71 protein-coding genes, 1 tRNA gene and 1 pseudogene are annotated in these 96069 nt (G+C 67.6%); 39 read left to right on the top strand and 34 right to left on the bottom strand.

The features are described 5' to 3' along the window. Positions 1-259: 259 nt before the first annotated feature. The 3 genes from RCH07_RS07485 to RCH07_RS07495 are packed head-to-tail and all read right to left on the bottom strand — an operon-like array spanning position 260 to position 5470. The gene (locus RCH07_RS07485; protein ID WP_326966837.1) at positions 260-2857 is read right to left on the bottom strand and encodes a transglutaminase TgpA family protein; all 2598 of its coding nucleotides are present in this window, start codon (positions 2855-2857) and stop codon (positions 260-262) included. After that, the gene (locus tag RCH07_RS07490; RefSeq protein ID WP_326966838.1) at positions 2854-4311 is read right to left on the bottom strand and encodes a DUF58 domain-containing protein; all 1458 of its coding nucleotides are present in this window, start codon (positions 4309-4311) and stop codon (positions 2854-2856) included. Before RCH07_RS07490 ends, RCH07_RS07485 begins: the two co-directional genes overlap by 4 nt. A 13-nt stretch (positions 4312-4324) precedes the next feature. Beyond that, positions 4325-5470: an AAA family ATPase gene (locus RCH07_RS07495; protein ID WP_326966839.1), complete on the bottom strand. Its 1146-nt coding sequence runs from the start codon at positions 5468-5470 to the stop codon at positions 4325-4327. Positions 5471-5712: 242 nt separating this feature from the next. Between RCH07_RS07495 and RCH07_RS07500 the strand changes: the two genes are divergently transcribed. From RCH07_RS07500 to RCH07_RS07520, 5 genes are all read left to right on the top strand, one after another. After that, positions 5713-6651, top strand: a complete 939-nt coding sequence (locus RCH07_RS07500; RefSeq protein WP_326966840.1) for a TatD family hydrolase — start codon at positions 5713-5715, stop codon at positions 6649-6651. Positions 6652-6933: 282 nt separating this feature from the next. Next, positions 6934-8148 (top strand): transglycosylase family protein, encoded by a 1215-nt coding sequence (locus RCH07_RS07505; RefSeq protein ID WP_326966841.1) that lies wholly within the window; start codon positions 6934-6936, stop codon positions 8146-8148. A 221-nt stretch (positions 8149-8369) separates the two neighbouring features. Next, positions 8370-9209: a 16S rRNA (adenine(1518)-N(6)/adenine(1519)-N(6))-dimethyltransferase RsmA gene (rsmA, locus tag RCH07_RS07510; protein WP_326966906.1), complete on the top strand. Its 840-nt coding sequence runs from the start codon at positions 8370-8372 to the stop codon at positions 9207-9209. Between the two features lie 77 nt (positions 9210-9286). Next, a complete protein-coding gene (locus RCH07_RS07515) occupies positions 9287-10249 on the top strand; it encodes a 4-(cytidine 5'-diphospho)-2-C-methyl-D-erythritol kinase (protein ID WP_326966842.1) in 963 nt (320 codons plus the stop codon). Between the two features lie 37 nt (positions 10250-10286). Further along, complete coding sequence (locus RCH07_RS07520; protein ID WP_326966843.1) at positions 10287-12116, top strand: ABC-F family ATP-binding cassette domain-containing protein; 1830 nt, start codon at positions 10287-10289, stop codon at positions 12114-12116. Between the two features lie 605 nt (positions 12117-12721). Here the strand turns inward: RCH07_RS07520 and RCH07_RS07525 are convergent. Beyond that, complete coding sequence (locus tag RCH07_RS07525; protein WP_326966844.1) at positions 12722-13336, bottom strand: TetR/AcrR family transcriptional regulator; 615 nt, start codon at positions 13334-13336, stop codon at positions 12722-12724. A gap of 191 nt (positions 13337-13527) precedes the next feature. Here RCH07_RS07525 and RCH07_RS07530 point away from each other — a divergent pair. The 17 genes from RCH07_RS07530 to RCH07_RS07610 all read left to right on the top strand — a co-directional run bounded on the left by RCH07_RS07530 (position 13528) and on the right by RCH07_RS07610 (position 40645). Next, positions 13528-13599: transfer RNA gene (locus RCH07_RS07530), tRNA-Gln, on the top strand. Between the two features lie 211 nt (positions 13600-13810). Continuing rightward, positions 13811-15310, top strand: coding sequence for a bifunctional UDP-N-acetylglucosamine diphosphorylase/glucosamine-1-phosphate N-acetyltransferase GlmU (glmU, locus tag RCH07_RS07535; protein WP_326966845.1), 1500 nt, complete (start codon positions 13811-13813; stop codon positions 15308-15310). Further along, entirely contained in the window at positions 15307-16287 is a 981-nt protein-coding gene (locus RCH07_RS07540; protein ID WP_326966846.1) for a ribose-phosphate diphosphokinase, read from the top strand. The genes glmU and RCH07_RS07540 overlap by 4 nt, the downstream gene beginning before the upstream one ends. 257 nt (positions 16288-16544) lie before the next feature. Continuing rightward, on the top strand, positions 16545-17138 hold the full coding sequence (locus tag RCH07_RS07545) for a 50S ribosomal protein L25/general stress protein Ctc (RefSeq protein ID WP_326966847.1): 594 nt from the start codon (positions 16545-16547) through the stop codon (positions 17136-17138). A gap of 123 nt (positions 17139-17261) precedes the next feature. Continuing rightward, the gene (gene pth, locus RCH07_RS07550; protein ID WP_326966848.1) at positions 17262-17849 is read left to right on the top strand and encodes an aminoacyl-tRNA hydrolase; all 588 of its coding nucleotides are present in this window, start codon (positions 17262-17264) and stop codon (positions 17847-17849) included. Between the two features lie 228 nt (positions 17850-18077). Beyond that, a complete protein-coding gene (locus RCH07_RS07555; RefSeq protein WP_326966849.1) occupies positions 18078-20822 on the top strand; it encodes a helix-turn-helix transcriptional regulator in 2745 nt (914 codons plus the stop codon). Continuing rightward, a complete protein-coding gene (locus RCH07_RS07560; protein ID WP_326966850.1) occupies positions 20800-23523 on the top strand; it encodes a helix-turn-helix transcriptional regulator in 2724 nt (907 codons plus the stop codon). The genes RCH07_RS07555 and RCH07_RS07560 overlap by 23 nt, the downstream gene beginning before the upstream one ends. Positions 23524-23775: 252 nt before the next feature. Beyond that, complete coding sequence (locus tag RCH07_RS07565) at positions 23776-26508, top strand: helix-turn-helix transcriptional regulator (protein ID WP_326966851.1); 2733 nt, start codon at positions 23776-23778, stop codon at positions 26506-26508. A gap of 56 nt (positions 26509-26564) precedes the next feature. Next, positions 26565-29306: a LuxR C-terminal-related transcriptional regulator gene (locus RCH07_RS07570; protein ID WP_326966852.1), complete on the top strand. Its 2742-nt coding sequence runs from the start codon at positions 26565-26567 to the stop codon at positions 29304-29306. Positions 29307-29811: 505 nt separating this feature from the next. Then, on the top strand, positions 29812-31401 hold the full coding sequence (locus RCH07_RS07575; RefSeq protein WP_326966853.1) for a sugar transferase: 1590 nt from the start codon (positions 29812-29814) through the stop codon (positions 31399-31401). A gap of 42 nt (positions 31402-31443) precedes the next feature. Then, entirely contained in the window at positions 31444-31905 is a 462-nt protein-coding gene (locus tag RCH07_RS07580) for an adenylyltransferase/cytidyltransferase family protein (RefSeq protein ID WP_326966854.1), read from the top strand. After that, positions 31902-33080 (top strand): DUF1972 domain-containing protein, encoded by a 1179-nt coding sequence (locus RCH07_RS07585; protein WP_326966855.1) that lies wholly within the window; start codon positions 31902-31904, stop codon positions 33078-33080. Before RCH07_RS07580 ends, RCH07_RS07585 begins: the two co-directional genes overlap by 4 nt. Beyond that, on the top strand, positions 33077-33940 hold the full coding sequence (locus tag RCH07_RS07590; RefSeq protein WP_326966856.1) for a CDP-alcohol phosphatidyltransferase family protein: 864 nt from the start codon (positions 33077-33079) through the stop codon (positions 33938-33940). The genes RCH07_RS07585 and RCH07_RS07590 overlap by 4 nt, the downstream gene beginning before the upstream one ends. Further along, positions 33937-34719: a hypothetical protein gene (locus RCH07_RS07595; RefSeq protein ID WP_326966857.1), complete on the top strand. Its 783-nt coding sequence runs from the start codon at positions 33937-33939 to the stop codon at positions 34717-34719. The genes RCH07_RS07590 and RCH07_RS07595 overlap by 4 nt, the downstream gene beginning before the upstream one ends. A gap of 109 nt (positions 34720-34828) precedes the next feature. Beyond that, a complete protein-coding gene (locus tag RCH07_RS07600; protein WP_326966858.1) occupies positions 34829-35743 on the top strand; it encodes a hypothetical protein in 915 nt (304 codons plus the stop codon). 155 nt (positions 35744-35898) lie between these two features. After that, positions 35899-38670 (top strand): PKD domain-containing protein, encoded by a 2772-nt coding sequence (locus RCH07_RS07605; RefSeq protein ID WP_326966859.1) that lies wholly within the window; start codon positions 35899-35901, stop codon positions 38668-38670. A gap of 232 nt (positions 38671-38902) precedes the next feature. Then, positions 38903-40645, top strand: coding sequence for a hypothetical protein (locus tag RCH07_RS07610; protein WP_326966860.1), 1743 nt, complete (start codon positions 38903-38905; stop codon positions 40643-40645). Positions 40646-40797: 152 nt separating this feature from the next. Here the strand turns inward: RCH07_RS07610 and RCH07_RS07615 are convergent, their stop codons facing one another. The 3 genes from RCH07_RS07615 to RCH07_RS07625 form a co-directional block, all read right to left on the bottom strand. Beyond that, a complete protein-coding gene (locus RCH07_RS07615) occupies positions 40798-42066 on the bottom strand; it encodes a hypothetical protein (RefSeq protein WP_326966861.1) in 1269 nt (422 codons plus the stop codon). Between the two features lie 396 nt (positions 42067-42462). Beyond that, a complete protein-coding gene (locus RCH07_RS07620; protein ID WP_326966862.1) occupies positions 42463-43503 on the bottom strand; it encodes a glycosyltransferase family 2 protein in 1041 nt (346 codons plus the stop codon). Continuing rightward, positions 43496-45169 (bottom strand): lipopolysaccharide biosynthesis protein, encoded by a 1674-nt coding sequence (locus RCH07_RS07625; RefSeq protein WP_326966863.1) that lies wholly within the window; start codon positions 45167-45169, stop codon positions 43496-43498. Before RCH07_RS07625 ends, RCH07_RS07620 begins: the two co-directional genes overlap by 8 nt. A 374-nt stretch (positions 45170-45543) precedes the next feature. On the opposite strand from RCH07_RS07625, the gene RCH07_RS07630 reads away from it, so the two are divergent. The 4 genes from RCH07_RS07630 to sufU all read left to right on the top strand — a co-directional run bounded on the left by RCH07_RS07630 (position 45544) and on the right by sufU (position 50357). Continuing rightward, entirely contained in the window at positions 45544-46971 is a 1428-nt protein-coding gene (locus RCH07_RS07630) for a polysaccharide biosynthesis tyrosine autokinase (RefSeq protein WP_326966864.1), read from the top strand. A 60-nt stretch (positions 46972-47031) separates the two neighbouring features. Continuing rightward, positions 47032-48366 carry a hypothetical protein gene (locus RCH07_RS07635; RefSeq protein WP_326966865.1) on the top strand — a complete coding sequence of 445 codons (1335 nt, stop codon included), beginning with the start codon at positions 47032-47034 and terminating at the stop codon, positions 48364-48366. 215 nt (positions 48367-48581) lie between these two features. Beyond that, entirely contained in the window at positions 48582-49889 is a 1308-nt protein-coding gene (locus tag RCH07_RS07640) for a SufS family cysteine desulfurase (protein WP_326966866.1), read from the top strand. 12 nt (positions 49890-49901) lie between these two features. Then, positions 49902-50357, top strand: a complete 456-nt coding sequence (sufU, locus tag RCH07_RS07645) for a Fe-S cluster assembly sulfur transfer protein SufU (RefSeq protein ID WP_326966867.1) — start codon at positions 49902-49904, stop codon at positions 50355-50357. Positions 50358-51269: 912 nt separating this feature from the next. On the opposite strand, the gene RCH07_RS07650 is transcribed toward sufU, so the two are convergent. The 6 genes from RCH07_RS07650 to RCH07_RS07675 all read right to left on the bottom strand — a co-directional run bounded on the left by RCH07_RS07650 (position 51270) and on the right by RCH07_RS07675 (position 56622). After that, positions 51270-52583, bottom strand: coding sequence for a UDP-glucose dehydrogenase family protein (locus tag RCH07_RS07650; RefSeq protein ID WP_326966907.1), 1314 nt, complete (start codon positions 52581-52583; stop codon positions 51270-51272). Between the two features lie 48 nt (positions 52584-52631). Next, positions 52632-53087, bottom strand: a complete 456-nt coding sequence (locus tag RCH07_RS07655; protein ID WP_326966868.1) for a VanZ family protein — start codon at positions 53085-53087, stop codon at positions 52632-52634. A 60-nt stretch (positions 53088-53147) separates the two neighbouring features. Further along, positions 53148-54161, bottom strand: a complete 1014-nt coding sequence (locus RCH07_RS07660) for an acyltransferase family protein (RefSeq protein ID WP_326966869.1) — start codon at positions 54159-54161, stop codon at positions 53148-53150. Between the two features lie 179 nt (positions 54162-54340). Next, positions 54341-54562 (bottom strand): SCO4848 family membrane protein, encoded by a 222-nt coding sequence (locus tag RCH07_RS07665; RefSeq protein WP_326966870.1) that lies wholly within the window; start codon positions 54560-54562, stop codon positions 54341-54343. A 3-nt stretch (positions 54563-54565) separates the two neighbouring features. Then, the gene (locus RCH07_RS07670; protein ID WP_326966871.1) at positions 54566-55063 is read right to left on the bottom strand and encodes a DUF2505 domain-containing protein; all 498 of its coding nucleotides are present in this window, start codon (positions 55061-55063) and stop codon (positions 54566-54568) included. Positions 55064-55110: 47 nt separating this feature from the next. Continuing rightward, entirely contained in the window at positions 55111-56622 is a 1512-nt protein-coding gene (locus RCH07_RS07675) for an SDR family oxidoreductase (protein WP_326966872.1), read from the bottom strand. A gap of 209 nt (positions 56623-56831) precedes the next feature. Between RCH07_RS07675 and mfd the strand changes: the two genes are divergently transcribed. Both mfd and RCH07_RS07685 read left to right on the top strand, forming a co-directional pair. Further along, positions 56832-60494 carry a transcription-repair coupling factor gene (gene mfd / locus RCH07_RS07680; RefSeq protein ID WP_326966873.1) on the top strand — a complete coding sequence of 1221 codons (3663 nt, stop codon included), beginning with the start codon at positions 56832-56834 and terminating at the stop codon, positions 60492-60494. 2 nt (positions 60495-60496) lie between these two features. Then, a complete protein-coding gene (locus tag RCH07_RS07685) occupies positions 60497-61330 on the top strand; it encodes a metal-dependent hydrolase (RefSeq protein ID WP_442784789.1) in 834 nt (277 codons plus the stop codon). A gap of 72 nt (positions 61331-61402) precedes the next feature. Here RCH07_RS07685 and RCH07_RS07690 read toward each other — a convergent pair whose 3' ends face one another. The 5 genes from RCH07_RS07690 to nirB form a co-directional block, all read right to left on the bottom strand. Beyond that, on the bottom strand, positions 61403-61636 hold the full coding sequence (locus RCH07_RS07690) for a hypothetical protein (protein WP_326966875.1): 234 nt from the start codon (positions 61634-61636) through the stop codon (positions 61403-61405). Positions 61637-61689: 53 nt separating this feature from the next. After that, positions 61690-62427: a deoxyribose-phosphate aldolase gene (deoC, locus tag RCH07_RS07695; RefSeq protein WP_326966876.1), complete on the bottom strand. Its 738-nt coding sequence runs from the start codon at positions 62425-62427 to the stop codon at positions 61690-61692. A 238-nt stretch (positions 62428-62665) separates the two neighbouring features. Continuing rightward, entirely contained in the window at positions 62666-63883 is a 1218-nt protein-coding gene (locus RCH07_RS07700; protein WP_326966877.1) for a uroporphyrinogen-III synthase, read from the bottom strand. Between the two features lie 5 nt (positions 63884-63888). Continuing rightward, a complete protein-coding gene (gene cobA / locus RCH07_RS07705) occupies positions 63889-64923 on the bottom strand; it encodes a uroporphyrinogen-III C-methyltransferase (RefSeq protein ID WP_326966878.1) in 1035 nt (344 codons plus the stop codon). A 2-nt stretch (positions 64924-64925) separates the two neighbouring features. Then, positions 64926-67733 carry a nitrite reductase large subunit NirB gene (gene nirB / locus RCH07_RS07710; protein ID WP_326966879.1) on the bottom strand — a complete coding sequence of 936 codons (2808 nt, stop codon included), beginning with the start codon at positions 67731-67733 and terminating at the stop codon, positions 64926-64928. A gap of 269 nt (positions 67734-68002) precedes the next feature. Here nirB and nirD point away from each other — a divergent pair, with 269 nt between their 5' ends. Continuing rightward, positions 68003-68383 carry a nitrite reductase small subunit NirD gene (gene nirD / locus RCH07_RS07715; protein WP_326966880.1) on the top strand — a complete coding sequence of 127 codons (381 nt, stop codon included), beginning with the start codon at positions 68003-68005 and terminating at the stop codon, positions 68381-68383. A gap of 18 nt (positions 68384-68401) precedes the next feature. Here the strand turns inward: nirD and RCH07_RS07720 are convergent, their stop codons facing one another. Next, a complete protein-coding gene (locus RCH07_RS07720) occupies positions 68402-70141 on the bottom strand; it encodes a phospho-sugar mutase (protein ID WP_326966881.1) in 1740 nt (579 codons plus the stop codon). A gap of 119 nt (positions 70142-70260) precedes the next feature. Between RCH07_RS07720 and RCH07_RS07725 the strand changes: the two genes are divergently transcribed. Then, positions 70261-70743: an RrF2 family transcriptional regulator gene (locus RCH07_RS07725; protein WP_326966882.1), complete on the top strand. Its 483-nt coding sequence runs from the start codon at positions 70261-70263 to the stop codon at positions 70741-70743. 32 nt (positions 70744-70775) lie between these two features. Here RCH07_RS07725 and RCH07_RS07730 read toward each other — a convergent pair whose 3' ends face one another. Next, the gene (locus RCH07_RS07730) at positions 70776-71594 is read right to left on the bottom strand and encodes a purine-nucleoside phosphorylase (protein ID WP_326966883.1); all 819 of its coding nucleotides are present in this window, start codon (positions 71592-71594) and stop codon (positions 70776-70778) included. A 106-nt stretch (positions 71595-71700) separates the two neighbouring features. Here RCH07_RS07730 and RCH07_RS07735 point away from each other — a divergent pair, with 106 nt between their 5' ends. Further along, a complete protein-coding gene (locus tag RCH07_RS07735; protein WP_326966884.1) occupies positions 71701-73116 on the top strand; it encodes an NAD(P)H-quinone dehydrogenase in 1416 nt (471 codons plus the stop codon). 76 nt (positions 73117-73192) lie between these two features. Continuing rightward, complete coding sequence (locus RCH07_RS07740; protein WP_326966885.1) at positions 73193-73456, top strand: hypothetical protein; 264 nt, start codon at positions 73193-73195, stop codon at positions 73454-73456. A gap of 151 nt (positions 73457-73607) precedes the next feature. On the opposite strand, the gene RCH07_RS07745 is transcribed toward RCH07_RS07740, so the two are convergent. The 5 genes from RCH07_RS07745 to RCH07_RS07765 form a co-directional block, all read right to left on the bottom strand. Further along, positions 73608-74759: a GDSL-type esterase/lipase family protein gene (locus RCH07_RS07745; RefSeq protein ID WP_326966886.1), complete on the bottom strand. Its 1152-nt coding sequence runs from the start codon at positions 74757-74759 to the stop codon at positions 73608-73610. A gap of 11 nt (positions 74760-74770) precedes the next feature. Beyond that, complete coding sequence (locus RCH07_RS07750) at positions 74771-75361, bottom strand: TetR-like C-terminal domain-containing protein (RefSeq protein ID WP_326966887.1); 591 nt, start codon at positions 75359-75361, stop codon at positions 74771-74773. A gap of 121 nt (positions 75362-75482) precedes the next feature. Further along, positions 75483-76016 (bottom strand): small multidrug efflux protein, encoded by a 534-nt coding sequence (locus tag RCH07_RS07755; RefSeq protein ID WP_326966888.1) that lies wholly within the window; start codon positions 76014-76016, stop codon positions 75483-75485. 487 nt (positions 76017-76503) lie between these two features. Next, entirely contained in the window at positions 76504-77076 is a 573-nt protein-coding gene (locus RCH07_RS07760) for a GNAT family N-acetyltransferase (RefSeq protein WP_326966889.1), read from the bottom strand. Positions 77077-78111: 1035 nt separating this feature from the next. Then, positions 78112-79158 carry a LacI family DNA-binding transcriptional regulator gene (locus tag RCH07_RS07765; protein WP_326966890.1) on the bottom strand — a complete coding sequence of 349 codons (1047 nt, stop codon included), beginning with the start codon at positions 79156-79158 and terminating at the stop codon, positions 78112-78114. 31 nt (positions 79159-79189) lie between these two features. Here RCH07_RS07765 and RCH07_RS07770 point away from each other — a divergent pair, with 31 nt between their 5' ends. Next, on the top strand, positions 79190-80470 hold the full coding sequence (locus RCH07_RS07770; RefSeq protein ID WP_326966891.1) for an MFS transporter: 1281 nt from the start codon (positions 79190-79192) through the stop codon (positions 80468-80470). A gap of 4 nt (positions 80471-80474) precedes the next feature. Next, a pseudogene (locus RCH07_RS19285) lies at positions 80475-81045 on the top strand (DUF1349 domain-containing protein). 418 nt (positions 81046-81463) lie between these two features. On the opposite strand, the gene RCH07_RS07780 reads toward RCH07_RS19285, so the two are convergent. From RCH07_RS07780 to RCH07_RS07790, 3 genes are read right to left on the bottom strand one after another with little or no spacing between them, the layout of a single operon-like run. Then, positions 81464-83020 carry an FAD-dependent oxidoreductase gene (locus RCH07_RS07780; RefSeq protein WP_326966894.1) on the bottom strand — a complete coding sequence of 519 codons (1557 nt, stop codon included), beginning with the start codon at positions 83018-83020 and terminating at the stop codon, positions 81464-81466. Further along, positions 83017-85323 carry a molybdopterin oxidoreductase family protein gene (locus tag RCH07_RS07785; protein WP_326966895.1) on the bottom strand — a complete coding sequence of 769 codons (2307 nt, stop codon included), beginning with the start codon at positions 85321-85323 and terminating at the stop codon, positions 83017-83019. The genes RCH07_RS07780 and RCH07_RS07785 overlap by 4 nt, the downstream gene beginning before the upstream one ends. Before the next feature lies 1 nt (position 85324). Continuing rightward, the gene (locus RCH07_RS07790; RefSeq protein WP_326966896.1) at positions 85325-86776 is read right to left on the bottom strand and encodes an MFS transporter; all 1452 of its coding nucleotides are present in this window, start codon (positions 86774-86776) and stop codon (positions 85325-85327) included. Positions 86777-87066: 290 nt separating this feature from the next. Between RCH07_RS07790 and RCH07_RS07795 the strand changes: the two genes are divergently transcribed. Continuing rightward, positions 87067-88479: an MFS transporter gene (locus RCH07_RS07795; RefSeq protein ID WP_326966897.1), complete on the top strand. Its 1413-nt coding sequence runs from the start codon at positions 87067-87069 to the stop codon at positions 88477-88479. Positions 88480-88714: 235 nt separating this feature from the next. Here RCH07_RS07795 and RCH07_RS07800 read toward each other — a convergent pair whose 3' ends face one another. From RCH07_RS07800 to RCH07_RS07825, 6 genes are all read right to left on the bottom strand, one after another. Then, a complete protein-coding gene (locus RCH07_RS07800) occupies positions 88715-89446 on the bottom strand; it encodes a glutamine amidotransferase (protein ID WP_326966898.1) in 732 nt (243 codons plus the stop codon). A gap of 34 nt (positions 89447-89480) precedes the next feature. Beyond that, complete coding sequence (locus tag RCH07_RS07805) at positions 89481-91343, bottom strand: acetyl/propionyl/methylcrotonyl-CoA carboxylase subunit alpha (protein WP_442784790.1); 1863 nt, start codon at positions 91341-91343, stop codon at positions 89481-89483. A gap of 124 nt (positions 91344-91467) precedes the next feature. Next, entirely contained in the window at positions 91468-92148 is a 681-nt protein-coding gene (locus tag RCH07_RS07810; RefSeq protein WP_326966899.1) for a Maf family protein, read from the bottom strand. Between the two features lie 137 nt (positions 92149-92285). After that, the gene (locus RCH07_RS07815) at positions 92286-92849 is read right to left on the bottom strand and encodes a hypothetical protein (protein ID WP_326966900.1); all 564 of its coding nucleotides are present in this window, start codon (positions 92847-92849) and stop codon (positions 92286-92288) included. A gap of 205 nt (positions 92850-93054) precedes the next feature. Beyond that, the gene (locus RCH07_RS07820; RefSeq protein WP_326966901.1) at positions 93055-93348 is read right to left on the bottom strand and encodes a DUF1905 domain-containing protein; all 294 of its coding nucleotides are present in this window, start codon (positions 93346-93348) and stop codon (positions 93055-93057) included. A gap of 60 nt (positions 93349-93408) precedes the next feature. Next, positions 93409-94053 (bottom strand): maleylpyruvate isomerase family mycothiol-dependent enzyme, encoded by a 645-nt coding sequence (locus RCH07_RS07825; RefSeq protein ID WP_326966902.1) that lies wholly within the window; start codon positions 94051-94053, stop codon positions 93409-93411. Positions 94054-94212: 159 nt separating this feature from the next. Here RCH07_RS07825 and RCH07_RS07830 point away from each other — a divergent pair, with 159 nt between their 5' ends. From RCH07_RS07830 to RCH07_RS07845, 4 genes are all read left to right on the top strand, one after another. Continuing rightward, positions 94213-94392, top strand: a complete 180-nt coding sequence (locus RCH07_RS07830; RefSeq protein WP_326966903.1) for a hypothetical protein — start codon at positions 94213-94215, stop codon at positions 94390-94392. Then, positions 94325-94723 (top strand): hypothetical protein, encoded by a 399-nt coding sequence (locus RCH07_RS07835; RefSeq protein ID WP_326966909.1) that lies wholly within the window; start codon positions 94325-94327, stop codon positions 94721-94723. The genes RCH07_RS07830 and RCH07_RS07835 overlap by 68 nt, the downstream gene beginning before the upstream one ends. A gap of 123 nt (positions 94724-94846) precedes the next feature. Beyond that, on the top strand, positions 94847-95092 hold the full coding sequence (locus RCH07_RS07840; protein ID WP_326966904.1) for a ribbon-helix-helix domain-containing protein: 246 nt from the start codon (positions 94847-94849) through the stop codon (positions 95090-95092). After that, positions 95089-95433: a type II toxin-antitoxin system PemK/MazF family toxin gene (locus RCH07_RS07845; protein WP_326966905.1), complete on the top strand. Its 345-nt coding sequence runs from the start codon at positions 95089-95091 to the stop codon at positions 95431-95433. Before RCH07_RS07840 ends, RCH07_RS07845 begins: the two co-directional genes overlap by 4 nt. The last annotated feature ends 636 nt before the right edge of the window (positions 95434-96069 follow it).

Consider the following 96069-nt stretch of genomic DNA (forward strand, 5'->3'; position numbering starts at 1 on the left):
GATTGTCCAGCCCAGGGACATGCCCATTCTTCGCACCCAAGACTGGGCATAATGACACTATGTCCATCCGCTGGGCCCGGCGCGGGGCATGTCCCCTTGGGCGGGTGTCCAGTCCGATTGTCCAGCCCAGGGACATGCCCATTCTTCGCACCCAAGACTGGGCATAATGACACTATGTCCATCCGCTGGGCCCGGCGCGGGGCATGTCCCTGAGCGCGGCCACCGCCCCCGGACCCCGACAAACCAACGGAAATGCCCGTTAGCTGCGACGCACCCGGTGGAGTCCTTCGCGGATCCTCGACCAGGATCGCGCGGCGCCCCGCCGGGTGAGCTGTGCTGTGCGGGCCAGGGCACGGAACGGTGCGGTGACGGCGCGGCGCGACCGCGACATGGTTGACGGTGGCAGCCAGACTGCACGCGCGCGCACGAGGGGCCTCGCGTTGGCCCGCAGGGAAGTCCGCACGGCGGCGATCCTGACGGCGGCCGTGCTGGCTTCCTTGCCGCCGCCCGCGCCGTCCCGCCCATCCCCGTGGTCCCGTTTGTCCCGCCCGTCCGAGCCGTCCCGCCCGTCCCCGCCCTCCGCCGGGGCGGGGCGTCCGTACTGCCGGCGCTCGAAGTCTGCGGTCAGGGCGCCCACGGCCTGGTGCCCGGCGGCGTCGGGGCCGTCCGGTTCGCCCAGTGCCGCGGACGTGCGCAGCCGGCCGGAGAACTGCCGCGGGGTCTCGCTGGTGTGCGGCACCACGCCGTAGTCTGTGGCGAGGTCGCGCAGTTCGGCCCAGGCCGGCAGGGCTGTTCCGATGCCGCCGGACGCCCCGGAACCGTTCAGCCGCCGGCGCCGGAGACCGGCGCGGGCCAGCTGGGGCGAAGCCAGGAGCAGGGCCAGGAACGCGAGCGCGCCGGCACCGAACAGCACGGGCAGAAGGCTGCCGCCGTCGTCCGCCGGGCCGGCGCCGCCCGGAAGGGGCAGCGGGGCGGCGCCCGGCAGCGGTGTGGAGGTGGGGCCGGCATTCGGAATCAGCCCGTCGTTGCTTTCATTGGTGCTGGCTCCGCTGGGGGCGGCGCCCTCGGTGGCGTACGACGGGACGACGCCGCGGGACGGGGTCGGTTCGAAGGGGACCCAGCCCACGCCCTGAAAATACAATTCCGGCCAGGAGTGGGCATCCCGGGCATCCACCTCGAACTCGGGCAGTGCCCCGTGGCCTGCGATCGAGACGGTGGCGCCCGTGGGCCGGCCTGGGGCGTAGCCGACGGCTATCCGGCTGGGGATGCCCTCCAGCCGGGCCATCACGGCCATTGCCGCGGCGAAGTGGATGCAGTAGCCGCTCTTCTGGGTGAGGAAGTCGGCCAGTACCGAGAGCCCGTTGCCGTCGTAGCCGCCCTGCACGGGGGATTGCAGGGAGTAGCTGAAGTTCGGTGAGCGCAGGTACCGCTGGATGGCCATGGCCCGGGCGTAGGGGGTGGTGCTTCCCGCCGTGACCGAGGCGGCTGTCTTCCGGACGATGTCCGGAACGTTGTCCGGCGGACGGATGAACTGCTCCGGGATTCCCTGCACCGGCCCGGAGGCCTGCTCGAGCACCTCCGGTGTGAGCTGCGGGGCAACGGACAGGACCAGGTACTGCTGGTCGCGGGAATTGGTGTCGACTCCCTTGACGCTGAGGGTGGCCGGGTCCCAGCTCCAGCGGCCCGTCAGCCCGTTGACGGCCTCCGGGGCGTAGGGCGCCGGAAGGTACGGGCTCGTGAACTGGCCGGTGTTGATGGCTGTGACCACCCGAAGCTCCGTCGCGGTGGATTCGAGCCCGGTACCCATCCGCCCGGTGCCCAGACGCCGGCTGTCCTCGCGGTCGTCCGGTGCCCAGGAATCGCCGCTGAAGCTGTCCACCGTCACGGACCGCAGGTACGGGGTGGTCGGCGCGTTCGTGGCAAAGGTGATCCGGCCGTCGCCGGAGGGGCTGCGCAGGCTGTTGCCCAGGCTGATCATCGGGTTGAGCCCGGTGGCGCTGCCAAACGGGTTCAGCCTCGAGCCCTGAGGGAAGGCGCCCTGGTCGAAGCCCGGGACAACCAGCTGGAGCAGCACCGTGACGGTCAGCGCCAGCGCGCCCGTCAGGCCGGCGCGCCGGAACTGGCCGGGGTTGCGGGCGGTGTCGGCCCCGGTGCGGGGATCGGGGGCAAACCAGTGGCTGCAGCCGAGGATCATAAGATAGCCGACGGCGGCGCCGGCGAACCCGAGCACACCGACGCTCTGCGGCTTGACCATGGCCGGAACGATGAGGATAGCCAGGATTCCGAGGCCGCTCGTTGCCGGCAGGGCCAGCGGGAAGGCGAGTGCATCCACGAGGATCACCAGCAGCCCCAGCACGGCGCAGATGAGCAGAACGATCCCGGCGTTGGGGGCCACGGGGGCGCTCTCGGCGAGGACCGTCTCGCTGGCCCGGCGCAGATACCGGCCCAGCTGCGTCATAGTGGCCCCCGAGGGGATAAAGCCGATGATGCTGTGCGGACGGAAGAAGGTGAACGTCAGGATCATCACCAGCGACGCCAGGCCGCCGAGCTCAACAAAGACGGTGCGCCAGCGCAGGGCCCGCAGCCCGGCCATGGTGAAAGTGACGGTGAAGACAATCGAAAGGATCGGGGAGTACCACGCCCAGCCCCTCAGTACGCCGTTGAGGCCAAGCGCGGCACCGGCGACGGCGGTTGCCACGGCGAGCGCCATCAGCCATGGCCGGGCGCCCACCCCGGCCCGCGGGGGGCCGGAAACCGGTACGGGGACCGCGGCGCTGCCGGTACGGGAACCGGCGGCGCCACTCTGAGCGCCAGTATCCGAGCCGGTGCCGGTGCTGCGCTGCGGGGTCAGAGTCATCGCCGGCCTCCGACGCCGCGCCGCGCCTCGGCGGTGGCCGGCAGCGGCGCCTGGCCCTGGTCGAACGAGCTCCAGGCCGCCGGGAGGGACGTGCTGGCGGAGACGGCGACGGCCCGCCAGCCGCCCCGGCGGAGGGTCTCCAATACCTCGCCGCTGCCCTGGGCCTGAGCCGTGATGACGATGGCGAAGGCATTCGCTCCGAATCCGGCAGCCGGGGACAGGGCCCGGGCCTCACCCGGGGAGAGGTAGCCCAGGATGGCCAGGACGGGACCCCGCAAGCGGTGGGCGGCGAGCTTGTCCATGAGCCGGTCATCGAAGGGCAGCACCCCCGGCTCCGTGCCGGCGGGCGTTCCGCGGCGGGAAGAGTCCTTGGCTTCTTCGTCGCTGCGCCGGTGGCGGCGGGCGGAGTGCGCTCCGGAGAGTTGGATGGCGGCCAGGCTCTCTGCGACGGACTGCAGCCCGGAGGTCCCGATGTACTCCTCGGCCTCCGGCTCCGGGGCGGACCGCGAATGGCGGAAGGCGGGCTCACCTGCGGCATCGAGGAAGCGCAGGGCATAGTTGCGCTCCGAGAGGTGGGCGCCGATGGACATCGCCGCCGTCACGGCCCACTCGAAGGCGTCGTTCGTGACCAGCTCGTGGCCGCCGGCCGCGGACGCCAGGCCGTGAGAGCCCGCTCCGTGGGAAAAACTGCCGTTGGGAAAGGCCGCCAGACGCTGGTCCAGGATGATAGTCGCTTCGGGAGTGGTGACGGACTCCTCCTGGCGGACCATCAGCTCCCCGTGACGTGCTGTCGCCGCCCAGTGCACGCGGCGCATCGGATCCCCGTGGCGGTATTCACGGGTCATCACGTCGTCGTCGCTCGGGTTGGCGCGGATCCGGCTGGCGGTGACGCCGTCGTGCCCGCGGGCGCCGGCCAGCCCCGTCACGGGAAGTTCGACGGCGGCCGGCGTGACGGTGAGGGTGTCGCCGTCGTCGATGGCATGGCGGTGCAGCGAGAGGCCGAAGGGATCGCTGAACTCGGCCGTCACCGGACCGATCAGGAACTGGCCGCGCTTCCCGGAACGGAGATGATATTCATAGCGGCTGGGCCCGCCCGCCGCCGACCGTGCCGGGAACCGGAACACAGGGGACTCGCCGAACCGGGCCGGCAACTGCTCTTCCATGACCGCGTGCCCGGCCCCGGTTCCGGTCCGGGCGACGGCCAGCCGGACGGTCGTAGTCGCGGCGGTTTCCACGGCGGACGGGTTGAACTCCCGGTACACCTGGAAATTCGGCTTGAGCAAGCGGGTGCCGGCCAGGGAGAGCAACGGCAGGACCAGCAGCAGGATCGCCAGCGCCAGCAGGTCGCGGCGTCCCATCACCTGGGCGGCCAGCAGGAAGACGGAGCCCGCGGCAAGCAGGCCCCAGCCGCGCGTCGTGAAGATATGTTTGGGGAACCGATCCATCAACGCCACGGCGGTGCCATCCCTAGCGGTGGTTCGGGAGCCTGGGCGGCGGAGCCGCTGCGGTCTTCTCACGGGCGGCACGGGCCGTGCCGGCGGAGGCCGCCGCCACATCGGGGCTGACCTGGATTCTGGCCAGGACGGACCGGATAACGCCCTGCGGTGTTTCGCCCGTGCTGGCGGCTTTACGGTCCAGGATGATCCGGTGCGCCAGGACGGATTCGGCCACGCTGGCGATGTCGTCCGGCAACACAAAGTCCCGGCCTTCCAAAGCGGCCGTGGCCTTCGCCGCGCGCAGCAGCTGGAGCATGGACCGGGGGCTGGCGCCGAGCCGCAGCAGGCTGCTCTCCCTCGTGGCGCGTCCCAGGGACACGGTGTACTCCTTGATCGATTCGGAGACGTAGACCTGCTGCACCGCGGCGATCATGGCGGCGACTTCGCCGGCGGTGACGACGGCGGTCACCCGGGTCAGCGGGGACGTCGCCTGGTGGGTCTCCAGCATTTGCATCTCTGACTCCTTGTCCGGATAGCCCATGGAAATCCGAGCCATAAAACGGTCCCGCTGCGCCTCCGGGAGCGGGTAGGTCCCCTCCATCTCGATGGGATTCTGCGTGGCCACGACCATAAAGGGCTCATCCAGCCGGTAGGACTTCCCGTCGACGGTGACCTGGTGCTCCTCCATGCACTCCAGCAGGGCCGACTGGGTCTTGGCGGAGGCACGGTTGATTTCGTCGCCGATGACGATGTTGGCAAACACCGCCCCGGGGCGGAACTCAAAGGACCGCGATGCCTGGTTGTAGATGGATACGCCGGTCACGTCGGAGGGCAACAGATCAGGGGTGAACTGGATCCGGCTCACCGAGCAGTCGATGGTGCGGGCCAGCGTCTTGGCCAGCAGCGTCTTGCCAACACCGGGAACGTCCTCAAGCAGCAGGTGGCCCTGCGCCAGGAGGACGGTCAGTGCCAGTTTCGCGGCCTCGGCCTTGCCATCGATCACGGTGTTGATGGCCGTCAGGATGCGCTCGCTGGCGGCATGGAACGCCTCGGCACCCATGGCCGCGGGCTTCTGCGCCAGCCGCCTCGCCGCTGCGTTTCCCCCCACGGCGGAGCCATCCTGGAAACCCTGGCCTTCGGGGCGGACTTCGTCTACGGAGGTGCGGTGGTAGTCCATCGGCAGCCTTTCAGCCCTGGTGGGTCCCCGGGACGGATCGGCATGAAATGCCGGGCCCTCATCGGGTATGCGTCTGTCTCCTATCAGAGTACTAACACAACCGCCGGACCTGACAGAGAGTTGCGGGGAAATCTCCGCAGGTCCGCTGGAGGCCACGTAGCGCGGTGCGGTTAACTCGCGGTATTGCTCCCGGCTTGGCTCGCCGGTGCCCGCATGGCGGAGACCCCGGTTAAGGTGGAAGGATGTGCAATCCCCTCACTCCCGTCCCGTTCCGTGCAAGCGGCAGCGGTCGTCCCGGCTACCCGCCGGCGCCGGAGCCTCTTCCCGTTCCGGTCATGGACAACCACACGCATCTTGACTTTCCCAACGGCGACTTTCCCAACGGCGACTTTCCCAACGGCGACTTTCCCAACGGCGACTTTCCCAACAAGGGGTTGGCGGTCAGCGTCGCGGATGCCCTCGACGCCGCCGCGGCCGTGGGGGTCCAGGGCGCCGTGCAGGTAGGGTGCGACCTCGAATCCTCCCGGTTCACGGTCCGGGCCGTAGAGCTGGACTCCCGGCTCCTGGGCGCCGTCGCGCTCCATCCCAACGACGCTCCCCGCTACGCCGCCAGGGGCGAACTGGAGGCCGCCCTGGCCGAGATCGAAGCCCTGGCCGCCCACCCGCGAATCCGGGCGATCGGCGAGACGGGCCTGGACTTCTTCCGGACCGAGGCGGAGGGACTGGCCCCGCAGCGGTACTCCTTCCGCCGCCATATCGACATCGCCAAGCGTCTCGGCCTGACGCTGCAGATCCACGACCGGGACGCCCACGACGACGTCGTCCAGGTCCTGCGCGAGGAGGGCGCCCCGGACCGGGTGGTGTTCCACTGTTTTTCCGGCGGGGAGGAGCTGGCCCGGGTATGCAACAGCGAAGGCTGGTATATGTCCTTCGCCGGCACGCTGACCTTCAAGAATGCGTCGGATCTGCGCGCCGCACTGGCCGTCGCGGAGCCGGAGCAGATCCTCGTTGAAACCGATGCCCCGTTCCTTACGCCGCACCCGCACCGCGGGCGCCCGAACGCCAGCTACATGGTCCCCTACACCGTCCGGGCCATGGCGGATGTGACCGGGATGGAGCTTTCCGCGCTGTGTGCCAGGATCGCCGGAAATACACTGCAGGCTTACGGATCCTGGGACTGAAAGCGGCCCTCTAAGTCCTTCACGGGGAATACCGGGTATGCACAAATTCTTGGTTGCTTTATAACGCTCCGGTTACAGTGGACAACTATTAGCCGGGGTCGGGGAAGGCCTTCGGAAAATTTCACTCCAGCGGGGCGCGCATTGTGGCCAGAGAACCATATGCGCGCTCTCGTTTGTGAGTGTGGCAGTGCACGCATCTGCCGCAGACAACCCGGACCCGTTCCGGCGCTGCCCCGGGGGCGTTTGCGGAGGATGGTCCCGTGCGCTTTTCCCCGTGCCCGGATGGTCCAAGAGATACGGGCAATCGTGGTCAAGTTCTTTACATCGGACGGCAAGTTCAGCTTCGTCAAGGTCGGTACGCAGCTGGTGGTGCTCGTCGCCCTCGTGCTGGGCCTCGTGGCCTTCGTCGGCAACAACAAGACAGTCACCCTCAATGTCGACGGGAAAGTGAGTTCCGTCCAGACCTTCGGCGGCACCGTCGGCCAGGTAGTCAAGGGCGCCAAGGTTGAACTCCAGCCATCTGACAGGGTGTCGCCCGCTGCGGAGTCCCATGTACAGGACGGATCCGTCATTAACGTCAACCTGGCCAAGGCCGTCAAGGTCAGCCTGGATGGCGCCGAGCGGACCGTCAGCACCACCTCGCCCACCGTTGACGCCCTGGTGAGCGAACTCGGCGTGGCAAGCTCCTCGGAAGTATCCGTCCCGAAGGATGCCCAGCTCTCCGTCTCCGGTTCCTTCGTGTCGATCTCGACGCCGAAAACCGTGAGCATCGTCGCGGACGGCAAGGCGGCCACGACCAGCACGACGTCGGCCACCGTCGGCCAGCTGCTCACCGACGCCGGCATTACGCTGGGCGCCAGCGACCGCAGCTCGCAGCCCGGCAATGCCCCGGTCGTGAATGACATGGTCATCAAGGTCTCCCGCGTGGACGTCAGCAAGACGGCGGAATCCACCGAAGCCGTCGCGTTCGAAACCCTCACCACCGAGAATGCCGGAATGCTCAAGGGCGAGAAGACCGTGACGCAGGCCGGCGTGGCCGGAACCATGGGCAAGAGCTTCAAGCTGGTCCTCGTTGACGGCCGCGAAGCATCCCGCACCCTCGTGTCACAGTCCGTCACCGCCCCGCCGGTCACCGAAAAGGTCACTGTCGGGACCAAGGAAAAGCCGAAACCTGCGGCCGCCCCGGCAGCACCGGCCGCCGCAGCAGCACCGGCCGCCGGTGCCAACACCGGCGCCGGAGCACCGGCCATGATGAACGAAGCCATGTGGGACAAGATCGCCCAGTGCGAATCCACCGGCAACTGGTCCATCAATAACGGCAACGGCTACTACGGCGGACTGCAGTTCGATATCCGGACCTGGCTCGGATCCGGCGGCGGCGCCTACGCCCCGAACGCCAGCCTTGCCTCCAAAGCCCAGCAGATCGACATCGCCAACCGTGTCTACGCCCAGCGCGGCCTCCAGCCCTGGGGCTGCGGCTGGGCCGCCTCCCGCTAGGGAGCGGCACCGACTGAGCGTCACCGACTGAGCGTCACCGACTGACCGGCGGCGTACCGCAGCGGCTGACCACGGCTGCGGCGGCCGGCAGAGGCCGGGCCCGGTTCTCCCGGGCCCGGCCTCTGCCATGTCCGGGATAGGATACCTAGGTGATTGAACCGACCCCCTCCGCGCCCGGCACCACGTCCGGAAAAGCGTCCGGCAGTGCGCCCGCGCCACTGATGGGCGCCTCCGACATCCGCAGGCTGGCCGAGGAAATCGGGGTTCGTCCCACCAAGACGCTGGGCCAGAACTTCGTCATCGACGGCAACACCATCCGGCGGATCGTTTCCGCCGCTGACATCCACCCCGGGGAGACGGTCCTGGAGGTCGGGCCGGGGCTCGGCTCACTCACCCTGGGCCTGCTGGACGCCGCCCGGACCGTCGTCGCCGTCGAGATCGATCCGGTGCTCGCGGACAAGCTTCCGGCCACGGTCGCAGCGTGGCGCCCCGACGCGGTGCAGAACTTCCACCTCGTCCGTGCCGACGCCATGCGGGTCACGGAGCTCCCGGTGGAGCCGACCGCGCTCGTCGCCAATCTTCCCTACAACGTGGCGGTCCCGGTGGTCCTGCACCTGCTGCAGCACTTCCCGAGCCTCCGCCACGGCCTGGTCATGGTCCAGGACGAGGTAGCGGACCGGCTGGCCGCCGGCCCCGGATCCAAAACCTACGGTGTCCCCTCGGTCAAGGGGGCCTGGTACAGCAGCATGCGCAAAGCCGGCGTGATCGGCATGAACGTCTTCTGGCCCGCCCCCAAGATCCACTCCGGCCTCGTCGCCTTCACCCGCCGGGAACCGCCGGTCACCACCGCCAGCCGGGAACAGGTTTTCGCCGTGATCGACGCGGCCTTCGCGCAGCGGCGCAAGACCCTGCGCGCCGCGCTGGCAGGCTGGGCCGGAAGCGCGGCGGAGGCCGAACGCTGCCTGCGGGCCGCCGGCGTCGACCCCTCCGCCCGCGGTGAAGTGATCGATATCGCGGCGTTTTCCCGGATTGCCGAAGCACGCGGGCTGCCGGACGCATGAGCCCTGCCGGCGTCCCGGATCGGTGGCGCCTGGCGGGAGTGCTTGGAGCCTGCCCTGCCATGCCATAGCGTGGAGCCATGAACGCAGTGAGAGGGCGCTTTGCCGCGAGGACCGTCCGGGTCAAGGCTCCCGGCAAGGTGAACGTCTCACTCGACGTCGGATCCCGGCGCGCTGACGGCTACCACTCCGTGGCCAGCGTCTACCTCGCGGTCTCCCTCTATGAGGAAGTCGCCGCCACCAGCACGGACACCGGCGGCATCACGGTCAGCATCAGCCCGGCGAGCACCCTCGACCTCGACGGCGTCGACATTCCGCTCGATGAACGCAACCTGGCCTACAAGGCCGCCGCCATTATGGCGGATGTCTCGGAGCACTCCACGGGCGTCCACCTCGAAATCACCAAGCGCGTGCCGGTTGCCGGCGGCATGGGCGGCGGCTCGGCGGACGCCGCCGCCACCCTCCTCGCGTGCGATGCGCTGTGGAACAGCGGCCTGTCCCGCGACGAACTGGCACACCTGGCCGCGGAACTCGGGGCCGACGTGCCGTTCTCCCTGCTCGGCGGCACCGCCGTGGGGCTGGGTGTGGGCGACGATCTCTCCCCGGCCCTCGTCAAAGCCCAGACTGACTGGGTCCTCGTCACCGCGGACTTCGGCCTGTCCACGCCCGAGGTGTTCAGGACCCTGGACCGGCTGCGCGCAGCCGAAGGCGCCGAGATCGAGGAACCCGCCGCCGTCGATCCCAGGATCCTCAAGGCCCTGCGCAGCGGGGATGCCGATGCCCTCAGCCGGGTCCTGGTCAACGATCTCCAGCGTGCCTCGATCGAACTGGCGCCCGGGCTCCGGGACACCCTGGGGCTCGGCGAATCCTGCGGCGCGATCGCCGGCCTGATCTCCGGCTCCGGCCCCACCGTCGCACTGCTGGCCCACAGCCCGGCCGCCGCCGAAGGCCTGGCCGCGGACCTCCGGCACCACGGACTCGAGGCCATGGCCGTCCACGGCCCGGTTCACGGGGCGCGCATCATCTCCGATACGCTCCTTTAGTAGCTTTGACCAGACATACCTAGGAAAGCAGCTCCCAGTGGCACACCTGCTCGGCGGCGAGAACCTCACGGTCTCGTATGCAACCCGCACCGTTCTCGACGGCGTTACCCTCGGACTCGAAGAGGGTGACCGGATCGGCATGGTGGGCCGCAACGGCGACGGTAAATCGACGCTGATGCGCCTGCTGGCGATGCGCGCCACCCCGGACACGGGCCGCGTGACCAAACGCAGCGAAGTCAACACCGGCTACCTTGACCAGAGCGATGTGCTCGACGGCGACCTCACGGTCGGAGCGGCCATCGTCGGCGACCAGGCCGACTACGAATGGGCCCGCAACCCGCAGATCCGCGAGGTGATGGGCGGACTCGTATCCGACGTCGACTGGCACGCCAATGTGCACGCCCTTTCCGGCGGGCAGAAGCGCCGTGTGGCGCTGGCCAAGCTGCTGATCGAGGACCACGACGTCATCATGCTCGACGAGCCGACCAACCACCTCGACGTCGAAGGCGTCGCCTGGCTGTCCCGGCACCTGAAGACCCGCTGGCGTGCCAACCAGGGCGCCTTCCTCGTGGTCACCCACGACCGCTGGTTCCTCGACGAAGTGTGTACCAAGACCTGGGAAGTCCACGACGGGATTGTGGACCCGTTCGACGGCGGCTACGCGGCCTACGTGCTGGCCCGCGCCGAACGCGACCGCTCCGCGTCCGTGGTGGAAAGCAAACGCCAGCAGCTCGTGAAAAAAGAACTCGCCTGGCTGCGCCGCGGCGCCCCGGCCCGCACGGCCAAGCCGAAGTTCCGCATCGAGGCGGCCAACGAACTCATCGCGGACGTCCCCGAGCCGCGCGACTCGATGGCGCTGAGCAAGATGGCCACCGCCCGGCTCGGCAAGGACGTGCTGGACCTGGAAAACGTCTCCCTTGACTTCCTTGGCGGTGAGCCCGGCCAGAAGCTCTTTGACAACATCACCCTGCGGCTTGCCCCGGGTGAGCGGCTGGGACTCGTGGGCGTCAACGGCGCCGGCAAGACCACCCTGCTGAAGCTCCTCAACGGCGAAATCCAGCCGACGTCCGGGAAAGTGAAGCGGGGCAAGACAGTCGTCACCGCCGTCCTCACCCAGGAGGTCAAGGAACTCGACGACGTCTCGGACCTGCGCGTCATCGAAGTGATCGAGCGTGAAAAGCGGTCCTTCAACGTTGGCGGCAAGGAATTCAGTGCCGGCCAGTTGGTGGAACAGCTCGGCTTCACCAACGAGAAGCAGTGGACTCCGGTCAAGGACCTCTCCGGTGGCGAACGTCGGCGCCTCCAGCTTCTGCGCCTGCTCGTGGGCGAGCCGAACGTGCTGATGCTTGACGAGCCGACCAACGACCTCGACACCGACACCCTCGCCGCCGTCGAGGATGTGCTCGACGGCTGGCCCGGCACACTCGTCGTCGTCAGCCACGACCGCTACCTGCTTGAGCGCGTCACGGACCACCAGATGGCACTCCTCGGCGACGGCAAAATCCGCGCCCTGCCGCGCGGCGTGGACCAGTACCTCGAACTGCGCGAAGCCGCCCTGGCCGGCTCCACTATCACCGGCGGCGGCAACCCCGTCATCTCCTCAAACTCAGGCTCCGCCCCTGCCGCAAGCGGCCCCTCGGAAGCCGAGAAGCGCGAGGCCCGCAAGGCCAAGAACCGGATTGACCGCCAACTGGGCAAGCTCAAGCAGCAGGAAGACAAGCTGCACGCCCAGATGACCGCCGCCGCAGCCGACGCCTCGGCCGTGGGCCAGCTGGCCGGACTCAACAAGAAGCTCAAGGACCTCGCCGGAGAACGCGAAGGCCTCGAGCTCGAATGGCTCGCAGCCCTCGAGGTGCTGGGGGAGTAGCTGCCGGGGCAGACGGGCCGGCAACCCCGATTCCTGCTCTTCCGGGGGCTGCAGGAAAGGTACCGGGGGACATGCCCAGTGTGTTGCGGCATGGCTGGACATGTCCCTTGGACCACTTTATTCCCGCGGGACATGTCCCGTGCTGCCGCCCGGGAATGGACATGCCCCTTGTGCCACTGAAATCCCCCGGGACATGTCCCTTGCTGCCGCCCAGGAGTGGACATATGGGTGGTATGTCCATTCTTTGCGGCCCCGGTGGGGCACGTCCCGCGGGGCCTCAGTGACTTCGTCGCCGGCCGTGATCCGTAAGGTCCCCCAGTGCCGCCCACGAGTTGACGAGGCCAGTGTGCCGCCGCCCGGGAATGGACATGTCCCTTGTGCCACTGAAATCCCCCGGGACATGTCCCTTGGTGCAGCCCGGGGATGGACATATGGGTCATATGTCCATTCTTTAAGGCCAGGGGAGGACATGTCCCGCGGGGCGCTCAGTGCCCTCAGTGTCTGGCCCACGGGCGCAAACGATCCCCGGATCAGCCCCCCGGCTGGCGGCCCAGCGCCACTGTCGCGCCGTGGTGGGAGAAAGTCGCCATACGTTCGTGTTCGTATCAGTCCTCGTTGCGGAGCTCGGGGTCTTTTTGCAGGCCGGTCAGGCCGTTCCAGGCGAGGTTGACCAGGTGCGCGGCGACTTCGCGCTTGTCCGGGGTTCGGGACTCCTGCCACCACTGGCCGGTCATTGCGACCATCCCGACGAGCATCTGCGCGTACATGGCGCCGTCAGCCGGGGTGAAGCCGCGGCGGGCGAATTCGTCGGCCAGGATGTGTTCCACCCGCGCCGTGACGTGGGAGAGCAGGGTGGCGAAGGCCCCTTCTGGCTGTGTCGGTGGAGCATCGCGCATGAGGATACGGAAGCCGTCCGTGCGGTCCTCGATATAGCTCAGGAGGGCCAGGGCCGCCCGCTCCACCAGCACCCGCGGCCTGGCGTCGTCGGGCAGGGCGTCGTCGGACAAGGCGTCGTTGATGGCGGTGAGCAGGATCCGGAACTCGCATTCGACCACCCGGGTATACAGGCCTTCCTTGGAACCGAAGTGCTCATAGATCACCGGCTTGGAGACGCCGGCGGCCGCGGCAATCTCCTCGATGGTGGTGCCGTCCAGGCCCCGGAGGGCAAACAGCCCGCGGCCGACGCCGATCAACTGGCTGCGGCGCTGGGGGCCCGTCATCCGGGGCCGGGGGACATAGCCGGGGGCCCTTACCGGCCGTCCGCTCCGGCGGTCCGCCCCACCGGAAACCCCTGCACTGTTGCCCACAGCTCCATCATGCACCAGATAGGGGGCACTCGCTCTTCGCACTTCACTGCGGCACAGTATGGCAGAATTGACTCTCGTGCCACCGGCTCGCCGCCGGGGCACGGTCCGCCCTGGTGTAATGGCAGCACCCCGGCCTTTGGAGCCGTGGAGTATAGGTTCGAGTCCTATGGGCGGAACTGTCGCGGGTGGTCGGGGGCCGGAACAGTCCCGGCGGACACGGTCCGGCGTGAATCCAGTAGGATGAATCTGGCGTCGTGACCGGAATCTGGTCCGGCCAGGCCGCGCGGATCCGGCAACCGGGGCGCAGCACCCGGCCCCCAGCCGCGGGGCATCCAGATCCACCGAGCAGGGGCATGAGCTACGCCACTGAGCAAGGAGAGCCCGTACGTGAGCCCCGAGACTACCGGCCCAGCCGCCGTAATCGTCCTAGCTGCAGGTGCCGGTACCCGGATGAAATCCCGTACCCCCAAAATCCTCCATGAGATCGGCGGCCGCTCCCTCGTGGGACATGCGCTTCATGCCGCCCGGACCATCAGGCCGCAGGAGCTGGCGCTGGTCGTCCGGCATGAGCGTGACGTTGTTGCCGCCCATATCGCCGCGCTGGACCCGGGCGCCCTGATCGTAGACCAGGATGAGGTGCCCGGAACAGGCCGCGCCGTCGAAGCCGCCCTCCAAGCGCTTGACTCGCTCAACCCCCAGGGCCCGCTCGGCGGAACCGTCGTGGTCACCTACGGGGACGTCCCGCTGCTCACCGGAGAGCTGCTGGCCGAACTGGTCGCCACCCACGAGGCCGACCGCAACGCCGTCACCGTCCTCACCGCCGTCCTGGCTGACGCCACCGGTTACGGCCGCATTCTCCGGGCCGCGGACGGAACGGTCACGGGAATCCGCGAACACAAGGACGCCTCGGACCGCGAACGTGAGATCCGGGAGATCAACTCCGGCATCTACGCCTTCGACGCCGCCGTACTGCGCGACTCGCTGGCCCGCGTCACCACCGAGAACGCCCAGGGCGAGATGTACCTCACCGATGTGCTCGGACTGGCCCGTGCGGCAGGCGGCCGCGTCGCCGCGGTTGTCACGGAGGACCGCTGGCAGGTCGAAGGCGCGAATGACCGGGTGCAGCTCTCGGCGCTCGGCGCAGAACACAACCGCCGCACAGTTGAGGCCTGGATGCGCGCCGGGGTGACGGTCGTGGATCCGGCCAGCACCTGGATCGACGCTACGGTGACCCTCGAAGAGGACGTCCGGCTGCTGCCCAACATCCAGCTCCACGGCGCCACCACGGTGGCGCGGGACGCCGTCGTCGGCCCCGACACGACCCTGACCGACGTCCACGTCGGCGCGGGCGCCACTGTGACCCGCACGCACGGTTCCGGTTCCACGATCGGCGCGAATGCCAGCGTGGGCCCGTTCACTTACCTGCGCCCCGGCACCGTTTTGGGGGATACCGGCAAGATCGGCGCCTTTTACGAAACCAAGAACGTCACCATCGGCCGCGGCTCCAAGCTCTCCCACCTCGGCTACGCCGGCGACGCGGAGATCGGTGAGGACACCAACATAGGCTGCGGCAACATCACGGCCAACTACGACGGCGAGAAGAAGCACCGGACCATCATCGGCTCCGGCGTGCGCACGGGTTCCAACACCGTTTTCGTCGCCCCCGTTCAGGTAGGCGACGGCGCCTACAGCGGCGCAGGCGCCATCATCCGCCGCGACGTCCCGGCCGGCGCCCTGGTCCTGTCCCTGGCCACGCAGCGCAACGATGCGGGCTGGGTCCTCAAAAACCGCCCGGGCACAATCTCCGCCGCGCTGGCCAAGGCCGCCGGCGGCACCGAAACTTCCTCCGGTACCCCGGCATCTACAGAAGAGGGCTTGCAATCATGAGCGAAATTACGGCACGCGGCGAGAAGAAGCTGGTTCTTGCCGCCGGGCGCGCGCATCCCGAGCTGGCGAAGGAGATCGCCAAGGAGCTGGGAACCGAGCTGCTGCCCCTGGATGCCTACGACTTCGCCAACGGCGAGATCTACGTCCGCGCCGGCGAGAGCGTCCGCGGCACCGATGCCTTCGTCATCCAGGCGCACCCGGCACCGCTGAACAACTGGCTGATGGAACAGCTGATCATGATCGATTCGCTCAAACGGGCCTCCGCCAAGCGCATCACCGTCGTGTCACCGTTCTACCCCTACGCACGCCAGGACAAGAAGGGCCGCGGCCGGGAGCCTATCTCCGCGCGCCTGATCGCCGATCTCTACAAGACCGCCGGCGCCGACCGCATCATGAGCGTTGACCTGCACACGTCACAGATCCAAGGCTTCTTCGACGGCCCCGTGGACCACCTGATGGCCATCCCGCTGCTGGCGGACTACATCCGCACCAAGGTCGGTCCGGACAACGTCACGGTGGTCTCCCCGGACACCGGCCGCGTCCGTGTTGCCGAGCAGTGGGCCGAGCGTCTTGGCGGGGCACCGCTCGCCTTCGTGCACAAGAGCCGCGACCTCACCGTCCCCAACCAGGCCGTCTCCAAGACGGTCGTGGGCCAGGTCGAAGGCCGCACCTGCGTCCTGATCGACGACATGATCGACACCGGCGGAACCATCTCCGGCGCAGTCCAGGTGCTCAAGAACGCCGGCGCCAAGGACGTCATCATCGCGGCGACCCATGCGGTCTTCTCCGATCCTGCCGCCCGGCGGCTCTCCGAATCCGGTGCCCGTGAGGTTGTTGTCACCAACACCCTGCCGATCACCGCGGACAAGCACTTCCCGCAGCTCACTGTGCTGTCCATCGCACCGCTGATCGCCCGCGCCATCCGTGAAGTGTTCGACGACGGATCCGTCACCAGCCTGTTCGACGGCAACGCCTAGCACCACCCGCGCGGGTGCGTTTTTATGAATCCGTACCCGCGCTGGTAGCCTTGAGACGAAACCTTGGCGAGGGAGAGCGCCGGTACTCCGTATTATCCGTACTAAAGCGGAAATTAATCCGGAACCGGACTGCTGGTCTCCGTTATCGACTGGGTCTGAATCTCCCTTCGGAAGGGCGGCCATCGTGCCACCCGGCGTTGAAGGTCGCAAACAGACCTCCGCCCTTGCCGAACACCGCTAGTCCACTAGGAGATTCCATGTCTGAGCAGAAGCTCGCAGCAGAAGTACGCACCGAATTCGGTAAGGGCTTCGCCCGCCGCGCCCGCATGGAGGGCCTGATCCCGGCCGTCATCTACGGCCACGGCGCCGAGCCCATTCACATCACCCTGCCGGCCAAATCCACCACCCTGGCCGTCCGCCGTGCCAACGCCCTCCTGACCCTGGACATCCAGGGCGAAGAGCACCTCGCACTCGTCAAGGACATCCAGCGCGACCCGATCAAACAGATCATCGAGCACCTGGACCTGCTGACCGTCCGCACCGGCGAGAAGGTCACCGTGGACGTTCCCGTGCACCTGACCGGCGAGCTTGCTCCGGGCAGCGTGTACAACCAGGAAATGACCACCGTATCCCTCGAGGCCGAGGCTACCCACCTGCCGACCGCCATCGAGGTCAGCATCGAGGGCCGCACCGCCGGCGAGCACATCCACGCCTCTGACCTGGTTCTGCCGAAGGGCGCTGTCCTGCTGGCCGACGCCGAGGCCCTCGTCGTCCACATCTCCGAGGCCACCGAGGTCTCCGAGGAAGAAGCTTCCGCCGACACCACCGCGGGCTCCTCGACCGCCGAGTAGTTTAGGGTATTTCCGACGGCGGCCGGGTCCCTCTGGGGCCCGGCCGCCGTCGTCTGCGCTGCCGGTCGGCGCTGCCCGTCTTAACCGCCGCCCGCGCCGCGCCGCCCACGAAAGGACTGACCCATGACTGACAACTGGCTGATCGTAGGCCTTGGCAACCCCGGAGCCGAGTACGCCCACAACCGGCACAACGTCGGCCAGATGGTCCTTGACGAACTCGCGTCGCGGGTCGGCGGCGGCTTTAAATCGCACAGGTCCCGGGCGCAGGTCCTTGAGGGACGGATGGGCGTTGGAGGCCCGCGGATGGTGCTGGCCAAACCGCTGTCCTATATGAATGTTTCCGGCGGCCAGGTCTCGGCCCTGGCGAAGTTCTACGACATCGATCCCGGCCACGTCATCGCCGTTCATGACGAGATCGACATTCCCTTTAACACGGTGAAGCTGAAGATCGGCGGAGGCGAAGGCGGGCACAACGGATTGCGGGATATCTCCAGGGCCTTGGCCACCAAGGACTACCTCCGCGTCAGGGTCGGTGTGGGACGGCCACCGGGCCGAATGGATACCGCGGACTACGTGCTGAGGAATTTTTCCGCCCCGGAGAAAAAAGACCTGCCGTTCCTGATCGACTCGGCGGCGGACGCGGTGGAAGCCCTGGTCCGCGAAGGCCTTCTCGCCGCCCAAACGACGTTCCATCCCGTCAAGGCACCGTAGCCCCGGGTCGCCGGCATTGGCGGCCCGCCGCCGGTGCAGCACCGGCCGGTGGCCGGAGCCGTAGTGTCGTACTCCCCGTAATGAGCCGGCGTTCAGGCCCGGATTCCTGTTCAAGCATCCTGAATTCCCGTTATGATCTGTCTACTCTCATGTCGGGGGATAGGGATACGCTACTTCTAGCGGACGGTCTCGGTTTTGCTGTCCGCAAAGCGGTACGAAGGAAACAAGATGTCGAGGGATTCGCTGGGCTGGGGGAATGTTTCCACTACATTGGCACCCGCCGAAGAAGAACACGCTACCGGCCGCATAGACGGGCACAGGTGGTCCGGTCTGGCGCGCAATGCCGACGCCGACCGCGTCTGCAGCGCCCTGCTTGCGCCCGGCCGGATGGGCGTCGTCATCACCGGTGACCGCGGCGTCGGCAAATCCCTTGTCGGCCGCACAGCCCTCGCCGGCTTCGGGCCGGACGTCTACACCCTCCAGCTCCGCACCTCGGGGCCGGGCGCAGCAACACCCTACGGTTGCCTGGCGTTTACCCTCGCCCGCCTTCCGCAGAGCTCGCTCGGATCACCGACAGCCATCCTGCAGGGAATCACATCACTGATCCGCGAGGACGCCGCCGGACGCCAGTGCGTCATTCTGTTGGACAACGCCGGTGCCCTGGACGAACTGAGTACCGGTGTCCTGCTCAATCTGCTCCAAACCCGGACCGCCAGGCTCGTCGCGACGGTCCAGCGCACCACCGATCTGCCCCCCGACTTCTACTGGCTCATCACCTCCGGGCAGCTGGCCGAGGTCCGGCTCGCCAACCTGACGGAAGTCGAGACCCTGGGGGTGCTGCAGGCGGCGCTCGGACACCGGGTGTCCAGTGCGCTCGCCAGCCAGCTGCACCAGCTCGTCGGCGGCAGCCCCACCCTGCTGCAAGCCGTCGTTTCGGAGCAGATCGAACGCGGAAACCTGGTGCTCTCGGGATCGGTGTGGACCCTCGTCGACGAAGTGGTCCTGGACGGACGCACTGCACTGGAAGACATTGTCAGGGCCCGCTACTCCCGCGAAACGCCTGTGGCGCGGGAGGTCATCGAAGTCCTTTCCTGCGCCAGGACGCTTCCCTTGTCCCGGCTCGCCCGGATGTATAGCCCCGGCATCATCGCGGACATGGAGGACGCCGGCCAGATCGTCGTCGACCGGACCGACCGGCACCTTGTCTCGCTTGGCGACCGCTACCTGGGCGATATCGTCCGCAACTGGCTGAGCGTCGAGCGCCGGCTGGAGCTGCGGGATAAAGTGCCGGGGCACCAGGAATCCGAGCTGGGTGAGCTGACCGTCGAGGATCTGCTGGCTTATGCGGCGTGGACACACGATTGTCACGCACCGCTCGCACCGGCCCACGCGCTGGCGGCAGCCGGCGCCGCCGTCAGGCTCTTTGATCCCAAGTTTGCGCTCAAGTGCGCCAGCAGCCTGAACCCGGGGGATTCCGAGTGGGCCGAGGGCCAGCTGGAGAAGTCCGCCGCCTACCTGCAGCTGGGGTTGCCGCCGCAGGCGATGGCTGCCCTCGACGACGTCACGGAGCGTCAGCTGGGAGCCCTCCCCGCGGAGGTGTTCGCAGACCTCATTGCGGCGAAGGTGGACTCCATGGCATGGCTGGAGGACCGGACCGGCAAGGTGCCGGAACTGATCCGGCAGGCCCGGAAGCGACTCCACGAACTCAGCGTGAACGAGCATCCCGCGACCGCGGAGGAGCTGTCTCGGGCAGGGCTGTGCCTGGACCTCTGCGAATTCAACTACCTGTCTTTCATCGGTGACTACGAGCCCATGATGGAGCGGCTCAGTGCGGCGGCTTCGGCGGATGGGGGAAGCGCCTGTCCCGTGCACCGGCTCAGATCGTCCATCATCCTGATGGAAGCCCTGTGCATGACCGGCAAGGAGCTTGAGGCCCGCAAGCTGCTGCGCGTCATCGCCGGACAGCTGAGCGAGTGGTCCACCATTCCCCGAATCCAGGAGAACTTTGCGTGGAGGTCGTTCAACGTGCTGTTGTTCTCCGGGCAATGGCGCCAGAGCATTGACATGCTCAAGGGCGCCAGCGGCCGCGCCGGCCACGGGCTGCATTCCGGCAGCGCGGCGACGGACCTGGCCGTGGGCGTCGCTTACGTCTATGCGGGCCGCGGCTACCTGGCGCTGGCCCCGCTCCTCGCGGCCATTGCCCAGCTCGAAGTTCGGTCGAGTCTGCACTCGCTGCAGCAGGCCTACGCGGCCGCAGCGTTTGCGTATGCCCAGACGGGCAATTCCGTGCAGGCGGCGGTCTACCTGAACCGGGCGCGGTCCGCTGACGGCCCGGCCCGTTTCGCGGTCAGGACCTCGGCCGATTTCTGCATGGATATGGCCTCACGCTGGCTCGGTGACCCGGAGGCAAAGGACCGGCTGGTGCGCTCGGCCGAAAGGCATTTCCGGGCGGACCGCTATACCCTGGCCGGCATCTTTATGCTCGGCGCGACCGTCAACGGCACGGCCAAGGATTTCATTTTCCTGGCGGACATCGCGGCTCTGCGGCAAGGGCCCCTCGCAGAACTTTCCGGAGTTATTGCCGCGGGCAGCCGGGCGAAGGATGCTCCGCTCATGCTTCAGGCCGCCGAACTGGCAGCTGCCCTGGAACTGGACGCGGTTCAGGCGAGATGCGCTGCCCTGGCCTTCGATTTCGCCAAATCGGCGGGTTTGAGTGCCAGCGCCAGCGCCGCGCACACCATGCTAGAGGGCCTCGCAGAGTCTGTTCCGGCCCTGCCCGTCATGCCACGGAACAGTGGCCCGGTGCTGACGGAAAGGGAGCGGCAGATCGCGACTCTGGCCGGCAACGGGGTCTCCAACAGGGACATTGCCCTGGAAGTTGGTATCTCCGTCAGAACAGTGGAGGGGCACTTGTACCAGGTGTTCACCAAGCTCGGAGTTTCCTCGCGAAGTGATCTTCTTGGACTCATCTAGGTCGCGCGCAGCAGACCCCCCGATTGAGGCATCCGGCGCCCTGACCGGGCGGACGGATGACCTGAGGGCGGCGGTGGCAGCCATCCAGGGGGGCACGCACGTCGCTGTCATGCTTCTCGGTGACAGCGGCATCGGAAAATCCACCCTGCTGGAAGCTGTTGTGGCTGAGCTCCACTCCGAGGTGACGCCGGTCCGCATCCACGGCAGCCCCGCCTTGACAAACGTGCCGTACGGCGTTCTGGGGCCTTTTATTGTCGGCCTTCCGGTCAAGGAGGCCACGTCACAGCTGGCGGTGTTGAGGACGTTCTGGTCCCGCCTGGAGGATGAGCGGAACACCTCAGGGAAGCCCCTGCTGCTGATTGTCGACGACGCCCATGAACTCGACGAAGCGACCGCCGGGATCCTCGTGGAACTCGCCGCTGCCGGCTGGGCGAAGCTGCTCGTAGCGGCCGCTGCGCGGCCAGGACTGCCTGAGCCGCTGCTGCAGCTGTGGTTTGAGGGCATCGCCGTGCGTCTCGACCTGCGCCCGCTGACCCAACAGCAGACCGACGAAATGCTTAATCACCGGCTGGGCCGCCAGGTCCTTCCGAACGTCGCCGAGATTCTCTGGGAAGCTTCGGCCGGCAACCCTTTGCTGCTCAACGGGCTGATCGACGATGCCAAGAGCGACGGGACGCTGCTCCAGCGCAACGGAGTATGGCTGTTCACGCGGCCGCTGAACAGCCACGGGGACCAGCTGACCGACGTCGTGCGCCGGCAGCTGCTCCGGCGGTCGCCGGCAGAGCGGGAGGCGCTTAACCTCGTTGCCCTGGCAGAGCCGGTGTCCCGGGAACTGATCGAGTCCCTGGCGGGAGAGGCGGCAGTCGCGGCCCTGGTCGAACGCGAGCTGGTCAAGGTGACGCCTTCGCCGCACTCCGAACTGCGGCTGTGGCACGCGGTGTACGGTGATACGCTGCGAAACCTCATTTCCCCCGCGCGAAGCCTCCAGCTGAGGCAAAGCCTGCTGCAGCTCATGGACACGGAACCGACCTCGGCCGAAGGCCTCCTGCGCCAGGTGAGCTGGGCCCTGGAATGCGGCACGGACGTTGACGACCGGCAACTACTCAGGGCAGCGGTCCTCGCCAGCCGGCTCTACCAGGACGAATTGGCCCGCAGGATCGCCGCCCAGGTCCAAGACCCCGAGCTGCAGATGGCAGCACGGTCCGTGATAGCACGAACCTACTTCAACACCGCGGACTATTCGGCCGCGCGCGACATCCTGGAGGCCGACTTCGGTAAGGGCCAGAGCGTCGCCGTTCTCCTCACCGGAACCCTGATGTGGGCAGCCGTACTGTCATCCCTGGGCCATAGGCCGGCGGACATCATGAATCGCGCACGGGAGCTGCTGCGCGCCGGCGAGCGGCTGGCCGCGGCCAACCCGGAGGACGCGGACAGCATCCTTGCAGCAACCCGGGAGCGCTACGCGACCATGGACAGCATGGTGCTCGCCCTGGCCGGAGACTTTGAGGGAGCCCCCACCACGGCGCTCCCGCGCGCGAAGGGTGATCCGCTGCCGCCGGTTAACCACTTCGATGCCGCGTTCCGGCTAGCCCTGAAGGCGGAACGGCTCCTCGTTCTGGGTAAGGCGCGCCAGGCATTCGCGGTCGCGTCCGAGGCGATGAGCACGGCCGGTTCCGGGCGCGACGAACTCTATTTCCTTGCGGAATTCCTCGTGGTCCGCGCCGCCGCGGCCGTCATCCATAGCGGCGACTGGGAGGCTGCCGAAACGCTCCTGGCAGGAGTAGCCGCCAGCACGGGGCCCAGTCGCATCACCTTCGGTGGAGGGGGCCACGCAGCGCACGGCATCATCCAGCTGTACCAAGGGAAGACCGCCCAGTCATTGCACACCCTCGGCGCCGCGCTCGAATCCCTCCGGCTCGCGGATCCCCAGCAGCTCTTTGCCTTGACAGCCTCCATGGCCTTCGCCGCCGCCGCCGAAGCGGGCGACAAGGACAAAGCCGCAGCGTTCCTGGCCGACTGCGAAGCTGCTGCGCCAGCCGTTTCACGCTACCTGCGCACCCTGTCCGAGATGGCAGTGGTCTACGGTAAAGCCCGCCTCGGCAACCACCCCGGGGCGATAGCGGAGCTTCGGGTGCTCGGCCGTCCGCACGGCGGCGGGGACGCACCCGGACTTGAATTCGACTCGCTGGCGTTCTGCCTCGCCCTGGGCGACCCGGACGCCGCATCCCGGCTGCTCGAGCTGAAACCCGGGCTGGAGGGCCGGAGGGCCGCGGCGATCTGCGGCTACGCCGGCGCGATCGCCACGGACCTTGCCCCGGACTATCTGGAGGCGGCCAAGAGCTGTGAGGACGCTGAACTCTGGAGTTTCGCGGCGCTTGCCTACGATGCCGCGGCGACTGCCTACCGGTCCGCCGGTGACACCCTGCGCGAGCGCATGGCAATGTCCCTACGGAAGCGGTGCTTTGGCCAGGCCGACAGCATCCCCGGCACAGACCCGGAAGCGGAGACCGACTCGCTGGGACTTCTGACCCGCAGGGAGCGGGACATTGTGGCGCTCGCCGTCCGTGGCCTCAGCGACCGGCAGATAGCCGGCGAGCTCCACGTGTCCATCCGGACCGTCGAAGGCCACCTGTACCGGAGCTATGCAAAGCTCAACGTCAAGGGCCGGGACCAGCTCGCCGGCCTGGCGGAAAGCCAGTAGCAGCCACCCAGGCAGGCCTCCATCCGAGTATCCGGCATCTCACGGCTGACCGCGCAACGCCAAGGGACACCCGGAATGCCTCACCGACTACTTGGTTCCGCAGCATGGGCGGTCCGGGCCACCTGAGTACACCCACGTAGACCACAGCCAACTACCCGCTGAGTATTCGAGTACTACTTACGCATCCCGAAATGGGGCCCAGTCCATAGGTTGGATTTATCACTGGTCAACCATTGATTGCGAAGGTCTCTCATGTTTCAGCACGACGTCGGCCTGCCTGCGGGCAGCGGAAAAACAGAAGCGATTTTGCCAGCACAGCGTTTCACCCAGGGGCGCTATGACAAACCATTTACCCGGAACCAGATTGTTGCCGACGTCGTCGAGACGCTGACAGCCGGCTCCGGCTGCGGCGTAGTGCTTGTCGGGGAGCACGGGGCCGGAAAATCCTTTGTCGCCCAGCGCGCCCTTGAACAGCTCGGCGAGAACTACGTGGTGGTCCAGATCCGGGGCAGCTCCATTTCCTCGAAACTTCCCTACGGTGCCCTGAGCGTTCTACTCAACGACCTCGACGCTTCCCACCTCGAACACCCACTGATGGTGCTGCGGGGACTCACCCAGTTGCTCCACGCCAAAGCCCAGGGCCGAAAGATCGTGCTCTTCGTGGACAACGCCCATGATCTGGATGAACTGTCCAGCATGATGGTGGCCCAGCTCAGCGCGGGGGCGCACGTGACCCTGCTCGCCGCCTGCGTGGACCTGCCCCATGTGGGCGGGGACATTATGGGCCTCTGGAAAGATGACCTGCTGCGGCGGGTCGATCTCGGGCCCTTCGATTTCACGGATACTTCGGCAACCCTCAGCAACGAGTACGGCGGACGCTTCTCCCTCACCGCCGCGCGCGTCCTGTGGAGCGCCAGCGGCGGAAACGCACTCTTCCTCCACTCTCTGGCCCGGGAACAAATCAAGCTCGGCACAGTGGTCCGCCAGGAGAGTACCTGGGTTCTTGGCACTAGCCCGATTGCGTTGACCGGCGAAATCAGGGACGTCGTGAAAGCCCGCCTGAACCGGCTCAGCTCAGGCCAGCGCGACGTCTTTGAACTGTTGGCACTGGCCGGTGCCGTGCCGCTCCAGACACTGATGAGCATCGCCAATCCGCAGGACATGGACGCCCTGCAGGAGCGCGCAATGATCCATGTCAGCCATGACCATCCGCCGATGGTCAGCGTCGCCAATCCGGTGACCGCGGGTATTGTCGCCAGTGTCGTACCCCCGGGCCGCAGCGCGGAACTCCGGCGTCGGCTCATGGCGGTGCTCCAGGACTCGGACCACACGGACTTCGGCGGTTCCAACGGCGTCGCCTGGGCTCTCGACTGCGGCGAGCAGATCAGCCCGGACGTGGCGTTGGCCGCAGCGCACACGGCGAACGATGCCTCCGACCCGGTCGCGGCGCTACGCTTCCTCCACGAGATCCAGGGCCGGGAAGCGATCGCCGGGGCGGCCGTCGAATCGGTCCACGCCCATATTTCGGTCAACAACGATGAGTCTGCACGGCGGGTGCTTGCCGCGCTGGATCAAGCGGCCGGGAGCGAACTTTCACTCGCCGAATGGACCTCCCTGCAGCTTCTCCGGACCGAACTGGACAAGCGCAGCGCCACGACGGCGGCGAACGCCGGGGCCCGGCTGCGGGAGATCGCACGCAGGCTCTCCGAGGAGCCCGATGGGAATTCGTCCGCCGCCGCCAGAGAGCGCCTCCGCCTTGCCGAAACCGACCTTGCCGTTTTCGAAGGGAGGTACGGGGACGTCCTGGCAATGACCGAAGACACGGACCCGGGCGAACTGGGCTCCGAATCACGGATACTTTCCGCCAGCCTGCGCTGCGAGGCAATGGCGGTCACCGGCAACGTCCTGGGAGCCCTGGCGCTCGGCAGGCAGGTCATGGCCGCTGCCGCTGTCGTCCGGCTCACAGACCGGGGAATGCGTGAAATCAGGGGGCGGTTCTTGCTCCAGATGTTGCTCTCCGCGAAGTTCAAAGAGGCATCCATCTTCCTCGCGGGGTCCTACGAAACGGCCGACCCGCAGGCGCGCCTTGGCGGGATGTTCGAGATCGGGCAGGGAGTCATCGATCTCCATGCGGGCCGCCTCGACGATGCCCTGCCCCGCCTCCAGGCCGGCACGGGGCAGCTGCGTGCGCAGGATCCCGACGCGGTGGCAGGGCTGGCCGTTGCGGCTTCCGCCTGCGCCGCAGCCCTGCATGGTGACGAGGAGACTGCCAGTCTGCTGCTCACGGAGCTGACGCAGCAGCGGACCAGGTCCGGCTGGCTTGTTGGCCGCATGACGCGCTACTTCGAACTGGCCGCCCTGGCCGAACTGGGCCAGCGGGCAGCGGCGATCCGGTCGCTGGTCGCGGAAGCCGAAGACGATGCCGCAGCTTCGGCGCTGGCTCCGGCGCTGCTGTTCCTGTCCGCGGCGGCTCGGCTCGGTGACCGTCCGCTGGGCCTGAAACTTGGCACCCTGTCCGCGCGGGTCACCGGGCATTTCGCCGGCCTTTGCTCACGGCTGGCCGAGGGTGTGAAGGAAACCGACAGCGACCGGCTGCTGGCTGCGTCCAAGGACTCCGACGCCGCAGGCAACGCCGTCTTCGCGAGGGACGCCGCCCGAAAAGCCGTCAGTTGCGCCAACGACGCCGGAAACCGCATCGCACTGAGGATCGCGCAGCGGGCACAGCAGTCCCTCGACGACCGATTCGGCAGCCCCAATAACGGTCTGCACTCCCTCACAACTTCGACCCTGACGGCCAGGGAGTGCGAAGTCGCCGTCCGGGCCGCCGTCGGCACTTCAAACCGCAAGATCGCGGAACAGATGCATGTTTCGGTCCGCACGGTTGAGGGCCACCTTTACCAGGTGTACTCGAAGCTGCATGTGGCCAGCAGATCGGAACTCAAGGATGTCATCTCCACACCTACGCAAACTGCGCGCCTGGGCTGACGCCAGGCACTTCCCGGCGACTCCCCGGCGGCCGCGCGCCGGGGGAGGAACCGGAGATGGAAAGCCGTGCTGAGACCGCCCCGTTGGTAGGGCGGTCCGGCATGGTCAGGGATATCGTGCGGTGTCTGCGCGACGACGCGTGGTCCGGTGCGCTGATCGTCGGAAGTGCGGGGGCAGGCAAGACCGCAGTGTCGAAGGCTGTCATCCGCGAACTGCGGCCCCGGGGAAGGGTGATCCGGCTGACGGCCACGCGAGCTCTCGCCGCGGTACCGTTTGGCGCTTTGGCACCCTATCTGGCCGGACTCCCGGACCATGAACTGGACTCCTACGCCGCCGTGCTGGCGGCTATGACGGGCAGTCTCCGATCGGAAGCCGGCCGGCCCCTTTTTGTCATCGACGACGCCCAGAGCCTTGACCGCGGGACGGTCCAGCTGCTTGCCCGGGCTGTTGCCACCGGGGCGGCGAGCATCCTCGCCGCCACAAGGCCGGGTCCGATGATCCCGGAGGAATTCCTGGCTCTTTGGGACGACGGGATCATCTCAAAGTTCGATTTGTCCCCGCTGAACCGCGCGGACGTTCATCAGCTCTGCGAACTGCTCCTGCGGGCAGACGTCTCTCCTTGGGCCAGCGCCGTGTTCTATTCGGTCACCGACGGCAACCCGCTGATGCTCATGTCCCTGATCGAGCATGCCCGCGCCCGCGGCGCCCTGGGGCTGCGGGACGGCGTGTGGTACCTGCTGTCCAGGCCGGAACTGGCCGGGGTGCCCGCTGCCGACGTCGTTGACCAGCAATTGCGGTCGATGACGCCGGAGGAACGGACGGTGGCCACCATCGTTGCACTGGCCGGGCCCCTGCCACTGGGCCAGCTGCTGAATTTCAGCAGCCCCAAGGCCGTGGACGCCCTCGAAACGGCCGGGCTCATCGGCGTCTCGCCGGGGCATGACCGGGTGCTCCGGCCCGCGAGCGCCGTGTTGGGCGAGATCATCCGGCGCCGCGTACCGGCCGGGCAGAGTGCGGCCCTGCGTGCGAGTCTGCTGGCGCTTCCCTCGTCCGCCGCGGCCCTCCCGGACGCGTTCCTGAACCAGCTCCTCTGGTCCATGGACTGCGGGGCGGAGGTTCCACCGGGGCAGCTGGTCCAGGCCGCCGCGGTGGCCAACACAGACCTGGACCCGGCGACGGCCATCAAGGTTGCCGGCGCGGTCGCGGCCGGGCCGTACCTCCCGGACGCGAGGGTCCAGTTGGCCTATTCCTCCTATATTCTTGGCCGGCCGGAGGAGGCCGCCGGCCGGCTCCTGGCGGCGCGGCCCCTCCGCTACGGGCGGCTGTCCTACCTCGCCGCGCTCCTCGCCGCCCGGCTGCCCGCCCCGACGACGTCTGCCCCGACGACGTCAGCCCCGACGACGCCTGCCCCAACGACGGCCCAGACGCCGCTGCTTCCCACGCCGGAAAACGGGGCAACCGTGGACCCCGGTGACAGGCCGTCGGCAGGCCTGGACGAGCCGCTGTGGACGCAGTCGCCCGCCGCGGCCATGGCGGCGGACATCATGAACGGCCGCCGCGGCTGCCGCTTCCCGGACCTCGAGTCCGGCTTGCAGGAACTCGTCAGGGCGGCCGGGAACAACCCGGAAATCTTTTTCCCTGCCGCGTCGCTGCTTGCCGAACTATGGACCGCCCAGGGAAAGCTCCTGGCCGGCCTGCAGCTGGACCGCGAAGCCTGGCACGGGATGGCAGGTCCCTGCCTCACCATCCCGTTGGTCCATGAAGACGTGCTCCTGCGCCACTGCCTGATCCTCATCCGCGCCGGTAAGTGGGAGGAGCTCGCAGAGTCCGTGGACCACTACGCCGCCGAGCACCCAGGCCGCCTCCTGTACAGCGGCGGCACACTCCACGCCCTGCAGGGTTTCTCCCGGCTGCGTCAGGGCCGGATCCCCGATTGCCTGGCGGAACTGAAGCTTGGCGTGGAGGAACTCAAAATCTTCGATCTTTCGGGCCTGCTGCCCTTCGCACACTCCGTCGCCGCCTACGCCGCCGCGTTGCTCGGACGCCGGGATGAGGCCCGTGCGCACGCACAGGCGTACCGCACGTCCGAATACGGTGAACCGCTGACCTTCCGGCTGCTTGCCGAGGCGTACTGCCGGACGGTTGAGCTACTCACGGGCGACGGCGGAAGCGTCCAGGGTGACACGGACGGAGAGCCCGGGGCCGGTCAGCGGAGCCTGCAGATGCTGGCGGAGGAGGCACGCGACCAGGGGCTGCGGAGCGTGGAAACGGATATTCGGAGGCTCCTACTTCGCAGCGGCGATACGGAGGGTGCACAGGCGCTGGCCTTGAGCAGCAGCGCAGTCGAAGGGCCCGAGGCCAGGCTGCTTGAGGCACTCTCCCTTGCGGTGTCCGCGGCAGACGCAGCAGGACTCATCGGCATCAGCGACGAAGCGTTGGCAGCCGGACAGGTGCTCCTGGCCCTGGAAGCTGCGCAGCAGGCGGAGTCCTGCCTCGTCCGCCACCCGGACCGCTGGAAGCTGTCCGCGGTCCAGCGCAGGGTGCACCAGCGAATGGTAGAGGCGGGCATGACGGCGAACATGGACGTCGTCCGCAGCGGATACGGTATGGAGCTGACGGCCAGGGAAGCCGAGATCCTGGAGCTCGTCGCCGGCGGGGCCGCGAATGCTGACATTGCCACCGCCCTCTGCGTTTCGCAGCGGACAGTGGAGGGACACCTGTACCGCATCTTTGCCAAGCTCGGGGTCAGCCACCGTGCGGAGCTCCTCGACGACGAACGGGACACGCCCGGCTCCTGACCGGCGCCGCCGCAACTTTTCCCGGCCGGCCCCGAGTTCCCGCGCCCCGCGGCCAGTGTGTCTGCGTAGTACGCGGGTGGTCCGCCGGCCGTCCGGGAGTACCCCCAAGTAGTCCTACCCAAGAGGCCGCAAAGGAAGTCGGGTAAACGCTACTCGTGCACTGATCCGGCCCCGGATATTCACTTAAGTCAGTCCCAAGAACAACTCACAAAGGTCTCAAAATGAGTAACTTCAGGGCGGTGATCGGCCGCGGGCAACACCAGCGCAGGAGCAGGTTCGCAAACCTACTCGTCACTGCTGAGGAAGCCAGCTCCACCTGCGAAGGTGGTCGCGCCGGGACCTCCCTACTCCGAACTCCTTCATTGGATCCGCACGGTGCCTTCGCCGGCAGCCGGGCGCCAAGGTCGGAGCCGGCGGCGTTAGAGCCTTCTGAGACCGAGGCTCTCCCCCCAGCCGCCGCCGGCTCCCTAAATCGGTCTGCACCACTGAAAGATGTGGAACAGGTATGAGCGCGGTCGACGAGTACCGCGCCGGGTACCGCCCAAAAGTCAGCCGCTGGCTCCGCCGCTCCGCCCCCGTCCTGGCTGCCCCCGCCCTGGCCGCCAGTGCCGGGCCGCTGGACAGGCCGTGGAGCATCGAGGAGGACGTCGCGGCAGCCCGGGTGGATTCCGGAACTTCGTGGGCCAGGCGCTACCGGCGCTGGCTCCGGCTCACGGATATCGCGATCATGGTCCTCGCCGTGACGGCCGCCTACACCGTGCGGTTCGAGGCCGGTGAAGCGCTTTTCTCCAAGCCCGTGTCCGGCAGCCCGTACTTGGCGGTCAGCGTGGTCATCTTGCTGGCCTGGATCATTGCGCTCGAAGTTCACCGCACCCGCGATGAGACCGTGCTCGGGATCGGTTCACAGGAGTACAAGCGGGTGGTTGACGCAACGCTGGGCGCCTTCGGAGCGATAGCAATTCTCTTCCTGGTCCTGGATATCAACGTCGTCCGGGGCTACTTCGCGCTGGCGCTGCCGGCCGGGGCCCTGCTGCTGCTGGTGAACCGGTGGCAATGGCGGGCCTGGTTGAACCGCCAGCGGCACTTCGGGCACTACCTTTCCAAAGTGATCGTCGTCGGCGAGCCCGGCGACGTGGAGTATGTGGTCCGGCAGTTCGGCAAGGTGTCCGGAGCTGCCTACGAAGTGGTGGGGGCCGCCCTTCCCGCCGGCTACACGCAAACCCACCTGCAGATTTCAGCGACCCGGGTTCCCGTGCTGTGCGACGTCGATTCGGTGGCCGGGAAAGTGGCCGAAACCGGAGCGAACGCCGTGGTGGTGGCAGGACGTCTGGACGGCGGGACACGATCCATCCGTCAGCTCGGGTGGGCGCTTGAGGGCACCCGCACCAGCCTCGTCCTGGCGTCAAGCCTGACCGACGTCGCCGGTCCCCGGATCCATTGGCGGCCGGTGGAAGGCCTGCCACTGATGCACGTGGAGCTGCCCCAGTTCAGCGGGGCCAAGCACACGCTCAAGCGGCTCGTCGACATTGTGGCCGCCGGCACAGCACTCCTGCTCCTGTCACCGCTGCTGTGTGTCCTGGCGTGGGTGATCATCCGGGACAGCAAGGGCCCGGTGTTCTTCCGCCAGGAGCGGGTCGGCCGGAACGGCGAGCGGTTCCAGATTATGAAGCTCCGCTCCATGGTGACCACCGCTGAGGCGGATCTGGCGGATCTGGCGGAACTGAACGAAGGCGCGGGCCTGCTCTTCAAGATGAAGAACGATCCCCGGGTCACCAGAAGCGGCCGTTGGCTCCGGAAGTACTCGCTGGACGAACTGCCACAGCTCTGGAACGTCCTGCGGGGCGACATGAGCCTGGTGGGTCCGAGGCCCCAACTTCCCGGCGAAGTGGAGGGGTATGCCGGCGACGTCAGCCGCCGGCTGCTGACCAAGCCGGGCATCACCGGGCTGTGGCAGATCAACGGACGATCAAATCTTGGCTGGGAAGAAAGCGTCCGCTGGGACCTCTATTACGTGGAGAACTGGTCCTTGACCGGAGACATCATGATTCTGTGGCGAACCCTCAGAGTCATCCTGCATCCGGTAGGGGCCTACTAAACGCCGGTCTGGGCCGGCGTCAAAAAGGGAAGGTGGCAGGACATGGGTCTCAAAATTGGATATGCACCCGGGGCGTTCGATCTTTTTCACATCGGACACCTCAATATCCTCAAGCACGCCAGAAGCCAATGCGACTACCTGATTGCAGGGGTCGTTTCTGACGAAATGCTGGAGCGGGTCAAGGGCAGATTGCCCCTGGTCCCGCTGGCCGAGCGGATGGAAATTGTCGGCAGCATCGGTTACGTGGATGAGGTGTTCGCGGAAGTGGTTCCGGACAAACTGCAGGTCTGGGAGGAACTGCGGTTCAACGCGTTCTTCAAGGGCGACGACTGGAAAGGAACACCGCAGGGTGACCGCCTTGAGGCCGCCTTCAACGCGGTGGGCGTGGAGGTCATCTTCTTCCCCTACACGGTCCACACCTCCAGCACCGCCCTGCGCACCGCCCTGGAACTGATCAACCAGTCCCCGGAGCCGGCACGCCGCCGCCAGGGGGCACGGCGATGAGCGGGCTGCACATCGCCATGGTGGGGACGCGGGGCGTCCCGGCCCGCTACGGGGGATTCGAAACTGCCATCGAGGAAATCGGGCAGCGGCTGGTCAAGCGCGGCAACCGTGTGACCGTGTACTGCCGGAACGCGGACGGGGGAGCCCCGGACAAACCGGCCCAACACCTCGGGATGGACCTCGTCCACCTGGGGGCGATGCACAAACGTTCGCTGGAAACACTGAGCCATACCGGCCTTTCCGTGGCCCACATGCTGCGGCACCGGCCGGATGCGGCGATCGTCTTCAACGCAGCGAACGCGCCCTACCTGCCCGTGATCCGCGCAGCCGGCATCCCGGTGGCCACCCATGTTGACGGGCTTGAATGGAAGCGCGCCAAATGGGGCACGGCCGGCCGGAACTACTACCAGCTCGTGGAGCGGCTGGCGGTCAGGTGGTCCGACTCCCTGATCGCCGACGCCGTCGGAATCCAGGACTACTACCGGCAGAAGTTCGACGCCGACACGGTCTACCTCGCCTACGGGGCGCCGATGCTGGCCAAGGGAAAAACTGACAAACTCGCACAGCTCGGCCTGGAGGCGCAGGGCTACCACCTCGTGGTGGCCCGCTTCGAGCCCGAAAACCACGTCCACCTCATCGTCGAGGGATACGCCCAAAGCACCGCCCGGCTTCCGCTTGTCGTCGTCGGATCGGCCCCATACTCGGACCGTTACACCCGCCTCGTCCACGACCTCGGTGATGACCGGGTGCACTTTATCGGCGGCGTCTGGGACCAGGAGCTGCTGGACCAGCTGTACTCGAACGCCAAAGTGTACTGGCACGGTCACTCGGTCGGAGGAACCAATCCCTCCCTCCTGAGGGCCATCGGCGCCGGCACCGCCACCAACGCCTACGACGTCGACTTCAACCGGGAAGTGCTGGAAGGATCCGGGCGCTATTTCAGCGGTCCCCAGGATGTGGCGCGGCTCGCCGCGGAAGCGGAAGACCCCGAATCGGATGTTGAGCTCAGGGGCCGGCAGGCCCAACAAATCGCGGCCCGCTTCAACTGGGATCTCGTCGCGGACGGTTACGAGCAGCTCTGCGACGACCTTGCCGGTGCGCGGGTCCGTGCCCCCCGCGAGGCCTCGCGGCGCTTCTCCGGAGCTCCGCGGCAGAGTCTGGGGGCCGGACAATGACCGCCATCGACCGAGGGACCGGCGCTGCCGCCGGGACCGCCTCCACGGGCTACTGGAGCACCGTCCGGGAACTGGCTGCGGGGCAGAAGACGGCCGCCCGGGGCGCCCCGGCGTACTCCCGCTACATCAACCGCCGGCTGGGCCGGCTCCTGGCAGCCGCCGCCTTGAGGGCAGGACTAGGTCCCAACGCCGTCACCGCGATCAGCGCACTGTTCACCTTCACCGGGATTGCCTTACTCGTGCTCTACCCGCCCTCGGCTGCCCTGGGCCTCGGCGTGGCCCTGTGCCTGGTTGTGGGTTACGCACTGGACTCCGCGGACGGCCAGGTCGCCCGGATGCAAGGCAACGGATCGCCCGCCGGAGAATGGCTGGACCACATGGTCGACGCCGTCAAGACCTCGCTGATGCCGCTTGCGCTCGCCGTCGGGCTCTACCGTTTTGGATCAGTCGACACCTGGTGGCTGCTCGTTCCCCTCGGCGCCGCCGTCGTGTCGGCGGTGCTGTTCTTCAGCATGATCCTTACTGAACAGCTGAGGCGCCAGGCCGGCCGCGAATCCGTGGCGAACACCGCCCGGAGGTCCTGGATCCGCTCCGTGCTGGTGGTCCCGATGGACTACGGGATCCTCTGCCTCTCTTTCGTGTTCTACGGCGCGCTGCCGCTGTTCCTGACCGTGTACACCCTGATCTTCACGGCCACGGCAGCATTCCTGCTGCTGGCTTCCGTCAAATGGTTCCGTGAACTTTCCACCGTCCAGCCGGCACCGCACCCGGCGGGCAAGCACCGTCTGCAGTTACTGGCCGGCGCACCGAACAGCACCGCGGTTGCCAGCAGCACGGCCGGATATGGAGTCCAGCAATGAAAAAGCCCAGCACTACCGAAACAGAAAAAACCGCGACGGCGGGGCGCCGGCGGCGATTCATCGCCACCTCCATCGGAGTATCGGCCCTCGTCGCGCTCGGCGGCGTCGCCTGGGCGTCCGGCCAGGGCGGGGCTGCCCGGGCCTCCGACACGCAGGGCGCTACCGGCAAAGCCACGAGTACACCGTCCGACCCGGCGGTCAGGGACGCTGTGGCGTCCGCGCCCCTGAGCCCGGCGGCGGCGGCCGCCGAAGCCGCTCCCGGGGCGGCCGTCCCGGCAGCACCGCCGGCCGCGGCGGAGAAACCCGCCGAGGGCGGAACCGATCCCGGTCCCGTGGACCGCAGGGGAAAGTCCGATCAGGAACTCGCCGAAATTCCGCAGCCCACCGCGGCGCCGGTCGAGATCAAGGCCAAAAAGGCCGTGAAGGGCGGGGTCTCCGCCACCATCACGGACATGACGGCGGTGCAGGGTGTGGCCACAGGAATCGGCGAGGTGGCCGGGCCTGCCGTCCGGTTCAAGGTGACGATCGTCAACGACACCGCAAAGGCGATCTCGCTCGACGCTGCCGTGGTCGACGTCAGCTTCGGAAAGGACCAGGAGCCGGCGGGCCAGCTCAGCGGTCCGGACGCGGTGACGTTCCCGGCCTCGGTCGCGCCGGGAACCAGCGGTGTCGGCATCTTCGTTTTTTCAGTACCCGCGGAGGCCCGGGACAAAGTGAAGATCTATTTCAACCTGGAGGCTGAAACGCCGATTGCCACGTTCGAAGGCAAGCTGCCTTAGCTGCCCTCGCCGCAGGGTTGTCCGGAGAAAGACCCTTGTCCGGAGAAAGAGCACAGGAAGAAGTCCGCCAGCAAGCAGTCCGCAGGAAACGAAGGGAAGGAGACAGGCCATGACAACGACACCGGGCAGCCTGCCGTCCCTCTTGCTGCTCCGGACGACGGCACGCCGGGGCAAGAAGGTGGCAAAGCGGCTCCGCGCCGTCGTCGCCACCGCGTACCTTCGGCTCAGAAACGCGGTGTCCCGAGGAACCGCCACGGGCTCCGCCCCCGTCGTCGTCTCCCTGACGAGCTATGGCGACCGGATCCACACTGTTTCAGTCGCCATCGAGTCCATTGCCCGCGGGAAGAGCCGACCCCAGCGACTGGTGCTGTGGCTGGACTCTCCGGAGCAGTTTGCGGCGCGTCCGGCGTCGCTTCGCCGGCTGGAGCACCGCGGCCTGGAAGTGCTGCTCAGCCCCAACTACGGCCCGCACACCAAGTACTACCCCTATGTGAAGTCGGTGCAGCACCACACCGTGCCCCTTGTCACGGCCGACGACGACATCATCTACCCGACGAACTGGCTCGCCCTCCTCGTGGCCGCGAACCGGCGGCACCCCGAAGCCATCGGCGGCCACTGGGTCAGCATCATGGAAGTCTCGGGGGAGCGGGTTGCGGCCTACGGGACGTGGGCCCGGGCACACGACACGGCTGCGCGGCCCAACAATTTCTCCCCCGGTGTTTCCGGGGTGATCTACCCGCCGGCGATGCTCCACGAGCTCAGGCTGCGCGGGGAGCGTTTCCTGTCCGTATGCCCGAGTGCCGACGATATCTGGCTGCACTGGGTGGCCCTCCGTGCAGGCATACCGGTCCGGCAGGTAGGACCGGTGCCGCGGCACTTCCCGATTATTCCGGGAACCCAGAGCCGGACGCTGATGAGTACGAATGTAGGAGAAAACCGCAATGACCACTGCATCCAGGGCCTTTATTCGGCCGACGATGTGGCGGCGCTCAGCCTGAGTGCCGCCAGACACAGATTGAACTAGAAGGGAAAACAATGTTCCGGAACGCCACGCTGGGGAGCGCTCAGACGGGAAACGCAGCCTCCACTGCCTATCCCCACACCCTAGACGCCAGACAGAATGCCCTGAACGACTTCTCCGTGAAGACCCCGTAGGCCCAAGGACCAGGGGGAGCAGCCATGAACATCGCAAAGTCGCCGCAGGCGCAGCCACCGCAGAACCAGCGACCGCAGAAACAGCCACCGCAGGGAACGGCAGCACACCTGCTTCCGGCCACGCGGTCCGCGGAGAGCGGGCTGCGCTTAATGGTGGAAATCACGACGTACCAGCGAAGGGACAATGCCATGGCCTGGCTCCCAAGTGCCGCCCACCAGGCGCCAACACCCACCGGCCCAGGCCGGCGGCGCCCCCGCCTGTTGAGGCTGGCGCACCGCGCCGCCGCCATGGTCCTGGCGCTTGTGCTCCTCGCGGCCTTCGCCGTCGCGTGGGCCCCCGGCAGCGCCGCCGATTCGGCCCCCGTTGACCCCAACGATCCGAAGACACCGGTCACGGTCACGGCCGACAGCCTCCCCACGGCGCAGCACGACGGCGTCGCCTGGCAGACGGCCATCATCGGCAACACCGTGTACGTGGTCGGCAAGTTCAACAATGCCCGGCCCTACAACGCCGCTCCCGGGACGCAACAGGTGCCCCGGAGTAATATTCTTGCTTTCAACCTGGCCACCGGGCAGCTCATTCCGGGCTTCGCGCCCGTACTTAACGCCCAGGCGCTCGCCGTCGCCGCCGCGCCGGACGGTTCCCGGCTCTACATCGGCGGGGATTTCACCACCGTCAACGGAGTCCAGCGCTTGAGGGTTGCCGCCCTGGATCCCGTGACGGGAAGCCTGATCAGCACTTTTGCGCCGCAGATGAGTGCCACTGTCCGGGCCATTGCCGCCAAAGGCACTACGGTCTGGTTGGGTGGCACGTTCACCGCCGTTGGGTCCGCCGCCCGATCGCGGCTCGCGGCAGTGAACGCTGCCGACGGGTCGCTGCTGCCCTGGGCGCCGAATGCCGCCGGAGGTCAGGTCAACGCTCTCACCGTCTCTCCTGACGGGGCCAAAATCGTGGTGGGCGGTTCGTTCTCGACGCTGAACGGCTCCAACCGGCCCGGCTTCGGGCTCGGGATGGTCAACGCCACCAGCGGGGCCAATATCGCTACCCAAGCCAACGACGTGGTGCGCAACTCCGGCTCCACATCGGCTATCCTCTCGCTGCATTCCGACGGCACCAGCTTCTACGGCACAGGATTCATCAAGAATACCGGAGGAAATCTGGAAGGGGCGTTCTCCGCCAACTGGTCCGATGCCCGGATCAAGTGGGTGGAGGACTGCCATGGCGACTCCTATGGTGTATTCGCCTCCAACACTGCCGTCTACGTCGCCAGCCACGCCCACTACTGCCTGAACCTCGGCGGTTTTCCGGAGACTACGCCCAAGTCCTGGCACCGGGCGACCGCCTTCAGCAAGGCGGCCACTGGAACGCTCACCAAAGACACGCAGGGCTATCCGTCCTTCACCGGCCAGCCCGCCCCTACCCTGCTGAACTGGTTCCCGGATATGGACACCGGGACTGCCACCGGCCAGGCCCAGGGTCCGTGGGCGGTTACTGGCAACAGCAACTATGTTGTGATGGTCGGTGAGTTCCTCAACGTCAACCTGCGGCCGCAGCAGGGACTGTCGCGGTTCGCGGTTAAGGAAATCGCCCCGAACCGGCAGCAGCCCCGCGTCAACCCGACGAACTTCGTGCCGACTCTGACGAGCCCGGCCGCCGGTGAGGTCAAGGTGGACTGGCAGTCCAACTGGGACCGGGATAACTCCAACCTGACGTACACCGTGCTGCGGGACGGCAATGCCACCCCGGTCTATTCAGTGTCCGGGCTCTCCACCTTCTGGCAGCGGCCCACCCTGACGTTTACCGATTCCGGACTGGCCGCCGGCTCGCACAGCTACCGGATCGTGGTGAAGGATCCATTCGGCAACACCGTCACCGGGGACAGCCGGAGTATCACCGTCGCCGTCGCCGGCAACCAGGCACCGGCGGCGTCGTTCACGGCCACCGTCAACCAACTGGCGGTCGCCGTGGACGGCGCGGCCTCGGCGGATCCGGACGGCACCATCAGCGGCTACGCGTGGAACTTCGGCGACGGCGGCACCGCCACCGGGGCGACTGCATCGCACAGCTACGCGGCAGCCGGAACCTACACGGTCACCCTGACCGTGACGGACAACGGCGGGGCCACCGGCACCACCACCCGCAGCGTCACGGTCGCCCCGGCCGGGGGAGCTCTGGCACGGGACGCCTTTGCCCGCACCCTTGCATCCGGTTGGGGCACGGCGGACACCGGCGGGGCTTGGTCCGTGAACGGCTCAGCCAGCTCGTACTCAGCCGGCGGCGGACTGGGCCTGATGAGCCTGATCGCCGGCAGGGGACCGTCCACGTTCCTGCCGGGGGTGTCGACGACCGCCAGCAACTCGCTCGTGACGGTCTCGTTCGACAAGATCGGAAACGGCGGCGGCTCGAATCTGGGCGTCATTGGGCGCCGCGTGGGAACGGAGGAGTACCGCGGCAAGGTGAAGGTGTCGTCCACCGGCGTCACCACGCTGCAGCTGACGAGGCTCGCCGGCGGCGCCGAAACGACGCTGGCCCAGGTCCCCGCCGGGATTACTCTCACCGCCGGGCAACAACTGCAGCTGCGGGTGGAGGTCACGGGAACGGGGCCCAGCACGCTGCGGGCCAGGACCTGGCGGACGGGAACGGCGGAGCCGGGGGCCTGGGGCGTGACCATCACGGATTCCACCGCCAGCCTGCAGGCTGCCGGGTCCACCGGGCTGATGTCCTACCTCTCGGGCTCGGCCACGAACGCGCCCGTGCTGGCACGATTCGACGATCTTGTGGTCGGACCGGCCTAGCGGGCGGCACGACGCAGGTCCGGCGGCTGCGGGGGCGGCCGCCGGGCCCGGCCCAGAACGACCAGTTCCACAGGAGAGGCGTTGCTCAGGGCGCCCGGTCCATGCCGAAACCCGGCAAGGCCGCGGACCCCAGGGCCCGTGCCGCCAGTGCTATTCCACGAACACTCCCTGTTTAAGCCGTTCGAATCGAGCTGCTCAAACAGGACGGTTCAAACTGAGCAAGGGGAATGCAATGAAATCTCCACAGAGGAATTGGGGCTTGCTGCGGCTTGGCCCCCAGGGAGTACCGCTGCGGATTGGCCATCCGCCGCGCCGGGCGCCGTCGGGCTTGGGTACAGCTGCCAGGATCTCGGCCGCGGGAGCCAGCGCTGCGCTCGTCGCAGCCGTGCTCCTGACAATTGCCCCGGGGGCCGGCGCGGATTCCGCGCCCGCCGATCCGGGAAATCCGGCCACTCCCGTGACCGTGACGGCAGATGCCCTGCCGACGGTGCAGATCGACGGTGTGGTCTGGCAGCAGGCGATCATCGGGGACACGGTGTACGCGGTGGGCAAGTTCAACACCGCCCGCCCGGCCGGTGCCGCGGCCGGGTCGCAGACGACATCGCGAAAGAACATCCTGGCGTTCAGCCTCAGCACGGGCAAGCTGATCACCACGTTCAACGCCTCCCTCAACGCCCAGGGGCTGGCCGTCGCGGCATCCCCCGACGGCAGCCGGCTCTACGTCGGCGGTGACTTCACCTCGGTGAACGGGACGGCCGCCAGCCGGGTCGTCGCGCTTAACCCGCAGACCGGCGCCGTCGTCCCCGGCTGGGCCCCGAAGCTCTCGGCCACCGTCAGGGCGATCGTGGCCACATCCGACACGGTTTACCTTGGCGGCATGTTCGGCGCCGTGGGATCCACCTCCCGCTCGAAGCTGGCGGCGGTGCGTGCTTCCAACGGCGGATTGCTGGCGTGGAGGCCCAACGCCGCAGGCGGGCGCGTGAATGCGCTTGTCATGGCGCCGGACCGCAGCAAGCTCGTGGCCGGGGGCGCCTTCACCACCCTGAACGGAAAGAACAGGCCGGGCTTCGGTCTGGGCGCGGTGGACGCCGTCAACGGGACGAGCCTGGCAACGCCGGTCAACGACGTGGTCCGGAATGCCGGCAGCAACGCCGCCATCACCTCGCTGTCCAGCGATGGAGTCAACTGGTACGGCACGGCCTACATTTTCGGTAGCAGGGGCGGAACGGGAAACCTCGAGGGATCATTCTCGGCGAACTGGTCAAGCCTGGGCATCAAATGGATCGAAGACTGCCATGGAGACTCGTACAGCGTTTTCGCTAACAACACGGCGGTGTACAAGGCCAGCCACGCGCACTATTGCCTGAACCTGAAAGGCTTCCCCGAGACGAAGCCCAAGTCCTGGCACCGGGCACTGGCCTACAGCAAGGCGGCGACCGGGACCCTGACCAGGGACACGCAGGGGTTCCCGAGCTTCACCGGCAGGCCGGCGCCGTCGTTGCTGACCTGGTTCCCGGAGATGGACACGGGTACGGCCACGGGACAGAGCCAGGGCCCGTGGACGGTGACCGGCACCGACAGTTACGTGGTGATGGGCGGCGAGTTCAAGAAGGTCAACCTCAAGGGCCAGCAGGGACTGGTCCGCTTCGCGGTCCGCTCCATCGCGCCGAACAAGGAAGGTCCGGTGTCGTCGTCGTCCCCGATCAATCCGGCGCTCACCTCGCCGTCGGCGGGCAAGATCCGGGTCCGCTGGCAGTCGAACTGGGACCGGGACAACACCAACCTGACGTACAAGGTGTACCGCGACGGCGTGGCGGTCAACACCCAGTCCAAGTCCACAACGTTCTGGAACAGGCCCACCATGGAGTTCACCGACACGGTCAAACCCGGAAGCACGCACCGGTACCGCATCGTGAGCAGCGATTCGTTTGGCAACACCCGGGCTTCCGCAACCCTGGGCCTGACGGCGAAGTAGGCATGGAAACTGAGGGCTGCTGCCTCGGTTGAGGAGATAGCAGCTCACGCGCACGGGAATATGCGCCCGGAAAAGGGGCGCACCGAAAAGGGCCGGATCCGTTCAAGGATCCGGCCCTTTTCCCGTCTGCGCGCTACAGCCAGGCGGAGCCGTCAGCCGTTGTAGCGGATACCGCCGGACCTGCCCTCGACGAGGAGTGCAAGGTTGTCGGCCCAGCGGTTGGTTTCCAGGCCGGGAGTTGTGCTGGCGGCTCGGCTGATGATCCGGACGGGGTACTTCGAGCCGTTGCCGAAGTCGAACTGGTTGCGGCCGAGGCTGTTACCGGCAACAGTTACCGTGATGTTCGCGTACTTTCCGTTGTCGATATTGATGGACGTCTGGCCGTCATCCACCCAGTTCTTCTCCACCACGACGTTCGCGAGCTTGGCGACATTCTGCTGGAGCATGATGCCGATGCCCGCGTGGTTGCCGCGCGGGTTCGGCCCGCTGCCGGGACCCGGGTTGGAGTTGGCGACCACCGTGTTGCCGGCGATGCGGATATTCTCGCCGCCCTGCACCTGGATTCCGTCGTTGTGGGTGCCGTTGCTGTGCGCCGGGTCGTTGGACCAGTACGTCAGCGAGTGGATGTAGTTTCCCTCGGCCGTCACGTTGGCCGTGGCCGGTCCGCCGGGCCGGTTGAAGATGCCGAGACCGTCGTTGGTGCCCTGGATGTGGTTCCGTTTGGCGGTGTAATCGTGGCCCACGATGCCGTCGCGGTAGTAGGACGGGCTGTCCGGGATGATCGTGGTGTCCTGGACGACCAGGTTGGCGACCGCGGCGCTGTTGGCGTCCACGACGCCGGTGTTGGAACCCGGGATTCCCTTGCCACCGTGCAGCCTGCTGTTCTTGATGGTCACGTTTTTGGCGCGGACCTTGATATCGCCGTAGATCTCCAGTCCGTCCAGGACGGTGCCGTCCTGGCTGATGACCAGGTCCGCACCGGAGGTGTTGTGCGGCGTCAGTGCGGTGCCGGCCGTAACGCCGCTGGTAGCGGCGGAGGGCTGATAGGTGCCCACAGCCAGGGCTGCGCGGGCGGCGGGAGCAACGGACGCCGTCGTTGCGGCGACGTTGCCCTGCGGCTGGATGGCCGTAACGCGCTGGGCAGCCACCGGGGCGGCAGCCGGGGCAGCAGCTGCGGGAGCCTGCGGTGCAGCCGCTACGGACGTGTCAATGGCTGCTGCCTTGGAGTCGGCAGCGGGGGTAATCGTCGTCGCTTCGCCCTGGGTGCTGGTGCTGGGCTGGGTGCCGGTGCCGGACGTCGCGCCGGGCACGTCCTGGGCCGCAGGCTGTCCGCAGCCGGTCAGCGTGAGGGCCGCGACGGTGAGGACCGCGGCGCTCAGGTAGCCTGCATGGATGTTCTTGTTCTGGGGGCCAATGGCCATGGTGTGTCAACCTCTTACATCTCGTCTTCCGGGCACGGGGAATTGCACAGAGACATAACGGAGTGGCGTGCGGCCTGGGGCCTGGTCTGCCAGCGGCACTGAAGCCGAGTCGGTATGTTGCATTGTGCGGTGTCAGCGCAGTACCTGTGCCTGAGACCTAGGCATGGGCGAACCCGTGGCATCTGCCAAGCTGACGATTCCGTGGGTATCCCCGACCCCGGCTAATGAGCCCCCACGCTAGCCGAGGCCCTCAGAGGTTGCAAATTGATAACGGCAGCATATGGCGCATCGCAACTTCACAACAGCCGGGCGTGTCTCTCGCGACACGCCCAAAAATTCCGCGGCATGGCGGGGATTCTAGCTCCCGGCGAAAAGCGGACTTAACTGCTCGTAAACTTATTTCCGGCGGTACTCGCTGTACACGTAGCCGACCGCACCCGACGCCATGCCGAGGCCCCGGGCTGCCGTCCTCAGGCCCATTGCTTTCTGGGCCTTCGAGCCGGTCGCCAGACCTGCCGCCAGCCGGGCGGACCCTCCCAGCAGACGGAGCGACCCGGACGCCAGCGATGCGGCCCGGGCCGTCATGCGGGCTGCGAAGCCTGTGCTGAGCTCGATGCTGACCCGGGTGGCTGTGTTGCCGCTCCGCAGGGCGCGCCGCAGGACCCAGCTGCGGGTGAGCCGGCACGCCGGAACCCGGTCCACCACCACGGCCTCGTCGCACCAGAGCATGGTCCCCCCGCGCTGCACGAGCTGGCGGGTAAAGAGCGTGTCCGAGCCGCCGCTGAGGCCGAACCGCTCATCGAAGCACAGCTGCAGCTCCCTGATCTGGCGGAGATCCAGGAGCAGATTGTTTGTGGCGGCCACATCCAGCGTTGAGCCGGTGGGCAGCCTGCGGCGCCGGAAGAACCGGCCCGCTTGAATCCACGGTTCCGGCTCGTGTTCGTACTCACTGATGACGGGGCCAACGACGGCGGCGGCGCCGCTGGTACGCTGCAGGTCCAGCAGCTGGGCGAGCCAGCGCTCGGAGGGTACTTCGTCGTCGTCAATGAAGACCAGCAACTCGCTGGGGCCGGCCTCGGCCAGGGCGCGGTTCCGTGCGGCGGCAATGCCGGGCTTCGGCTCGTGGACGTAGCGGACCAATCCGGCCGGAAGTGTGCGTGCGAACTGCTCCACGGCGGCCCTGGCGCCGGCCTCCGGCTCATTGTCGATGACCAGGACGGTGACGGTACGCGGCTGAGGCGACGGGCCGCCCGGGGAGTCGGTGCCGTCGGCTTCGCCGCCCGGCGCACGGCCGGCAGCCAGGGCCTGGTCCGCCAGCCGGGGCAGCGCCAGGGCGATGTCGTCCGGACGCCGGTAAGTCAGAACCGCGATGACGGTGCCGCCGGACGGGAGCGCGAGTCCCTGCAGGTGCCCACCGGAGAAATCGTAGTCAGTCATTGTCATTCCCTCTGCCTTTCTCACCCCGATTTACCGCTTGCGAACCCGGGCGCTGGTCCCGTTGCCGGCTGCTGGTCCGGCCGAAAAGTGCCAGGGCCTGTTCCACGTAGCCGGACAGCATCCGGCGGTGGAAGAGCCACAGCGCAGCCAGGGCCAGGATGATGAAAATCGCCAGCCCGCCGAACAAGTGCCATAGGCTGTGCACGTCCGCGAGGGACCACAGCCCGTAGCCGGCAGCGCCCCACAGGGCCGAGTGTACGGCGGGCAGGATGGAGAAAAGCTGGGACTTTACCGTCACACCGGTCAGCCGGGTCTGGATTCTGAGCAGCACGGGGGTGAGGACGAAGCCGGCCACAGCGTAGCCCGCGGCGACTCCGAACACGCCGAACTGCAGCCCGATGACAATACCGCTCACCTGCACCACTGCGGCGAGGATTTCATACCGGATGATGAGCGAACTCTGGCCCAGGCCCTTCATCAGCGCCGGCGTCACGTAAAAGACCGTCTCGCGGGCACCGCCGATGGCCAGGACGCTGACCAGCGCCGCGGCGGGCATCCATTCGGGACCCAGGACCAGGTTCACGAGCTCAGGCGCTGCGCAGGCCACAAAGGTCATCAGCGGGATGGAAGCTACCGCCAGGATCCGGGTGGCGGCCACCAGATTTGCGGCTACGAGATCGCGGCGGTCCGCGGACCGGGCAAAGGCCGGAAACATGACCCGGTTAACGGTCTGGCCAATCAGCTGCACCGGCACCACCAGAATCCGGTACGCCATGCCATAGAGGGACAGGGCGGAGACGCCGAGGACACGGCCCACCAGGATGTTGTCCAGGTTGCGGGAGAAGTAGGCCAGGCAGTCTGTGGCGAACACGCTAAGGCTGAACTTGAACAGCGGCACCACCGCGCGGAAGCCGAAGTTCGGCAGCGGTCCCCGGCTCGCCGCCAGCAGCATGGCGCTGCAGACGAGATCGGTGGCAACCACCTGGTACACCATGGACCAGGGTCCGGCGCCGGCCAGGGCCGCGCCGATGCCGGCGGCACTGCCCGCGGCGGCTGCCGCAATATCCGCGGCTCCCACCTTGTGCAGCAGCATCTCGCGGGACAACATTGACCGCGGCGTGATCGCGAGGGCCTTGAGCGGGATGGCGAACGCCAGCACCTGGAGGATCGGTTCGAGTTCCTCAACCCGGAAAAAATCGGACACCCACGGTGCGGCAAACCAGGTGGCTGCCGCGAGCAGGCCTGCCACAAGGAGGTTAAGCGTGGCGGTGGCGCCGGCCATCCGGCGGGTAACGTCCGCGCGCTGGATCAGCGCAGCGGACATGCCCTGGTCCAGCAGCAGCGCCGCCAGGCTGATATAGACGGTGGCAGCGGCGATGACGCCGTAGCTCTGCGGTCCCAGAATCCGGGCGAGCACCACCGCGCAAACGATCTGGAATCCCTGCCGTGCCAGGACCGCACCAAAGCTCCACCGGACGCCGCGGGCCGTCCCTCCGGCCGTCCCTCCGGCCGTCCCTCCGGCCGTCCCTCCGGGGGGCTGGCCGGCCGTCCCTCCGGCCGTCCCTCCGGGGGGCTGGCCGTCGTGGCCGGAACCATTCTGGCCAGCCATGTTGCCGGCGGCTCCCGACGTGGCTTCGCCGGCGCGGCCGGCGGTGTTGCCTGTCACCGCCGCCTGCCAGTGGCGGGATGGGCTACGAGGACCGGCAGGTGCTGCCCAGCAGTGTTCATCATGCCCCTATGGATCCGTGACCGCGGCGGAAAGTCACCCTGCGGCGGGGGCCCGGGGACTGCTGCTCGCAGAGTCTCCGATCCAGCCACTGAAACGAGTCGCTGGGACCTCCGGATCCGCTCTGGCTTAGGGCAAGACTACGGCCGGTATCCCGGTTTGGCTAGGATTCGCAGGGCCCTCCCCGGCTGCGGGCAAACACGTGTCGCGAAAAAGCTTCCTTAGGGAAGTTTTGCGGTAAATAATGGGCCTTCAGGAGACCATGAAGTACCGTGCCGGTGCAGGCATGGCGTGGAAGCCGCATGGGGGTTCCTTTGGAGCTAGCAGAATACGGACGCGCGATGGTGCGCGGCTGGTGGATCGTGCTTTTGTGCATGGTGGTCGGCTTCGCCGCCGCGGCGTTTTTCACCGCCCGGACACCGCCGGTCTATCAGAGCAGCGTCAGGTTCTATGTGGTTTCAGCGCAGGGCCCGGGCCAGTCGGCGCTCCAGGCCCTCGAACTCTCCCGCGGCCGCATCGCCGGGTTCGCCGGCCTCGCGAAGAGCGATAAGTTCGCGGATGTCCTCGGCCGGAACAGCAACACCGGCCTGTCGGCCAGGGAAATATCCGAGAGCATCAGCGCCACCGGCGACCAGGCGACGCTTATGCTCTCCGTCGTGGTCAGCCTGCCGGATCAGGCCAGGGCCCTGGCGGTCGCCCGGACCATCGTCGACAACCTGGGAACCGCGGTCAGCGAAGTGGAGGCCGCCCGAACGGCGTCGGGCAGCGGACAGACGGTCCTGAACCTGGTGGGCGGGCCCACCGTGGAAACTGTGCCGGTGTCACCCCACGTCGGTTTGAACCTGGCCCTCGGGACACTTCTTGGCTTCGGCGCTGGCGTGGTGATTGCCGTCTCGCGCCGGCTGATGGACAAGACGCTCGGGACTGCCGAGCAAGTGGAGGAGGCCTCCGGACGTCCCCTGCTCGCACGGATCCCGCTCAGTGCCGACGCCCGAAAAGCAAGCCGGATTCTTGAACAGCGCCAGGTCTCCCTCCTGGACGAGGCCGGGCGCCGGCTCCGGACGAACATCGATCACCTTCCCGGTATGTCGGCTTCCGGCGTTGTCGCCATTACCTCGGCTCGGGTAGGGGACGGCAAATCCAGTGTGGCGCTTTTGCTGGCCCAAGCCTGGGCGGAGGCCGGTGAACGAGTCCTGCTGGTGGAAGGCGACCTCCGCACCCCACGGCTCGCGGCCGAGCTGGCGCTCGCCAACGGGCTCGGCCTCGCGGATCTCCTGGCCGGCCGTACCTCGCTGGCCGACGTCATACAGCCGACGGTGATGGAGAGCCTTCAGGTTGTCGCCGCCGGCGCGGTTCCGGCCAACCCCACGGAGCTGCTGCGCGGCCCGGCGGCGGGCTCGGTGCTGGCGGAGATGCGGACGAAGTACAGCCGGGTGATCGTCGATGCACCGGCCATGCAGCCTTACAGCGATGCGGCGCTGCTGGCGGCCAAGGCGGACTGCACCGTCGTCGTCGTCATGCACCGGCGGGTGACCCCGGAATTGCTGAAAGCGGCGTTCCGGAACCTTGAGCTGGTCAATAGCAAGATCGCCGGGGTAGTGCTCAATGCTCTTCCCGCGCGGCTCTCGGAAGCCTACAAACAGCCATCCGAAGGGTTCCGGACCCAGGAGCAAACGACAGACTGGGCGCCGCTTGAGATGCCGGCGGAACCTCCGGTCCCACACGCCGCGCCCCGGCGGTGACCGGTGGGCCGCCACGACCGCGCAGCTGATCGAAGCCCTGCTCCGGGCCGGGTGGTCTGAATGCAGCTCGCTCTCTGGATCGGACTATGTCTGACGGCCGCCTTCCTGCTCCGGACGCGGGCCAGGGTGCCGATCGGGGCTGTCCTGTGCCTGTGGATGCTGGTGCCCGCCGTGGGGTCATCGCTCATCACCGGAGTGGGCTTCGGGCCGTTGTCGTTCCACGCCGCAACGTGGCTGGTGCTGTCGATCTTCCTGATCCGGATGCTCCACGACCCATGGAGCGTCCAGGCCGCGCTCGCCCGGCACTTCTTCCTGTTCCTTACCCTTGGGGTGGTGACGACCGCTGCCTTCCTGGCCTCGGTCACCTCGAGCGCCGGCGGGGGGATCGTTTTGCTGGTGGACCAGATCGTGGTTCCGGTTCTGTTCTGCCTGCTCCTGCTGGCGGAAGCCGAAAGGGCCGGGGGACTGGTGACAGTCCTCCGCACGCTGGTGCTGAGCCTCGTGGCGATCGTCTGTGTCATCGCAGTCGCCCAGTGGCTGACGAACAGCTTCCTGTTCTACGAGTTTGGCTACAGCAACGTGTACTGGTTCGGCCGGGGCTCCGGCCGATGGATGGCCACCCTGGATCAGCCGCTGGCTTTGTCGCTCGCCATTTCGCTCGCAGCACCCCTCGTGGCCGGGCTGAAGCAGGCCTGGCTCCAGGCCTTGATGCTGGCACTGATGGTGGTCGGCGTCCTCATCACGCAGTCCCGCGTGGGGCTCGCCGCGCTTGCCTTGACCGTGGCGGCGACGTTGCTGCTGGCCAGGATGCGCGCCTGGATCAAGGCGGTGATGGTGGTGGGGGCCGCCGCGGCCGCCGCCGTGATCATGGTCTCTCCCCTCATTGCAGGGGTGGCGGCCAGGGTTGTCGACGACTCCGGTTCCACGCAAGCCCGGAGCCTGGCTCTCGACTATTTCCTCAGCCGCTGGAATGTTTACGCACTGACCGGTGACGGCATCGGCTCCAGCTACCGGCTGGCCACCCAGGTGGGGCTGGAGACCAGCTTCGAGAACCCCATCCTGATGTACAGCGTCGACTTCGGCATCGTCTTCGCCCTGCTCTATTTCGGTTCAATGGCTGTGATCGTGATCCGCAAGGGTCCCAGGAACGGCTACAAGGGCCTGGTGCTGGCCGGAATCATGGCCGTCGTCATCCCGCAGACCTACAGTTCCCTCGCCACCCGCTCCGCAGCCGGCATCCTCGTCTGGACGCTTCTGGCCATGGTCATCATCGCCGGGGATGAGGCGCAGGATCGCGCCCGCGAGCAACGTGCCCGGCAGGCGCACGACGAGGCAGCCGCAGCGGACACCGCCCGGCCACCCGGCGCCCTGACGCCGGCCGGACCCGCAGGCTGACGATGATCCTCCGCCGGCAGTTGGTGGGGCCATCCCCCCCGCTGAAGAATTACGACGCCGGCCCCGGTCGAGTTCCGCGGCGTACGGCTCGGCTATGGCCGCTCAGGACGGCTGCGAGAACGTGGGATAATTAGGGTTAATCTGTGTGACGTATTAGCCCGTGCCCTGCCGGCGGACCGGGTGCGTCGCAGCGAAGCCGATCCAGGAGTCCCGCTATGGTTGCCACCCCCGCCCATCTCCTCCGCTCAGCCCGGGCGCTGGGCAACGAGGAGGTCTTGCGGATCCGCAACGACTTCCCCATCCTGAACCAGACCGTCAACGGCAGGCCGCTGGTCTACCTGGATTCCGGGGCCACCTCGCAGAACCCCCTCAGCGTGCTGGAAGCAGAGCAGGAATTCTACGAACAGCGGAACTCGGCCGTGCATCGCGGCGCGCACCACCTCGCGGTGGAGGCCACCGAAGCCTTCGAGGACGCCCGGGAAACGGTGGCGGCCTTCATCGGGGCCGCACCGGATGAACTCATCTGGACCTCCAACGCCACCGAGGGGCTGAATCTGCTCAGCTACTCGTTCCTCAACGCCTCCCTCCCCGGCGCAGCCCCCGAAGCCGCCCGCTTTGCCCTCTCAGCCGGTGACGACCTCGTAGTCACCGAGATGGAGCACCACGCCAACCTGATTCCCTGGCAGCAACTGGCCGAGCGGACCGGGGCCAGCCTGAAGTTCATCCCGGTCGATGCCAATGGGGCCCTGGATCTGGACGCCGCTGCCCGGATCATCACCGGCCGGACCCGCGTCCTCGCTTTCACCCACGCCTCCAACGTCCTGGGCACCATAAACCCGGTGGATACCCTGGTGGGGCTGGCCCGTGCCGCCGGGGCCCTCGTGGTGCTCGACGCCTGCCAGTCCGCACCGCACCTGCCGCTGGACGTCAAGGCACTGGGCGTGGACTTCGCTGTCTTCTCCGGCCACAAGATGCTGGCGCCGACGGGAATCGGCGGACTGTACGGCCGCTCCGAACTGCTCAACGCCATGCCGCCCTTCCTGACCGGCGGCTCGATGATCACCACCGTGACGATGGAGCGTGCCGGGTTCCTGCCCAGCCCGCAGCGCTTCGAGGCCGGAACCCAGCGGATCTCGCAGGCGGTGGCCCTCGCCGCCGCCGCCAACTATCTGAGCGAAACCGGGCTCTCCCGCATCCACGCCTGGGAATCGGAGCTGGGGCAGCGGCTTGTGGAAGGGCTCGAAGCGATCCCGGGGATCCGGGTGCTCGGTCCGGCGGCGGGGCGGGAACGGATCGGCCTGGCAGCCTTCGACGTCGAGGGTGTCCACGCGCACGACGTCGGGCAGTTCCTGGACAGCCGCGGGATCGCGGTCCGGGTGGGCCACCACTGTGCCCAGCCCCTGCACCGCCGGCTCGGCCTGACGGCGAGCACCCGTGCCAGCACCTACCTGTACAACACCACCGACGACGTGGACGCGTTTCTCGACGCCGTCGCCGGTGTCCGCGGATATTTCCAAGCCTGAGGACGGCAGTACATGAGTCTCGACCAGCTTTACCAGCAGATCATTCTGGAGCACTCCAAGTCGCGACACGGCAGCGGACTGGCCGGAACGGCCGTTCCCGGCGGTGCGAGCAGCGGCCAGTCACACCAGCTCAATCCGGTCTGCGGGGATGAGATCACCGTCCGCGTCTCCGTGGCCGACGGAAGGGTCAGCGAACTCCGCTGGGACGGCGACGGCTGTTCGATCTCGATGGCGTCGGCCTCCGTCCTGACCGACCTGGCGGAAGGCCTGACGGCGGCGGAGCTGCAGACTGTGATCGGCAGCTTCCGTGAAGTGCTGCGCTCCCGCGGCAAGGTGGCCGCCGATCCTGAGGTGCTGGGGGATGCCGCCGCGTTCGAGGGCGTGGCCCGCTACGCCGCCCGGGTCAAGTGCGCCATGCTCTCCTGGGTTGCCGCCGAGGACGCGCTCGGGCAGGCGCTGTCGAACTAAGGCGCTGTCGAACTAAGGCGCTGTCGAACTAAGGCGCTGTCGAACTAAGGCGCTGTCGAACTGAGGCGCTGTCGAATCAGTGGGCATTTTCGTTAGTTCGTCGGGGCTTCAGGCAGCGCCAGGACGTTTTCGCGCCGGCGGGACATGCCCGTTTTTCGCACCGGGGACTGGGCACAATGACATTATGCCCACCTGCCGGCCCCGGCGCGGGGCATGTCCGTTCGGGCGGTGTCCAGTCCGGCGGGACATGCCCATTTTTCGCACCGGGGACTGGGCACAATGACATTATGCCCACCTGCCGGCCCCGGCGCGGGGCATGTCCCTTTGGGTCGGTGTCCAGTCCGGGGGACATGCCCATTCTTCGTACCCGGGACTGGGCATAATGACACTATGTCCACCTGCCGGCCCCGGCGCGGGGCATGTCCCGTCCGGCGGGCACGTCCCGACCGGCGGGCAGATCCCGTCCAGCGGGTATTTTCGTTGATCTGGCCGGACGCAGGTAGCCGTTGGCGGCGCTCCTTCCCGGTTACCTGCCGCCACAGCTCCTATCGGCCCGGGGAAGGCCCGGGTTTCCGTGGGCTTGAGGCGCCGGGCGCCGAAGTAACTGGGCAGGAGTGTCGCGGCCCGTCGCATTGGGCTGGTCCGGTCAGGCGTTGGATTGGTCCGGCGGCGTGGAATCTGGCGTCGGCGCGGGGGACATGTCCATTCTTCGCGCCCGGGACAGGGCACAACGGAACCATGTCCACCCGCGCACCCCGGCGCGCGGCATGTCCCTGAGCTGTGCCCTCCCAGCACCCTGGCCAAGACCCCCGACGAACTAACGAAAATGTCCACTGGGTCGCCGTCGAACCGGGGCACCTGTTGCGAACCGGGGCATCTGTTTCGAACTGACCGCCCGTCGGGGACGCCGGGTCAGGGCCGGCCGAGGCCCCGGTAGGTCCAGCCTGCGGCCCGCCACTTGGCCGGGTCCAGGACATTGCGGCCGTCGAGTATCCGCGGTGCCGTCACGAGGGCCTTGGTGTTATGCGGATCGAGATCCCGGTACGCCTTCCACTCGGTTAGCAGCAACACGGCGTCGGCCTTGTGCAGGGCGGCCTCGAGGTCCGGTTCCATCTGAAGCTCCGGGAAGCGTTTGGCTGCGTTGGTCAGCGCCTGCGGGTCCGTGACAGTCACGACGGCGCCCTGGAGCTGAAGCTGCGCGGCCGCACTCAGGGCCGGCGAATCGCGGACGTCGTCGCTTTCCGGCTTGAAAGCCGCACCCAGCACGGCAATCCGCTGGCCCATCAGGGAGCCGCCGCAGAGCTCGCGGGTCAGTTCCACCACCCGGGTCCGGCGGCGCATGTTGATCGCGTCAACCTCGCGCAGGAAGGTCAGTGCCTGGTCCGCCCCGAGCTCGCCGGCGCGAGCCATGAACGCCCGGATGTCTTTGGGCAGGCAGCCGCCGCCGAAGCCGATCCCGGCGTTGAGGAACTTCCTGCCGATCCGGTCATCGAGCCCGATCGCGTCCGCCAGACGCGTGACATCAGCCCCGGTGGCCTCGCAGACCTCGGCCATGGCGTTAATGAAGGAGATCTTGGTGGCGAGGAAGGAGTTGGCCGCGGTCTTGACCAGCTCCGCCGTCGCATAGTCCGTCACGAGCCGCGGCGTGCCGGCGGCGAGGGGAATCTCGTAAAGCCGGTCCAGTACGGCGACGGCGGGATTGTCTTCGCTGCCGTCCGGCACTCCGTAGACGAACCGGTCCGGGTTCAGGGTGTCCGTGACCGCATGGCCTTCGCGGAGGAACTCGGGGTTCCAGACCAGGGTGGCGCCGGGCTCCGTTTCCGCGATGACCTCGGCGAGCCGCGCGGCGGTGCCGACCGGCACCGTGGACTTTCCCGCGATCACATCGCCGGGCGAGACATGGGCAGCCAGTGATTCCACGGCCGCGTCGACGAAGCGCAGGTCGGCACCGTTTTCGCCACGCTTCTGCGGGGTCCCCACGCAGATGAAATGGATTTCCGAGCCCCGGGCGGCCGACATATCGGTGGTGAACCTCAGCCGTCCCGATTCTTCGAGTTCGGTCAGGAGATCGTCCAGCACCGGCTCGTAAAAGGGTGCATGGCCGCCGGAGAGTTGGGCCACCTTGTTTTCGTCAACATCGATGCCCACCACATCGTGCCCTAGCTTTGCCATGCACGCCGCATGGACCGCGCCGAGATACCCACAACCAATAACCGAGATCCGCATAATTCCGATGTCCTCCCCGCTGGGTGTGTTCACAAGAGCAAGATCTGATCACAGCGTACGTGCCGGGGCCGGGTTTCGCACAGCTGCCCGGCGCGTCAGGACATACAAGATCAGCAGGATCAACAGGGCGCCGAGCGTGGCGCCGGCGGTGTTGGCCAGGACATCCGCCAGCGACGGGTAGCGGGCGGGCAGGAAGGCGAACTGTGCCAGTTCAATGAGGCAGGACAACAGCAGCCCTGTGGCGGCTCCGACCCACCAGTAGACCGGACCCATGATCCAGACCACCAGTGCCCCCAGTGGCATAAACAGCAGGACGTTGGAGGCGGCCTCCACCAAACCATAGTCAACCCAGTGCGGGACACCCCAGCCGTGCAGCCTGCGCAGCACCTTCATCACCAGTTCGCCTCCGGCGCCACGGTCCACCGGGGTGGGCCAGAGGGTGATGAAGCCCAGGATCACGACGTAGGCGCCGAGTTCCCACGCGGCGACGCGATGGGGTTTCACGGCCGCCCCTTTCCCAAGGCACTTTAGAAGGCACTGACGTTTCTGATTCTAGCGCCGGGCTCACAGCAAATGATGGCCCTTGTCCGGCATGAGGGTCCGCCGGGCCAGGGAATCGGGGAACCGCAGCAGCGCGAGTGCGACAAGGACAGGGAAAATGCAGGCCGCAACAAACTCAGCGATCTGGGGAACACTGTCCGGCAACAGCCAGAGCGGCACCGCGTGGAGCAGGATGATGGGGGTCCCCATCTGGACGATCCGTGAAATGGCGCGTCCCGCCTTCTCCGGCAGGGCATTGGCCAGCGGCCGGGCCAGCGACATCGCGGCGAGGGCGATCAGGACGGCGACCGCGATGCTGAGCACCGGGGTGCCGAAGTCGCCAGATTTCAGCGTCATCCGGGCACTGGTTCCGGTTGCGACCAGGACGCCGCAGACCACCACGACGGCTGCGGCACCGGCGTAAAAGCGGCCCACTTTGGGCTCGATCTTCCGGTACGCGTGCCCGGCCGCCAGAAACAGGATGGCGACCGCGCCGACATCCACGGCAAAGGGCAGGCCGACGAGGAGTTGCTCGTCGAAAATGCTGGCCGCAAGGGCCAGGGCAAGGCAGCTGTAGTAGACCCAGCGTGGCGCGAGCATAAGGACCCGGAAGAGGATGGCGGCGACGAAGATCGCAGTCATGAACCAGAACGCCGTGAAAGGACTGGTGGCGCGTTCCCCGCCCCACAACAGGTCAAGGGCCCGTGAGCCCAGGCTGACTTCGTCCCGGGTCCCGGTCAGGGCACGGGCGAAGTACGGCACCGCGAGGATGGCCAGCCAGGCAAAGTAGGGGATGAGGAGCTTCCACGACTGATAGCGGAGATCCTCGAGGACGGACCGTTTGGCGGACCACAGGTAGCCCGAAAGGACGAAGAAAATCGCCACGTACCCGCCGATGGGGTACTGCACCCAGACGTGCCCGGCGACGACCACCAGCAGGCCGATCAGCCGCACGATGTCGATCCTGACGGACCGGTTCTGCAGCGCCGCAGCCGCAGCGGACGCCGTCGGTTGATCTGTGATCGGACGTTCTGTCATCGGAGCCCCGCAGTCCGGAGGTGTCGGGCACCAGATGGCCTCTCCGGCCGGCACCTTGGATCGGATACTAGCAGTCGTTCCGGGCCGTCACCAGAGAAGTCCCTACGTGTTTTTGCCCGGCGGCAGAGCCCGGTCAGCGGGCCTGACCGCCGGCGGGCTAGCCTGACCGTAGCGACAGGTCAGCCGAGCAGGCCGGCGATCCCGATCGCCGCCGTCGCCGCCCCGAGCAGCATCGAGATGCCCACCAGTACGATATGGACGGTGAGGAAGCGGGTGGCCTTACCGCCGCTGTCGCGGGACCTCGGATCCTTCATCACCCGGCGCAGGAACTGCGGCCAGACGGCCAGGGACCAGGCGCCGGCCACGATCAGGACGATGGCCAGGACCGCCGGCAGCACCATCCGCTAGTGGCTTTCCAGCCAGGCCTGGGCCTGGGTCGACTGGATGTTCAGGGCCTTGCCCACCATCGGCTCGGCCGCTTCGGCGATCTTGCCGCCCAGGAACGGCACCGAGGACGTGACGGTACCCTCAAGCTCGATCCGGGTGCTCCCGCCGTCGGCGACCAGGCGCTGGACGGCGTTCACGTCCAGGGGTGCGCCGGACACCTTCAGGGTGATGTTGCTCTGCCGGGACCCGTCCGGGGCCGGGGCATCCCAGGCCTCGAGCTGGGTCACTTTCAGGCTTTCGCCGACGAACTTCCGGGCCATCTCCGGCATCCGGGTGGTGGGGATGGTCCGCACCGTGGTGGTGCTGAAGGCGCCGGCAGGATCGCCGTCGACGGCGAAGGACTCAAGGGTGCCGCCGACGAGTTCACTCGTGTGGCGCAGGAAATCCTCGTTCACAAACACTGCGGTGACGCGGTCAACGCTGTGCGGAAGGGTGGTGGATGCACTCAATGCCATGGGGGTCCTCCGTGGGGTGGAACTGGTCGTTTCGGGCTCCGAACATCCTACGCGGTGTGCCCGGCCGGTTCCGATCCCTCGTCCTGGAGGGCCTTCGCCGCGGCCGTGATGTTCCGCGACATGGCAGGGAAGATCAGGCTGTGGAACGGCAGCACCGCGAGCCAGTACAGGCGCCCGCTGAGACCTTTCGGGAAGAAGATCGCCCGCTGCCGGTAACGGCTGCCGGTTCCCTCCGGCTCCACCGACAGCTCCAGCCAGGCCCGGCCCGGTGCCCGCATTTCGGCGCGCAGCCGGAGCAGGCGGCCGCGGTCGATCCGCTCGGCGCGCCACCAGTCCACCACTTCGCCTTCGGCCAGCAGATGCGGGTGCCGCCGTCCGCGCAGCAGACCGGCTCCGCCGGTGAGCTTGTCCAGCCAGCCGCGGACGCGCCAGGCCAGAGGCATGGAATACCAGCCGTTCTGCCCGCCGATCCCTTCGATGATGGTCCAGACGTGCTTTGGGGCCACGTCGCTGGAGAAGCTGCGCTCGTCGAGGTAGACGCGGTGGCCGGCCCAGTCCGGGTCGCTGGGGAGCGGATCGGCGTCGGCCCCCGCGCTGGCCCAGGTGGTTGCCACCTGGCCGTCGCGCTCCTTGCCCAAAGCCAGCGCCACCGCTCGCCGGTACGTGGTAAGGCCGCCTTCCGGCACAGGAAGGTAGGAATCGATGTCGTGTTCGCGGGAGACGGCGTCGTGCTGGAGGGACTCCACGAGCGGCAGGGACATGGACAGAGGAATCGGTGTGGTCAACGCGACCCACATGCCTGCCAGTTTGGGCGCCGGAATGGGGAGCGCCAGCACCACTCGGTACGGGAGGCCGGCCTCCGCGGCGTATTCCTGCATCATGCCTGCGTAGCTGAGGACCTGACGGCAGCCGATGTCGAAGGTGCGGTTGATCGGGCCGTCAAGCTCCGCGGCGCCGACGAGGTAGTGCAGCACGTCCCGAACCGCGATCGCCTCGATCTTGTTGCGCACCCAGCTGGGTGCGGGCATGAGGGGCAGCGTCTCGGACAGGTGCCGGATCATCTCGAACGACGCCGAACCGGAGCCGATCACAACGCCTGCCTGATAGACGACGGCGTCCACCGGGCTGTCCAGGAAGACCTTCCCCACCGCCTCGCGGGAGCGCATGTGGGTGGACAGCTCGGCATTGGCCGGGTGCAGGCCGCCCAGGTAAACGATCCGATCCACGCCGGCGTGCCCTGCCGCCTTCGCGGCCGTCTCGGCCATCGCCTTTTCCTTCGACTCGAAGCCCGAGCCGGCCGCCATGGAATGGACCAGATAGTAGAGGACATCGACGCCGTCCAGGGCCGCTCGCAGAGCAGCACCGTCGTCGAGGCTGCTCTGGATCACCTCCACGTCCTCCAGCCACGGCACCCCGGCGATCTTGGCCGGTGTCCGCACCAGGACCTTCACTGTGTGCCCGGCCTCCAGCAGCCGGGGGACCAGCCGCCCGCCGATGTAGCCGGTGGCGCCTGTGACGAGAACCGTCTTCCGGGTCGCCGCTGTGGGGGTGCCGTTCATGGTTGGCTCCTCGTGATTGCCGAAAATGCGTCATTGCCCATAATGGGCATTCGTAGCCCCGGCCGCCGCGGACGGGTCCCTGCTGCCAGCTTATCCCCGCAGGCCTGACCGTCCGCGGCCCCGCGGTAGGCTTGAATGACCCGGGATTCTCACGAATTCCGGCTATTCGTGTTGCCTGCACCCCAGTGATCCCATCAGGAGCTTTCGCCATGAGCCTTAACGGCCCCTCTCTCACCGGTTTGCGCCGCGTCCTCGCCGACGACCGGAATTACGCCCGGGTCAAGGCCGAGGCCGCCCGCGGTTTCGCTGTCCGCAGCGAGGACTACCAGATCAGCGCCCCGGCGGGAATGCGGTCCGCCCTGCTCGCCGAAATGGTTGACGGCCTCACCGCCTCAGCCGTTGGGGACACCGGCCCGGCCCCCGTCGTCCTCGCCGTCACCGCCACCGGACGTGAAGCCGAAGACCTGGCCGCGGCACTGCGCGCCTTCCTGCCGGCAGAGATGATCGCAGAGTTTCCCAGCTGGGAAACCCTGCCGCATGAGCGGCTCTCGCCGCGCTCGGACACCGTGGGACGGCGGCTGTCCGTTCTCCGCCGGCTCGCCCACCCGGAATCCCCGGCCGGCGCGCTCCGCGTCGTGGTGGCCCCGGTTCGCGCCGTCGTCCAGCCGATCGTCGCGGGTCTTGGCGACCTGGTGCCTGTCACTCTCACGGTGGGCCAGGAGGTGCCTTTCAGCAGCGTCGTGCGGAGTCTCGCCGACGCCGCCTACGCCCGCGTGGACATGGTCACCCGCCGCGGCGAGTTCGCGGTCCGCGGCGGGATGCTGGACGTCTTCCCGCCCACCGAGGACCACCCCGTCAGGGTGGAGTTCTTCGGCGATGAAGTGGAGCAGATGCGCTGGTTCGCCGTGGCCGACCAGCGCTCGCTGACGGCTCCCGGGGTGCAGCACCCCACCGAACTCCATGCCCCGCCGTGCCGGGAGATCCTGATTACCCCCTCGGTGATGTCCCGCGCCGCGACGCTGAAGTCCCAGCTCCCGGCCGCCGCGGACATGCTGGAGAAGATCGCCGGCGGGATCGCCGTCGAAGGCATGGAATCGCTGGCCCCCGTGCTGGTGGACGCCATGGTCCCGTTCCTGGACCAGCTCCCGGCCGGTTCCATCTCGGTGGTGATCGAACCCGAAAAGGTCCGGACCCGCGCCCACGACCTCGCCGCCACCAACGAGGAGTTCCTCGAGGCGGCCTGGTCCACGGCGTCCGACGGCGGCACGGCACCTTTGGTGCTGGACACGGGGTTGAGCTCCGCCGCCTCCGTTGCCCTGCACTCCGCCAGCTTCCGGTCGTTGACTGAGACCCGCTCCGCGGCACTCGCGCACGGCGTCTCCTGGTGGTCCATCACCTCGCTCGCCACCGACGAGGAGTTATTGCCCGACGTGGACGTCCTCAACCTGCACGCCCGGGAACCCCGCGGCTACCAGGGCGACGTGGCCGAAATGATGGACTTCATCGGCTCCCGCGTCCGGGACCAGTGGCGGATCGTCGTCGTCACCGCAGGCCCCGGCCCGGCGCAGAGGCTCGCCGAGCTCTTCCACGACGCCGACATTCCGTGCGCGCGGGTGGAATCGCTCGACGACGATCCCCAGGCCGGGCTGATCGAGGTGACCACGGCCGCCGTCGGACGCGGTTTTGTCCTGGATTCACTCAAGCTCGCGCTGCTGACCGAGGCCGATCTGCTGGGGCGCACCTCGGCCGGGTCCACGAAGGACATGCGCCGGATGCCGTCGAAGCGGCGGAACGCCGTCGATCCGCTGCAACTGCAGGCCGGCGACTCCGTGGTGCACGAACAGCACGGCATCGGCCGGTTTGTGGAGCTGATCCAGCGGAAGGTGGCTGGTGGGGGCGACGGCGTGCGCGAATACCTCGTCCTGGAGTACGCGCCGTCCAAGCGCGGCGCGCCGGGCGACCGGCTCTTTGTGCCCACCGACCAGCTGGACCAGGTCACGCGGTACGTCGGCGGGGACACCCCGGCGTTGAGCAAGATGGGCGGCGCGGACTGGGCCAGCACCAAGTCCAGGGCGCGGAAGGCGGTCAAGGAAATCGCCGGCGAGCTGATCCGGCTGTACTCGGCCCGGATGGCCTCCCGTGGCTACGCCTTCGGCCCGGACACCCCGTGGCAGCGCGAACTCGAGGAAGCCTTCCCCTATGTGGAGACCCCGGACCAGCTGACCACCATCAACGAGGTCAAAGCGGACATGGAGCGCGAAATCCCGATGGACCGGCTGATCTCCGGCGACGTCGGCTACGGCAAGACCGAGATCGCGGTCCGGGCGGCCTTCAAGGCGGTCCAGGACGGCAAACAGGTCGCCATCCTGGTGCCCACCACGCTGCTCGCCCAGCAACATTACGAGACCTTCACCGAGCGGTTCTCCGGGTTCCCGCTGGTGGTTAAGCCGCTGTCCCGTTTCCAGGGCAGCAAGGAGACCAAGGAGACGGTAGAAGGGGTCAGGAACGGCTCGGTCGACGTCGTGATCGGCACCCACCGGCTGCTGTCGAAGGACTTCACGTTCAAGGACCTGGGACTGGTGGTGGTGGATGAGGAGCAGCGCTTCGGCGTCGAGCACAAAGAAGCGCTGAAGAAGATGCGCACCAACGTGGACGTCCTGGCCATGAGCGCCACCCCGATTCCCCGGACCCTGGAAATGTCGCTCACCGGCATCCGCGAAACCTCCACGCTGGCCACCCCGCCGGAAGAACGCCACCCGGTGCTGACCTATGTGGGCCCGTACACGGACAAGCAGACATCCGCCGCGATCCGTCGCGAGCTGATGCGCGAAGGCCAGGTGTTTTTTGTCCACAACCGGGTCTCCACGATCGACCGCACCGCCGCGAAGATCCGCGAGCTCGTCCCGGAGGCGCGGGTGGAGGTGGCGCACGGGCAGATGTCCGAGAGCCGGCTGGAACAGATCATCGTGGATTTCTGGGAGAAGCGCTTCGATGTGCTGGTCTGCACCACCATCATCGAGACCGGCCTGGACATCTCCAACGCCAACACCCTGATCGTGGACGGCGCGGACAAGTACGGCCTCTCCCAGCTGCACCAGCTGCGCGGACGCGTGGGCCGCGGCCGCGAACGCGCCTACGCCTACTTCCTGTACCCCGCAGAGAAGCCTCTGGGCGAGGTGGCGCTGGAACGGCTGAAGGCCGTCGCCACGCACAACGAACTCGGCGCCGGCATGCAGCTGGCCATGAAGGACCTCGAAATCCGCGGCGCCGGCAACCTGCTCGGCGGCGAGCAGTCCGGCCACATCCAGGGCGTCGGCTTTGACCTTTACATCCGGCTGGTCGGCGAAGCCGTGGCGGACTATCGGGGCGAGGCCGAGGAGAAGGCCGCCGACATGAAAATCGAGCTGCCGGTCAACGCACACCTGCCGCACGACTATGTGCCGGGCGAACGGCTGCGGCTCGAGGCGTACCGCAAACTCGCCGGGGCCATCACCTACGAGGCGATTGGCGAGGTCCTCGCCGAGCTCGTGGACCGCTACGGCGAGCTGCCGCTGCCGGCGACGAACCTGATCGACGTCGCCCGCTTCCGGGTGGGCGCCCGCGAAGCCGGGCTCAGCGACGTGGCACTGCAGGGCAACTTCATCAAGTTCTCCCCGGCGCAGCTGCCGGAGTCCAAGCTGATGCGGCTCACCCGGATGTACCCGGGCTCGCAGGCCAAGCCGGCCCTGGACGCGGTGCTCATCCCGAAGCCCAAGACGGCACGGATCGGTGGCCGGGACCTGCAGGACGCCGAGATCCTCGACTGGGCCAACGGCGTCATCCGCAACATCTTCGCCGACGCTGCCGTCCCGGTGTCACCGGCGGTGAGCTGACCGTGATGGGAGGACACCACGCCGCGTCGGGAGCCGCGGCGTGGGTGGCCGTTGCCTCGACCGGGCCGTACACGCTGGGCTGGTACCCGCTGGACGCCACCGGGATCGTGATCGGCGGGATGGCGACGGCGGGGACGGCCCTGGTCTGCGATTGGGACCACCGTTCCAGCACTGTGGCGCACTCGCTGCCGCCGTTGTCGAACCTGATCGCCGTCGGCATCGAAAACGCCTCCGGCGGGCACCGGCAGGGCACCCACTCGGTGCTGGGCGCCGGGCTCTTCGTCCTGCTGGCCGCGATGGCGGCGCAGCTGCAGCTGCAGACCGACTGGGGGCTGCTGTCCGTCGGCGCGGGTCTGTTGTGCATGTTCCTGATCAACATCGCCGCCAAGGCGCTGAAACTATTCCCCAAGTCCGGCTGGCTCAGCAATTGGGTCTTCGCCCTGGCCATGGCCGGGCTGGTGACCTGGTTTGCGCCGCATCAGTGGACCTGGCTGCCCGTTTCCATGCTCACCGGGGTGCTGGTACACATCGTGGGGGACATGATCACCACCGGGGGAGTGCCGCTGCTGTGGCCGCTCGTGATCAAGCCGCCGAAGTTCCTGCGCAGGCTGCCGCTGATCAAGAATGTCTGGAAGGCCAACGGGGCGTTCTCCATTCCGCTGCTGGGCCGCGCCGGCTCGCGGCGGGAATGGTTTGTGCTGATCCCGGTCAGCGCCTACGCCATGATCGGCATGTTCGGCGCGGCGCTGGCCCTGGCCGAGGCGCATGTCCCGGCCGCCGTGGCAATGGGCACGGCGCTGGTGCAGAGCCTGTTCGGGCTGGCAGCCGGCGCATAGCAGCGGTTGTTAAATGACTGAAGCTCCGGCGAACCGGAGCTTCAGGCGTTCTAAGGATGTTGCTGCCGGCGTTTAAATCTCGCCGGCGGAATCCGAGCGGCCCAGAATCGTCTGCGGGATCCAGAACGCCGCAGCGAAGAGTCCCAGGCAGGCGACCATCGGCCACGGGTTGCCCAGCGTCAGGAAGGACAGCGAGTAGAGCGAACCGAGGAACAGGGCCATCATCAGGACGAAGAGGATGATGGTGGATCCGAGGGGGTTCTCGGTCTGCGGCGTCTGCTGGGTCTTGGCGGTGTTGCTGGACATTCGTTCCTCCTCGGCCCCTGGGGGCTCAAAACTGTGGCGGCTGCTGGTGCGGATCAGTACGCGGATGAACCCTGTTCACGTTTGACGATCGCGATGCCGGAGCTGGCGCCAATGCGTGTTGCACCTGCAGCAATCATAGCCTGTGCGTCCGCGAGCGAACGCACACCGCCGGAGGCCTTGACACCGACGTCCGGGCCGACCGTGCGGCGCATCAGGGCGACGTCGCCGGCGGTGGCCCCGCCGCCGTTGAACCCGGTGGACGTCTTGACGAAATCCGCTCCGGCCTCGACTGCCGCCCGGCAGGCCAGGACTTTCTGGGCATCGTCCAGCAGCGCGGTTTCGATGATGACCTTCAGGATGGCGCCGCCGTCGTGGACTGCATCGGCGACGGCCGCGATGTCATCGACCAGGGCGCCCGTGTCGTTCGCCCGGGCCGCGGCGATGTTGATGACCATGTCCACCTCTTCGGCCCCATCCAGAACAGCGCCGCGGGCCTCGAATGCCTTGACGTCGCTCGGTGTGGCGCCCAGCGGGAACCCGACCACGGAACACGTCAGCACGCCGGTGCCCTTGAGGGCCTTCTTGACCGTCTTGACCCAGATCGGGTTCACGCAGACCGACTTGAAGCGGTACTCGGCGGCCTCGGCGCAGACCTTGAGGACCTCGGCCTCGCTTGCCTCCGGCTTGAGCAGGGTGTGGTCAATGTAGGAGGCAATATTGCCCTGGGTATCGGACCCTACGGGGGCAGCGGGGGTGGCGCTTCCGGCAGCTGTGGGGGCTTCGTTGCTCATGGTGTTCCCTTTCCTGGCGGGCCGTGGACTGGTAGTCCCTTGGGGCAGTCCTTCGGGGCGGCTTTGTGGGCCTGCGGACACCGCGGTATTCGTGGCTTCTCTGTTGCCCATCCTGCCACAACAGGCCTCCCGGCGGCGGGCCGGGGGCTGCCTCGGCGCGGGCCCCGAAAAGCAACGCGGCGTCACTTAGCGCCCATAAAATGCCTCGGGATGGGCGCTAAGTGACCCCGCGTTGCTCTTAGACGCGGATCCGGTAGCCGCGCTTGACTACGGTTTCCACGAGGTTCCCGTCCGGGAGGGCGGAACGCAGCCGGCTGACGGTCATATCCAGGGCATGGACGGATCCGCGCAGTTCCAGCAGCTCGGAGAGGGATTCCCGGGACAGCACGGCTCCGCCCGCGCCCAGCAGGGCCCGGAGCAGCAGCAGCGGCGCGGGGGCCAGGTCCACGGCCGCGCCGTCGATCCGCAGCAAGCGGCCGCGCAGCTCCACGCTCCCGGAGAGAGTGTCCAGCCGGCGGACGTGGTTCAGGGCCAGGTGTTCGACGACGAGCCGGATCAGGGCGCCCATCCGGAACCGTTCCGGGACCAGCGGCTGCAGACCGGCGTGGATCAGCGGCTGTGCGGTGATGGGACCGACGACGGCGGTGGCGACCGTGGTTTTCAGGCTCTCGACGAGCTGTTTGTACAGGCCCATCTCGTGCGCCGTGCTCCACATCGCGTCCACTGCCGGGGCGCTGGTGAAGGTCAGCACGTCCAGGTTTCCGCTGCAGGCGGCCTCGATCAGCCGCGGCAGCCGGTCAGCGCCGTCGGGCTTGACCCAGCGGTACGGCGTGACCGTCAGGACGGTGGCGCCGGACATCCGCAGCAGTTCGAGCTGGCGCACGTCGGTGTAGCCGTGCAGTTGCACCGCGACGGTCTTGCCCCGCACCCCCTCGGTAAGGAGCATGTCCACCAGGGTGGCCGTGGTTTCGTCGCTGCTGATCCCGACGTCGGCCAGTCCGGCCGCGCGGACGGCCCCGCGGGCCTTCGGGCCGCGGACGAACATCCGGGCGGCCGAGAGGGTTTCCAGCAGCTCTTCGCCGATCCCGAAGCTGTCCGCGGCCTCGCACCAGCGGCGCATGCCGTAGGCGGTGGTGGCGATGCACAGCTCGGGCCGGGCGTCGATGATGGCGCGGGTGTCCTCGATCAGGCGCATGTCCTCCTGCACCGGGGCGATCTTCAGCGCCGGCGCGTGCAGGACCTCGGCGCCGCGCCGCTCCAGGGCCTCGATCAGGTCCTGGGACCGCCGGTGCGAGGTCACGCCGATCCGGAAGCCCTCAAGGGGCTGCCCGGATTTCTCCGCGGATGATTCGCCGGATGCTTCGGCAACCGATTCACGGGCCACTTCACTCGGCGGCGGTTCGGTGGACGGTCCAGTTGACGGCCGGGCCGGCGCGATGGTGTTGAGCGCACTCATGGCTCTCACGCCCCCATCAGGGACGCGGCCAGGCGGCTGAGCTCGGCTTCAGCCTCCGCGCAGCCGCGGTTGGCCTCGGCCACCCGGACGACGTCGCCGATCACCAGCACGGCCGGGTTACTGCACCCGGCGGCCGCCGTGGTGATGGTCCCCAGCTCGGCGATGGTGGTGCGCTGGCCGGGGCGGTAACCGCGCTCGACGACGGCCATCGGCATGTCCGCGCGCATCCCCGCCCGGCGCAGCCCCGCGGCGAGCTGGTGCAGCGTGCCGATACCCATCAGCACCACGATGGTCCCGCCGAGGCCGGCGAGGTGCAGGAGTTCCTTCTCCGTCAGCGGGGCGTGGCCCGAGACCACGGTGAACAGGTGGCTGACCTCGCGGTGCGTCACCGGGATCCCGGCCGCGGCCGGGACGGCGATGGCGCTGGTGACGCCGGAGATGACCCGGACGGGCACGCCGGCCTTCACACAGGCGGCCACTTCCTCGCCGCCGCGGCCAAAAACGTACGGGTCCCCGCCCTTGAGCCGGACCACGTTCCTGCCGGCCATTGCAGCCTTCACCATCAGCTCCTCGATGCCGGACTGGCTCACCCGGTGGTGGCCGGGCCGCTTGCCCACATCCACCAGTTCGGCCGTGCTCAGGGCGGGCAGCTCCTGGTAAGGGGCGAGGCGGTCGTAGAAGATGACGTCGGCGTCCCGCAGCGCCTTAATGGCTGCCATGGTCAGCAGTTCGGTGCTTCCCGGCCCGCCGCCGACCAGGGTGACGTGCCCGGCGGGCCCGGCGGCGGGTTCCGCCGCGACCGGGACCCCGGTGTCACGGCACCGGTCCAGGAGGGCTGCCCAGCCGGGCTGGCCGTCGTCGACCGCGGCGACCAGGAAGGGCCGTTCGGGCAGGGGACCGTCGTGCCGGGCGCCGCCCGGGGTGCTGAGCCGCGAGACGACGGCGCCGGCGGCCCGGTACCGGCTCACGGCCTGGCGGGCGGCGGTGTCCGAGCCGGTGACGAGGACTTCGCGGCCGCTGAGATCGATGCTGAGCTGCATGGTTAGACCTTGCTTTCGGTGGCGGGGGCACTCTCACTGGCGGTGGCGGTGGCGGTGGCGGCGGATGGGACACCGGCGTCGGACGGCCGGACAGGGATGGCAGCGGCGATCAGCACTGGTTGCTGACCGGCCAGCGACTTCTCCTCCGCTGTCGCGGGGCGCATCTGACCGCGCTCGTCGGGGACGAAGGAGATCGAGTCGTCTTTCTGGTCCGGGGCGTTGACGAAGGAGCGGAACCGGCGCAACCGCTCCGGGTCCTTCAGGGTCTCGGCCCATTCGTCCTGGTAGGTGTCCACATGCTTTGCCATGGCTGCCTCAAGGTCGCCTGCGATGCCGAGCGAATCGTGCACCACCACGTCCTCGACGTGCAACAGGCCGCCGTCGAGCTCCTCCTGCCAGCGCGCGGTGCGTTGCAGCCGGTCCGCGGTGCGGATGTAATACATGAGGTACCGGTCGATGTACTGGAGCAGGGTGGCGTCGTCGAGGTCCTGCGCGAGCAGCCGGGCGTGGGCCGGCTGGAAGCCGCCGTTGCCGCCGACGTAGAGGTTCCAGCCCTTATCCGTGGCAATCACGCCGACGTCCTTGCCGCGGGCTTCGGCGCATTCGCGGGCGCAGCCGGAGACGCCCATCTTAATCTTGTGCGGGCTGCGCAGGCCGCGGTAGCGCAGCTCGAGGTTGATGGCCATGGCGACGGCGTCCTGGACACCGAAGCGGCACCACGTGGAGCCGACACAGGACTTCACCGTGCGCAGGGACTTGCCGTAGGCCTGGCCGGATTCGAAGCCCGCGTCCACCAGTTCCTTCCAGATCTCCGGCAGCTGCTCCAGCCGGGCGCCGAACATGTCGATCCGCTGGCCCCCGGTGATCTTGGTGTACAGGCCGTACTTCTCGGCGACGGCGGCGATCACGCCCAGCTTCTTCGGGGTGATCTCGCCGCCCGCGATCCGGGGGACCACCGAGTACGTGCCGTCCTTCTGCATATTGGCCAGGGCGCGGTCGTTGGTGTCCTGGAGGGTGCCGCGGCCGGCATCGAGGACGTAGGCGCTGTTCTGGCTGGCCAGGATGTTGGCGATGGTCGGCTTGCAGATGTCGCAGCCGGCGCCGGTGCCGTATTTGGCCATAATCTCCTCGAAGGAGGTGAGCTCCAGGACCCGGATGGCGTCGAAGAGTTCCTGCCGGGAGAGCCCGATGTGCTCGCAGAGTGCCTTGGAGACGGCGACGCCGGACTTGGTCAGCTCGCTTTCCAGCAGCTTTTTGAGCATCGGGACGCAGGAGCCGCACTGGGTGCCGGCGCGGGTGCAGGCCTTGAGTTCGCCGAGTTCCTGGACCGGGGCGTTGCCCTCGCAGGCGCCGCAGCCGTTAATGGCGTCGCGGATGCCGCCGGCGGCCACGTTGTTGCAGGAACACAGGATGGCGTCGTCCGGGAGTTCCGTCTCCGGGGCGCCGCCGCCGGCTGCGGTGAGGTAGGCGCCGGGTTCGGCGGCCAGTTCACGGCCCAGCATGGGCCGCAGGGAAGTGTACGGGGTCGCATCGCCGACGAAGATGCCGCCGAGGAGGGTCTTGGCATCGTCGGTGGTGACGATCTTCTGGTAGACGCCGCGGGCCGGGTCGGCGTAGACGATTTCGAGCGCGTGCTCGGTTTTGGCGAAGGCGTCACCGAAGCTGGCGACGTCGACGCCGGAGAGTTTGAGCTTGGTGGCGGTGTCGAAGCCCGGGAAAGTCGCTTGGCCGCCGTGCAGCCGGTCCGCGACGATCTCCGCCATGGTGTTGGCCGGGGCCACCAGGCCCAGGCACATGCCGCCGAAGTTGGCCACCTCGCCGATCGCCCAGATGCCGGGGACCTGGGTTGCGCAACCGTCGGAGATGACCACGCCGCCGCGCGGGCCGAGCTGGAACTGCGGCGCGGCACCCCCTGTCGCCGCCGGGCCCGCTGTCGCCGGGCCGGCCGCCTCCGGGCCCGCTGGCGCGGCAACCCCCGCCGTCGGCGGGCCGTTGGCGGCGCGGAACAGCTCGTCACGCGGCTTGACGCCGATCGCGACGATCACAAGGTCGGCGTCGATGGTGCGGCCGTCCGCCATGAGCACGCCGGTGACCTGGCCGTCGTCGTCGGAGCGGACCGCGGCGGGGAACACGCCGCCGTGGACGGTGAAGCCCTTGGCCTCGATCAGGCGGCCGAGGGCCTGCCCGGCGCCTTCGTCCAGCTGGGTGTTCATGAGCCAGGGGGAGCCGTTGATGACGATCGGGGTGGCGCCGAGCTGTTCGGTGCCGGCCGCGGATTCCAGGCCAAGGAGCCCGCCGCCGATGGTGACGGCGTTGACCTTGCGGCCCAGTTTCTGCCTAAGTTCCGCGATCGTCGTGCTGATGGCCCGGACGTCCTCGAGGGTGCGGTAGACGTGGGTGAGTTCGGCGCCGGGGATGGGCAGGCGGGCGGCGTCGGAGCCGGTGGCGACGACCAGCTCGTCGTAGGGGTAGACGGTGCCGGCCGCGGTGCTGACGGTTTTTCCGGCGGTGTCGATGCCGGTGACGCGCTCGCCGGTCTTCAGGCTGAGCGCCTCGTGCTCCCACATTGCGGCGCTTCCGAGGGTGAGGTCAACGCCGTCATCGGTGAGGGCCTTGCTCAGCGCGACGCGGTCGTAGGGGAGGTGGGCTTCCTCGGTGAGAACCGTCACATGCCAGCCGTCCAGGCCCCGGGCGTGCATGGCATCGGCGAAGCGGTGGGCGGCAGGACCGCCGCCGGCAACCACGATGCGGCGCGGTGGTGAGTTGCGCTCTGCGCCCCGGTCCTGCGGGCTTGAGGTCTGTCCGGTCACTGTGGGCCTTCCGCCTGGGCCGCAGTCGGTGCTCCGCGGCCTTCTGAATCGAAGTGTCCCTCCAGACTAGGGACGCGCAGTTTCGCTTTAGTTTCCCTTGTGTTTCGTGATCTTAACTTCTGCATCACGGACGCATTTCTGCGCCCGTGAGGTCTCTTTTACGCGCCGGACACATTTACTGCACGCCGGCGAAACACCGCGGACCTAGCGTGGGTAGGTGGCCGCAGGAGCGGCTGAGCCCGTGACAGATGTATCAGAGAGGGGCCGAAATGACCGCCGTAGTGGAGAGCGCAGTGCGCCGCCTTGTTGAACAGACCACGGGCCATGGAACCGGCTGGCACCGGGTGTGCGCCCTGGCGGACCTCGAGCCCGCGTGGGGCGAGGCTGCCCTGATCGCAGGGTGCCAGGTGGCGTTGTTCCGCACGGTGTCCGGCGAAGTTTTCGCCGTCGGCCAGGAGGATCCGGCCACCGGGGCGCATGTGATGGCCCGCGGCATCACCGGTTCCCGCGGAGCACGCCAGACACTCGCCTCGCCGTTGCACAAGGAGGTCTATGACCTCGGAACAGGGGAGTGCCTGGGCACACCGGAACTCCGGCTCCCCACCTTCGGTACCCGGATTGTGGGCGGGTACATTGAGGTGGAGATCTAAGGTCTTAACCCCCGGTGGTTACAGTCCCAGCGCCTCGCGGACGTCCGCGAGGACACCGTCCAGTGCGGCGCGGGCCTCGTGCCGCGCCGCGGGCAGCTCGGCGGCCGAGCCGACGCTGCGGATGACCTCCAGGTAGCACTTGAGCTTCGGTTCCGTGCCGCTGGGGCGGATGATGATGCGGCTGAGGTCCCGCGTCAGGTACAGCAGGCCGTCGGTCGGCGGCAGCTGGTCGCTGCCCTCGGCGAGGTCCGTGACGGTTTCGACGGCGGAGCCACCGAAGGATTCCGGCGGGCTCACGCGCAGCCGGTTCATCATGGCGTCCAGCAGGCCCAGGTCCGCCACCCGGATGCTGAGCTGGTCGCTCGCGTGCAGCCCGTGCACCAGGTACAGCTCGTCGAGGGTGTCGAAGATCGTCTTGCCCCCGGCCTTCGCCGCGGCGGCGAATTCTGCGATCAGCACCGCCGCGGAGATCCCGTCCTTGTCCCGGACCAGGGAAGGCGCCACGCAGTAGCCCAGCGCCTCCTCGTAGCCGTAAAGCAGGCCGGGCACGCGTGCGATCCACTTGAAACCGGTGAGGGTTTCCTCGTGGGCGTAGCCTGCGGCGGCCGCGATGCGGGCCAGCAGCCGCGAGGACACAATCGAGTTCGCGAAGACACCTGTTTCTCCGCTGCCGCCGGCCGCCAGCCGGGCCACGATGTGAGCGCCCAGCAGGACACCCACCTCGTCGCCGCGCAGCATCCGCCAGGCGCTGGTGTCCGGATCCTTCGCCGCCACCGCGGCGCGGTCGGCGTCGGGGTCGTTGGCAATCACGATGTCGGCATCCACCCGGGCCGCGGTCTCGAGGGCCAGGTCCAGGGCGCCGGGCTCCTCGGGATTCGGGAAGTTCACAGTGGGGAAGTCCGGGTCCGGCTCAGCCTGCTCCGTCACCAGCGTGACGTCGGCGAAGCCGGCGGCGTGCAGCACGGCCACGGCGGTTTCGCCGCCCACGCCGTGCATGGGGGTCAGTACGATCTTCAGTTCGCGGGCCGGGAAATGCGCGGGAACGGCCAGGGCCGCGACGGCGGTCTGGTAGCCGGTGGCGATGGAGCCGCCCAGCAGGGTCCAGCCCCCGGCGGCCAGCGCAATGTCAGCCAGTTCCCCGACGGCGTCGATCTTCGCCGCGATTTTGGCGTCGTAGGGCGCCACGATCTGGGCCCCTCGTCCGCTGTCCTCGACGGCGTGCCGGCCCAGGTAGACCTTGTAGCCGTTGTCCTGCGGCGGGTTGTGGCTGGCCGTGACCATCACGCCGCCGTCGCAGTCCAGCGCCCGCACCGCGTACGCGAGCAGCGGGGTGGGCAGGGCGGAGGGCATCAGGAACGTCTCGACGCCGGCCGCGGTGAGGATCGCCGCGGTTTCCTCGGCGAAGACAGCGGAGTTGTAGCGCGCGTCGTAGCCGACGACGGCGCGCGGCCGGGTGCCGGGGGAGGCCTCGGCGACGGCGTCGGTCAGGAACGCGGTGAATCCCGCGGCGGCGCGGCGCACCACGACGCGGTTCATCCGGTTCGGGCCCGGGCCGAGGGCCGCCCGCAGGCCCGCCGTGCCGAACTGCAGGGTGCCGCTGAAGCTGTCCGCAAGTTCCTGGCGGGCGGCGGGATCGCCGTCGTGCGTGAGCCGGATCAGCTCGGTCAGGGTGGCGGCGGTGGCGGGATCCGGGTCCTGCGCGGCCCAGTTGCGGGCCTCGCTCAGGAGGCGGGTCAGTTCGGCATCAGAAGACGTCATACCCACCAAACTAGTGCCATTTACTGCGGATTCCTTCCCCGACAAGCGAGAGGCGCATTGCAGGTCCGTCACGCTTCAGCCCTTGACACCCAATTTTCCGGACACGTAATGTCTGGAATATGAAGATGGGCCGTGGGGTGGAATGGGCCGTGCACAGTTGCGTCAACATGGCCTGGACGCCGGCCGGGGAAGCGGTGAATTCTGCCCGGCTGGCGGAGTACTACAAGCTCCCGGCCGCCTACCTGAACAAACAGTTGCAGGCGCTGGTCCGCGCCGGGGTCCTGGAATCGGTCTCCGGGCCGCGCGGCGGGTTCCACCTGGCGCGCCGGCCGGAGCACATCACGGTCCTGGATATTGTCCTGGCACTTGAGGGCCCCGAGCCGGCGTTCCGTTGTGAAGGGATCCTGGGTAACGTCCCGGAGGCGGACCCGGAGGTCAACTACGTCCGGACCTGCCTCATCTCGCAGACCATGCGCCAGGCAGAACTAGCCTGGCGCCAGGCGCTGGCACGGCAGACCGTCGCCGGGATCGCCGACTCGATGGAGCGGCGGTTCCCGCAGGACAGGCTGAAGGCCGTGCGCTACCTCGCCGCCGGGGCGTAACCCGCGGGGACGCGGCAACGATATCCATCGGCTCAGAGCTTGGCGATGATATCCGCGAGCAGCCTGGAGATGCGCGGGCCCGCGGTCTGTCCGGCTTCGAGGACTTCGCCGTGGCTCAGCGGCACCGGGCTGATGCCGGCGGCAAGGTTGGTCACCAGCGATATGCCGAAGACCTCCATGCCGGCGTGCCGGCCGGCGATGGCCTCGAGCGCGGTGGACATGCCCACCAGATCGGCGCCGATCCGCTTGGCGTACTGCACCTCGGCGGGGGTCTCGTAGTGCGGGCCGGTGAACTGGGCATAAATGCCCTCGTCCAGCGAGGGGTCCACTTCGCGGGCCAGGCCGCGGATCCGGGCGGAGTACAGGTCGGTGAGGTCCACGAAGGTGGCACCCTCAAGCGGAGACGTCGCGGTGAGGTTGATATGGTCGCTGATCAGCACCGGCGTGCCGGGGGTCCAGTCCTCGTTGAGTCCGCCGCAGCCGTTGGTCAGCACCAGGGTCTTGCAGCCGGCGGCCGCGGCGGTGCGCACGCCGTGGACCACGGCGCGGACTCCCTTGCCCTCGTAGTAGTGGGTGCGTGCGCCCAGGATGAGGGCCCGCTTGCCTTCCCTGGTCAGCACCGAGCGGATGGTGCCCACGTGGCCCACCACTGCGGGGGAGGAGAAGCCGGGGACCTCGTCCGCGGAGAGGGTGGCGGTGGTCTCGCCGATCAGTTCGGCGGCGTCACCCCAGCCCGATCCGAGCACCAGGGCGACGTCGTGGGTGTCCACGCCTGTCTCGTCCGCGATGTAGTCGGCGGCGGCGCGGGCGGCGTCGAAAGGGTCACTGTTCAGGAATTCTGTTGTACTCACCGGTACAAGTTATCCTGCCGGCGGCGTGCTGCCCAGCACCGGGGGCAGTACAGTGCTGGTCCGCTTTCTTGGTGGCGCCGGTCCGGATGGTGGACAATGGCTGATTGTGACTACGCATCCCGATTTCAGCTCACCCCGCATCGCAATCCTGGGCGGAGGGCCCGGCGGTTATGAAGCCGCCATGGTCGCCGCCTCGCTGGGGGCGGACGTCACCATTGTTGAACGCGCGGGGCTCGGCGGCTCCGCGGTGCTGACCGACGTCGTCCCCTCCAAAACGCTGATCGCTACGGCGGACCTGATGACCCGCGTGGGCGAGGCCGGCGAGCTGGGCGTCAAGTTCGACGTCGACGGCGGCGACTGTACGCCGACGATGCGCGCGGACCTCAAACACATCAACGACCGCCTGCTCGGCCTGGCCCGGCAGCAGTCCACCGACATCCAGAAGGGCCTGGAGAACCAGGGCGTCCGGATCATCATCGGCTCCGGCAGGATGCTGGACAACCACACCATCGAGGTCCTCACCATCGACGGCACCGAGACCATCGAAGCGGATGCCATCCTGCTGGCCGTCGGCGCCCACCCGCGCGAGCTGCCCACCGCCCGGCCGGACGGCATCCGGATCCTGAACTGGGCGCAGATCTACAACCTGGACGAGCTCCCCGAGGATCTGATCGTGGTCGGTTCGGGCGTCACCGGCGCCGAATTCGCTTCCGCGTACAACGGCCTGGGCGCCAGGGTGACGCTGATTTCGAGCCGCGACCGGGTGCTTCCCGGCTCGGACACGGATGCCGCCGAGGTCCTGGAAGGCGTCTTCGAACGCCGCGGACTCAAGGTCCTGTCCCGCTCGCGCGCCGAGTCCGTGGAACGCACCGACGACGGCGTCGTCGTCACCCTCGGCGACGGCTCCACCGTGACCGGCAGCCACTGCCTCGTCTGCGTCGGCTCCATCCCGAACACCGACGGGATCGGCCTCTCGGAGGCCGGCGTCGCGCTCACCGAAGACGGCCACATCAAGGTCGACGGCGTCTCCCGTACCACCGCCCCGAACATCTACGCCGCGGGCGACTGCACCGGTGTGCTGGCCCTGGCCTCCGTGGCGGCGATGCAGGGGCGGATCGCGATCGCGCACTTCCTGGGCGACAGCGTGATGCCGCTCAAGCTGCACCAGGTCGCGTCCAACATCTTCACCTCGCCCGAGATCGCCAATGTGGGGGTCTCCGAGGCCGAGATTGAGTCCGGCAAGTACCAGGCCGACGTCATCAAGCTCTCGCTGAAGAGCAACGCCCGCGCCAAGATGCGCAACCACAAGGACGGGTTCGTCAAGATCTTCGCCCGCAAGGGTTCCGGCACCGTGATCGGCGGCGTCGTCGTGGGACCGAACGCCTCGGAACTGATCTTCCCGATCGCCCTCGCGGTGACACAGAAACTGCACGTCGACGACGTCGCCAGCACCTTTACGGTGTACCCGTCACTGAGCGGTTCCATCTCCGAAGCGGCCCGCCGCCTGCACGTGCACATGTAGCCTTCCCGGGTTCCCCCGGGTTCCCCCGGGTACTCCCGGGTACTCCCGGCGGGCCCGTTCCGGCGTCGGGACCGCCGTGGAGTCATCGTGTGGGCAGATCAGGGCGTATGACCGTGGTGTATTCGCCCTGATCTGCCTCCGCGGCGCGTCTGCCCGCCGGCCCCGGGTGTTCAACGGCAGTCCCGGCGATGTTAGATCCTACTTCGCGTTTGTGGACTTCACGCACTGGCCCTGGTTGCTGAATGCGGGGCTGAATGTCTTCGAGCCGCCGTCCTTGCAGTCGCTGGCCGTCGTAGGCGCCACCACCTTGTCGCCGCTCCGCTGGTCCCAGCCGGATTGACGAACACTACTGACGGTGAGCCATACCCCGGCGAATACGCATCCGACCATCTGACGCGTCGGAGTGCCCGCGCACTGTGCCCGGAGAGAGAAAACGACCAATAAATATCGTGCTGCTTATCGTCACGGACGTGATAAAGCCCGGCGACAGCTCAGCGGGCGGCGAACGGCCCGGTTTCCGTAAAGGCGTATTCGGCGAACCGCTCACCGATGAGCCGGTGGGTGGCCGTGTCGGGGTGCAATGCATCCGGTAGCGGATGGACGACGGCATCCGCCGCGCCGTAGAGGCGCGTGCCGTCCAGGTAGTGCAGATTCGAGTCGTCGGTGCGACGCGCGGCGAGCGACGCCAGGGCATCCCGGATCACCCGCAGGGTGAGGCGACCGTACTTCTGATCCTCGCTCCGCCCGGTCGCGACGAACCGCACAGTGCCGGTGTCAAGTGTCGCCGGATCCACCGCACCCGGCCCAGGGGTGTCCTCGTGGATGCCGCAGAAGATCGGTGAGATGAGGACCAGCGGGGTGTTCGGGTGTCCGTCCCGGATCGTGTCAAGGAACCCGTGGACCGCGGGAACGAAGGCACGGAGTCGCATGGAGTCGAGGTTGACGACGTTGATGCCAAGCTTGACGCTGATGAGATCGGCGGGGGCGTCGCGGATCACTCGCGCCAGGAACGGATCGACCAGCGCACTGCCGCCGAAGCCGAGATTCTGCAGATCGACCCCGCCGCGGCGCGCGGCGATCGCAGGCCAGATCCCGATTGGAGTGCTCGCGTTCGAGCCGTGGCTGATGGAGCTGCCATGATGGACCCACACCCGGCCGGCAGATGCCACCGGGCCCACAGGGGCGTCGGACCGGATCTCTGTCAGCTCGACCGACTCGTTGTGCGGCAGCCAGAGCTCGATCTGCTTCTCGCCTTCCCGCAGCCCGCTGAACCTTGCGGTGTGCGGATCGCCTGCGTGAAAGTCGGTGAACCCGGTCTGAAGATCGGTCTCGAAGAAGTCACCGCCGGTGAGTGTGTCGCTGGCGATCATCTCGCCATCGACAACAAGGTCGATGCGGCCACGTGGGCGGTCCGCGCCGCGGTAGGCGACGCGGGTCGGGTGGATGACAAGCTCGACGGCGCGCGCATCCGTGGAGAACACCACGCGTACTCCCGACGGCTGGGTCTCCATCATCATCAGCTGGGGGTCGGGGAACCGGGACCGTACCCACTCCGGCAAACGGTGGGGGCGCAGGCCGCGTGGTGTGGCCTCCGTTTGCCGCACGCCGCGGAGGAAATCGGGGGTGAGTGGAGTGATGATCATGCCGTTGTCCCTTACTGTGGTGGTTCGTCGTGGGAGGTGCGTGGCCACGAGGCGAGCAGGGTGTCCAGCGCATCGAGTGCTACTGTCCACGATGCCCCGGGGGCGGGTGTGCTGTGGTCAAAGCTGCCAACCCGTTCGAGGGTGAGGAAGCCGTTAATGGTGCTCCCGATCAGCCGCGTGGCGTGCACGCGGTCGACGGCCGAGAGTCCGTATCCGAGTAACACCGCATCCGTCAGCGTGACGAGACGACGGGCAGCACCCGACTCGACGGCGGTTGGGCCGGCCCGCCGCTGAAGCGACTGCCACCGTCCCGGGGACCGTGTTGAGTAGGTACGGTGCGCGTCGGCGAGTCCGCGTAATGCGAGTTTGCCGGACCGGCCGGCGATTGCCACCGCGACCACATCGGATAGTTCGCCGAGCGCGAGCGCAGTGATCCCGTCCCGCAGGGCGGCGAGATCGCGGATGTGCGAGTACAGGCTCGGGGTCCGCACCCCAAGCCGTCGCGCTACAGCCGACAGGGTGACCGCGTCGAATCCGGACGCGTCGGCCAGATCTGCCGCGTCGGCGATCACGGCTTCAGCAGACAGGTGTGGGCTCGTCATCAAGTCAGCCTATACCCTATAGGTAATTACCTATACATCGTATTACGTCGATAGCGCGACGCCGGCATTTGCTCACGACGGTCCCTGGCCGGTCTGGATCGAACCCACGGCGTGGAAACTCTCAGGTCGCGATCGCGATGGCGCCGGTGATGGATGCGGTGGCCAGGGCCGTCCAGAGTACGATCGCGATCGCCTGCCAGAGGATGATCCGCCCCGTCGGCACACCGGAGGCCACGAGGGTCGCCGCGGTGAACTGGGTGGGAATCGCGAGCGGACCGAGCAGGCTCGCCCCGGGAACGCCGAACCGCACGAACCAGCGCTGGAATCGTTCACGGCCCTTGGATCGCGGCTTCTCCGTATTGCTTGCGCCGACTCGACCCGCGATCGCGCTGCGGGCGTGGGCGCCAAGGAGTACCACCAGGATCACGCACAGGAAGTTTCCTGTAGCGGCCGCCAGTCCGGCTGCGAGCGGGTGGAGGCCACCGACGACGCCGATGACCGCTGCGACTTCTCCTTCGACAAAGGGGACGGCGCCTGCGGCCACGATGATGAGCGGCTGGACGAATTCTGGCACCTGAGCGACGAGGTCCTGGGCGCCCGCGGTGAGGACGGCGATGGGGTTGTCGGTGGATATAGCGGCGGGCTTCTCATTCATTGAACTTTTCCTCTACATAAGGTGGTGATGTGGGCGGTAGTCGTCTCAATTTCCGGGAAGACTCCTTATCTGTGGGCGCCCTGTAGCAAGAATCGCCGTGAGCTCGCCCCTGAACAGCTGCAGCAGTGTTAGACGGTTTTCATGGCTGTGCCCGCGAGTTCGGCGAGCTTGCGGGTGCTCCAGGTCACCATTTGCCACCTTCCCCGACATCCCCTGGTTGGGCTGCCGTCTGAAACCAGTACAGACCATGCCCTCGGGGCATGGTCAAGGCGACTTCGGCGAGGCATGGAAGATGGTCACAGTGCGTCCGAGCTGACTTTCACCGCTTTCGACCCGCGTCCGCTTCGGCTCCGGGAGTACGACTTCGACGTGGCGGCGAGGTCTTACCGAGGCCGGCCGCCGATCTGAAGATCGACGGCGTGATGCAGGACGAGCCCAGTAACGCCCTAGCGGGCTCAAGCCGAAACTTCTCCACATGGCGCTGACGTCAGTGCAGTTCGAGACGCATGAGGATGCGGGGGAACCCATTCAGCACCGAGTCGGTGTCAGCCGCTTTCGTGAAGCCCGCCCGTTCGAAGAGCTTGCGGGTGCCGACATATGCCATGGTGAGGTCGACCTTCTTGCCCTTGTTGTCGACCGGGTATCCCTCGATCGCGGGAGCGCCATGCTCGCGCGCGAATTCGACGGCGCCTGCAAGCAGACGATGCGAGATGCCCTTGCCGCGATGCCCGGGCCGCACTCGGAGGCACCAGACCGACCACACCTCGATGTCGTCCACGTGCGGAATCTTTCGGTTGCGCGCGAAGCCCGTGTCGCCTCGCGGGTGCACGGCAGCCCAGCCGACCACCTCGTCGCCTTCATAGGCGAGCACCCCGGGCGGCGGTTCCTGCCGGCACAAGCGCTGCACGAGTTCCCCGCGATCTTGCCCTCGCAGCGCGATGTTCTCTTTCGATGGAATGCGATAGCTGAGGCACCAACACACGTTCGCATCCGGGCGCTTGGGCCCCACCATCGTCTTCACGTCGTTGAACACCGTTGCTGCACGCACCTCGATCGCCATGCACTCACGCTGCCACGAGAATCCGACACTGACAATGCCGTCGGCCAGCGGGACAACCGTGGCTCTCCCGCTCAGGATGCACGAAACCGAGGCGTCCGATGGTGCGGCGGGAGGGCTTGGACCCGGCGCTTGACACGCTCAGGGACCGAGTGCACCTTATTGAACCGGCTTCGTCGCTACCCGTCCAGCGGCAGCATGTCGCGGGCGTCACTGTGGGTGCGGTTGCTGTTCACCGTGCTTCCTGCTGATCCGCTGAGCGTTCCCCTTACGGACAAATAATGGCCGTGCAGACGACTTTGGACACTTCATGCAGACGACCTCGGAGAAAACGACAGCTGATGTGTGTCATAACCAAAGTGCCTTAAATCCCATGGGTTGAGAGACTGGGGGGTATTTCCGGACGCTCGAGGTACCCGAGACGGAGCACTTCATCTTCCCCGCACGCGCGGGTGTATTTTCGATGGCCACAAGCAGACCAACCGCCGACTGTCATCTTCCCTGTATTTCGTAAACCTTAAGTCGGCCAATTCAGCGCTAAGAATTAGGCCACGGGGGCTCTATTTCCTGCCATTACGGCGCTCAGCCTCTATCGTTAGGGCATTTTGACCCTGTAGGACTCCCCGCGGCACTGCTTGAGCCGGTCGGGATGCAAAGTACCCCCGCCACGCAGCCGACAGACGAAGCATCACGCGATTCGGTGGGAGCGTGGCGGAGACGCAGCGGGTCTTCCCGGGCTCGCTCCACGGACACCCCATTCAGTGGGCCCGCGGCCCTGGGGCAACTCGAGCAACAACTCTCGCCGCCGATATCAGCCCGCCTCACCGGCCTCGCCCCGGCGACGACTGGTTGCTGGAATACCGCTGACTTGGGAATCAGCACATGGAAATTGAAGACTATGGATGAATCAAAGTTGGTAGATAGAAGGGCATGAGATTCGGTGGCGCTCCAAGGGACGGGCAGGCCCGAGTCTGGTGATTGAGGGTCTCCGGGGCGGGGTGGCCGTTCCACTTCGCATGCACTCACTTCACGGCCCGGTTAACGGGTAGTGTGCCCGTTAATCAGCCGCCAGGGTTGCGGTTGGACGGCGGGGTTGCCGGCGATGACGGCTTCGGCGCAGGCGGCTCCCTGCCCGCGGAGGTCCTGCTCTATGGTGGTGAGTCGGCAGCCCGGCGCGGTGTCGGAGCCGTCCCATCCGGTCACGGCAAGGCCGGATGGAATCGGAATGCCGGCTTGCGCTGCAGCGTCGATGACTCCCCGGGCCTGTTCATCACTCATCGTCAGGATCACATCCGGTCGGTCCCCGCGGTTTAGCAGCCTTTCGGCGGCCCGTGCCGATTCGGCGGCACTGTTGGTCGAACATGCCGCCACGGGGATCTGGTTCCAGTTGAAGCCTGCGGCGGTGATGGCGTCCTGGAATCCCAGCAGCCGGTTCCGGGTGACGGGGAAGGTGGCTGCTGCGGGGTCCGGCCCATGAGTGAGCGTTTCGGCCCGTGCCTTGGAAAAAGGAAAGCTCACGATCGCCGGGCTCCTGCTCTGACGCAGCCCGGCCTCCGCGACTGCCCGTGCCGCCGCCCGGTCCTCGATGCCCACCAGGCCGAACGGGCTTCTCTGCGGGCCGCCGTGGATGGTGACCGGCCGTCCCGCCACCGCCAGGGCGTCAAGGACCGGATCATCCTCCGTAGTCGTCCACACCACGAAGCCGTCTACGGCTGCGGCTCGGATGCGCTGTGCGTCCTCAGCCGAACCGTTGGTGGGAAGAATGGTCATGGCCATCCCGTGCCCGGCGCACACATCCGCTATCCCGGCGAGGAACCGCGTCGCCTGGGGATCATCGAAGGCGTAGGGCAGGCTCTCTCCCAGAACCACTCCGAGCGCACTACTGGTTCCCCGGCGCAGAGACCGGGCGCTGGGATCTGGTCCGGGATACCCCAGCACCTCCGCGGCGGTCAGAACTTTTTCCCGGGACGCAGCGGACACGCGCGAGGGAGTGCTGTAGGTGTAGGAGGCGGTCATTACGGAAACCCCAGCCGCGCGTGCCACCTCGCTGAGCGTGACCCGGGACCCCGAAGCGGAAGATGACATAAACCCAGCATACTTGTGTATCGTTACACAGATGATCCACTCACGAGTGTTTCCCGCCCTCAGTCCATCCCTGGCGTCGTACGCATCGTACGCATCGTTCGCGGCGTTCGGGATTTTTTGGGGCACCTGGGGCGCGTCGGTTCCAGGCTTCAGATCCCAGGCAGGTATCTCCGATGGCCAGCTGGGGACGGCACTGTTGTTCATTGGTGCCGGGGCGCTGCCGGCTATGCTGCTGACCGGCCGGGTAATTGACTGGCTCGGGGTCCGCATCACGGCGGCGGTGGCCCTTACGCTGCAGGGAGTCTCGGGGCTGATCATCGCATGGGGCGCGACGGACTTCACCAGCCTGTGTGGTGGCCTGCTGTTTGTGGGTGCGGCCAGCGGAGCGGCCGACGTCGCAATCAACGCGGCGGCGGGGGCCGCAGAGCAGACAACGGCCAGGCCGGTCATCACCCGCTCCCACGGTGTGTTTTCCGCCTTCGTGGTCATCTCCAGCCTTGGCACCGGCCTGTCAGCGTCACTTGGCGCCACCATCGTGTTCTCCTTCGTTGTGGTCGTAGCCGCATCGGTCATTGTCGGTCTGTTTCTCCTGCGCGCACTTCCCGTGCTGACTCCATCCGGTGCCCCGCCCGGGATGAGGGAAGAGGAATCTGAAGCGCGGGACCGCCGCGGCAGCGCCGGAGCGGAGATGCCGGTGCTGGCGGTCCTTCTCCTTGGAACTCTTGGGGCCCTGGCCTTCGCGGGCGAAAACGCGCACCAGAGCTGGTCCGCCGTGTTCTTTGCAGACGAGCTGGGCGCCGGTCCCGGGTTGAGTTCCACGGCCCCTGCGGTGTTCGCGGCCGTGGTCGCCATCACCCGTTTCAGCGCCGGAGCCCTGAAACCATCCCAGGCCAGGGGCGCACTGATCCTCGGGGCGGCCGCTGCCAGCCTTGGCGCGGCGATTCTTGCCGCTGCGCCAACGACCATCGTCGCCTGGATCGGGCTGGCGGTCGCCGCCACTGGCACCGCGGTCCTGTATCCGACCCTGTTGGGAATGCTTTCCCGCTCCACCCGTGAGGAGGCCCGCGGCAGGGCCACTTCCCTCCTTGCGACTGTGTCCTACGCCGGTTTTCTCCTCGGCCCCGTCTACGTCGGCCTGTGGTCCGAAGCGGCGGGCCTGCGCGGGTCAATGCTGGCCGTGGCCGGACTTTGCGCGGCCCTGCTCGTCCTGACCCCGGTCCTCCTGCGAAGCTGCCAGCGCCTTATCGGCTCCTCTCCCACGGGAGAAGACCCGCAGTCCACTCGAAACCCACAGGAGGACCGCCATGTTTGATGGAATGACCTGGCTAAACGAACCAGTCCGCTGGACGGCCGGCAGTGAGTCCCTAAGCGTCACCTCAGCTCCAGAAACGGACTTCTGGCGGGAAACCCACTACGGCTTCATCCACGACAACGGACACTTCCTGCACCGTGACGTCACCGGCGACTTCACAGCCACAGTGACCCTCTCGGGTGAATTCCACACCCTCTACGACCAGGCTGGGCTCATGATCCGAGATAGCGAACAAATCTGGGTCAAGACCGGCGTGGAGTACACCGATGGCGCCCTTCACCAGCACAGTCCTCACCAACGGCCGCTCGGATTGGTCCGTCGCACCGTTACCGCAAACGCCTGGCGAAGTCACAATCCAAGTGACCCGCCAGGGCAGTACAGTGCGCACCCAATATCTCCAGCCCGCCGGCATGGTCGGGCAGTGGCAGTTGCTGCGCCTGGGACACCTGCCACTGAAGGACACCTGCCAGATCGGCATAATGACATGTTCGCCGAAGCGCGGCGGACTGCGCACCCACTTCCGAGGACTCTCCATCATCACCTCACGTGCTATCGACTTACACCCGCATGAATAGCCAACAGTGATATCGGGCTCTGGCTCGCCTGATCCTCGGGGTCGTGATGGTGATCGTAGGACTCTAGCCGTGACAGGTATCAGTACTCGGAGCTGCACCCGCCCGCCTCATGGGCGGTCCTCTGATAGGCCCTTGGCTGGCGGCATAGGGCACCCTCCGGAGTCGCTGGAAGGGTTTCAGATGTCGCAGCCGGAACGCCGGTAAGAACTCGTTTCAGCAGGGACGCAGTCCGAACTCGGTGAAATGCTACTTGGAGGTCCGCCAATACGAACTTGCGCGCAATCCAAGGGAAGGGCCTCAGTTTCCGTGGCGCTCCTGACGCCGAGCAGGGTCTACCCGGTGATCAGATGTCGTTCGTGCGGATTGGCCGTGTCATGGCACTGCAATCTTCCGCGCACGCGCGGGGGTATTTCCAACTTCAGGCCACCGCCCCCTGGAAGTGCTTCTCGATGATCCCCATGATCTCCTCATGGCAGCCACCACATCCAGTACCGGCGCGGGTGGCGCCGGCAACCTCGGCCACCGTCCCGCACCCGGACGCAATAGCGGCGGCAATGGCAGTCCCGCTCACGCCCGCGCATCGGCACACAGTCCGCTCCGGATCCGCAGCGCCGGCGGCGGCAGCCTGGTCCGGACCGTCCAGCCGCAGCAGCAGCGACCTATCCGCGGGCAGCTCGGCGCCGCGTTCGAACAGCTGCACCAGCTCGGCCGCGGTGCGGGGCATGCCTACCGCAACGAGGCCTTCGAGAACGCCGGCGCGGGTGGCCATTTTGACGTAGCGGCCGTGTTCGGGGTCGGCCCACTGGGCGATCTGCAGCCGGGGCCGGCCGTCCGCGGCCCCCGCACAAAGAACATCCTCATCCCATGGCTCCGCGGCAACATCCCCGGCCGCGGCCATGGTCATCCCGCGGGCCTTGAGTACAATCACGCCGGGCAGCTCCGCCGGCAGCGCCGGCAAGGCCTCGGCGTCGGAAGCCTCGGACGCCAGCAACACCAGGTACTCCGCCAGCCATTCCGCCTGCCGCCACCCCGGACCCACCAGTCCGGACGGCCCCTGCGCGGCCCGGCACTCGAGACACTCAGCATCCGGGCAGCGGACCTCGGCGCAGTCGCCGATCGCAAAGATATGCGGTTCGTGGTGCGCCCGGAGCCTGTGGTCCACCAGGATGCCGGCCGCCGTCGGGAGCCCGCAGCCTTCCGCGAGTTCCGTTCGCGGCCGGACGCCGCAGGAGAGCACCAGCAGGTCGCCGTCGATCGCGGACCCGTCGTCCAGCAGCAGCGCCGAGAAGCCGCCTTCGGGCGCGTTGTGTTCCACCCCGACGCACCGGGCGTTGCCCGCCACCCGGACGCCGCAGTTCCGCAACGACGCGGCGAGCACCGCGCCGCCGCCGCGGTCGATGGTCCGTCCCAGCGGGTGCGGGCCGTTGTGCACCACGGTCACGGTGGCGCCTTCCTCAGCCGCGGCGAGGGCAATCTCCAGGCCCAGCACGCCGCCGCCGAGCACCACCACGCGCTTCCCGCCGGCCACCGCGGCGTGGAGCACCGAGGCGTCGCGCAGGTCCCGGAGGGCGGTCACGCCGGCGGGCAGCACCGGCGCGGCCGGGTCCGGGTTCAGTCCGGTGAGGTTGGGGATCACCGGGCGGGAGCCGGTGGCGAAGACGAGCCGCCCGTAGCCCGGGGAGGTGCCATCGCTCAACAAAACCCGCTGCCGGGCGCGGTCAATCCGGCGGACCCGGACACCCAGCCGGACGTCGACGCCGTCGGCAATCAGCGCCGCAGCGTCGGACAGAGCCAGCGCCGACGCGGTGGTCCGCCCGACGCCCAGGTCAGCTACGAGCACGCGGTTGTACGCGGCCTCAGCCTCCTCGCCGATCACCGTCAGCTGCGCGAGTCCGCTGCGTACCGCTGGCAGCAGCTCATCAACCAGCCGCGCGGCCACCGGCCCGAAGCCCACCACCACAATGCGCTCGGTCATGAGGCCTCCTCGTTGTGAAGATCGATAGTTTGAGACACACCAGCACCCGGCCGGACCCACACCTTGCTGGTCTTGAACTCCGGCATCCCGGAAATTGGATCTGTGACGGCCTCGGTGAGCCGGTTGGCGCTTTCCAGCTCCGGGAAATGGAACGGCAGGAACACCGTCTCGGGCCGGATGCCGGTGCTCAGCTCGGCCCGGCAGGAGACCTCGCCGCGGCCGTTGGAAATCGAGACGACGTCGCCCTCGGCGATGCCCTGAGCGGCGGCGGCCGCGGGATGGATCTGCAGCCGGGCCCCGGGCTGGGCGGCGGCCAGCGCGGCCACCCGCCGCGTCTGCGCACCGGACTGGTAATGCTCCATCAGTCGCCCGGTGAGCAGTGTCATGGCCGTTCCAGACTGTCCAGCGCCGGCCCGGTCAGCGTCCGTGGCAGAAAACGAACGACGGCGGGGCGTCACCGCAGTGAACACGGCCCGCCCGCCGGCGTGGGCAAAGGAGTCCAGGAACAGCCGCGGCGTCCCGGTGCTGCCGGTGGGGTACGGCCAGTACGCAGCCTCGCCGCGGTCCAGCATGGCGTAGTCGATCCCGGAGTAGTCGGCCAGACCGCCCTCGGAGGCGAGCCGGAGCTCCTCGAACACGGTCTCCGGGTCCTCGCTGAACATTGACGGCGCCTCCAACATTTCCGCGAGCCGGGCCATGATCCACAGCTCGCTGCGCACCCCGGGCGGGGGAGCGAGGGCCCGGCGGCGGCGGAGCACCCGGCCCTCGAGGTTGGTCAGCGTGCCCTCCTCCTCGGCCCACTGGGTGACCGGCAGGATCAGGTCAGCCTCGGCGGCGGTCTCGGACATGAAGAAGTCGCAGACCACCAGGAAGTCCAGGCTCCGCAGGCCCGCGATCACGGCGTTGGCGTCCGGCGCGGAAACCGCCACATTGGCGCCGTGCACGAAGAGGCAGCGGACGCCGTCGTGCCGGCCCAGGGACCTGAGCAGTTCGACGGCGGGGAGGCCGGGTCCGGGGATCAGCGCCTCCGGGACGCCCCACACGGCAGCCATGTGGGCGCGGGCGGAGGGGTCGGTGATTTTCCGGTAGCCGGGGAGCTGGTCCGCTTTCTGGCCGTGTTCGCGGCCGCCCTGCCCGTTGCCCTGGCCGGTGAGGGTGCCGTAGCCGCTGCGCGTAGAGCCGGGCAGGCCCAGCAGCAGGCTCAGGTTGATGGCGGCGGTGGCGGTGTCCGTGCCGTCCACATGCTGTTCCACGCCGCGGCCGGTGAGGATGTAGCTGCCGCCGCGACGGGCGCCGTCGGCCAGCCGGCGGGCGGTGTCGCGGATGAGTCCGGCGGGGACGCCGGTAACGGTCTGCACCCGCTCGGGCCAGTACGAGGCGACGCTGCGGACCAGGGCCTCGTAACCCGTGGTGCGTTCCGCGATGTAGCCGGCGTCGGCGAGGCCCTCGTGGATCACCACGTGGGAGAGGCCCAGGAGCAGGGCGAGGTCGGTGCCGGGCAGCGGTTGCAGGTGCAGGCCGCCGCCGTCGGAGGTGAACACCGCGGTGGCCGAGCGGCGGGGGTCCACGACTATCAGGCCGCCGGCGTCGCGGGCGCCCTGCAGGTGCTGGACAAACGGCGGCATGGTCTCGGCGACGTTGGAGCCGAGCATCAGGATGGTGCTAGCGGAGTCGAGGTCCGCCAGCGGGAACGGCAGGCCGCGGTCCAGGCCGAAGGCGCGCATCCCGGCCGCGGCAGCGGAGGACATGCAGAACCGGCCGTTGTAGTCGATCCGCGAGGTGCCCAGGGCCAGCCGGGCGAATTTGCCCAGCAGGTAGGCCTTCTCATTGGTCAGCCCGCCGCCGCCGAACACTCCGACGGCGTCCGCGCCGAAGCGGGCGCGGGTCGCCTTCACAGCGGTGGTGATCAGTTCCAGGGCCTTGTCCCAGCCGATGGGGCGGTGGACGCCGTCGGCGCCCCTGAGGAGCGGCTCGGTGACGCGGCCCGGGTGGTTCAGCAGCGAGGCCGAGGTCCAGCCCTTGCGGCACAGGCCGCCGCGGTTGGTGGGAAAGTCCCGCCCGGTGATGTCCAGGAGGGGTGCCTCCGGAACCCCAGCGGAAGACGGCGCCGCCCCCGCAAGGCTGGCCGCCCCGGCTGCGCTGCGTCCGCCGTCGTCCGCCGAAGCGGCGCTGCGTCCGCCGTCGTCCGCCCCGGTTGCGCTGCGTCCGCCGTCGTCCGCCGGACGCCCGCTGGCGGGGACCGTCAGCGTCATGGCGCACTGTAGAGCGCAGTAGGGGCAGTGGGTGGCGGCGCCGGCGGTCATGTTAGACGTGTCCCAGTGCGTTGCGGTTGGCGTTGCGGATGTAGCAGGCCCAGCAGACGGTCAGCATCAGGACGTAGGCCCCCACGAAGCCGTAGAACGCGGGGGTGTAGGAGCCGCTGGCGCTGTTGGAGGCGTTGAGCACCTGCGGGATAACGAACCCGCCGTACGCGCCGATGGCCGAGATCAGGCCCAACGCCGAAGACGCGAGGCGCTGGGTGGTCACGGTGCTGGCGCCGGCCTTAGCTGCCCGGCTGGAGGTGGCGAAAATGATGGGGATCATCCGGTACGTGGCGCCGTTTCCGAAGCCGCTGGCGGTGAAGAGCAGCAGGAACAGGCCAAGGAAGAGCCAGAAGTTCTTCAGCGGCAGGGTCCAGATCATGGTGAGGGTGATGACGGCCATCGCGGCGAACGCGGCCACCGTCATCCGGGCGCCGCCCATCCGGTCGGCCATCCGGCCGCCGTAGGGGCGGGCCAGCGAGCCGACCAGCGGGCCAAGGAATGCCAGCGACAGCGCCACGGTGCCGACGCCGATCGAGGAGAACGCCGGGAAGTAGTCCTTGATGAGCTTGGGGAACACGCCGGCGAAACCGATGAAGGAGCCGAAAGTGCCGATGTACAGCAGCGCCATGATCCACAGGTGCGGTTCCTTGAGCGCGGCGAGGGAGCCCGCAACATCGCCCTTGGCACTGGTCAGGTTGTCCATATACTTCCACGCGCCGAACGCGGCGAGCAGGATCAGCGGGACCCACATGAGGCCTGCCATGGGCAGGTTGACGGTGCCTGCGGCCAGGAGTGTGATGGCAATCGGGACCGCAAGCTGTGCGACGGCGGCACCGAGGTTGCCGCCGGCGGCGTTCAGGCCCAGCGCCCAACCCTTTTCGCGGGCCGGGTAGAAGAACGTGATGTTGGCCATCGAGCTGGCGAAGTTGCCGCCGCCCAAGCCCGCCAGGGCCGCCACGAACAGCATGGTGCCGAACGGGGTCTCCGGGTTGGCGACGCACAGGGCCAGCCCAATCGACGGGATCAGCAACAGCAGGGCCGAGACGATGGTCCAGTTGCGGCCGCCGAAGCGGGGGACCATAAAGGTGTAGGGAATCCGGAGGGTGGCTCCCACCAGGCTGGGCATCGAGATCAGCCAGAAGATCTCCGAGGTGGTGAAGGTGAAGCCGGCCGCGGGCAGCTGGACCACCACAATCGACCAGAGCTGCCAGACCACGAAGCCCAGGAACTCGGCGAAAATGGACCAGTTGAGGTTGCGCCGGGCGATGCTGCGGCCCTGGGACTCCCACTGTTCCTTGTTCTCGGCGTCCCAGTTGGCGATCCAGCGGCCGGGGCGGTGGTCGAGGACGGGCTGGTCGAGGACGGGCTGGTTAGGGACGGGCTGGTCGAGGACGGGCTGGTTAGGGACGGGGGCCGCGGCGGGGCGGGTATCTGCGGATTGTTCAGCAGTCACAGGTGACCTCCTTGGGGGATGTTGTCCTTCCAAAGTAGGCAAGCCGCGTTTCCGGGACCGTCGCGGTTTGTTAACGTGCTGTGACGTTTGCCTATCGGCCCGTTTGTGGAGGCGTGAGGGGCAAAGTTTGGCGTAATGTGATGACCACCACGTGAGACAACCTCAGATGTCCAAATAGTGGACTATCTGTCCATTGAATGGACAGCTGGAACTATTATCAGACATATACGAATCCTCTAGCCGGACGGTCTCAAGCGCCGCCACTCCGGTCTTTATGAAAGTGCTACTACATGTCATCCACTGTTAACCTTTCGAAGCAGGGGTCCGCCCCGCCGGTGAACTCGCGAGGCCGCGTCATTGTGGCCAGCCTGGTCGGCACCACCGTTGAGTTCTACGACTTCTACGTGTACGCCACCGCCGCCGTCCTGGTTTTCCCCCGGCTCTTTTTCCCGGGTCAGAACGAAACCACCCAGCTGCTGAGCTCCTTCGCAGTCTTCGGCGTCGCGTTCGTCGCCCGCCCGCTCGGGTCCATCGTGTTCGGCCACTTCGGTGACAAGTTCGGCCGGAAGGGCACCCTGGTGGCGTCGCTGCTGACCATGGGCATCGCCACCTTCCTGATCGGTTGCCTGCCGACGGCGCTCGTCCCGGGCTGGGAATTCTGGGCCCCGGCGCTGCTGGTTGTTATGCGGTTCGCCCAGGGCCTGGCTCTTGGCGGTGAGTGGAGCGGCGCGGCCCTGCTGGCCACCGAGAACGCCCCGGCGAACAAGCGGGCCATTTACGGCACGTTCCCGCAGCTGGGTGCGCCGATCGGTTTTATCATCGCCAACGTGATCTTCCTGGTCTTCAGCTACGCACTGTCGCCGGCGGATTTCATGGCATGGGGCTGGCGTGTGCCGTTCCTGCTTAGTGCCGTTATGGTCATCATCGGCCTCTACGTCCGGCTGAAGCTGATCGAAACTCCGGCGTTCACCAAGGTGCTTGAGTCCAAGGAGGTCGCCAAGCTGCCGCTCGCCCGGGTCTTCAAGACCAGCTGGCGCCAGGTCATCCTGGGCACGTTCATCATGCTTGCCACCTACGTGCTCTTCTACCTGATGACCACGTTCACGCTGACCTACGGCACCCGGGCAGCCAGCCTGGATGCCGCCAAGGCCGCCGCGGAGAAGGCGGGCAAGCCCATGACTGAGACTGCGGCAGCCGGGTTCGTCCCCGGGCTGGGCTTCACCCGCAACGACTTCCTGTGGATGCTGATCGCCGGCGTCGTGTTCTTCGGTATCTTCACCCTGGTTTCCGGGCCGCTGGCGGAGAAGTATGGCCGCCGCAAAATGCTGCTCGCCGTGACCGGAGGGATCTTCGTTTTCGGCCTGCTGTTCGTCCCGCTCTTCAGCGGCGGCTTCGTAGGCACCATGGCACTGCTGATCGTCGGGTTCTCCCTGATGGGCCTGACGTTCGGACCTATGGGTGCGCTGCTGCCGGAACTGTTCCCGACGAATGTCCGGTACACCGGCTCCGCCATCAGCTACAACGTCTCCAGCATCCTGGGCGCAGCCGTGGCTCCGTTCATCGCCGTCTGGCTCTGGGAAATGGCGAAGGGCAGCCCCGGATTGGTGGGCGTCTACCTTACCTCCATGTCCGTTCTGACGCTGGTGGCACTGTTCCTGAGCAAGGAAACCCGCGACCTGGACTACGAGAACAACGTAGCCTGAGGCTCCTTCGGCGAGGCGCCTGATGCGCCTGGGGCGGCGAGCCTGACGCCGTCGGGGCCGCCGTCGACGCCCCTTCCCGGTTGAATCCCTCAACCGGCTCCGCGAGGTGAGACTTCGCGCCCATGATTCCCCGCAACATGGGCGCGAAGTCTCACCTCGACGGCGCTGCATCCGCCTGCCCGCGCCTGCCCGCGCCCGCGCCCGCGCCCGCCCGCGCCTGCACCCCGGCTCAGGCCTACCTGGCGTACCGCTCCACAAAGTTCCGCAGGATCTTCATCGGCTCGGTCACGCTGTGCTGCCGGGCGAGGTCCATAAGCTCCTCCGCGGAATCGGGCGGGAAGTAGCCGGCGTGGCGGTAGATGTCGATCCGGGTGGTGAGCCCGTCGGCGTCGAGCTCGGGATGGAACTGGGTAGCATAGAGGTTGGTCCGGATCCGGAACATCTGCACCGGGCAGTCGGCGGAGCTGGCGAGGAGTACGGCATGGCCCGGCAGTACGGTGCAGGCCTCCTTGTGGCCCACAAATGCGGTGAATGACTGCGGCAGGCCCTTGAGCAGCGGGTCCACCAGCCCCTCTTCAGTCACACTCACGGTCACGCCGCCGAGCCCTTCGCCGTAGGTCCGGTCGATCACGGCGCCCTGGTGCAGGCCCAGGGTGCCCACCCCGTAGCAGGCGCCGAAGAAGGGGAAGTCCTCGGCCACGATCCGGTCCAGCAGGGCGGCGAGCTGGCGCTCCACCCGGTGCTGGACGGCGGTCTTGTGCCCGGCGGGGTCGCTGGAGGTGAAAGGGCTCCCGCCGACGATCACGCCGGAGTACTCGGAGAGCTCCAGTTCAGGCAGGGGAGCGGCTTCCATCCGGATCCGGTGCAGCTGCTCTGCGGCCAGCCCGGCATAGCGCAGGTAGGCCCGGTATTCGTCTTCGGCGGCGTCGTCCTCGGCCCGGGAGGCGAGGAGCAGAAATGGCTTCACAGAACTAAGTTTGCCCCTCGCCGCGGCCGGTGCGCTATTCGGCGTCCTCGATCAGGGCGATGACGGCGCCCGCGGAGACGGTCTCGCCGGCGGATGCGGACAGCCCGGTCACGATGCCGGCCCGGTGGGCGGTGAGCGGCTGTTCCATCTTCATGGCTTCGAGCACAACCACCAGATCGCCTTCGGCTACGAGGTCACCCTCGGCGACGGCCACCTTGACGATGGTGCCCTGCATCGGGGAAGTGAGGGCGTTGCCGCTGGCCGCGACCGCGCCGCCGCCGGTGCGCGGACGCTTCTTAACCTTGGCCGGCCTGCCGCCGCCCGTGCCGCCGGTCCCGTTGCCCAGCGACGCCGGGAGCACAACTTCAAGGCGCTTGCCGCCCACCTCGACGACGACGCGCTGGCGTCCGCCGTCGTCGTCCGCTTCAGTGTCGGTGCCGGTGGGTGTCCAGGCGGGAATGTCGTTGACGAAGGCGGTCTCGATCCAGCGGGTATGGATCTTGAACGGGCCCTCGGCGGGGGCGAAATCGGGGTCGGTGACGACGGCGAGGTCGAACGGGATGACGGTGGGGATGCCCTCGACCACCATCTCCTCAAGGGCTCGGCGGGCGCGCTGCAGGGCCTGCGTCCGGGTGGCGCCGGTGACGATCAGCTTGGAGAGCATCGAGTCGAAGTTGCCGCTGATGATGTCGCCCTGCTCCACGCCGGAGTCGACCCGGATGCCGGGGCCGGTGGGGTTCAACAAGCGCGTGATGGTGCCCGGTGCGGGCATGAAGTTCCGGCCCGGGTCCTCGCCGGTGATGCGGAATTCGATCGAGTGGCCGCGGATTTCCGGGTCCCCGTAGCCGAGTTCCTCGCCGCGGGCCAACCGGAACTGCTCGCGGACGAGGTCGATTCCGGTGACTTCCTCGGAGACGCAGTGCTCCACCTGGAGGCGGGTGTTGACTTCGAGGAAGGAGATGGTGCCGTCCTGGCCTACGAGGAATTCGCAGGTGCCGGCGCCGAGGTAGCCTGCTTCCTTGAGGATGGCCTTGGAGGATTCGTAGATCCGGCGGTTCTGCTCTTCGGTAAGGAAGGGGGCGGGGGCTTCTTCGACGAGTTTCTGGTTGCGGCGCTGCAGCGAGCAGTCGCGGGTGGAGACCACCACCACGTTGCCATGGGCGTCGGCGAGGCACTGCGTCTCGACGTGGCGCGGGGCGTCCAGGAAGCGTTCGATGAAGCACTCGCCGCGGCCGAAGGCGGCGACGGCTTCGCGCACGGCGGATTCGAAGAGTTCCGGGATTTCCTCGCGGGTGCGGGCCACCTTGATGCCGCGGCCGCCGCCGCCGAAGGCTGCCTTGATGGCAACGGGCAGGCCGAATTTGTCCACGAACTCGAGGATTTCCTCGGCGGATTCCACCGGGTCGGCGGTGCCTGGAACCTGCGGTGCGCCCACCTTTTCGGCGATGTGGCGGGCCTGGACCTTGTCGCCCAGGGCGGAGATCGAGGCGGGGGAGGGGCCGATCCAGGTGATGCCGGCGTCGATCACTCTGGCGGCGAACTCGGCGTTTTCGGAGAGGAAGCCGTAGCCCGGGTGGATCGCGTCGGCGCCGGAGCGCTGCGCCACCTCGATCAGTTTGTCCATCACGAGGTAGGACTCGGCGGCGGTGTTCCCGCCGAGCGCGTAGGCCTCGTCGGCGAGTTTGACGTGCAGCGCGTCACGGTCCGGGTCCGCGTAGACCGCCACGGAGGCGATCCCTTCATCGCGTGCGGCGCGGATGATCCGCACCGCGATTTCGCCGCGGTTGGCGATCAGCACCTTGCTCATCGGACGTGCACCCGGCGGGGTGACTGCGGCGGTGCCGGCCTGGGCTGACGGCTGCACGGGATTTGCGGACTGCTCCGAATTTGCTGACAAGGCGTCTCCTTCTTTCCTTCAGGGAGCCTAGCGCGGTTTTGTGGGTTCCGCCGATAGTACTTGCGGATTCCGCGCGTAAACCGCCCAACCTTTGTAGGGTTGCTACAAAGGTCTGCGAATTAGCTCACTCGGCGCGGATCAGTGCGGGATCCGCGGCGCCGGTTGTCCACAGCTCGGTGATACTTACCCGGGCCTGGCCCAGCAGCCCGCGGAGGGTGGAAATGGACAGCCCGACGACGGCGTGCGGGTCGCCGTCGACCTTGCGGATGAAGGCCCCGCCATAGCCGTCGATCGTGAACGAGCCGGCGCACTGCAGCGGCTCTCCGGTGGCGATGTAGGCGTCAATTTCCGCGGCGCTCATCTCCATGAAGTGGACCTCGGCTGAGGTGACGTGGCCCAGGGTCGCGCCGGAGCCGGCACCTGCCTCGTTGCCGCCGTCGGCCTCCGTGTCTCTGCAGTCGACCAGCCAGTGGCCGGTGTGCAGCACACCCTTGCTGCCGCTCATCCGGCGCATCCGCTCCCGGGCGACGTCGGCCGTGTACGGCTTGCCGTGCGCCTCGCCGGCGAACTCGAAGACCGAATCGCAGCCGATCACCAGCGCGCCTTCGGCCTCCGGCAGCGAGGCCACGGCCTCGGCCTTGGCGCGGGCCAGGAGCAGGGCCGTGTCGTGCGGGTCGGTCACGCCGTAGCGGGCCTGGACGGCGTCCTCGTCCACATCGGAGACGAGGATCTGGTGCCGGATGCCGGCGTCGGTCAGCAGCTTGGTGCGGGCGGGGGACTGGGAGGCAAGAATGAGGCGGGTCACCGCTCCAGCCTAATCCACCGCGGTAGAGCAACGCGGGGTCACGTACGGCCCATGCGGCGGCTTTGGATGGGCGCTAAGTGACCCCGCGTTGCTTGAGCCTTTTTGGCGTGGCAAGTCCGCACACCTGGCGGCGCTGGTCAGTCGGGGATCGGTGTGTGGACGGCAGCCGTGCGCCACATCAGCCACCCCCACCACACCTGGGCTCCTCCGAAGACGACCGCGGACAGCGGACCTGCGACAGGCACGAAGGGTCCGCCCAGGGCCAGGAAGGCCGGTCCGCTGATCGCGAGCAGTAGACCGGGAGCGCGGTGGAAGTCACCCGCCCGTGCTGCAGCGGCGCCCAGCATCGCCAGCCCCAGAGGCCAGCCGAGCGCGAGGATGCCTGTGCCGATGAACAGCGGGGAACTCAGCAGCGGCCCGTCCAGCGCCAGGAGCTCCGGAGCTCGGGTCGCCAGCACAGGGAACACGATGGCCTCGGCCGCTGCAAGCCCGGCCGCCCCGACCACTCCGACGAGCGTGACGATCAGCCCGGGCTGACCCAGGCGGCCCAGCCTATTCTCGTGGCTGGCGACGAGGCCGGCAGCGCCGATGAGAGCCAGGATGAAAACGAATACACCGATTGCGTGCAGCGCGGTCCAGGCCCCGAAGCCCCGCACAACTTCGTCGACGGGCTGGGTGAACAGACTGGGATGCCACGGCAATGCGGTCGCGACAACCCGCTCACCGCCAGCGAGACCGCTGACACCCGCACGGAAACATGCAAGCTGCTCATGCCGCCATTCGAGTGCGGGTGGACCCGATGCGGGTGGACCCGAAACCGTCCGCTCAGCGACCGTCCTGCACGCCGTCGCCATCTGGAGCACCTTATTGGGAGACATGCCCCGGGCCCCACGCGGCCACCGCTGCTCACGCGAAGCGGCGCGTTAGATGCACAGTCACCTCGTCGCCGACGTCCTTCGCCAGCACTTTCCGGAACGCAGCCCGGAGTGGCATCATGTGCGTGCCGCCACCCACAGGCAGCATGGTTGCCTCGTAGTCGTGGCCGTCGACGGTGCCTCCGATTTTGACGGACTTGCCTGTGCCGAAGAACTCGGCGGAGTCGGGCATCTGCACGCAGAGCCAGCCGCTGTTTCCATCGGTTATCACGTTCGCACTGAAGGTGGTGTCAATGGGCTGCGCGGTCTTATTCGTGTTCGTCATTGTTGGTCTTTCTCGTGTCGATCCTGATAGGTCCGGGGTGGTCCCACTGTCAGGTAACTGTCAGGAGCGAGAACGCTGTGCGAAGGCCGCGGCCCCCGATCCAGTGAGTTCGTTCGCAGCTACGGGCCGTCCTGATGCGGCAAGCAGAAGGACTATGGCGGGGCCGCGGACCTCTTGGCCCGTGCCGTGTTCGAAGGCCGCGTCGGAGGCAACCAGTCGCCATCCTTCAGCACGTTCCTTGCCGCCTCCCATCTTCTCAGTCGTCTTTAGCTGGTAGCTCAGTGCGGTGATTACGTGGGCGGCCGGGTAGTCGCGGCTGATACCTACAGGGCGGCGGATGTCCTCCCCGTGGACGAACGCTTCGACCAGCCGAGTGGCGAGCGGCGCCGGGGGGCCGGTTGTCCGAGTGAGCACGGCGCGAAACTCAGCCAGCGTGCGACCAGGATCGTCAGCGCGTTCCCTTGCTACCCCTGCGGCGTTGTCCCGGTCGAAGTCGAAGCCGACAGCGACCATGCTGCGGACGAACCCCAGGCGGGTCGTCTTCGCGGTATCGACGAGATGGGCCACGACGTCGTGAACGTCCCAATCGGGACAAGGCGAGGGCCTCTGCCACTGTTCTGGTCGCAGCATCTCGAGGTCGCGAATCAGCGCCCGACGTTCGTCGTGCACCACAGGCCAGATGACGGAGCCGAGTCGCGAGTTCATTTCACTACTAAAACAAAAGCGGACATTCTTGGCAATTAGACGATATGAAGTGAGGGTGGCCCAGCGCCGCTGTCGCGCAGAACTTACGGCACGTACAACGACGGGTGTTCCTCAGCTCATGCGCTCGACTTCATCGGAGAGCGCTGGGCGCTCGTCACCGTGCGGGAACTGATACTTGGACCCAAGCGCTTCGTAGACACCCAACGCGACATCCCGGGGATCGGGCCGGCGGCGCTCTCCCCGCGCTTCCAGGACCTTAAAGAGGCAGGCAGTGGTGCGCCGCAAACTGCACATGCCCATGCACACGACAATGTACGACCTTACGGACTGGGGGCGTGACCTCGAGACCGTCAACACCGCCCTGTCGCCATGGGCAGTTCGCTCACCGTGGCCACCGCTCGACGCCGATATGAGCCCCGATACGCTCGTCTTGGAAATGCGGGCACACACGCGACCGCTCGCCCAAAGCGCACGGAGTCGGCGGGTCGCGCCCAAGCTTACAGATTCCCGCGTCGCCCCTACCGGGAGCCTCGACGCACTCGTCAACAGCGCGACATCAGCATGGAAAACCCTCATCATCAGCGGAGATCCGCTCGAAAACTGCAAGGACATCGCGTTTGAAGGGGACGGGGAGGCTGTCCTTGCCCTGCTCGACGTCACCCGGCCTTAAGCCACGATCAAGCCCGGACCATGAGATTTAACGGCAGTGGCCGACTTTAGGGACCCGCAGTTTCCGTCCCGGTGCGGGCTCTCTCAGCGACAATTCTCGGTATGACCAGTTATACTCGGAACCATGAAGACCGCAATTTCGATTCCCGACAGCGACTTCGAACGCTTCGAGCGGGTCGCTGCGCGACATGGCATGAACCGGTCCGAGTTCTTCCGGCGCGCCGGCCGCCGTCTTGTCACGGAGCTTGAGGGCGAAGCGGAACTGACGGCGCTAGCGAACTCGGTGATCAAACGCGCCGGGCAGCCCTCCGCGGACAGCCCGTTCCTGCATGAGTCGGCGCGCACGATGCTCGAACGCACCGACTGGTGATCTCGCACGGCGACGTCGTTTGGGTCGACTTCGGTTCGCCCCGCGGATCAGAACCAGCAAAGCGTCGGCCGGCCGTTGTCGTGCAGGAGGATTGGTTGCTTGCCACCCAGATCACGACGGTCCTCGTCGTGCCACTGACGTCGAACGTCGCACTGGAAGCCTTCCCGGGTAACGTGCTGATACCGGTCGACGCTTCCGGTCTCGGCAAGGACTCCGTCGCGGTGGTGTCGCAGATCGGTCCGGTCAGCCGCGAGTTCCTCGAACCGGACCCCGTCGGGCACGTGCCCAGTTACGTACTCTCCAAGGTCGCGGCCGGCATCCGCCTGGCTATGGGCATCTGATCGCGTATTCCGCCTGCGCAGGCGCCAGTACCGACCGGCTTACGCAACTGCCGCTGAGCTCTTGCGCGAGTACCAGAGTGATAAAACCAAAGCTGTACCCCAAATAAATGAAGAACAATGGATCCCATAGCCATGCGTGGCCAATCATGGCGTTGACGTCATAGGGCGGGGGCGAGGGGAGGTGCGAATCGCTTTTGCGCTGCCTGCTTGGTCATCCCGAGTGTCGTGCCGATGCTCTGCCAGGTAGCGCCAGCGTTCCGGGCCCAAGCGTTCCTTGTCCGAGAACTACGAAGGCTTGCATGCCGCCGATTATGATCAGGGCGACATCGGCCCTGCGGTCCGGTACGGAGGCCAGAATCATGACAACGGAGAGCACGCCCAGTCCGGCCATCGACGGTCCGGCTCCGAACCGAAGCCGTTTCTCCCGCGCCGATGACACTATGGGCTAGTTCACCGGGCCTTCGCATCCATGTCGAGGAATCGCCCGGCATGGACGACGGACGGCACCCCAACGCACGCAGTGTGGTCCGGACCTTATTGTTGTTACCCGTCGCGTTATTTGACTGTGGCGGCGTCACGTCCGGTGATGACGGGCCGGGCATAGAAATGCCCCGCCGGCGGGTTCCGGCGGGGCGT

The sequence above is a fragment of the Arthrobacter sp. CG_A4 genome, assembly GCF_035985125.1.
GTDB lineage: Bacteria > Actinomycetota > Actinomycetes > Actinomycetales > Micrococcaceae > Arthrobacter.

What these genes read in the sequence shown, in the direction of transcription:
- RCH07_RS07725 (WP_326966882.1), top strand. Translation starts at nt 70,261, where the DNA reads ATGAAGATGGGCCGTGGGGTGGAATGGGCCGTGCACAGTTGCGTCAAC.
- pth (WP_326966848.1), top strand. Translation starts at nt 17,262, where the DNA reads ATGACTGACAACTGGCTGATCGTAGGCCTTGGCAACCCCGGAGCCGAG.
- RCH07_RS07675 (WP_326966872.1), bottom strand. Translation starts at nt 56,622, where the DNA reads ATGAACGGCACCCCCACAGCGGCGACCCGGAAGACGGTTCTCGTCACA.
- RCH07_RS07565 (WP_326966851.1), top strand. Translation starts at nt 23,776, where the DNA reads ATGTTTCAGCACGACGTCGGCCTGCCTGCGGGCAGCGGAAAAACAGAA.
- sufU (WP_326966867.1), top strand. Translation starts at nt 49,902, where the DNA reads ATGAGTCTCGACCAGCTTTACCAGCAGATCATTCTGGAGCACTCCAAG.
- RCH07_RS07640 (WP_326966866.1), top strand. Translation starts at nt 48,582, where the DNA reads ATGGTTGCCACCCCCGCCCATCTCCTCCGCTCAGCCCGGGCGCTGGGC.
- RCH07_RS07670 (WP_326966871.1), bottom strand. Translation starts at nt 55,063, where the DNA reads ATGGCATTGAGTGCATCCACCACCCTTCCGCACAGCGTTGACCGCGTC.
- RCH07_RS07540 (WP_326966846.1), top strand. Translation starts at nt 15,307, where the DNA reads ATGAGCGAAATTACGGCACGCGGCGAGAAGAAGCTGGTTCTTGCCGCC.
- cobA (WP_326966878.1), bottom strand. Translation starts at nt 64,923, where the DNA reads ATGCAGCTCAGCATCGATCTCAGCGGCCGCGAAGTCCTCGTCACCGGC.
- RCH07_RS07505 (WP_326966841.1), top strand. Translation starts at nt 6,934, where the DNA reads ATGGTCCAAGAGATACGGGCAATCGTGGTCAAGTTCTTTACATCGGAC.
- RCH07_RS07760 (WP_326966889.1), bottom strand. Translation starts at nt 77,076, where the DNA reads ATGGCGATCGAGGTGCGTGCAGCAACGGTGTTCAACGACGTGAAGACG.
- RCH07_RS07795 (WP_326966897.1), top strand. Translation starts at nt 87,067, where the DNA reads ATGTCATCCACTGTTAACCTTTCGAAGCAGGGGTCCGCCCCGCCGGTG.
- RCH07_RS07690 (WP_326966875.1), bottom strand. Translation starts at nt 61,636, where the DNA reads ATGTCCAGCAACACCGCCAAGACCCAGCAGACGCCGCAGACCGAGAAC.
- RCH07_RS07665 (WP_326966870.1), bottom strand. Translation starts at nt 54,562, where the DNA reads ATGGTGCTGCCGGCGGTCCTGGCCATCGTCCTGATCGTGGCCGGCGCC.
- RCH07_RS07605 (WP_326966859.1), top strand. Translation starts at nt 35,899, where the DNA reads ATGAACATCGCAAAGTCGCCGCAGGCGCAGCCACCGCAGAACCAGCGA.
- RCH07_RS07485 (WP_326966837.1), bottom strand. Translation starts at nt 2,857, where the DNA reads ATGACTCTGACCCCGCAGCGCAGCACCGGCACCGGCTCGGATACTGGC.
- RCH07_RS07840 (WP_326966904.1), top strand. Translation starts at nt 94,847, where the DNA reads ATGAAGACCGCAATTTCGATTCCCGACAGCGACTTCGAACGCTTCGAG.
- RCH07_RS07765 (WP_326966890.1), bottom strand. Translation starts at nt 79,158, where the DNA reads ATGTCATCTTCCGCTTCGGGGTCCCGGGTCACGCTCAGCGAGGTGGCA.
- RCH07_RS07755 (WP_326966888.1), bottom strand. Translation starts at nt 76,016, where the DNA reads ATGAATGAGAAGCCCGCCGCTATATCCACCGACAACCCCATCGCCGTC.
- RCH07_RS07580 (WP_326966854.1), top strand. Translation starts at nt 31,444, where the DNA reads ATGGGTCTCAAAATTGGATATGCACCCGGGGCGTTCGATCTTTTTCAC.
- RCH07_RS07525 (WP_326966844.1), bottom strand. Translation starts at nt 13,336, where the DNA reads ATGACGGGCCCCCAGCGCCGCAGCCAGTTGATCGGCGTCGGCCGCGGG.
- RCH07_RS07555 (WP_326966849.1), top strand. Translation starts at nt 18,078, where the DNA reads ATGTCGAGGGATTCGCTGGGCTGGGGGAATGTTTCCACTACATTGGCA.
- RCH07_RS07600 (WP_326966858.1), top strand. Translation starts at nt 34,829, where the DNA reads ATGACAACGACACCGGGCAGCCTGCCGTCCCTCTTGCTGCTCCGGACG.
- rsmA (WP_326966906.1), top strand. Translation starts at nt 8,370, where the DNA reads ATGGGCGCCTCCGACATCCGCAGGCTGGCCGAGGAAATCGGGGTTCGT.
- RCH07_RS07720 (WP_326966881.1), bottom strand. Translation starts at nt 70,141, where the DNA reads ATGACGTCTTCTGATGCCGAACTGACCCGCCTCCTGAGCGAGGCCCGC.
- RCH07_RS07585 (WP_326966855.1), top strand. Translation starts at nt 31,902, where the DNA reads ATGAGCGGGCTGCACATCGCCATGGTGGGGACGCGGGGCGTCCCGGCC.
- RCH07_RS07750 (WP_326966887.1), bottom strand. Translation starts at nt 75,361, where the DNA reads ATGACGAGCCCACACCTGTCTGCTGAAGCCGTGATCGCCGACGCGGCA.
- RCH07_RS07620 (WP_326966862.1), bottom strand. Translation starts at nt 43,503, where the DNA reads ATGACTGACTACGATTTCTCCGGTGGGCACCTGCAGGGACTCGCGCTC.
- RCH07_RS07575 (WP_326966853.1), top strand. Translation starts at nt 29,812, where the DNA reads ATGAGCGCGGTCGACGAGTACCGCGCCGGGTACCGCCCAAAAGTCAGC.
- deoC (WP_326966876.1), bottom strand. Translation starts at nt 62,427, where the DNA reads ATGAGCAACGAAGCCCCCACAGCTGCCGGAAGCGCCACCCCCGCTGCC.
- RCH07_RS07820 (WP_326966901.1), bottom strand. Translation starts at nt 93,348, where the DNA reads ATGACGAACACGAATAAGACCGCGCAGCCCATTGACACCACCTTCAGT.
- RCH07_RS07650 (WP_326966907.1), bottom strand. Translation starts at nt 52,583, where the DNA reads ATGCGGATCTCGGTTATTGGTTGTGGGTATCTCGGCGCGGTCCATGCG.
- RCH07_RS07700 (WP_326966877.1), bottom strand. Translation starts at nt 63,883, where the DNA reads ATGAGTGCGCTCAACACCATCGCGCCGGCCCGGCCGTCAACTGGACCG.
- RCH07_RS07590 (WP_326966856.1), top strand. Translation starts at nt 33,077, where the DNA reads ATGACCGCCATCGACCGAGGGACCGGCGCTGCCGCCGGGACCGCCTCC.
- RCH07_RS07515 (WP_326966842.1), top strand. Translation starts at nt 9,287, where the DNA reads ATGAACGCAGTGAGAGGGCGCTTTGCCGCGAGGACCGTCCGGGTCAAG.
- RCH07_RS07785 (WP_326966895.1), bottom strand. Translation starts at nt 85,323, where the DNA reads ATGACCGCCGGCGCCGCCACCCACTGCCCCTACTGCGCTCTACAGTGC.
- RCH07_RS07770 (WP_326966891.1), top strand. Translation starts at nt 79,190, where the DNA reads ATGATCCACTCACGAGTGTTTCCCGCCCTCAGTCCATCCCTGGCGTCG.
- mfd (WP_326966873.1), top strand. Translation starts at nt 56,832, where the DNA reads ATGAGCCTTAACGGCCCCTCTCTCACCGGTTTGCGCCGCGTCCTCGCC.
- RCH07_RS07745 (WP_326966886.1), bottom strand. Translation starts at nt 74,759, where the DNA reads ATGATCATCACTCCACTCACCCCCGATTTCCTCCGCGGCGTGCGGCAA.
- RCH07_RS07545 (WP_326966847.1), top strand. Translation starts at nt 16,545, where the DNA reads ATGTCTGAGCAGAAGCTCGCAGCAGAAGTACGCACCGAATTCGGTAAG.
- nirD (WP_326966880.1), top strand. Translation starts at nt 68,003, where the DNA reads ATGACCGCCGTAGTGGAGAGCGCAGTGCGCCGCCTTGTTGAACAGACC.
- RCH07_RS07825 (WP_326966902.1), bottom strand. Translation starts at nt 94,053, where the DNA reads ATGAACTCGCGACTCGGCTCCGTCATCTGGCCTGTGGTGCACGACGAA.
- RCH07_RS07500 (WP_326966840.1), top strand. Translation starts at nt 5,713, where the DNA reads ATGTGCAATCCCCTCACTCCCGTCCCGTTCCGTGCAAGCGGCAGCGGT.
- RCH07_RS07615 (WP_326966861.1), bottom strand. Translation starts at nt 42,066, where the DNA reads ATGGCCATTGGCCCCCAGAACAAGAACATCCATGCAGGCTACCTGAGC.
- RCH07_RS07595 (WP_326966857.1), top strand. Translation starts at nt 33,937, where the DNA reads ATGAAAAAGCCCAGCACTACCGAAACAGAAAAAACCGCGACGGCGGGG.
- RCH07_RS07635 (WP_326966865.1), top strand. Translation starts at nt 47,032, where the DNA reads ATGCAGCTCGCTCTCTGGATCGGACTATGTCTGACGGCCGCCTTCCTG.
- RCH07_RS07495 (WP_326966839.1), bottom strand. Translation starts at nt 5,470, where the DNA reads ATGGACTACCACCGCACCTCCGTAGACGAAGTCCGCCCCGAAGGCCAG.
- RCH07_RS07570 (WP_326966852.1), top strand. Translation starts at nt 26,565, where the DNA reads ATGGAAAGCCGTGCTGAGACCGCCCCGTTGGTAGGGCGGTCCGGCATG.
- RCH07_RS07610 (WP_326966860.1), top strand. Translation starts at nt 38,903, where the DNA reads ATGAAATCTCCACAGAGGAATTGGGGCTTGCTGCGGCTTGGCCCCCAG.
- RCH07_RS07660 (WP_326966869.1), bottom strand. Translation starts at nt 54,161, where the DNA reads ATGACAGAACGTCCGATCACAGATCAACCGACGGCGTCCGCTGCGGCT.
- RCH07_RS07780 (WP_326966894.1), bottom strand. Translation starts at nt 83,020, where the DNA reads ATGACCGAGCGCATTGTGGTGGTGGGCTTCGGGCCGGTGGCCGCGCGG.